This window comes from Streptomyces geranii, from assembly GCF_002954775.1.
Taxonomy (GTDB): Bacteria; Actinomycetota; Actinomycetes; order Streptomycetales; family Streptomycetaceae; genus Streptomyces; species Streptomyces geranii.
This window is the reverse complement of record NZ_PJME01000025.1, coordinates 1-115343: the sequence shown is the minus strand read 5'-3', so window position 1 is coordinate 115343 and position 115343 is coordinate 1. Positions and strand designations below refer to the sequence as shown.

General features: G+C 71.0%; 91 protein-coding genes, 1 pseudogene and 2 riboswitches (1 of these 94 running past the window's edge). Of the genes and pseudogenes, 59 read left to right on the top strand and 33 right to left on the bottom strand.

Annotated features, from left to right (window positions below):
* The 3 genes in view from CW359_RS27495 to CW359_RS27485 are tightly spaced (at most 4 nt apart) and all read right to left on the bottom strand, a layout consistent with a single transcriptional unit that may run on beyond the window.
* Positions 1-642, bottom strand: the 5' portion of a protein-coding gene (locus CW359_RS27495) for a carbohydrate ABC transporter permease (protein WP_105972831.1). 264 nt of this gene lie to the left of the window's left edge; 642 of the gene's 906 nt are visible here — the first part of the coding sequence; the start codon lies at positions 640-642; its stop codon lies beyond the left edge, outside the window.
* Between the two features lie 4 nt (positions 643-646).
* Positions 647-1516 (bottom strand): carbohydrate ABC transporter permease, encoded by an 870-nt coding sequence (locus CW359_RS27490; protein ID WP_232838615.1) that lies wholly within the window; start codon positions 1514-1516, stop codon positions 647-649.
* Positions 1513-2847, bottom strand: coding sequence for an ABC transporter substrate-binding protein (locus tag CW359_RS27485; RefSeq protein WP_105972830.1), 1335 nt, complete (start codon positions 2845-2847; stop codon positions 1513-1515). The genes CW359_RS27490 and CW359_RS27485 overlap by 4 nt, the downstream gene beginning before the upstream one ends.
* Before the next feature lie 141 nt (positions 2848-2988).
* Between CW359_RS27485 and CW359_RS27480 the strand changes: the two genes are divergently transcribed.
* From CW359_RS27480 to CW359_RS27460, 5 genes are all read left to right on the top strand, one after another.
* The gene (locus CW359_RS27480; protein WP_105972829.1) at positions 2989-4035 is read left to right on the top strand and encodes a LacI family DNA-binding transcriptional regulator; all 1047 of its coding nucleotides are present in this window, start codon (positions 2989-2991) and stop codon (positions 4033-4035) included.
* A 133-nt stretch (positions 4036-4168) separates the two neighbouring features.
* Positions 4169-5506 carry a glycoside hydrolase family 10 protein gene (locus tag CW359_RS27475; RefSeq protein ID WP_105972828.1) on the top strand — a complete coding sequence of 446 codons (1338 nt, stop codon included), beginning with the start codon at positions 4169-4171 and terminating at the stop codon, positions 5504-5506.
* 108 nt (positions 5507-5614) lie between these two features.
* Complete coding sequence (locus CW359_RS27470; protein WP_105972827.1) at positions 5615-6697, top strand: LCP family protein; 1083 nt, start codon at positions 5615-5617, stop codon at positions 6695-6697.
* Between the two features lie 115 nt (positions 6698-6812).
* Positions 6813-7169 (top strand): YciI family protein, encoded by a 357-nt coding sequence (locus CW359_RS27465; protein WP_105972826.1) that lies wholly within the window; start codon positions 6813-6815, stop codon positions 7167-7169.
* Between the two features lie 44 nt (positions 7170-7213).
* Positions 7214-8494 (top strand): RNA polymerase sigma factor, encoded by a 1281-nt coding sequence (locus tag CW359_RS27460; RefSeq protein ID WP_105972825.1) that lies wholly within the window; start codon positions 7214-7216, stop codon positions 8492-8494.
* A 55-nt stretch (positions 8495-8549) separates the two neighbouring features.
* On the opposite strand, the gene CW359_RS27455 is transcribed toward CW359_RS27460, so the two are convergent.
* Positions 8550-9752 (bottom strand): class I SAM-dependent methyltransferase, encoded by a 1203-nt coding sequence (locus CW359_RS27455; RefSeq protein WP_232838614.1) that lies wholly within the window; start codon positions 9750-9752, stop codon positions 8550-8552.
* 141 nt (positions 9753-9893) lie between these two features.
* On the opposite strand from CW359_RS27455, the gene CW359_RS27450 reads away from it, so the two are divergent.
* From CW359_RS27450 to groL, 4 genes are all read left to right on the top strand, one after another.
* Entirely contained in the window at positions 9894-10784 is an 891-nt protein-coding gene (locus CW359_RS27450) for a polysaccharide deacetylase family protein (protein WP_198655407.1), read from the top strand.
* A complete protein-coding gene (locus CW359_RS27445; protein WP_105972823.1) occupies positions 10781-11491 on the top strand; it encodes a polysaccharide deacetylase family protein in 711 nt (236 codons plus the stop codon). The genes CW359_RS27450 and CW359_RS27445 overlap by 4 nt, the downstream gene beginning before the upstream one ends.
* A 211-nt stretch (positions 11492-11702) precedes the next feature.
* On the top strand, positions 11703-12011 hold the full coding sequence (gene groES / locus CW359_RS27440) for a co-chaperone GroES (protein WP_017239619.1): 309 nt from the start codon (positions 11703-11705) through the stop codon (positions 12009-12011).
* A gap of 130 nt (positions 12012-12141) precedes the next feature.
* On the top strand, positions 12142-13767 hold the full coding sequence (groL, locus tag CW359_RS27435) for a chaperonin GroEL (RefSeq protein ID WP_105972822.1): 1626 nt from the start codon (positions 12142-12144) through the stop codon (positions 13765-13767).
* A 101-nt stretch (positions 13768-13868) separates the two neighbouring features.
* Here groL and CW359_RS27430 read toward each other — a convergent pair whose 3' ends face one another.
* The 3 genes from CW359_RS27430 to CW359_RS27420 form a co-directional block, all read right to left on the bottom strand.
* Positions 13869-14576, bottom strand: a complete 708-nt coding sequence (locus CW359_RS27430) for an ester cyclase (protein WP_105972821.1) — start codon at positions 14574-14576, stop codon at positions 13869-13871.
* 135 nt (positions 14577-14711) lie between these two features.
* Positions 14712-15485, bottom strand: a complete 774-nt coding sequence (locus CW359_RS27425) for an SDR family NAD(P)-dependent oxidoreductase (RefSeq protein ID WP_105972820.1) — start codon at positions 15483-15485, stop codon at positions 14712-14714.
* 121 nt (positions 15486-15606) lie between these two features.
* Positions 15607-16269 carry an MOSC domain-containing protein gene (locus CW359_RS27420; RefSeq protein ID WP_105972857.1) on the bottom strand — a complete coding sequence of 221 codons (663 nt, stop codon included), beginning with the start codon at positions 16267-16269 and terminating at the stop codon, positions 15607-15609.
* A gap of 116 nt (positions 16270-16385) precedes the next feature.
* Between CW359_RS27420 and CW359_RS27415 the strand changes: the two genes are divergently transcribed.
* Positions 16386-17285: a LysR family transcriptional regulator gene (locus CW359_RS27415; protein WP_105972819.1), complete on the top strand. Its 900-nt coding sequence runs from the start codon at positions 16386-16388 to the stop codon at positions 17283-17285.
* Positions 17286-17362: 77 nt separating this feature from the next.
* Here the strand turns inward: CW359_RS27415 and CW359_RS27410 are convergent, their stop codons facing one another.
* Positions 17363-17692 (bottom strand): WhiB family transcriptional regulator, encoded by a 330-nt coding sequence (locus CW359_RS27410; protein ID WP_105972818.1) that lies wholly within the window; start codon positions 17690-17692, stop codon positions 17363-17365.
* Positions 17693-18095: 403 nt separating this feature from the next.
* Between CW359_RS27410 and CW359_RS27405 the strand changes: the two genes are divergently transcribed.
* The 4 genes from CW359_RS27405 (at position 18096) to CW359_RS27390 (ending at position 22462) form a co-directional block, all read left to right on the top strand.
* Complete coding sequence (locus CW359_RS27405; protein ID WP_003948568.1) at positions 18096-18707, top strand: response regulator transcription factor; 612 nt, start codon at positions 18096-18098, stop codon at positions 18705-18707.
* 256 nt (positions 18708-18963) lie between these two features.
* Entirely contained in the window at positions 18964-19551 is a 588-nt protein-coding gene (locus tag CW359_RS27400; protein ID WP_105972817.1) for a sigma-70 family RNA polymerase sigma factor, read from the top strand.
* A 167-nt stretch (positions 19552-19718) separates the two neighbouring features.
* Positions 19719-21221: an IMP dehydrogenase gene (gene guaB / locus CW359_RS27395; RefSeq protein ID WP_105972816.1), complete on the top strand. Its 1503-nt coding sequence runs from the start codon at positions 19719-19721 to the stop codon at positions 21219-21221.
* A gap of 116 nt (positions 21222-21337) precedes the next feature.
* Positions 21338-22462: a GuaB3 family IMP dehydrogenase-related protein gene (locus CW359_RS27390; RefSeq protein WP_105972815.1), complete on the top strand. Its 1125-nt coding sequence runs from the start codon at positions 21338-21340 to the stop codon at positions 22460-22462.
* Positions 22463-23019: 557 nt separating this feature from the next.
* Here CW359_RS27390 and CW359_RS27385 read toward each other — a convergent pair.
* A complete protein-coding gene (locus tag CW359_RS27385) occupies positions 23020-24228 on the bottom strand; it encodes a nucleotide sugar dehydrogenase (RefSeq protein ID WP_105972814.1) in 1209 nt (402 codons plus the stop codon).
* A gap of 296 nt (positions 24229-24524) precedes the next feature.
* Between CW359_RS27385 and CW359_RS27380 the strand changes: the two genes are divergently transcribed.
* The 5 genes from CW359_RS27380 (at position 24525) to CW359_RS27360 (ending at position 35735) form a co-directional block, all read left to right on the top strand.
* Positions 24525-26231, top strand: a complete 1707-nt coding sequence (locus tag CW359_RS27380) for a glycerol-3-phosphate dehydrogenase/oxidase (protein ID WP_105972813.1) — start codon at positions 24525-24527, stop codon at positions 26229-26231.
* 442 nt (positions 26232-26673) lie between these two features.
* A complete protein-coding gene (locus CW359_RS27375; protein WP_105972812.1) occupies positions 26674-28830 on the top strand; it encodes a serine/threonine-protein kinase in 2157 nt (718 codons plus the stop codon).
* A 152-nt stretch (positions 28831-28982) separates the two neighbouring features.
* A complete protein-coding gene (locus tag CW359_RS27370) occupies positions 28983-32066 on the top strand; it encodes a protein kinase (RefSeq protein ID WP_105972811.1) in 3084 nt (1027 codons plus the stop codon).
* 128 nt (positions 32067-32194) lie between these two features.
* Positions 32195-33883: a serine/threonine-protein kinase gene (locus tag CW359_RS27365; protein ID WP_105972810.1), complete on the top strand. Its 1689-nt coding sequence runs from the start codon at positions 32195-32197 to the stop codon at positions 33881-33883.
* A 118-nt stretch (positions 33884-34001) separates the two neighbouring features.
* Positions 34002-35735: a serine/threonine-protein kinase gene (locus CW359_RS27360; RefSeq protein ID WP_105972809.1), complete on the top strand. Its 1734-nt coding sequence runs from the start codon at positions 34002-34004 to the stop codon at positions 35733-35735.
* Between the two features lie 10 nt (positions 35736-35745).
* Here the strand turns inward: CW359_RS27360 and CW359_RS27355 are convergent, their stop codons facing one another.
* Complete coding sequence (locus CW359_RS27355) at positions 35746-36621, bottom strand: hypothetical protein (protein WP_157968642.1); 876 nt, start codon at positions 36619-36621, stop codon at positions 35746-35748.
* A 280-nt stretch (positions 36622-36901) separates the two neighbouring features.
* Here CW359_RS27355 and CW359_RS27350 point away from each other — a divergent pair, with 280 nt between their 5' ends.
* The 4 genes from CW359_RS27350 (at position 36902) to CW359_RS27335 (ending at position 43861) form a co-directional block, all read left to right on the top strand.
* A complete protein-coding gene (locus tag CW359_RS27350) occupies positions 36902-38377 on the top strand; it encodes a diacylglycerol/lipid kinase family protein (protein ID WP_232838613.1) in 1476 nt (491 codons plus the stop codon).
* The gene (locus CW359_RS27345) at positions 38374-40170 is read left to right on the top strand and encodes a serine/threonine-protein kinase (RefSeq protein ID WP_105972807.1); all 1797 of its coding nucleotides are present in this window, start codon (positions 38374-38376) and stop codon (positions 40168-40170) included. Before CW359_RS27350 ends, CW359_RS27345 begins: the two co-directional genes overlap by 4 nt.
* 229 nt (positions 40171-40399) lie before the next feature.
* Positions 40400-42031: a succinic semialdehyde dehydrogenase gene (locus tag CW359_RS27340; RefSeq protein ID WP_105972806.1), complete on the top strand. Its 1632-nt coding sequence runs from the start codon at positions 40400-40402 to the stop codon at positions 42029-42031.
* 54 nt (positions 42032-42085) lie between these two features.
* Positions 42086-43861: a GMC family oxidoreductase N-terminal domain-containing protein gene (locus CW359_RS27335; protein ID WP_105972805.1), complete on the top strand. Its 1776-nt coding sequence runs from the start codon at positions 42086-42088 to the stop codon at positions 43859-43861.
* Between the two features lie 135 nt (positions 43862-43996).
* Here CW359_RS27335 and CW359_RS27330 read toward each other — a convergent pair whose 3' ends face one another.
* Positions 43997-45040: an LAETG motif-containing sortase-dependent surface protein gene (locus tag CW359_RS27330; RefSeq protein WP_105972804.1), complete on the bottom strand. Its 1044-nt coding sequence runs from the start codon at positions 45038-45040 to the stop codon at positions 43997-43999.
* Between the two features lie 257 nt (positions 45041-45297).
* Between CW359_RS27330 and CW359_RS27325 the strand changes: the two genes are divergently transcribed.
* Complete coding sequence (locus CW359_RS27325; protein WP_198655406.1) at positions 45298-46476, top strand: hypothetical protein; 1179 nt, start codon at positions 45298-45300, stop codon at positions 46474-46476.
* Positions 46477-47057: 581 nt separating this feature from the next.
* Here CW359_RS27325 and CW359_RS27320 read toward each other — a convergent pair.
* Entirely contained in the window at positions 47058-47402 is a 345-nt protein-coding gene (locus tag CW359_RS27320; RefSeq protein WP_408647524.1) for a chorismate mutase, read from the bottom strand.
* Between the two features lie 263 nt (positions 47403-47665).
* Here CW359_RS27320 and guaA point away from each other — a divergent pair, with 263 nt between their 5' ends.
* Complete coding sequence (gene guaA, locus CW359_RS27315; RefSeq protein WP_105972801.1) at positions 47666-49237, top strand: glutamine-hydrolyzing GMP synthase; 1572 nt, start codon at positions 47666-47668, stop codon at positions 49235-49237.
* A gap of 84 nt (positions 49238-49321) precedes the next feature.
* Here the strand turns inward: guaA and CW359_RS27310 are convergent, their stop codons facing one another.
* Positions 49322-49789, bottom strand: coding sequence for a pyridoxamine 5'-phosphate oxidase family protein (locus tag CW359_RS27310; protein ID WP_105972855.1), 468 nt, complete (start codon positions 49787-49789; stop codon positions 49322-49324).
* A gap of 209 nt (positions 49790-49998) precedes the next feature.
* Between CW359_RS27310 and CW359_RS27305 the strand changes: the two genes are divergently transcribed.
* Positions 49999-50793: a class II aldolase/adducin family protein gene (locus CW359_RS27305; protein ID WP_105972800.1), complete on the top strand. Its 795-nt coding sequence runs from the start codon at positions 49999-50001 to the stop codon at positions 50791-50793.
* Between the two features lie 65 nt (positions 50794-50858).
* Here the strand turns inward: CW359_RS27305 and CW359_RS27300 are convergent, their stop codons facing one another.
* The gene (locus CW359_RS27300; protein ID WP_105972799.1) at positions 50859-51740 is read right to left on the bottom strand and encodes a DUF4429 domain-containing protein; all 882 of its coding nucleotides are present in this window, start codon (positions 51738-51740) and stop codon (positions 50859-50861) included.
* Between the two features lie 212 nt (positions 51741-51952).
* Between CW359_RS27300 and CW359_RS27295 the strand changes: the two genes are divergently transcribed.
* Both CW359_RS27295 and CW359_RS27290 read left to right on the top strand, forming a co-directional pair.
* Complete coding sequence (locus tag CW359_RS27295; protein WP_105972798.1) at positions 51953-53230, top strand: hypothetical protein; 1278 nt, start codon at positions 51953-51955, stop codon at positions 53228-53230.
* A gap of 140 nt (positions 53231-53370) precedes the next feature.
* A complete protein-coding gene (locus CW359_RS27290; RefSeq protein ID WP_105972797.1) occupies positions 53371-53901 on the top strand; it encodes a DoxX family protein in 531 nt (176 codons plus the stop codon).
* Positions 53902-54064: 163 nt separating this feature from the next.
* Here CW359_RS27290 and CW359_RS27285 read toward each other — a convergent pair whose 3' ends face one another.
* Both CW359_RS27285 and CW359_RS27280 read right to left on the bottom strand, forming a co-directional pair.
* On the bottom strand, positions 54065-54337 hold the full coding sequence (locus tag CW359_RS27285; protein WP_105972796.1) for a hypothetical protein: 273 nt from the start codon (positions 54335-54337) through the stop codon (positions 54065-54067).
* Entirely contained in the window at positions 54324-55775 is a 1452-nt protein-coding gene (locus CW359_RS27280) for a PspC domain-containing protein (protein WP_105972795.1), read from the bottom strand. The genes CW359_RS27285 and CW359_RS27280 overlap by 14 nt, the downstream gene beginning before the upstream one ends.
* Before the next feature lie 179 nt (positions 55776-55954).
* Here CW359_RS27280 and CW359_RS27275 point away from each other — a divergent pair, with 179 nt between their 5' ends.
* Entirely contained in the window at positions 55955-57247 is a 1293-nt protein-coding gene (locus CW359_RS27275) for an ATP-binding protein (protein ID WP_408647523.1), read from the top strand.
* Positions 57244-58074, top strand: coding sequence for a LuxR C-terminal-related transcriptional regulator (locus tag CW359_RS27270; RefSeq protein WP_105972793.1), 831 nt, complete (start codon positions 57244-57246; stop codon positions 58072-58074). Before CW359_RS27275 ends, CW359_RS27270 begins: the two co-directional genes overlap by 4 nt.
* Here CW359_RS27270 and CW359_RS27265 read toward each other — a convergent pair whose 3' ends face one another.
* Complete coding sequence (locus CW359_RS27265; RefSeq protein ID WP_105972792.1) at positions 58075-59193, bottom strand: C40 family peptidase; 1119 nt, start codon at positions 59191-59193, stop codon at positions 58075-58077.
* 488 nt (positions 59194-59681) lie between these two features.
* On the opposite strand from CW359_RS27265, the gene CW359_RS27260 reads away from it, so the two are divergent.
* A complete protein-coding gene (locus CW359_RS27260; protein WP_105972791.1) occupies positions 59682-60035 on the top strand; it encodes a hypothetical protein in 354 nt (117 codons plus the stop codon).
* 13 nt (positions 60036-60048) lie between these two features.
* Here CW359_RS27260 and CW359_RS27255 read toward each other — a convergent pair whose 3' ends face one another.
* Positions 60049-61251, bottom strand: coding sequence for a C40 family peptidase (locus CW359_RS27255; protein WP_105972790.1), 1203 nt, complete (start codon positions 61249-61251; stop codon positions 60049-60051).
* 8 nt (positions 61252-61259) lie between these two features.
* Positions 61260-61419: riboswitch (cyclic di-AMP (ydaO/yuaA leader) on the bottom strand.
* A gap of 241 nt (positions 61420-61660) precedes the next feature.
* Between CW359_RS27255 and pcrA the strand changes: the two genes are divergently transcribed.
* A complete protein-coding gene (pcrA, locus tag CW359_RS27250; RefSeq protein ID WP_105972789.1) occupies positions 61661-64213 on the top strand; it encodes a DNA helicase PcrA in 2553 nt (850 codons plus the stop codon).
* Between the two features lie 97 nt (positions 64214-64310).
* On the opposite strand, the gene CW359_RS27245 is transcribed toward pcrA, so the two are convergent.
* Together CW359_RS27245 and CW359_RS27240 are read right to left on the bottom strand one after the other, a co-directional pair.
* Complete coding sequence (locus CW359_RS27245) at positions 64311-65846, bottom strand: M23 family metallopeptidase (RefSeq protein ID WP_232838612.1); 1536 nt, start codon at positions 65844-65846, stop codon at positions 64311-64313.
* A gap of 248 nt (positions 65847-66094) precedes the next feature.
* Positions 66095-67009 carry an esterase/lipase family protein gene (locus tag CW359_RS27240; RefSeq protein WP_105972787.1) on the bottom strand — a complete coding sequence of 305 codons (915 nt, stop codon included), beginning with the start codon at positions 67007-67009 and terminating at the stop codon, positions 66095-66097.
* A 411-nt stretch (positions 67010-67420) separates the two neighbouring features.
* Here CW359_RS27240 and CW359_RS27235 point away from each other — a divergent pair, with 411 nt between their 5' ends.
* A complete protein-coding gene (locus CW359_RS27235; RefSeq protein ID WP_105972854.1) occupies positions 67421-67825 on the top strand; it encodes a coenzyme B12-dependent isobutyryl CoA mutase small subunit in 405 nt (134 codons plus the stop codon).
* 54 nt (positions 67826-67879) lie between these two features.
* Here the strand turns inward: CW359_RS27235 and CW359_RS27230 are convergent, their stop codons facing one another.
* On the bottom strand, positions 67880-69613 hold the full coding sequence (locus tag CW359_RS27230) for a DUF5691 domain-containing protein (RefSeq protein WP_232838611.1): 1734 nt from the start codon (positions 69611-69613) through the stop codon (positions 67880-67882).
* A gap of 109 nt (positions 69614-69722) precedes the next feature.
* On the bottom strand, positions 69723-71078 hold the full coding sequence (locus CW359_RS27225; protein WP_105972786.1) for an SWIM zinc finger family protein: 1356 nt from the start codon (positions 71076-71078) through the stop codon (positions 69723-69725).
* Between the two features lie 177 nt (positions 71079-71255).
* On the opposite strand from CW359_RS27225, the gene CW359_RS27220 reads away from it, so the two are divergent.
* The 5 genes from CW359_RS27220 (at position 71256) to sucD (ending at position 79977) form a co-directional block, all read left to right on the top strand.
* A complete protein-coding gene (locus CW359_RS27220) occupies positions 71256-72401 on the top strand; it encodes an ATP-binding protein (protein WP_105972785.1) in 1146 nt (381 codons plus the stop codon).
* 160 nt (positions 72402-72561) lie between these two features.
* The gene (locus CW359_RS27215; protein WP_105972784.1) at positions 72562-75108 is read left to right on the top strand and encodes a DUF5682 family protein; all 2547 of its coding nucleotides are present in this window, start codon (positions 72562-72564) and stop codon (positions 75106-75108) included.
* Positions 75105-76289, top strand: coding sequence for a VWA domain-containing protein (locus CW359_RS27210; RefSeq protein WP_105972783.1), 1185 nt, complete (start codon positions 75105-75107; stop codon positions 76287-76289). The genes CW359_RS27215 and CW359_RS27210 overlap by 4 nt, the downstream gene beginning before the upstream one ends.
* 1603 nt (positions 76290-77892) lie before the next feature.
* Entirely contained in the window at positions 77893-79071 is a 1179-nt protein-coding gene (gene sucC / locus CW359_RS27200) for an ADP-forming succinate--CoA ligase subunit beta (protein WP_105972781.1), read from the top strand.
* 21 nt (positions 79072-79092) lie between these two features.
* Positions 79093-79977 carry a succinate--CoA ligase subunit alpha gene (sucD, locus tag CW359_RS27195; protein WP_105972780.1) on the top strand — a complete coding sequence of 295 codons (885 nt, stop codon included), beginning with the start codon at positions 79093-79095 and terminating at the stop codon, positions 79975-79977.
* A gap of 129 nt (positions 79978-80106) precedes the next feature.
* On the opposite strand, the gene CW359_RS27190 is transcribed toward sucD, so the two are convergent.
* Positions 80107-81186 carry a helix-turn-helix domain-containing protein gene (locus tag CW359_RS27190; protein WP_105972779.1) on the bottom strand — a complete coding sequence of 360 codons (1080 nt, stop codon included), beginning with the start codon at positions 81184-81186 and terminating at the stop codon, positions 80107-80109.
* A 97-nt stretch (positions 81187-81283) separates the two neighbouring features.
* Between CW359_RS27190 and CW359_RS27185 the strand changes: the two genes are divergently transcribed.
* Positions 81284-82972, top strand: a complete 1689-nt coding sequence (locus CW359_RS27185) for a cell division protein PerM (RefSeq protein WP_105972778.1) — start codon at positions 81284-81286, stop codon at positions 82970-82972.
* On the opposite strand, the gene CW359_RS27180 is transcribed toward CW359_RS27185, so the two are convergent.
* Entirely contained in the window at positions 82969-83775 is an 807-nt protein-coding gene (locus tag CW359_RS27180) for a hypothetical protein (RefSeq protein ID WP_105972777.1), read from the bottom strand. The genes CW359_RS27185 and CW359_RS27180 overlap by 4 nt on opposite strands.
* A 307-nt stretch (positions 83776-84082) precedes the next feature.
* Here CW359_RS27180 and purN point away from each other — a divergent pair, with 307 nt between their 5' ends.
* Positions 84083-84721 (top strand): phosphoribosylglycinamide formyltransferase, encoded by a 639-nt coding sequence (gene purN, locus CW359_RS27175; RefSeq protein WP_105972776.1) that lies wholly within the window; start codon positions 84083-84085, stop codon positions 84719-84721.
* Between the two features lie 17 nt (positions 84722-84738).
* Positions 84739-86310, top strand: coding sequence for a bifunctional phosphoribosylaminoimidazolecarboxamide formyltransferase/IMP cyclohydrolase (gene purH / locus CW359_RS27170; RefSeq protein WP_105972852.1), 1572 nt, complete (start codon positions 84739-84741; stop codon positions 86308-86310).
* A gap of 94 nt (positions 86311-86404) precedes the next feature.
* Here purH and CW359_RS27165 read toward each other — a convergent pair whose 3' ends face one another.
* Positions 86405-87028 (bottom strand): hypothetical protein, encoded by a 624-nt coding sequence (locus CW359_RS27165; RefSeq protein WP_105972775.1) that lies wholly within the window; start codon positions 87026-87028, stop codon positions 86405-86407.
* Positions 87029-87285: 257 nt separating this feature from the next.
* Here CW359_RS27165 and CW359_RS27160 point away from each other — a divergent pair, with 257 nt between their 5' ends.
* From CW359_RS27160 to CW359_RS45960, 10 genes are all read left to right on the top strand, one after another.
* The gene (locus CW359_RS27160; protein ID WP_105972774.1) at positions 87286-88140 is read left to right on the top strand and encodes a bifunctional methylenetetrahydrofolate dehydrogenase/methenyltetrahydrofolate cyclohydrolase; all 855 of its coding nucleotides are present in this window, start codon (positions 87286-87288) and stop codon (positions 88138-88140) included.
* Positions 88141-88261: 121 nt separating this feature from the next.
* A complete protein-coding gene (locus CW359_RS27155; RefSeq protein ID WP_232838619.1) occupies positions 88262-88756 on the top strand; it encodes a DUF3017 domain-containing protein in 495 nt (164 codons plus the stop codon).
* A gap of 56 nt (positions 88757-88812) precedes the next feature.
* Entirely contained in the window at positions 88813-89277 is a 465-nt protein-coding gene (locus tag CW359_RS27150; RefSeq protein WP_105972773.1) for a helix-turn-helix domain-containing protein, read from the top strand.
* 407 nt (positions 89278-89684) lie between these two features.
* The gene (locus tag CW359_RS27145; protein ID WP_105972772.1) at positions 89685-91052 is read left to right on the top strand and encodes an XRE family transcriptional regulator; all 1368 of its coding nucleotides are present in this window, start codon (positions 89685-89687) and stop codon (positions 91050-91052) included.
* A 415-nt stretch (positions 91053-91467) separates the two neighbouring features.
* A complete protein-coding gene (locus CW359_RS27140) occupies positions 91468-92457 on the top strand; it encodes a malate dehydrogenase (protein WP_105972771.1) in 990 nt (329 codons plus the stop codon).
* A 162-nt stretch (positions 92458-92619) separates the two neighbouring features.
* Positions 92620-94410, top strand: coding sequence for a hypothetical protein (locus tag CW359_RS27135; RefSeq protein WP_105972770.1), 1791 nt, complete (start codon positions 92620-92622; stop codon positions 94408-94410).
* Positions 94397-94750: a hypothetical protein gene (locus CW359_RS27130; RefSeq protein ID WP_105972769.1), complete on the top strand. Its 354-nt coding sequence runs from the start codon at positions 94397-94399 to the stop codon at positions 94748-94750. Before CW359_RS27135 ends, CW359_RS27130 begins: the two co-directional genes overlap by 14 nt.
* A gap of 19 nt (positions 94751-94769) precedes the next feature.
* The gene (locus CW359_RS45965; RefSeq protein ID WP_198655405.1) at positions 94770-95885 is read left to right on the top strand and encodes a hypothetical protein; all 1116 of its coding nucleotides are present in this window, start codon (positions 94770-94772) and stop codon (positions 95883-95885) included.
* 41 nt (positions 95886-95926) lie between these two features.
* A complete protein-coding gene (locus tag CW359_RS27120) occupies positions 95927-97210 on the top strand; it encodes a DUF5954 family protein (RefSeq protein WP_232838610.1) in 1284 nt (427 codons plus the stop codon).
* A 185-nt stretch (positions 97211-97395) separates the two neighbouring features.
* Complete coding sequence (locus CW359_RS45960) at positions 97396-97575, top strand: hypothetical protein (RefSeq protein WP_198655404.1); 180 nt, start codon at positions 97396-97398, stop codon at positions 97573-97575.
* Here the strand turns inward: CW359_RS45960 and CW359_RS27110 are convergent.
* Positions 97572-98126, bottom strand: a complete 555-nt coding sequence (locus CW359_RS27110; protein WP_105972768.1) for a hypothetical protein — start codon at positions 98124-98126, stop codon at positions 97572-97574. The two genes, CW359_RS45960 and CW359_RS27110, sit on opposite strands and share 4 nt — an antisense overlap.
* Before the next feature lie 53 nt (positions 98127-98179).
* Here CW359_RS27110 and CW359_RS27105 point away from each other — a divergent pair, with 53 nt between their 5' ends.
* On the top strand, positions 98180-98665 hold the full coding sequence (locus CW359_RS27105) for a carboxymuconolactone decarboxylase family protein (RefSeq protein ID WP_105972767.1): 486 nt from the start codon (positions 98180-98182) through the stop codon (positions 98663-98665).
* A 117-nt stretch (positions 98666-98782) separates the two neighbouring features.
* On the opposite strand, the gene CW359_RS27100 is transcribed toward CW359_RS27105, so the two are convergent.
* From CW359_RS27100 to CW359_RS27075, 6 genes and pseudogenes are all read right to left on the bottom strand, one after another.
* Positions 98783-99616 (bottom strand): aminotransferase class IV, encoded by an 834-nt coding sequence (locus CW359_RS27100; RefSeq protein WP_105972766.1) that lies wholly within the window; start codon positions 99614-99616, stop codon positions 98783-98785.
* A gap of 41 nt (positions 99617-99657) precedes the next feature.
* Positions 99658-100896: an FAD-dependent monooxygenase gene (locus CW359_RS27095; RefSeq protein WP_105972765.1), complete on the bottom strand. Its 1239-nt coding sequence runs from the start codon at positions 100894-100896 to the stop codon at positions 99658-99660.
* Positions 100893-102464: pseudogene (locus CW359_RS27090) on the bottom strand (class I adenylate-forming enzyme family protein); the annotation flags it as partial. The gene CW359_RS27095 and the pseudogene CW359_RS27090, both read right to left, overlap by 4 nt.
* A gap of 95 nt (positions 102465-102559) precedes the next feature.
* Positions 102560-104146: a benzoate-CoA ligase family protein gene (locus CW359_RS27085; protein ID WP_105972763.1), complete on the bottom strand. Its 1587-nt coding sequence runs from the start codon at positions 104144-104146 to the stop codon at positions 102560-102562.
* Complete coding sequence (pabB, locus tag CW359_RS27080) at positions 104143-106356, bottom strand: aminodeoxychorismate synthase component I (RefSeq protein WP_105972762.1); 2214 nt, start codon at positions 106354-106356, stop codon at positions 104143-104145. Before pabB ends, CW359_RS27085 begins: the two co-directional genes overlap by 4 nt.
* Positions 106357-106390: 34 nt before the next feature.
* A complete protein-coding gene (locus CW359_RS27075) occupies positions 106391-107023 on the bottom strand; it encodes an antibiotic biosynthesis monooxygenase (RefSeq protein WP_105972761.1) in 633 nt (210 codons plus the stop codon).
* 199 nt (positions 107024-107222) lie between these two features.
* On the opposite strand from CW359_RS27075, the gene CW359_RS27070 reads away from it, so the two are divergent.
* Positions 107223-107999, top strand: coding sequence for a DUF3050 domain-containing protein (locus CW359_RS27070; protein ID WP_198655403.1), 777 nt, complete (start codon positions 107223-107225; stop codon positions 107997-107999).
* Positions 108000-108120: 121 nt separating this feature from the next.
* Here CW359_RS27070 and CW359_RS27065 read toward each other — a convergent pair whose 3' ends face one another.
* Positions 108121-108939: a hypothetical protein gene (locus CW359_RS27065; RefSeq protein ID WP_105972760.1), complete on the bottom strand. Its 819-nt coding sequence runs from the start codon at positions 108937-108939 to the stop codon at positions 108121-108123.
* A 127-nt stretch (positions 108940-109066) separates the two neighbouring features.
* Between CW359_RS27065 and CW359_RS27060 the strand changes: the two genes are divergently transcribed.
* From CW359_RS27060 to CW359_RS27035, 6 genes are all read left to right on the top strand, one after another.
* On the top strand, positions 109067-109435 hold the full coding sequence (locus CW359_RS27060; protein WP_105972759.1) for a hypothetical protein: 369 nt from the start codon (positions 109067-109069) through the stop codon (positions 109433-109435).
* Between the two features lie 7 nt (positions 109436-109442).
* Positions 109443-110642 carry a glutathionylspermidine synthase family protein gene (locus CW359_RS27055; protein WP_105972758.1) on the top strand — a complete coding sequence of 400 codons (1200 nt, stop codon included), beginning with the start codon at positions 109443-109445 and terminating at the stop codon, positions 110640-110642.
* Positions 110643-110735: 93 nt separating this feature from the next.
* Positions 110736-110825, top strand: a riboswitch (ZMP/ZTP riboswitch).
* A gap of 31 nt (positions 110826-110856) precedes the next feature.
* The gene (locus tag CW359_RS27050; protein WP_105972757.1) at positions 110857-112320 is read left to right on the top strand and encodes a glycine hydroxymethyltransferase; all 1464 of its coding nucleotides are present in this window, start codon (positions 110857-110859) and stop codon (positions 112318-112320) included.
* A gap of 139 nt (positions 112321-112459) precedes the next feature.
* On the top strand, positions 112460-113473 hold the full coding sequence (gene trpS, locus CW359_RS27045) for a tryptophan--tRNA ligase (RefSeq protein ID WP_105972849.1): 1014 nt from the start codon (positions 112460-112462) through the stop codon (positions 113471-113473).
* Positions 113474-113659: 186 nt separating this feature from the next.
* Complete coding sequence (locus CW359_RS27040; RefSeq protein ID WP_105972756.1) at positions 113660-114238, top strand: 2'-5' RNA ligase family protein; 579 nt, start codon at positions 113660-113662, stop codon at positions 114236-114238.
* Positions 114239-114279: 41 nt separating this feature from the next.
* The gene (locus CW359_RS27035) at positions 114280-115161 is read left to right on the top strand and encodes a YihY/virulence factor BrkB family protein (protein WP_105972755.1); all 882 of its coding nucleotides are present in this window, start codon (positions 114280-114282) and stop codon (positions 115159-115161) included.
* The last annotated feature ends 182 nt before the right edge of the window (positions 115162-115343 follow it).

The window sequence follows — 115343 nt, the reverse complement described above, 5'->3', positions numbered from 1 at the left end:
GATCGTCAGCTGGAACAGCATGCGCAGGGGAGAGGCGCCGTCGAGGGCCATCGCCTCGTACAGGTCCTCCGAGATGTCCCGCAGGGTGCCCGTGAGGACCAGTACCGAGACCGGCATCGCGAAGGCCGCCGTCGGCAGGATCACCGCCAACAGGCTGTCGTACAGGTCGAGTTTGGCGATCAGGAGGTACAGCGGGACCACGACCGCCTGGGCCGGGATCGCCACCCCGAGCAGGAACAGCCGGAAGGCCGCGCCCGACCACCGGGTCCGGGTGCGCACGGCGACGTAGGCGAGCGGGACACAGAGCCCGAGGACGATGGCCACGACCGTGACGGCCACGATCACCGTGTTGCTCAGCAGATGCCCGAAACCCGAGTTGAGGACGGTGTTGTAGTTGTCGAGGGTCGGATCGGTGGGCGGTTTCAGGGGGTTGCCGGTGAGCGCCTTGTCCGGGCCGGTGAGCGAGGCCGACAGCATGGCGTAGATCGGGACGAGGACGATCACCAGCCAGACGAACGAGCCAAGTCCGGCAAGGGGGTTGGCCCGTCGGGTCCAGTGCCGGCGCCGACGGTCCGGACGCCTCTTCGGTTGTTCCGGGCGCTGATCGGTGGCCGTCGGCCGGGGGAGCGTGTCGTGTGACACTCCGTCACATCCCTTCACGCGTACTGCGCATACCGCCGAAGCCGGTCAGCCGGACGAGCAGCAGGGACAGTCCGGTGGCGGCCAGTACGAGGGCGGACGCGATGGCGCTCGCGTAGCCGAAGTCGTACGTCTTGAAGCCCGCCTCGTACATCAGGTACGGCAGGATCGCCGTGTCCGTGCCGGGCCCGCCCTTCGTCAGGATGAGCACCGTCTCGAAGTACGTGAGCGACCCGACGACGATCAGCACGGTGGACGTCGTGATGGTGTGCCGCAGCTGCGGGAGCGTGATCGAGAAGAACTGGCGGTAGCGGCCGGCCCCGTCAATTGCCGCAGCCTGGTACAGCACTTGAGGGATCTGCCGGGCCCCGCCCTGGTAGATCAGCGTGTGGAACGGGATGAACTGCCAGCCCCCGACGAACACGATCGCCAGGAACGCCCCGCTGGACGAGCCGAGCGTGTCCTTCTGGATGATGCCGAAGTTCGGGTCGAGCAGGGCGTAGAAGAGCACCGAGATCGCGGTCGAGGAGAGCAGGAACGGCACGAAGAAGATCGCCGACAGCACGGCCCGGTTGCGCTGCCGCCCCGCCGCCCACACCCCGAGCAGCAGCGCCACGACGGTCTGGAACGCCCAACTCGCCGCCGTCAGAAGGACGGTGAGCGTGAGGGACTGGGTCAGGCGCGGATCGTCCAGCAGCTTCTGCCAGTTGGCGAGCCCGACGGGCTTCGGGTCGCCGAGGCCGTCCCACTTGGTGAAGGAGAGATAGAAGGCCAGGGCCATCGGGACGACCGCGAAGAAGGTGAAGAAGAGCACGGCGGGCAGCGCCCAGACGGCGCTCGGACGACCTTTGCCCTTGCCGGTGACCGCGACCGTCACTTCAGCCCCTTGCACGCCGACACGAACTGACTCGGCGACGACTTGCCCGTGAAGAGCTTCCCGATCTCCGTGTGCATCTTGGTGCCCAGCTCGTCGCCGAGCGCCTGGTCCCAGGAGAGCGTGAACGCGGGCGCCTGCTGGACCATGTCGTACTGGAACTTGGCGTACTTCGGGTTGGGCGCGGAGGACAGCAGCGCCGCCGCGTTCGAGGTGGTCGGGACATCGCCGAGGGCGACCAGATCCTTCGCGTACGCCTCCGACGCGCAGTCCTTGAGGAAGGCGATCGCCGCGTCCTTGTTCTGCGTACGGGGGTTGATCGACCAGTAGTTGGTGGGGTTGCCGACGACATTGCGGACATCACCGACGCCGTCCTCGATCTTCGGAAAGGCCGCCCAGCCCAGGTTGGACTTGGCGAAGTCGGGGAACTTGCCGAGCTGCGTCGAGTACTCCCACGAGCCCATCAGATGCATCGCCGCCTTGCCCTTGGCGAAGACGGCCGGGGCACCGCCGTTGACGTACGACACCGAGGTGAACTTCGACCCGAAGGCGCCGTCGTCGATGAGTTCCTTCACCAGCTCGGCGGCCTTCAGGACCGCCGGATCGCCCCAGCCCTCCGCGTCGCCGTCCTGGATGCGCCTGAAGACCTCGGGCCCGCCGATCCGGTCGACCAGGTACTCCAGCCACATCAACTCGGGCCAGACATCGGAGCCGCCGAGGGCGAACGGCGTGATCTTCGCCTTCTTCAGCTTGGTGTTGATGTCGAGCAACTCGTCCCAGGTGGCGGGCGGTTGGAGCTTCTGCTCGGCGAAGACGGACTTGTTGTAGAAGAGGATCACCGGCTGCATCCCGCGCATGGGTATGCCGTAGTGACGGCCTTTCAGATCCCCGGCGGCGAGCACGGACGGCAGGAAGCCGTTCTTCAGCACCGGGTCGTTCTCGATGGTGTCGGTCAGATCGACGATCTTCCCGGCGGCCTCGTAGGCCTTGATCGAACCGCCACCCCAGTTGAAGAAGACGTCCGGAGCGCTCGGCGACCCCATCGCCGTACGCAGCTTGGGCAGATAGTCCGAACCCGGGATCTTCTCCAGCTTGACCTTGCCCTTGGCGGTCTTGCTGGCGGCGGACTTGTTGAACCGGTCGACGGCCGCCTGCTGCACCTTCACGGCGTCGTCCCCGTACACGAACGCGGTGATCGTCCCCCCGCCCCCGCCCGAACCCTCACCGGAACCGCAGGCGCTGAGCCCGCCGGTGAGCAGGGCGGACGCACCGGCGCCGAGCACCCAGCGCCGGCTGAATCCCGTACCGGTGAACTGGGCTCTGTTCGACTCCATGACAGCACCTCTCGCGAATGTTCTGACCGAAACCGGACTGGCTCTGTGTGCGAATCTTTCGGGTGGTACGTCGAATGTTCCGGGAACTTATGGCGGGACAAGGTCTTCGTCAAGAGGTCACGCAGGGATACGATCGCGGCCATGAGACCCTCGAAACCCGCTGAAACACAGACGACTCCGCAGTCCACCCAGACCGCGACGCTCGCCGAGATCGCCCGCGAGGCAGGCGTCTCCGCTCCGACTGTTTCGAAGGTGCTCAACGGCCGCGCCGACGTCGCCCCCGCGACCCGCACCCGAGTCGAGGACCTGCTGCGGGCCTACGGCTACCGCCGCCGCCGCGCCGAGGCGACCCGCTCACCCCTCATCGACCTGGTCTTCCACGAGCTGGAGAGCGCGTGGGCGATGGAGGTCATCCGGGGCGTGGAGAACGCGGCGCGGGAGGAGGGTCTGAGCGTCGTCCTCTCCGAGAGCGCGGGCCGCCTCACCCCCGGCCGGACCTGGGCCGACCAGGTCGCGGCCCGCCGCCCGCACGGCGTGATCCTGGTCCTGTCCGGCCTCGACGAGTCCCAGCGGGCGCTGCTGACCAGCCGCTCGATCCCGTTCGTGGTGATGGACCCGGCGGGCGACCCCGGCGACGACGTGCCCTCGGTCGGCGCGACCAACTGGCAGGGCGGTCTGGCCGCCACCCGCCACCTGATCGAACTCGGCCACACCCGCATCGCCTCGATCAGCGGCCCGTCCCGCATGATGTGCAGCCGCGCCCGCGTGGACGGCTACCGCGCGGCCCTGGAAACCGCCGGGCTCCCGGTCGACCCCGACCTCCTCAGGGTCGGCGACTTCCACCACGAGACCGGCTACCGGGCCGGCCTAGACCTCCTCCGCTCCCCGAACCGCCCCACGGCCGTCTTCACCGGCAACGACCTCCAGGCCCTCGGCCTGTACGAGGCCGCCCGCGAACTCGGCCTGCGCATCCCGGAGGACCTGAGCATCGTCGGCTTCGACGACCTCCCGATCGCCCGCTGGGTCGGCCCCCCGCTGACGACGGTCCGCCAGCCCCTGATGGAAATGGCGGAAACGGCAGCCAAGCTGGTCCTGAGCCTGGGCAGAGACGAGGACACGTCAGCGGCGACGAGGGTGGAACTGGCAACGAGCCTGGTGGTGAGAAACAGCACGGCAGCGCCCCTTTAGGGGCGCGAGGAACTGCGCGACAAGCCACAACGAACCCGCACCCGACCCCCAACCCATTGACGTCTCGCACAACTCCCCCCACACTGCCCCGAAGTCAATCGGTACCCCAGCCGAAACTTTCGGAGGCCCCCGCATGAGACCCTCCAGAACAGCCTTGACCCTCCTCACAGCCGCAGCCACCACCGCCGCCACCCTGCTCTTCGCCGGAACGGCAACCGCGGCAGACCCCCCACTACGAGACCTCGCCACCGCCAAGAACAAAGTCATCGGCACCGCAGTCACCGGCTCCAAACTCACCGGCACCTACGGCGACCTGGCCGGCACCCAGTTCAACTCCCTCACCCCCGGCAACGCCATGAAGTGGGAATCCGTAGAGCCCACCCGAGGCACCTACAACTGGACCGAGGCCGACCAGATAGTCGCCTTCGCCCAGGCCCACAACCAACAGGTACGCGGCCACACCCTCGTCTGGCACAGCCAGAACCCCGGCTGGCTCACGAACGGCACCTGGACCCCCGCCCAGCTCAGCACCCTCCTCCAGGACCACATCACCACCGAAGTCACGCGCTTCAAGGGCAAGTTGGCCGCCTGGGACGTGGTGAACGAGCCCTTCAACGAGGACGGCACCTACCGCTCGACCCTCTGGTACAACAACCTCGGCACCGACTACATCGCGCAGGCCCTGACCTGGGCACGGGCGGCCGACCCGAGCGCGAAGCTCTACATCAACGACTACAACGTCGAGGGCGTCAACGCGAAGAGCACGGCCCTGTACAACCTGGTCAAGTCCCTGAAGGAGCGCGGAGTTCCGATCGACGGCGTCGGACTGCAGGCCCACCTGATCCTCGGCCAGTACCCGTCGACCCTCCAGCAGAACATCCAGCGGTTCGCCGATCTGGGCCTGGACGTGGCGATCACGGAACTGGACATCCGTATGCAACTCCCCGCCACGGAAGCCAAGTTGACCCAGCAGGCGGCCGACTACAAGGCCGTCACGGACGCCTGCGTGGCCGTGACGAGGTGCACCGGCGTGACCGTCTGGGGCTTCACGGACTCCGACTCCTGGATCCCGGACGTGTTCGACGGCTACGGCGCGGCGACCCCGTACACGGAGACGTTCACCCCGAAACCGGCGTACTACGCGATCGCCCAGTCGCTCGGCGGCACCCCTTCCACCGAGGGCTGCACGGCGACGTACACGGTCCCGAACCAGTGGAACACCGGCTTCACCGGCCAGGTGACGATCGCCTGCACGGGCCGGTCCCTGTCCTCGTGGCGGGTGAGCTGGACGTACGGCGCGGGACAGCGGGTCACCCAGGCCTGGAACGCCACCTGCACCCAGTCGGGCGCGGCGGTGAGCTGCGCCAACGCCTCGTACAACGGGACGGTGCCGAGCGGAGGTTCGGTGAGTTTCGGCTTCAACGGGACCTGGAGCGGCAGCAACCCCGTACCAACGGTGACGCTCGGCTGATCCGGGATTGATCGTGGGCTGATTTCCGCCTGAGAAGTGTGAGATTTTCCGAAGAATGCCGGGCATGCGCCCCCGCTCGTAATAATTCGGACGTACGTTCCTCCTGTGATGGGAGAAGACGAACAGACGTCCGACGACGACGGGGGCGCGGAGAGACAGGCAGCCCGGCAGGTGGGTCGACGGCCCTCACGCTGGTTGAAGGCCGTCGGCTTCACACTCGCCGGCACCCTGGTGCTCGCCGCAGGAGCCGGGGGCTACGCCTACTGGCACCTGAACCGCAACATCAAGAGCGTCGACATCAACAGCGCGCTCGGCGACAACCGCCCCGCCAAGACGCAGGCGCTGCCGTCGACGGGAGCCTCCGCCTCGGCGACACCGCTCCCGAGCGAGGCGCTGAACATCCTGGTCCTGGGCTCGGACTCACGCAGCGGCAAGCGCAACCAGGCACTCGGCGGCGGCAGCAGCGAGGGCGCCCGGTCGGACACCGCGATGGTCGTCCACCTGGACGCGGGCCGTACGAAGGCGACGATCGTGAGCATCCCGCGCGACACGCTGGTCACGCGCCCGTCCTGCCCGCTGTCGGACGGGAGTTCGACGGCGGAGGCGTACGGGGTCATGTTCAACACGGCGTACTCGGTGGGCGGCCCGGTCTGCGCGGTCAAGACGGTGGAGTCGATGACGAACGTCCGCATGGACCACTACCTGGAGGTCGACTTCGCCGGCTTCGCGGACCTGGTGGACGCGCTGGGCGGCGTGACGGTGACGACGGACGAGGACATCCACGACGACGACAGCCACCTCGACCTCCTGGCGGGCGAACACCACCTCGACGGCACCCAGGCCCTCGCGCTCGCCCGCACCCGGCACGGCATCGGCGACGGCAGCGACCTGGGCCGGATAGGTCTCCAGCAGAAACTGGTCAAGGCCCTCCTCCAGCAGATCTCCTCGACGAACCTGCTGACGAGCCCGGCCAAGCTGTACAAGGTCGCCGACGTGGCGACGGCCAGCCTGACGACGGACACCGGTCTGGACTCGCTCACCGAGCTGATGAGCCTGGGCCAGAGCCTCCAGGGCCTGTCGGCGGACGACCTGAAGACGGTCACGATGCCGGTGGTGACGGCGGCGTCCGACGCCAACAGGGTGGTGGCGGAGCAGCCGGAGGCGGCGGAACTGTGGGCGACCCTGAAGTAGGTCTGGAATAGGGGAGAAGTTTTCCGGAGACCGTGTCGATCCGGGCCCTCCCCGTTCGACGGAGTGGTGAGAGCCCGGAAAGGACCCGGGCTCCGCCCAACTCCAGGAGGCCCCCATGCCCCGCTACCTCTCCCTCGTGAAGATCGACGAGTCCACCGCCCCCGCCGAAGGCCCCAGCCCCGAGCTGATGCGGCGCATGGGCGAACTGATCGAGGAGGTCACCAAGGCCGGCGTCATGCTCGACACCGCAGGCCTGACCCCCACCGCACAGGGCGCCCGCGTCCACTGGCAGGACGGCAAGATCTCGGTCACCGACGGCCCCTTCACGGAGTCCAAGGAGATCGTCGGTGGCTACGCCATCACGCAGTGCAAGGACATGGCCGAGGCCATCGAGTGGACCAAGCGGTTCCTGAAGGTGCACGAGGAGTTCTGGACGGTGACCTGCGAGGTCCGGGAGATCGCCGAGGGCTGATCCCTCCTTGGCCCCAGGCCCGCACGGGTGTCTGATGGTGGGCTGTGACACCGAAACACACACAGCCCACCGAGGACCCGCGCAGAACGGTCGAGACGGTCTACCGCCTGGAGTCCCCCCGCATCATCGCGGCCGTCACCCGCACCGTCCGGGACATCGGAATCGCCGAGGAACTGGCCCAGGACGCCCTGGTGGCCGCCCTCGAACAGTGGCCACGCGACGGCGTCCCCGACAACCCGGCGGCCTGGCTCATGACGACGGCCAGACACCGGGCCGTGGACCTGATCCGCCGCCGCGAGACGTACGCGCGCAAGCTGACGGAGATCGGCCGCAGCCTGGAAACCACGGTCGAGCCGCCCGAACCCCCCACCCCCGAGGACATCGACGACGACCTCCTCCGCCTGGTCTTCACGGCCTGCCACCCGGTCCTCTCCGCCGAGTCCCGCATCGCCCTCACCCTCCGCCTCCTCGGCGGCCTCACCACCCCGGAGATCGCCCGGGCCTTCCTGGTCCCGGAACCGACGGTCGCCCAGCGCATCGTCCGCGCCAAACGAACCCTCGCGACGAAGAACGTCGCCTTCGAGGTCCCGTACGGCCCCCAGCGCGAGGCCCGGCTCGGCTCGGTCCTGGAGGTCATCTACCTGATCTTCAACGAGGGTTACGCCGCCACAGCGGGCGACGACCTGCTGCGCCCCGCCCTCTGCGAGGACGCCCTTCGCCTGGCCCGCGTACTGCAGGGCCTGATGCCCAAGGAACCCGAAGTGCACGCGTTGACGGCCCTGTTGGAGCTACAGGCGTCCCGCTCGGCGGCCCGCACGGGCCCGACAGGCGAACCGGTGCTCCTCAAGGACCAGAACCGCGCCCGCTGGAACCGCATGCTGATCGCCCGAGGCTTCACGGCCCTGTCCCGAGCGGAAGCGGCGGGCGCGACGACATCGACATCGGGCCCAGGCCCGTACACCCTCCAGGCGACGATCGCCGCCTGCCACGCCCACGCGGCTTCCTACGACACCACGGACTGGCCCAGAATCGCCGCCCTGTACGCGGCCCTGGCGGCCCGATCCCCTTCCCCGGTGGTGGAGTTGAACCGAGCGGTGGCCGTCTCCATGGCGGAGGGTCCGGTCCAGGCCCTGCGGATCATCGACAGCCTGACCACCGAACCAACCCTCCGCGACTACCACTTGCTACCGAGCGTGAGAGCAGACCTCCTCCAACGCCTGGGCAGAAAGGAGGAGGCAAGAGCAGATTTCCTGAGGGCAGCGTCCCTGACCCAGAACGAAAGAGAACGGAACTTGTTGAGAACCCGAGCGGAAGAATGCCTTTAGGGGCGCGTGGAACTGCGCGACAAGCCCCCACGCACCCGCAGCCCACAAACAAGACTCAACCCACAGGCTGCCCAATCAACATGGCCGGCGCCCCACCCACCCGAGTAAGAAAAACCGTCGCGGAATGAGGCCCGGAAACCTTCACCATCTTCCGCAAAGCCTCCGGCTCAACAGCCGACCCCCGCTTCTTCACGGTAAGCACCCCAACCCCCCGCTCCCGAAGCAACGCCTTCAATTTCTTCACCCCAAAAGGCAGTTGATCGGTGATCTCATAAACAGAGGCGAACGAAGTACCCCGCAACTCATCCCCCGTCACATAGGCGATCGTCTCGTCGATCAGCCCCCCACCCACCTCCTCGGCAACCTCCGCCACCAGATGAGCCCGAATGACGGCGCCATCAGGCTCGTACAAGTACCGCCCCACAGGCCGCACTTGAGGATCAGGCAACCCCCGTCCGTCCAGAACACGCGGCCCAGGCAGCAGAGTTGCCCGCACCGAGCCCCCCTCCAACCCGCCCCCCGACCCCGCCCCGAACCACAACACCGCCTCCTTCACATCCCCGCCGTCCGAGATCCACTCGGCCCCCGCCTCCCCCGGAACCGCCTCGTGCGGCACCCCGGGCGCGATCTTCAGCGCGGCGACCGGCGCCTTCCGGGCGGCGTCCACGGCCCACGACAAGGGCGGCGAGTAAGCCTCGGGATCGAAGATCCGCCCCCGCCCCCCACGCCGGCCGGGATCGACGAACAGGGCGTCGTACGAGGAGACGTCGACATCGGCGACGTCGGCCTCCCGCACCTCCACCAGCTCCCCGATCCCCAGCGCCTCGACGTTCGCCCGCGCGACGGCGACCGTGAGCGGATCCCGGTCCACGGCGAGGACCCGAACGCCCGCCCGCGCGAACGCGATCGCATCGCCCCCGATCCCGCAGCACAGGTCGGCAACGGAACCCACGCCCAACTCCCTGAACCGCCCCGCCCGGTACGAAGCCACACTCGCCCGCGTCGACTGCTCGACCCCGTTGGGCGTGAAGAACATCCGCCCGGCGTCCGCTGCCCCGAACTTCGCCACCGCCCGCTGCCGCAGCCGCTCCTGCCCGAGCGCGGCCGAGACCAGCTCGGCGGGATGCTCGCGGCGCAGCCGGGTGGCGACGGCCAGTTCACGGGCCGGGTCGGTACCGCGTACCTCGTCTAGGAGGGCGCGGCCCGCCGGGGTGAGGAGGGCGGCGAAGGCGGAGAGGGGAGTGGCGAGGTCGTTCACCGGGTCATTGTGGGCCAGCCGGTGGACGGTGCGCTTCCGGCGGCGGTGTCGGGCCGCCCGTACGGCACGACCCTGGGAAGATCCAGCCCCATGCGAACAGTAGGACAAACATACAAAAACCGGTCAATGGTCAATACGTCCATGATCCGCGCCGGAGTCGCCGCGCTCACCGTGGCCGCCCTGGCCGCAGGCTGCGCGGAGAGCGGCACCCCGCCGAAGAAGGCCCACCCGGCCCCGGGCCAGGAACTCCGCCTCCACGCGCCCCCGGCCCGAGCCCTGGACGCGTACGCCAGAAAACTGGGCCGAGCCCACGCGGCCCGCGCAGCCGCCGCGAAACGCTGGGGCCTGACCGCACCCCCGCTCACGGCACCCCCGCCCCCCACCCGCAAACCCCGCCTCACCACCCGTAAGGGCTTCGAGGTCGACGACCACGAGGAACGCGGCCTGCCGCCCGTCTTCACCACGATCCCCACCCGTCACAAGGTCGTCTTCCTCACGATCGACGACGGCGCCGAGAAGGACCCGGCGTTCCTGCGGATGATGAGCGAACTGAAGATCCCGTACACCGCGTTCCTCAGCGACTACCTGGTCAAGGAGGACTACGGCTACTTCCGCAAGATGCGCGACCTGGGCGTCGTACTGAACAACCACACTCTCAACCACCGCTACCTGCCCGCCCTCTCCTACGAGCGCCAGCGCACCGAGATCTGCGGCATGCAGGACGTCGTCGAGAAGCGCTACGGCACCCGCCCGACCCTCTTCCGCCCGCCCTACGGCAACTACGACGAGGACAGCCTGCGCGCCGCCAAGTCGTGCGGCGTGAAGCACGTGCCCCTCTGGAACGAGGAGGTCTTCGCCGACCGCTGGGACTACCGCGAGGCGGACTGCGACATCCACCCCGGCGACATCGTGCTGAGCCACTTCCGGGGCAAGGACGACGGCAAGGGCACGATGCCCGACATGGTCCGCCGCTTCATGAAACTCGTCACAGCCAAGGGGTACGCGGTGGCCCGCCTGGAGGACTACCTGTGACCGCGCGTCCCCGCCCCCGTGCCCTGACCGCCACCGCGCTCGCCGTCGCACTGCTGGCGGCAGTGGCGGTCGGCTGCGCCCCGCCCATGGACCCGGCGCGATCGGCGGCGGCGACGAGCGCGCACTCCCGGCTCGCGGCGGGTGGCGCGAGCGGCCCGAGCGGTGCGGCCGGCGCGGCCCTGCCCCCGGTCGTCGACCGCGTCCGTACCCACGACAAGGTCGTCTTCCTCACCTACGACGACGGCGCCGAACGCGATCCCCGGTTCGTCGAACTGGTCCGCGAACGGCGGCTCCCGGTCAGCATGTTCCTCACGGACAGCGTCGTGGGCCCGGGCTACGGCCACTTCGCCCGGCTGCGCGAGGTCGGCGCCAACGTCCAGAACCACACCCTGGACCACCAGACCCTGCGCGGCCTGCCGTACGCCGGCCAGCGCGCTGAGATCTGCGGCCAGCAGGACAAACTCCGTGAGCGCTTCGGCATCCGCCCCCGCCTCTTCCGTCCGCCCCACGGCCTCTACGACCCGACGACCCTGCGCGCGGCGGCGGACTGCGGCGTGTCGGCGGTCGTCCTGTGGACCAAGGGCGCGAGCCTCCGCCCGGGCGCCATCGTCCTGGTGGGCCCACCCCAGGTCGAGGAGACGCTGAGGCTGCTCAGGGAGGTGCGGGAGAGGGGCCTGAGAGTGGCCCGCCTGGAGGACTACCTGTAGGTCCACAGGCAGAACCACCGGCCCGGCCACGCGTACGGAATTAGCAGTCCGCTTGACCGAGTGCTAATCGCGGTCATAGTCTCAGGTCTGGCACTCCCCCCTGGAGAGTGCCAATAGCGACGGGCAGGTCCGGCACCCGCGACGACGGATCCACCTGGTCGCCACCTCAGACAGTTAACCCCGTGAGATCTCCGAAGGGGGAGGTCGGATCGTGACGACCACCAGCTCCAAGGTTGCCATCAAGCCGCTCGAGGACCGCATTGTGGTCCAGCCGCTCGACGCCGAGCAGACCACGGCCTCTGGCCTGGTCATCCCGGACACCGCCAAGGAGAAGCCCCAGGAGGGCGTCGTCCTGGCCGTGGGCCCGGGCCGCTTCGAGAACGGCGAGCGGCTTCCGCTCGACGTCAAGACCGGCGACATCGTGCTGTACAGCAAGTACGGCGGCACCGAAGTGAAGTACAACGGCGAGGAGTACCTCGTCCTCTCCGCTCGCGACGTGCTCGCGATCGTGGAGAAGTAAGTCACTCGGTATTACAGGCATTACCAGCATTGCAGTGTGAACTACGCCCCTGGCCCCCGCGACCTTCAACAGCCGGGTGCCGGGGGCGCAGTTCGTTCTCCCAATTTTCCGAGAGGGCTGAACCGCTCCCATGGCGAAGATCCTGAAGTTCGACGAGGACGCCCGTCGCGCCCTTGAGCGCGGCGTCAACAAGCTTGCCGACACGGTGAAGGTGACGATCGGCCCCAAGGGCCGCAACGTCGTCATCGACAAGAAGTTCGGCGCTCCGACCATCACCAACGACGGCGTCACCATCGCCCGTGAGGTCGAGCTGGACGACCCGTACGAGAACCTCGGCGCCCAGCTGGTGAAGGAGGTGGCGACCAAGACCAACGACATCGCGGGTGACGGTACGACCACCGCCACCGTGCTGGCCCAGGCGCTCGTCCGCGAGGGCCTGAAGAACGTCGCCGCCGGCGCCTCCCCGGCCGCCCTGAAGAAGGGCATCGACGCGGCGGTCAAGGCTGTGTCCGAGGAGCTCCTCGAGACCGCCCGCCCGATCGAGGAGAAGTCCGACATCGCCGCCGTGGCCGCGCTCTCCGCGCAGGACACCCAGGTCGGCGAGCTGATCGCCGAGGCGATGGACAAGGTCGGCAAGGACGGTGTCATCACCGTCGAGGAGTCCAACACCTTCGGTCTGGAGCTGGACTTCACCGAGGGCATGGCCTTCGACAAGGGCTACCTGTCCCCGTACATGGTGTCCGACCAGGAGCGTATGGAGGCCGTCCTCGACGACCCGTACATCCTGATCCACCAGGGCAAGATCTCCTCCATCCAGGACCTGCTGCCGCTGCTTGAGAAGGTCATCCAGACCAACTCCTCCAAGCCGCTGCTGATCATCGCCGAGGACGTCGAGGGCGAGGCCCTGTCGACCCTCGTCGTGAACAAGATCCGCGGCACGTTCAACGCGGTCGCCGTCAAGGCCCCCGGCTTCGGTGACCGCCGCAAGGCGATGCTCGGCGACATGGCCGCGCTCACCGGCGCCGAGGTCATCGCCGAGGAGGTCGGCCTCAAGCTCGACCAGGTCGGCATCGACGTACTGGGCACCGCCCGCCGCGTCACCATCTCCAAGGACGACACGGTCATCGTCGACGGCGGTGGCGACACCGGCGCCGTGGCCGGCCGGGTCAACCAGATCAAGGCCGAGATCGAGAACACGGACTCCGACTGGGACCGCGAGAAGCTCCAGGAGCGCCTCGCGAAGCTGGCCGGCGGCGTGTGCGTGATCAAGGTCGGCGCCGCCACCGAGGTGGAGCTGAAGGAGAAGAAGCACCGCCTTGAGGACGCCATCTCGGCGACCCGCGCCGCGGTCGAGGAGGGCATCGTCTCCGGCGGTGGCTCCGCGCTCGTCCACGCCGTGAAGATCCTCGAGGGCAACCTCGGCAAGACCGGCGACGAGGCGACGGGTGTCGCGGTCGTCCGCAAAGCCGCCGTCGAGCCGCTGCGCTGGATCGCCGAGAACGCCGGCCTGGAGGGTTACGTCATCACCTCCAAGGTCGCCGAGCTGGACAAGGGCCAGGGCTTCAACGCCGCCACCGGCGAGTACGGCGACCTGGTCAAGCAGGGCGTCATCGACCCGGTCAAGGTCACCCGCTCCGCCCTGGAGAACGCGGCCTCGATCGCCTCCCTCCTCCTCACGACCGAGACCCTGGTCGTCGAGAAGAAGGAAGAGGAAGAGTCGGCCGCGGGCGGCCACGGCCACGGTCACTCGCACTAGTCGAGGCACCGGCCGGCACACCGGCAGACGAAGAAACCCCCCGTTCCTGGCCGGAACGGGGGGTTTCTCCCTTCGCGGGCGGTCACTGATCCCCGTACGTCCTACTGCTCCAAGCCCTCCAGCGCCCCCAACTGCCCCATCAGCCCCAGCCGGTCGTACTGCCACCAGCCCTCGGCGATCTTCCCGTCGGTGTCGAACCGGAAGATGGTCGTGCCGGTCATCGAAGCCTGTTTTCCGCTGCTGGGAATGCCCATGAACTCGCCCCGCTGGGTGCCGTTCCACGTCCAGCGGGTGCAGACCCGGTCGCCCTGGGCGATCTGGTCGTGGACGGTGAACGCGAAGTCGAACCCCTCGCGCCACATCTCCATCTCCCGCCGGGCCGCGTCCAGCCCCAGGTTGTCCTGCTCGTTGGACGGATCGTGGTCGTGGTAGTGCTCCACGAACAGGTCGTTGAGCGGCGGCAGTTCACCCCGCGTGGCGATGACCTCGAAGAACCGCCGCGCCGAGGCCGCGCACAACTGCTCGTCCCGCACGACGTCCAGATCGGTGAACGTCGGCATCTCGTCGCACAGGGCGACCATCTCGCGGAAGATCCGGTCGGTCTCCGGCAGGTTCGAGTTCCGCATCGCGTCCTCGTACGACGCGAACTCCACGATCTCGACGAAGTGCGACGAGTCCGAGAGATCCTTGCCGATCACGGTGTGCGTCGCGGACCGCTTCCCCTTGGTCTGCTCGACCCAGGTGTCCATCAGCCGGTTCATCTCGTCGAACCGACTGGTCTTGCAGTCGATCAGCTGTACGAACGTCATGGCGCCGCCTCCGGCCCCCCTGGGTCCGGTACCTCTCTCCATACTCCCACCGGAGACGCGCCACCACCTCTTCCACCCGGGCCGATAACGGGTTCACCGGGATCGGTAACAGGTCCACCGGGATCGGTAACGGGGTCACTGAGGCCCGTACTTCCGCCCCGTCTTCGACGAGATCCCGCCCAGCAGCGCCCTCGGCGTCACCTTCACCACACCCATCAGCGCCTTGTAGCGCGGGTCCGGGATCGACAGCGTCTTGCCCCGGGCCAGATCGGCGAGCGCCGCCGCGACCAGTTTGTCCGCGTCCAGCCACATCCAGTTCGGGATGTTGTCCGTCCCCATCCCGGCCCGCTCATGGAACTCCGTCCGCACGAAACCGGGCGCCAGTGCCATCAGCCGCACCCCGCTACCCGCCAGGTCCTTCGCCGCACCCTGCGTGAACTGCACGACCCACGCCTTCGACGCCCCGTACGTCCCGCGCGGCACGAACGCGGCGACCGACGCGACATTGACGACACCCCCGCGCCCCCGCTCCCGCATGGCCTCGGTCGCCGCGCTGGTCAGCCGCAGCACCGCCTCGCAGTGCACCTTGAGCATCCGCAGCTCGTCCGCCATCGATACGTCCAGATAGCGACCCTTGTTGCCGAAGCCGGCGTTGTTCACCAGCAGGTCGACGGGGTTCTTGCGGTCCCCGAGGCGAGCGGCCACCGCCTCGATGCCGGTGTCCGTCGCGAGGTCGGCGCTCAGCACCTCCGCCTCGATGCCGTGCCGGTCGTGCAGTTCGGTCGCCTGTTCGGCGAGCCGTTTGGCATCGCGCGCCACCAGGACGAGGTTGTGGCCGTCGGCCGCCAGCCGCCGCGCGAACGCGGCGCCGATTCCCGCGGTCGATCCCGTAATCAGAGCCGTTGTCATGGCGCAAGATTAGTGACCGGGACCGCTTCCGTCCGCCCCCTGCACGCTCCCTCCCGATCGTGAAGCCGCCGCGTGCGCCCCCGACGTAATCCCTAGTCAGGGACCTGGTGGCGATCGCGGGTCAGCCGTACTTCTTCACATGGTCGCGAACCATCGTGGCCGCCTCCGAATGCAGGGCCGAACCGGCCGTGAGCAGCCGGGGCATGAGCGTCCGCTCGGTCGTCAGCGCCCGGAAGTAGACGGCGACCGTCACGTCGTGGTCGGGCCGGTGCAGGATCTCGACCGGATCGCCCGCCCGTATCTCACCCGGCTCGATCACCCGCAGATAGGCGCCCGGCGCACCCCGCTCCGTGAACCGCTTCACCCACCTTTTCTCACCCAGATGGCCCTGGAAGGTCCGGCACGGGATCCGCCCGCTGGTCACTTCGAGGACCACCTCGGACCCGATCCGCCAGCGCTCGCCGATCAGCGCGCCGGACACGTCGAGCCCGCGCGTGGTGAGGTTCTCGCCGAACATCCCGTCGCGCAGCGGGCGCCCCAACTCGCGCTCCCAGTCGTCGAGATCCTCGCGCGCGACCGCGTACACCGCCTGTTCGTCGCCGCCGTGGTGCTCCTTCGAGCAGATGGTGTCCCCGGCCAGCCCGCTGCCGCCGATCCCCTTCGGCCCGGGCGCGCTCACCAGCACCGGCCCGTCCACCGGCCGCTTGTCGATACCCGTGCCCTCGGGATGGTCCGTGTAGGGCACGGTCCGCGCCCGCCCCACGTTCACCGACAACACCTTCATCACGCCACCCGCCCCCGTGTTCGCCTGCGCATCCATGATTCCACGCTAAAACAGACTTGCCCAAAGCGTCTACGCATTATTCGCCTATATCCCCAAGAATCACTTATGATCGCGAAATGATCGAAGCCCGTCACCTCCGTGTCCTGCGTGCCGTGGCCACCACCGGCTCCTTCTCGGCGGCGGGCCGCGAACTGGGCTGCACCCAGCCCGCGGTGAGCCAGCAGATGAAGGCGCTAGAAGCCTCGGTCGGCACCCCGCTGCTGGTCCGCAACGGCCGTGAGATGCGGCTGACCCAGGCGGGCGAGGCCCTGGTGCGGCACGCGGCGGGCATCCTCTCGGGCCTCACCGCGGCCGAGGAGGAGGTCGCGGCCATCGCGGGGCTGCGGGCCGGGCGGGTCCGGCTGGTCTCCTTCCCCAGCGGCAGCTCCACCCTCGTCCCGACGGCCCTCGCCGCCCTGCGCGCCGCCCACCCCGGCACCCGGGTCTCCCTGGAGGAGGCCGAACCCCCGCACTCCGTCGAACTGCTGCGCGAGGGCGACTGCGACGTGGCGCTCGCCTTCCGCTACGAGGGCGCGGCGGGCGCCGGCGAGTGGGACGACCTGGTGGTCCGCCCCCTCCTGACCGACCGGCTCGTCGGCCTCGTACCCGAAGGCCACCGGCTGTCCCGCGCGGAGTCGGTCGCCCTCACCGAACTCGCCGCCGAACCGTGGATCGCGGGCTGTCCGCGCTGCCGGGGCCAGCTGGTCGAGGCCTGCGAGAGCGCGGGCTTCACCCCGCGCATCGACTTCGCGACCGACGACTACCCGGCGGTGGTCGGCCTGGTGGGCGCGGGCCTCGGCGTGGCCGTCCTGCCCCGGCTCGCCATCGAGTCCGTACGGCCACGAGGTGTGCGCGCGGTGGCGCTGGAACCGGCGGTGCGGCGGGAGATCGTCGCGCTGACCCTGCCCGACCTGGCCAAGGTGCCCGCGGTGGCGGCGACGCTGGACGAGCTGGCGCGGGCGGCGGCGCGGGCCTGAGGCACGCCGAAGCGGGGGCACGCGCGCGTGTGCCCCCGCTTCGGAGAGGCGTGCCCATGCTCCGAAGAAACGTTCCTTCAATTGTTCGAACCGAGGTCCCCTCCACCGGCCGACGCCGACACCAGCCGGTTGCGGGCCCGCCCCATCAGTTCTTCGCGCTCGTCCTCGGTCAAGCCGCCCCACACGCCGTACGGCTCGCGCACCGCCAGCGCGTGTGCCGCGCACTGCGCGCGGACCGGGCATCTCATGCAGACCTCCTTGGCCGAGTTCTCACGAGCGCTCCGTGCCGCACCGCGCTCTCCCTCCGGGTGGAAGAAGAGCGAGCTGTCGACCCCGCGGCAGGCCGCGAGGAGCTGCCAGTCCCAGAGGTCCGCGTTCGGACCGGGAAGGCGGGAGAAATCTGCCATTACATGTCCCCTTGTTGCCGTTCTGGGCTGAGATGGTGCCCCTGACCGTACAACTACGATCTAAGGAGATGAAAATATGACTCATTGCGAATCTAGCCTCAGACACCAACAAAAGGGAAGAAAAAGGGCTGAATGGGGCATAGGTTGTGATGAAACGTTGAGGGTCTGTTGTGCATGTCTGCACCGTGTCCGTGCCCTCACGTAGAGTGCCGAAGACGACACACAGCCCCGTAACTCTTTCGAGTGACCATCGTTGAGAGTGCGGAGGCGGTTGGAGGAACAAGCGCTCGGACGGGCGGCAGTACCCACTGCCGGGAAAATCGGTCGAGCGTCAACCGCACAGGTGACGATTAGTACCAGCCTGGAGGCTCAAGGTGACGCGCATCAGCTGCGGAGGGCGGCCATGACATCCGTCCTCGTCTGCGACGACTCCCCGCTTGCCCGAGAGGCGCTCCGCCGCGCGGTCGCGACCGTGCCCGGTGTCGAGCGCGTGACCACGGCGGCCAACGGCGAGGAAGTCCTCCGCCGTTGGGGTGCCGACCGTTCGGACCTGATTCTGATGGACGTACGCATGCCCGGTCTGGGCGGCGTCGAGACGGTCAGGCGGCTGCTGTCCGCCGACCCCGGAGCACGGATCATCATGCTCACCGTCGCCGAGGACCTGGACGGCGTGGCGCTCGCCGTCGCCGCCGGTGCCCGCGGCTATCTGCACAAGGACGCCTCGCGCGCCGAACTGCGGGCCACGGTGACGCAGGCACTGGCCGACCCGACCTGGCGGCTCGCGCCGCGCCGGCTGCGCTCGGCCGAGATGGGCGCCGCGCCCACGCTCACCGCGCGCGAGATCCAGGTCCTGGAAGGCATGAGTCACGGCCGGTCCAACGCGGAGATCGGACGCGAGCTGTTCCTCTCCGAGGACACGGTGAAGACGCACGCCAGGCGCCTGTTCAAGAAGCTCGGCGCCTCGGACCGGGCCCACGCGGTGGCGCTCGGTTTCCGGTGGGGTCTGGTCCGTTAGGTGGGCCTCGGAGCGGGTCGGGAAGTCCCCGCCTACCGCACGGTGGGCGGGGGTGGCAAAACAGCCCGCCGGATGCCCGCTGCTCGTTTCGCCGCGGATGCCGCATCCTTGAGGTGTGGAGTTCCTCGGGAACGAGTCGGTCGAGCGGAAGGGGAGGGCGCAGGAGATGAGTTCCGGCGCACCTGCTCATAACGCTTCGGTGCACAACAACGGACGCGGTGCCACGGAGAGAGCGGCGCCAAGGCACCATGGTCCGATGCGCGACGACGAGGCGGCTTACGCCCATGGGGTGATCGGTGGTCTCGTCCACCGTGCCGTCGACGGGGACGAGCAGGCGACGCACGACCTGCTCGCCCATGTCCACCCCCTCGCCCTGCGCTACTGCCGCACCCGGCTGTCCCGACTGCCGGGCGACGCGCGGCACTTCGTGGAGGACCTGGCGCAGGAGGTCTGCGTCGCCGTACTCCTCGCCCTGCCGCGCTACCGCGACACCGGACGCCCGTTCGAGGCGTTCGTCTTCGCCATCGCCGCGCACAAGGTCGCCGACCTGCAGCGCGCCGCGATGCGTCACCCCGGCTCGACGGCCGTCCCCTCGGACGAGATGCCCGAACGCCCGGACGACTCCCTCGGCCCCGAGGAGCGCGCCCTGCTCAGCAGCGACGCCGAATGGGCCAAGAAACTCATGGCCAACCTCCCCGAGAACCAGCGCGAACTGCTCCTGCTGCGCATCGCGGTGGGCCTCACGGCCGAGGAGACCGGTCAGATGTTGGGAATGTCACCCGGAGCAGTGCGTGTCGCGCAGCACCGCGCGCTCAGCCGCCTGCGGGCACTGGCGGAGCAGTAGTCCTGGCGGCAGTCCTGACAGCGTCCTGGCCGAGGTCTGAACGGCCGGGGCGTCGATTCCGTACGAACATACGAAGCCTGAGGGTGCCTCGTACCGTGGAATTCGGGACCCGTGCTTCCCGTTAGCATGGACATCCGCACCGATCAAGGCCATTTGGGGAAGGTGTCATGACTGCCAACGTCGACGGAGTGCCCGCCAAATTCGCGACCCTCGGGCTCACCTACGACGACGTGCTGCTGCTGCCGGGCGCATCCGAGGTGCTGCCCAACGCGGTCGACACCTCGTCCCGCATCTCCCGCAACGTCCGGGTCAACATCCCGCTGCTCTCCGCCGCGATGGACAAGGTGACCGAGTCCCGCATGGCCATCGCCATGGCCCGGCAGGGCGGGGTCGGTGTGCTGCACCGCAACCTCTCCATCGAGGACCAGGTCAACCAGGTCGACCTCGTGAAGCGCTCCGAGTCCGGCATGGTCACCGACCCGATCACGGTGAACCCGGACGCGACGCTCGGCGAGGCCGACGCGCTCTGCGCCAAGTTCCGCATCAGCGGCGTGCCCGTGACGGACGGCAACGGCAAGCTCCTCGGCATCGTCACCAACCGTGACATGGCCTTCGAGACCGACCGTTCGCGTCAGGTCCGCGAGGTCATGACGCCGATGCCGCTGGTCACCGGCAAGGTCGGCATCTCCGGCACCGAGGCGATGGAGCTGCTGCGCCGCCACAAGATCGAGAAGCTGCCCCTGGTCGACGAGGCCGGTCTCCTCAAGGGCCTCATCACGGTCAAGGACTTCGTCAAGGCCGAGAAGTACCCCGGTGCCGCCAAGGACGCCGAAGGCCGCCTGCTGGTCGGCGCGGCCGTCGGCGCCAGCCCCGAGGCGCTGGAGCGCGCCCAGGCGCTCGCCGCGGCGGGCGTGGACTTCCTGGTCGTCGACACCTCGCACGGGCACAACAGCAACGCCCTGAGCTGGATGTCGAAGATCAAGTCGAACGTCCACGTCGACGTGATCGGCGGCAATGTGGCCACGCGCGACGGCGCCCAGGCCCTGATCGACGCGGGCGTCGACGGCATCAAGGTCGGCGTCGGCCCTGGCTCCATCTGTACGACCCGTGTGGTCGCCGGCATCGGCGTACCGCAGGTCACGGCCATCTACGAGGCGGCCCTCGCGGCCCGCGCCGCCGGCATCCCGGTCATCGGCGACGGTGGCCTCCAGTACTCCGGCGACATCGGCAAGGCGCTCGCCGCCGGCGCCGACTCCGTGATGCTGGGCAGCCTGCTGGCGGGCTGCGAGGAGTCCCCGGGTGAGCTGATGTTCATCAACGGCAAGCAGTTCAAGTCGTACCGCGGCATGGGCTCCCTGGGTGCCATGCAGTCGCGCGGCCAGGCGAAGTCGTACTCCAAGGACCGCTACTTCCAGGCCGACGTCGGCTCCGACGACAAGCTCGTCCCCGAGGGCATCGAGGGCCAGGTGCCCTACCGCGGTCCCCTGGCCGCCGTACTGCACCAGCTCGTCGGCGGACTGCGCCAGACGATGGGCTACGTCGGTGCGGCCACCGTCTCCGAGATGGAGACCAAGGGCCGCTTCGTCCGCATCACGTCGGCGGGCCTCAAGGAGAGCCACCCGCACGACATCCAGATGACGGTCGAGGCGCCCAACTACAGCCGCAAGTAGGCGCGAGCGGTAACCGGACGTGCGAGAGGCGGTCCCGGAGATACTCCGGGACCGCCTTCGTCGTGCCCGTCGGGGATACTGGGAGGCGCAGAACCAAGGATGGAAAGGCCACACACGTGACTGAGATCGAGATCGGGCGCGGCAAGCGCGGCCGTAGGGCGTACGCCTTCGACGACATCGCCGTCGTCCCGAGCCGTCGTACGCGCGACCCGAAGGAGGTCTCGATCGCCTGGCAGATCGACGCCTACCGCTTCGAGCTGCCCTTCCTGGCGGCCCCCATGGACTCGGTCGTCTCCCCGGCCACCGCGATCCGCATCGGCGAGCTGGGCGGCCTCGGCGTCCTCAACCTCGAAGGGCTCTGGACGCGGTACGAGGACCCGCAGCCGCTGCTCGACGAGATCGCCGACCTGGACGCGGACACCGCGACACGCCGTCTCCAGGAGATCTACGCGGCCCCCATCAAGGAGGAGCTGATCGGCGCGCGCATCAAGGAGGTGCGCGACTCGGGCGTGGTCACCGCCGCCGCGCTCTCCCCGCAGCGCACGGCCCAGTTCTCCAAGGCCGTCGTCGACGCGGGCGTCGACATCTTCGTCATCCGCGGTACGACGGTCTCCGCGGAGCACGTCTCCGGCGCCGCCGAGCCGCTGAACCTCAAGCAGTTCATCTACGAGCTGGACGTCCCGGTGATCGTCGGCGGCTGCGCCACGTACACCGCGGCCCTGCACCTGATGCGCACCGGCGCGGCCGGTGTCCTGGTCGGCTTCGGCGGCGGCGCCGCGCACACCACGCGCAACGTCCTCGGCATCCGCGTCCCGATGGCCACCGCGGTCGCCGATGTGGCCGCCGCCCGCCGGGACTACATGGACGAGTCCGGCGGCCGGTACGTGCACGTCATCGCCGACGGCGGCGTCGGCTGGTCCGGCGACCTCCCCAAGGCGATCGCCTGCGGCGCCGACGCGGTCATGATGGGCTCTCCACTGGCCCGCGCCACGGACGCGCCCGGCAAGGGCCACCACTGGGGCATGGAGGCGGTGAACGAGGAGCTGCCGCGCGGCAAGAAGGTCGACCTCGGCACGGTCGGCACGATTGAGGAGGTCCTCACGGGCCCGTCGCACATCCCGGACGGCTCGATGAACTTCTTCGGTGCGCTGCGGCGGGCTATGGCCACGACCGGGTACAGCGACCTGAAGGAGTTCCAGCGGGTTGAGGTCGCGGTGGCGGACTCGGTGCATCAGCGGTAGTTCGTAGGACGGAGCTTGGGGCCTGAAAAGGGGGCCGGTCACCTTGGCAGGTGACCGGCCCCCTTTTGGCTGTCCGGCGCGGGGGCGCGTGGTGTGGGGCGCGGGCGCGCGGTTGCGTTCGGGGTGGATACGGGCTGGTCAGGGGAGGCGCGAGGGCTAGTGTCCCTCTTGGCGACCCGCTCTCTGGGGCGCCCCCTTCCAAGGAGCACGTATCCGGACCCTATTGACCCGGGGGCCCGGCCCCGAGCTCCAGTTGAACCGTCCACCGGGCTACTGGGCGGCGTCATGGAAGGGGGCGCGCCGATGGGCCGTCACCGCAAACCCACCCGCTGGGATCGCATTCGGCTTCGGCTGGTGAAGTTCCGGAGGAGGTGTCTTTTGCGGACTTACGGTTGGTGAGCGGCCACCCCTATAGAGAGTAGGGGTGGACACTCGACCACCAATCAGGAGCCTGCCGCAGTACCCGCTGCGGTGGGCTCCACCTGTTTCCACGCTACCGGCGCGGGGAGCTGCTCGCCACCATTCCTGAAGCCTGCCGCGTCCCACGCGCCCCCCCTTCACAACCGATGCGCCGCCCCCGTAGGCGTGGCCCCCCGTGTGTCCAGCAGCAGCTGTGCCTTCACCGACAGGCCCTGGAGGTCGTACGTCCGGTGTTGCTGGAGGAGGATCGTCAGGTCCGCGTCGGCTGCCGCCTCGTAGAAGGAGTCCGCGCGTGGGACGGGGCGGTCCAGGACGCTCCAGGACGGGACGTGGGGGTCGTGGTAGCTGACGGAGGCGCCCAGTTCCATCAGGCGGGTCGCGATCTCCTGGGCGGGGGAGCCCTGTTGGTCGGCGAGGTCGGGCTTGTAGGTGACGCCGAGGAGGAGTACGCGGGCGCCTCGGGCCGATTTGCCGTGCTCGTTCAGGAGGGTGGCCGCGCGCTGGATGACGTACTGGGGCATGTGGTTGTTGACCTGCTGGGCCAGTTCCACCATGCGCAGGGTGCGGCCGGTGTGGCCGTGGAGGTCCTGGGGGACCGCGTGGCCGCCGACGCCCGGGCCGGGGCGGAAGGCCTGGAAGCCGAACGGCTTGGTCTCCGCGCAGCGGATGACGTCCCAGAGGTCTACGCCCAGATCGTTGCAGAGGACGGCCATCTCGTTGACGAGGGCGATGTTGACGTGGCGGAAGTTGGTCTCCAGGAGCTGGACCGTTTCCGCTTCCCGGGGGCCACGCGCGCGTACCACCTTGTCCGTCAGCCGGTTGTAGAAGGCGGCGGCCGACTCGGTGCAGGCGGGGGTGAGGCCGCCGATGACCTTGGGGGTGTTGGCGGGGGTGAAGTCGCGGTTGCCGGGGTCGACCCGGCTGGGGGAGTAGGCGAGGTGGAAGTCGCGGCCCGCGCGGAGGCCGGAGCCCTCTTCCAGGAGGGGACGCAGGAACTCCTCCGTCGTGCCCGGCTGTACCGGTGACTCCAGGATCACGGTGGTGTGCGGGCGCAGGTGGGCCGCCAGGGTGCGGGCGGCGGACTCCACCTGGCCGAGGTCCAGGGTGCCGTCGGCGCCGCGCGGGGTGGGGGCGCAGATGACCGCGGTGCGTACGCGGCCGAGTTCGGCGGGGCCGGCCGCTGTCCGGAAGCCCCTGGAGAGCATCCGGCGCAGTTCGGCTGCGGTGAGGGAACCGGCCTCGGGGCCGGTCTTGTACCCCAGGGTGGGGATGCCGGCGGCGACGGCGGCCTGGGCCAGCGGCAGGCCGAGATGTCCGAGTCCGATGACGGCGAGATCTGCGGGCATGCGTGGGCCGTCCTTCCCAGTAGCCGAAGCGGGACAGGTGCGCAAGCCCTGTGGACTGGACGGGCGAGCGCAATGTCAGACTAGGAGTAAATATGACCGATATGTGGGATTCGGTGGGCGAGTTTCCACAGGTGTTTCCGTGGAGGTTGTCCACAGGCTGAGGGCGGGTGGTGGCCGAAGTCGGGCAACCCAGTGAGAATTCGGGCAGGGGGATCCGGGCAGGAGCAGCCGTACGACGGGGCACAGCCGACCGGTCGTAGGGATGCGGCCGGCGCGACCGACAGCGGGAGGCAGCGATGAGGACAGCGGCACTGGGACCGGCGCAGCGAGCCGAGTCACTGGCAGCGATGGCCGAGCGTGAGCTGGACGTGCTCGTCGTGGGCGCGGGTGTGGTCGGCGCGGGCACCGCGCTCGACTCCGTGACCCGCGGTCTGTCCACGGGCCTGGTGGAGGCCCGCGACTGGGCGTCGGGCACGTCGAGCAGGTCCAGCAAGCTCGTCCACGGCGGTCTGCGCTATCTGGAGATGCTCGACTTCGCCCTCGTCCGGGAGGCGTTGAAGGAACGGGGGCTGTTGCTGGAACGGCTCGCTCCGCACCTGGTGAAGCCGGTGCCGTTTCTGTATCCCCTGCAGCACAAGGGCTGGGAGCGGCTGTACGCGGGTGCCGGCGTCGCCCTCTACGACGCCATGTCGATGGCCCGCGGCCACGGGCGGGGCCTGCCCGCGCACCGCCATCTGAGCCGCCGTCACGCCCTGCGCGTCGCGCCCGCCTTGAAGAAGGACGCGCTGGTCGGGGCGCTGCAGTACTACGACGCGCAGATGGACGACGCCCGCTATGTGGCCACCCTGGTGCGCACGGCCGCCGCGTACGGCGCGAAGGTCGCCAACCGCGCGCGGGTGACCGCCTTTCTGCGGGAGGGCGAGCGGGTCGTCGGGGCCCGGGTGCAGGACGTCGAGGCGGGCGGGGAGTACGAGATCCGGGCCCGGCAGATCGTCAACGCCACGGGCGTGTGGACCGACGACACCCAGGGGATGGTCGGCGAGCGCGGGCAGTTCCACGTCCGGGCCTCCAAGGGCATCCATCTGGTCGTGCCCAAGGACCGGATCCACTCGACGACCGGGCTGATCCTGCGCACCGAGAAGTCCGTGCTGTTCGTCATCCCGTGGGGCCGGCACTGGATCGTCGGGACGACGGACACCGACTGGGACCTCGACAAGGCCCACCCGGCGGCCTCCAGCGCCGACATCGACTATCTGCTGGAGCATGTGAACTCCGTGCTCGCGGTCCCGCTGACCAGGGACGACGTCCAGGGCGTGTACGCGGGTCTGCGGCCCCTGCTCGCCGGTGAGTCCGACGCCACCAGCAAGCTGTCGCGCGAGCACACCGTGGCGCATCCGGTGCCCGGGCTGGTGGTCGTGGCGGGCGGCAAGTACACGACGTACCGGGTGATGGCGAAGGACGCCGTCGACGCGGCCGTGCACGGGCTGGACCAGCGGGTCGCCGAGTGCGTGACGGAGGACGTGCCGCTGATCGGGGCCGAGGGCTACCGCGCGCTGTGGAACGCCCGGGCCAGGACGGCCGCGCGCACCGGCCTGCACGTGGTGCGGGTGGAGCACCTGCTGAATCGGTACGGCTCACTCGCGCAGGAGGTCCTCGACCTGATCGCGGCCGACGCCTCGCTCGGCGAGCCCTTGCAGGCGGCGGAGGACTATCTGCGGGCGGAGGTGGTGTACGCCGCCTCGCACGAGGGGGCGCGGCATCTGGACGACGTGCTGACGCGGCGGACCCGGATCTCGATCGAGACCTTCGACCGGGGGACGCGCAGTGCCCGTGAGGCGGCCGAGCTGATGGCGCCGGTGCTCGGCTGGGACAAGGACCAGATCGAGCGCGAGGTCGAGCACTACGAGAAGCGGGTGGAGGCGGAGCGCGAGTCGCAGCGCCAGCCCGACGACCTGACGGCGGACGCGGCACGGCTGGGCGCCCCGGACATCGTGCCGCTCTGACGCTGTGTCACGGCGCTTCTCGCGCGGTCCTGCACGGGAGTTGCGTCGAAACCCGGCACGGGAGTTCCCCGCGAAGTCCTGCCCGGCAGTTCCCGCGAAGTCCTGCACGGCAGCTTCTCCGAACTCCTGAGCGTCACTCGAACGAGTGTCGTGAGCTGGGATCTTTGCCCCGCGCCCGGCCGTTCTACGGGGTGCGGGGGCGGAACTCGGCGGCGGGCGGGGCCGGTTTGGGGGTGCGGCCCGCGCTCATGTCCAGGTGCGATCGGAAGGCGGGGCGGGCGGTGAGGAGGCAGTGACAGCAGGTAGGACGGCGGAACGCGCACTTCACGCGGTCCCCCTTCCCACAGGCCACCGTCCGTCCCGAGGGGCACCCGGGGCGTCGGCCGCTTGTCGGGTGAGGGACAATGGAGGTTCTGTCAGGGCGGGTTGCATGAGGGGACGCATGTCGGAGGCGGAGCGGGCGGGCGCATCCCGTGAGGACAAGAGCGAGCGTCTCCTCGCCGGGCGGTACCGGCTGGGAGGGGTCCTCGGCCGCGGCGGCATGGGCACCGTCTGGCGCGCGGAGGACGAGACGCTGGGCCGTACCGTCGCCGTCAAGGAGCTGCGGTTCCCCGGGAGCATCGACGAGGAGGAGAAGCGGCGGCTGATCACGCGGACGCTGCGCGAGGCCAAGGCCATCGCGCGTATCCGCAACAACAGCGCCGTGACCGTCTTCGACGTGGTCGAGGAGGACGACCGGCCCTGGATCGTCATGGAGCTGGTCGAGGGCAAGTCGCTCGCCGAGGTCATCCGTGAGGACGGGCTGCTGGAGCCGCAGCGCGCGGCGGAGGTGGGCCTCGCGATCCTCGACGTGCTCAGGTCCGCGCACCGTGAGGGCATCCTGCACCGCGACGTGAAGCCGTCGAACGTACTGATGTCGGACGACGGCCGGGTCGTCCTCACCGACTTCGGTATCGCGCAGGTCGAGGGCGACCCGTCGATCACCTCGACCGGCATGCTCGTCGGGGCGCCCTCCTACATCTCGCCGGAGCGGGCCCGAGGCCACAAGCCCGGCCCGGCCGCCGACCTCTGGTCGCTCGGCGGCCTGTTGTACGCGTCGGTCGAGGGTGTGCCGCCGTACGACAAGGGGTCCGCGATCGCCACGCTGACCGCCGTGATGACGGAGCAGCTGGAGGAGCCGAAGAACGCGGGTCCGCTGAAGGACGTGATCTACGGCCTGCTCACCAAGGACCCCGCGAAGCGGCTCGACGACGCCGGTGCGCGCACGATGCTCAACGCGGTGATCCACGCGCCCGAGCCCAGGGAGGCCGAGCCGGAGCCGGTCGACGCGACGAAGGTCGTGCCGTTGCCGCCCGTCCCCGGCAAGGGCAAGCGGGCCGACAAGGGCGCGGAGAGCGGGAGTTCGGCAGACTCGGGTTCCGGCGGCAAGCGGGGCGAGGAGGCCGGTGAGCGGTTCCGCGGGGCGTTCCGGTCCGTGAAGAAGGCGGCTGTCGCGGCGGGAGCCGGGGCGGGCGCGGCTGTCCGGACGAAGCCCGCTGACGCCGATGCGGTCGGCTCCGAGTCCGGGGGAGCTGCCGGTGCCGGTGCGGGCGTCGCTGCCTCCGGAAGCGTGGGCTCCGGATCGGCTTCGGGAAGTGTGGCTTCCACCGGTGTGGTGGGTGAGACCGCGAAGAGTGGCACCGCACAGGGGGCCGCTGTTCCCGGGGCTCGGGACGGCAAGGCTCGCGAGAGCGGGACTCAGGCGGGCAACGCCGGCGCAGGGGGGCGGAGTTCGGGGTGGCCCGTGGTACCGCCGCCGGATCTGCCGCCTCGGCCCGCGCCCAGGGCGCCGCTCACCGACGTCGTGCCGAAGCGGACGCTGGTGATCATCGCGGTGGTCGTCGCGGTCATCGTGCTCGGCGTGGTGCTGGCCCTCGTGCTCGGGGGCGACGACCCCGACGGCGGTTCGGCCAGTGGTGCGAAGAGCGGCGGGGACAAGGTGACGTCCTCCGGGTCGGCCTCCGCCTCCGCCGAGACCAAGGAGGACAAGGCCGACGGCACCCGTACGGACGGCGGGCAGAGCGCCGACGCCTCGACGAGCGCGGAGACGGGGACCGGCTCGGGCACGGGTAAGGGAGAGGGCGCGGCGAACTCGCCCAGCGCGACCGCGAGTTCCTCCGGCGGTACCTCGGCCGTGACCACGTACAAGAGTGCTCAGGGGTTCTCCGTCGGGCTGCCCACCGGGTGGAAGTTCGAGTCCACGGGGTCCGCGGGCGCCCGGTTCGCGGGGCCCGACGGGCAGAAGCTGCTCATCGGCTGGACCGGCACGCCCAAGTCCGATCCGGTCGCGGACTGGGAGAACCAGGAGCAGTACATGACGCGGTCGCAGTACGACCGGATCCGAATAGAGAAGGTGAGCTACCGCGGCTGGAACACGGCCGACTGGGAGTTCACCTACACGGAGGGCGGCACGAAGTACCGGTCCGTGGACCGGGGGTTCGTGGTCGACGCCCAATCCGGATTTGCGCTCATGTACACCGCGAAAGCGGCCAATTGGGGCAGTGAGCTGCGCAAGGAGACATGGCGGACGTTCACGGAGACGTTCGAGCCGAAATCGTGATGTGCGCGGTTCCGAGTTGAGGCCGCCAGATCTCGGATCCCTCTTTGCGAGTTGCCTCCGGCACGTATCGTGAGTGGTTGCGGACCGTACGCATCCAGAACGGGACGTATGACGAACGGATTTGAGCAGCTGGGCGGCTCGGGGGAGGCATCGTGGACGAATATGCGGGACGGGTACTCGCCGACCGCTATCGCCTGCCGCTGCCCGCGTCCGACGAGTTCGAACTCCGTGAGACGCGTGCCTGGGACACCTACAGCGGGCAGGAAGTCCTGGTCAGGCAGGTGCCGTTGCCCGAGGTCGTCGAGGCCGAGGTGCTCGACGCGGACGGGCTGCCGGACGGGTTCGTGGCCAGGGACGGGCGTCGTGCGCGCCCTGCCGACACACGGTCCGCGGCCACCCGCCGGCCCACCGATCCGGCCGTACGACGTGCCATAGAGGCCGCGCAGGCCGCCGCGTCGATTCCCGACCATCCGCGGCTCGACCAGGTCTTCGACGTGTTCGCGCAGGGCGGCTCGTTGTGGATAGTGAGTGAACTGGTGCCGGCGCGGTCGCTGGAGTCGCTGCTCGCCGACAAGCCGCTGACGCCGTACCGCGCGGCCGAGGTCGCCGCCGACGTCCTCATGGCGCTGCGGGTGCTGCACGCCCATGGCTGGGTGCACCGCAACATCACCGAGCGCACGGTGCTCGTCTGCGACGACGGGCGCGTGATGCTCACCGGACTGGCTGCCGGGGCGGCGGAAGAGGCGCTGTGCGGGTACGACCCGGTGCCTGGCCGGGATGCGTCGGGGGCGGAGCCGGCGGGTGGGGCCGCCGGGGCTCCTGGGGCTGCTGGGGTGCATGGGCCGGGGGGCGCGAAGGCCATAGGGGGTGCGGCTGCGGGGGTTGATGCTCCAGGGCGGGGCTCTGCGGGCGGTGCCGGTGGACGTGGTGGGTACGGACAGTCACCTGTGCCGGGTGCCGGGGGAGTCGCCGGTGGTGGTCCGGGGCTCGGTGCGGTGGGTGGTAGTGGCGGTGGTGGTGGGTACGGGGAGTCGTCTGTTCCGGCCGTGAGCGGGCCGGGGGCGGCTGGGCGGCAGGGGTCGCCCGGTGGTTCCGGGTATTCCGGCCGGGGTGGAGGTTACGGGGTTGCCGGGGGGACCTTCGCCGGGGACGCCGGTGGGGATCCCGAGGCCGCCCGGCGGGCCGCCATCGAGGCGCGGTCCGGTGGCGGGGCGCCCGGTACGGGTGCTGACGGGAGCGACGGAGGCTCCGCCGGGGGCGAGCGGCGGGCGCTGGAGACCGGGGGGGACATTCGGGCGGCGCGGGCCGGGGCCATCGCCGCGTACCGGGCGGGGGCGCGGGCCGCGGCCCGGGTCCAGGAGGCCGAGCAGAGCGGGCGTACCGCGCTGCCCGGTGGTGCCAGGCCGTCGATCGAGGCGCCCGGCACCGGCGGGGAGCGCGGCCCTGCGACGCCGCCTCCGGGGCAGATCGCCGATCCCTACGGCGTGCGTACGGCACCGACCTGGAACGGCGGGGTCGCGCCCGCGACCGGGCTTCCCGGGCAGCCGCGCAACGCCCTGCCCGCCGGGGCGAACGGCGCCGCGACGAGCGGGGTCGCCGACGGGGTTCCGTCGCAGCAGGCCTGGCCGTTGACTCAGGCACAGCCGCAGGCGCAGACGCAAGGGGTGTCCCGGGAGCAGGGGCCGTCTGCCGACGGTGTGGCGCGGCAGCAGCCCTGGTCGTTGAGCCAGGCGCATGCCCAGGGGGTGCCTCAGGGTTCCTCTCGGGACCAGTTCGTGCCCGTTGACGGGGTTCCGTCGCAGCAGACCTGGCCGCCGACCCACGCGCAGGCCCACGCCCAGGGTGCGCCCCAGGACGCTCCCCGGGACCAGGCGCCGCCCGCCGATCGTGTTCCCGGGCGGCCCCCGGGGTGGGAGGGTGTGGCCGCTCCCAGGCGTGGGCCCGCCACTCCGCTGGCCGCCGAGCGGGCGCGGCAGGCGCGGATGGCTGTCGTCGGGGCCGTGACCGAGCGGTGGGCGCCCGAGCAGGCAGGGCCCGTGCACGAGAACTGGCAGCTGGCCCCGCCCATCGGTCCCGCGACCGACCTGTGGGCGCTCGGCGCGCTGCTCTTCAGGGCCGTACAGGGGCATGCGCCCTACCCCGAGGAGTCGACGGCCGAGCTGGTGCAGCTGGTGTGCGCCGAGCCGCCCGCCTTCGCCGAGGAGTGCGGGCCGCTCAGGCCGGTCGTGGAGTCGCTGCTGCGCCAGGACCCCACCGAGCGGCTCGACTTCGAGGAGTTGAACGGCTGGCTGCGCTCCCTCGTCAGGTCGGCGCCGGAGCCCGAGGCCGGGGTGCACACCGTCGCCGCGCCGCCCACCGACCCGCGTCGGCTGCCGATCGTACGGCGCCGGGGCGAGCTGGTGCGCAGGCGCCGGGCGGGGCTGCCCGCGAACAGTCCGCACGGCCGGCACAAGCGGGCCAGGCAGGAGCAGCGGGCGCCGCGCAGACTCGGCCGCAACCTGCTCCTGGTGATACTGCTCGCACTGGCGGCGGCGGTCGCGTACGCCATGTTCTTCATGCCGAAGGCGGGCAGCGACGAGGGACAGGACGGGGAGCGGACCGGTTCCGCCGGTGAGGTGAACGCGACGCCGCAGCAGTCGGCCGACACCCCGGACGCGAGCAGCGAACCCCGGCCCGAGCAGACCTCGCCCAGCGGGGGGAACGACAACAGCGCTTCCCCGTCGGCCGGTTCGTCCGAGTCCGAGTCCGAGTCGGAGACGGAACCCGACGGTGGGCCCAAGGTCGCCGCCGGCTTCACCCTGCGTACCGACGCCGAGGGGTTCCGGGTCGCCGTCGCCAACGGGTGGGACCGGACGGCGAAGAACGGGCGCGGGCAAGTCGTTTACTCGCACGGGGCGTTCGAGCTGATCGTGGTCCCGGGGCGGGACACCACGAAGGCGTACGGGTCCGACCCGATGGCCTATCAGCGGGAGCGGGAGTACGAGTTGCAGCCGTTCCGCGACTCGACCTGGGCCACGTCCAGTGGGATGCGGACCATCGAGGTGGGCGGACGGGCCATGGCCGAGGGGCAGTTCACCTGGCAGGACAGCTCCGGCAGCGAGGTGTTCGTACGCAATCTCGCGATAGTCGTCGACGGGCGCTATCACGTCGTGCAGGTGCGCGGGCCCGAGGCCGAGCGGGACGAGGTGACCCGGCTGTACGAACAGGCGGCGGACACCTATCAGTTCACCGGCTGACCGGAAGGGCAGCCCGGCGGGCAGAAGCGTCACAGTGCTGTCCCCGTAGGCACCCCGGCGGTTCCCTCCCGTGCGGGCGCTCTTTAGTCTTGACCCTGTCAAGACCATTGCGGGGAAACGTGAATCAGATGCAGGGCCTGCTCCTCGCGGGCCGCTACCGGCTCGTCGACGTCATCGGCAGCGGCGGCATGGGCCGGGTGTGGCGTGCGCACGACGAGCTGCTGCACCGTGCCGTCGCCGTCAAGGAGTTGACGGCCGCGCTGTACGTGTCCGAGAGCGAGAAGGCCGTCCTGCTCGCCCGCACCCGGGCCGAGGCGCGGGCGGCGGCGCGGATCAACCACTCCGCCGTCGTCACCCTGCACGACGTGCTCGACCACGACGGCCGCCCGTGGATCGTGATGGAACTCGTCGAGGGCAACTCGCTGGCCGACGAGGTCAAGGAGGCCGGGCGCATCGAGCCGCGCGAGGCGGCGCGGATCGGCCTGTGGGTGCTGCGCGCGCTGACCGCCGCGCACGCCGCCGGCGTACTCCACCGGGACGTCAAGCCCGGCAACGTCCTGCTCGCCCAGGACGGCCGCGTCCTGCTCACCGACTTCGGTATCGCCCAGGTCGAGGGCGACACGACCATCACGCGTACGGGGGAGATCGTCGGGTCCGTCGACTATCTCGCCCCGGAGCGGCTGCGCGGCGAGGACCCGGGACCCTCCTCCGACCTGTGGGCGCTCGGCGCGACGCTGTACACGGCCGTCGAGGGCCGGTCGCCGTTCCGCCGGACCTCCCCGCTGACCACCATGCAGGCGGTCGTCGAGGACGAGCCCGAGGAGCTGCGGCATGCCGGTGCGCTCGCGCCGGTCATCGCGGCCCTGCTGCTCAAGGATCCCGCCGTACGGCCCGGAGCGGCCGAGGCCGAGCAGCTGCTCGCGGAGGCGGCTGAGGGGCGCCGGCCCCGCGCGGCCCAGCAGTACGTGCCGACGCTCCGGACGGAGGCGACGGTGCGGACGCCCGCGGAGGGGGAGGTCGGGGCGTTCCGGATGGGCTCCGGGGCGGGCGACTCCGCCACGCCGGTCCAGGGGAGCTTCGGTCCGACCCGGGTCGGACCCGGCGCCCCGGCGGGGCGGAACCGGCGCGGGCGCACGATCGCGCTGGCCGTCGCGCTGGTCGTACTCATCGGCGGGGGCGGGGCGTTCGCGCTGCACCAGTGGAACTCGGGGACGGCGACGGAGACGCGGAAGGGGGCGGGAGCGGGGGCGGGGAAGGACGGTTCGGCCGTCTCGGCATCCCCGTCGGCCTCGGCCTCGTCGTCTGCCTCCGCGTCCGCATCCGCCTCGGTTTCTGTCCCGCCTGCTGCCCCGGCCTCCGTGCCGGAGGGCTGGGTGCGGGTCGAGGATCCGGCCGGTTTCAGTCTTCCGCTGCCCGAGGGGTGGACGCGGACGGTCTCCAACGGCCAGATCGACTACTCGCCGGACGGCGGAGAGCACTTCCTCCGGATAGCCATCGACGAGGACCCCGACTTCGACGACCCCTACGCCCACCAACTCGACCTGGAACAGCAGCTCAGCAGGCTCAGCGAGTACAGGAGGGTGAGCCTGGGGGCGAACGTCTACCGCGACCGCAAGGGCTCTCTCTGGGACTTCACCTGGACCGCGCTGGCCAAGGACGGGGCGTTCCCCGGGCCGCGGCGGGCCATCGAGCAGGCTTATCTCGGCCGGGACGGGGCCGAGTACCTGATCTACATGTCCGCTCCGGCCGCCGACTGGGCGACCGCGCGCGAGCAGTTCGGCACGGTACTGCGGGGCTGGCGGACGAACGCGGGCTGAGGGCGGGCCGGGAGCAGGGGCGAGGTTCCGGTGAACTGCTTGTGCGGTACGGCGGTTGTCGGTCATCCGGTGTTCGCCGCCCCGGAGCCGGGCCCTCCGTTGCGGCATGATGAGGCTCATGGGACCCGAGGGGGACAGCTTCCGTGTGATCGCCGGGCGGTACCGCCTGGAGGCGAGGCTCGGCCGGGGCGGGATGGGCGTCGTCTGGCGGGCGACCGATCAGCTGCTCGAACGGCGGGTCGCGGTCAAGGAGTTGACGCAGGACACCTCCCTCTCGGCGGACGAGGCCCGGCTGCGCCGCGAACGCACCCTGCGTGAGGCCCGCGCGGTCGCGCAGCTCCGCCACCCGCACATCATCGTCGTCCACGATGTCGTCGAGGACGACGAACGCCCGTACATCGTCATGGAGTTGATCGACGGCGGCTCCCTCGCCGACCGGATCTCCGGCCGCGGCCCGGTCGACGCCGACGAGGCCGCGCGGATCGGCATCGCCCTGCTCGGCGCCCTGAACACCGCCCATGCCGCCGGGGTCCTGCACCGGGACATCAAGCCCGCGAACGTCCTCCTGGAGGACGACACCGACCGGATCGTCCTCACCGACTTCGGTATCGCCCAGGTCGCGGGCGCGACCACGCTCACGGAGAGCGGCTCCTTCGTCGGCTCGCCCGAGTACACCGCGCCCGAGCGGATGTCCGGGGTCAGGACCGGCCCCGAGTCCGACCTGTGGTCGCTCGGCGCGCTGCTCTGCACCGCCCTGAGCGGCGAATCCCCGTTCCGGCGCGACTCGTTGGGCGGCATCCTGCACGCCGTCGTGATCGACGAGGTACGGCCACCGGCCCAGGCCGCGCCGCTCCTGCCCGTCGTACGGGGGCTCCTGGAGCGCGATCCCGAGCGGCGGCTCGACGCCCCGGAGGCGGAACGGATGCTGCGGGCGTTCCGGACGACCGGGCGTACGCCGAAGCTGTCGGCGGGGTACACGCCGGGGCGGCAGCAGGCCCGACAGCAGGGCCGGCAGCAGGCTTGGCGGGACGACGAGCCCGGCGGCAAGGCGGCGCCCTCGCCCCGCACCCTCTCCCTGCGGAGCGCGTCCTCCCGTACACCTTCGTCTGCATCTTCGTCTTCGTCGGCTTCTTCCCGTACGGCGGACCAGGCGCCGTGGCCCTCCGGGCGGACCGTGCTCATCGCGGCCGTGCTGGTCGCGGCGCTGGCCGGGGCAGGGGTGTCCGCGGCGGCGCTGCTGATGAACTCGGGGGACGGTGGGGGAGGGGCGCCGGGGAGTACGGCGACGGCGGTGACCGCGTCCGGGTCGGGGGCGACGGAGGTGTCGCCCACGGCGACCGGGCCCTCCTCGTCCTCCTCCCCGTCCATCCCCGCCAACTCCCCTTCCTCCAGTGCCCCTTCCTCCGGCACCGCGCCCTCCGGTTACCGGCTCGCTCGCGACCCGCGTGGCTTCTCGCTCGCCGTTCCCGACGGCTTCACGCGTGCCGAGCAGAAGGACCGGGTCTTCTATCTGTCGCCGGGGGAGACCTTCCGGCTCGGGATCAGGGTCGTCGACCCCGAACCCGGCGGCCCGCTCGCGGTGATGACCCGGGCGGACGCCAACGGGCCCTCCTCGAACCCGGGTTACCGCGACGGCCGGGTCACCGGGACCAGGCACGGTCAACAGGCCGCCGCGCTCTGGGAGTTCACCTGGGACGGCTTCAGCGAGGCCGAGGGGCCCCGGCACACCTACGACCTGTGCTGGGAGGAGGGCGGGCGGATGTACGACGTATGGGTGTCGGCGCCCGTCGGGAAGGTGCGGGAGGCGAAGGAGTATTTCGACGTCGCCCTGGACACGTTCGCCGATGAGTGAAAAGCGGCGATCAGCGGATAAAGCGGCGTTTCAGGAGCCCGAGGGCCGCTCGGAGAAGTCCCGCTTTCCCGGTCGCCCCCACCCGCAGCGCGAATCCGCCGTCCGGCCGGAAAACCGGCTTCGCGTAGCAGAACCCGCTCCGGTGCCACCACTTGGCCGCCCTCAGTTTCCTCGGCGGCTGCGGCAGCGGCAACGCCCTTTCGCCGAGCCGGAGTTCGCCGCTCCACACGCCCGGACCCAGCTCGCGTACGGGTATGCGCACGGTGAACTGCTCGCCGTGCGGGGGCCGTACGGCGGTGAAGACGGCGGTGGTGCCAGGCTCGTCCTCCCTGTCGAGGTGCACGGTCAGTGCCCCGCGCGGGTACGCGCCGAGTGTGCAGCGGCCGGTGATCAGCAGCTCGGTGGGGCGGCTCGCGTGCCAGCGGACGGGTGCGAACGTCAGCCGCTTCAGCACCGGGTGCTTCCGTTCACCGAGGTCGACCGTGTAGTTGCCGTACGGGACGGTCGTGTACAGGGTGACGGCGCGACGGCCGCGTACGGTCTCGGTGATCCGGACGTCGGGGCGGCCGGCCAGTCGGTCCGCGCGGTTGCTGCCGATGCGGACCTCGCGGGTGAGGCCCTGCGCGCCGACGGCCAGGGAGATGTCCCACAGGCCGTCGTCGAGGGGCGAGCCGTCGGCCAGGGTGTCGATGTCGAAGGCCGCCTCGAACCCGGCCTTCTCGTAGGCGTACCGCCCCTCGTCCTCGTCGGCGCCGAGGCACGGGGAGGCGGTGTGGGTGACCGGCAGCCGGTACTCGGTCCCCGACTCGCGCTCGCGCACGACGAGTTCGGTGCTGACGTCGCGTGTCTCCACCCGGTGCAGATAGGCGTATCCGGCCAATCGCACCCGGGTGCCCCGCAGTTCGGCCCGCGAGACATGATGCCGTACGTCTATTTCGCGTATTTCATGCGCTTCGTGCTTTCTCGGAGAATCCGTATCGGGCACGGTCATCGTCACGTTCTCCAAAAGTAAGGGGCGAATTGCGGAGGGTGAAGTGCGAATGCGTGCGCCGTTATTGGGTATAAGTGGCGACTGGGTCGTGAAGATACCGTGACCTGATCGTGTCTTCAAGGTAAGAGCACCGTGATCATCCTGCTCGGCAGCGGAACTCTGCTAAAACGTCGACATGGACATGGGTACCGGCTTGGACAACGAGCTGTTCGGGCGTGCGCATGCCCGCCAACGCTGGGCGGCGCGCGCCGCGCTCGGGGCGGCCGGGCTGGCCGTACTGCTGCCGATCGCGTTCGCGGGCATGGGCAGCCTGCTGCTGGCGGTGGTCGGCATCGGCGGGGCCGTGCTCACCGCCTCCGGCCTGTGGTGGGCGCTGGCCCGGCGCGGCCTCGTACGGGCTGTCGGCGCCGTACTCGCCGTCGCCACCCCCGTCGCGGTCGTGGCCCTCTTCGCCGCCGCCAACCTGCTGAGTCCCGCGCTGGCCTCCCTCGCGCTGTGGGGCATCGCCGTGTGGGCCGGGAAGTCCGCGCTGAGCAGCACCAAGTCCCATGTCGTGCCGGTCCGCGAGTACGAGACGCCTGCGCCCGTCCGGCCCTTCCTCCTCATGAACCCGCGGTCCGGCGGCGGCAAGGTCGACCGGTTCGGGCTGCGCGAGAAGGCGGAGCGGCTCGGTGCCCGCGTCCATCTGCTCGACCCCGACAAGCCCGAGCCCGAGGACGTCGTCGTCCTCGCCCGGGAGGCGGTCGCGGCCGGCGCGGATCTGCTCGGCGTGGCCGGCGGCGACGGCACCCAGGCCCTCGTCGCGGGCGTCGCCGCCGAACACGGCCTGCCCTTCCTGGTCGTGTCCGCCGGTACGCGCAACCACTTCGCCATGGACCTCGGCCTCGACCGCGAAGACCCGGCCGCCTGCCTCGACGCCCTCACGGACGCGGGCGGCGTCGAACTGCGGGTGGACCTGGGCTACCTCGACAGCGGCGACGGTACGGCGGACAGCCGCCCCTTCGTCAACAACGCCTCCTTCGGCGCGTACGCCTCGATCGTGCAGAGCCCGGCGTACCGCGACGACAAGGTGGGCACCACCCTGGGCCTGCTGCCCGAGTTGCTCACCTTCGAGCGCGGCGCGACGCTGACCGCCCGCGCCTACCCCCGGGCGGAGACCCGGGACGGCGAGACGGTCGTCCACGGGCCGCAGGCCGTGCTGGTCAGCAACAACCCTTACCGCATGGACGACTTGGTCGGCCTCGGCCGCCGCGAGCGCTTGGACGCCGGTGTCCTCGGGGTGCTCGGCATCAAGGTCGAGGACGCCGCCCAGGCCGCCGAACTGCTCCTCGGCCGGTACGCCACCGGCCTGACCGTCATCACCGCCCACGAGGTCGTCGTCGAGGCCGACCTGCCCGAGATCGAGGTCGGCCTCGACGGCGAGGCCCTCGTCCTGCCCACCCCCGTCCGCTGCCGCGTCGAACCGGGCGCCCTGCGCGTCCGCGTCCCCCGCCACCGGCCCGGCGTCCCCGCGCCGACGCCCCCGATGGACTGGCGGCGGCTGCGCAAACTGGCGGCGACGGTCGGCCGTACGGCACTGCCCCGCCGTACGACGGACGCCCTGAACCGGCGTCGACAGGCGTCGGGCCCGCAGGGTAGGGATGGGGCATGAGCGATGGCGGCGACGGTGGGGAGAACAAGGGCACGGGCGGGGCAGGCAGAAGCACGGGTGGTGCGGGCAAGGGCGACCAGGGGCGGCTGGTCGGTGGCCGGTACCGGCTGACCGAGCGCATCGGGTCCGGCGGCATGGGCACCGTCTGGCGGGCGCGGGACGAGCTGGTCGAGCGTGAGGTCGCGGTCAAGCAGCCGAGGCTGCCCGGGGACCCGCAGGACGCCGCCCGTCAGCGGATCGCCCACCGACTCCACCGGGAGGCGCGGGCCGCCGCGCGCGTCGACCACCCCTCCGCCGTCTCCGTCCACGATGTCGTCGTCGAGGACGGACTCCCATGGATCGTCATGGAGTTGGTGCGCGGCGAGTCCCTGCACGAGGTGCTCCAGCGCGGTGCCGTGAAGCCCGCCGAGTCCGCGCGCATCGGCCTCGCCGTGGTCGGCGCGCTGCGCGCCGCGCACTCCGTCGGGATCGTCCACCGCGACGTGAAACCCGCCAACGTCCTGCTCGGCCAGCACGGCCGGGTCGTCCTCACCGACTTCGGCATCGCCCACATCATGGGCGAGGAATCCCTCACGATGAGCGGGGAGTTCGTCGGCTCCCTCGAATTCATCGCCCCCGAACGCATGTCGGGCCGGGGCGCCGGCCCCGCCTCCGACCTGTGGTCGCTCGGCGTACTCCTCTACGCGGCCGTCGAGGGCTGGTCCCCCTTCCGCCGTACGACCCTGGAGTCCACCCTCGCCGCGATCCTCGCCGCCGAGACACCTCAGCCCCAACAGGCGGGCCCGCTCGGCCCGTTGCTCGTACGACTGCTGGTGAAGGACCCCGCCGAACGCCCCGACGCGGACGAGGTCACGGCGGCCCTGGAGGCGGTGTCCAAGGGCTGGCCGCTGCCGAAGGCGCCGGAGCGCGGGGAGTTGACGAAGGCTCAGGAGCCGTCCGGGATAAGGGAGTTCGCGGACGACGCGGGGACGGTGCGGTTGCGGGGCGACAGCGCTGCAGCCGAGTCCAGGCCCATGCCCGCGCCCGCGCCCGCGCCGGAGACTCCGGTGCCAGGCACCCCCGTATCCGAGCCTTCCCCCGAGCCCTCGCCCGAGACCCGCGCCACCGCACTGCCCGCCCCGAAGCCCGCGCGGCGTCGGCGGCGGCTGCGGGTGGCCCTCGTGGTCCTTGCCGCCGCCGGGGCCCTGGTGGCCGCCGGCATGGTGTTCGAGGGCACGGTCGTCGACACGAACGGCGGGGACACGGCGGTCGCGGGGGAGGAGGCACCCGGCACCCCGTCCGCCGTACCCCCTTCCGGGGCGACCGCCGTCCCCGCGCCCACCGAGGCCCTGCCCACCCTCGGCAGCTGGCTGGCCCACGACGAGAAGGAGCTGCGGGCGGTCCTCGCGCTGCCCCGCCAGTACGTCCGCTTCCATGAGCAGGGTGATGCCACCGACCAGCCCCGGATGGCGATCTACGACAACGACGAGGTCATCCAGGTCCGCCTCACCCTCTGGGACAAGGCCCCCCGCTCGCCCCTGGGCCAGGCCGAGCACGCCGCCGAGATCTGGGCGGGGTACGGCGAGTCGCACACCCAGTACGCCGATACGACCGTCGCCGGTTACGAGGCGGTCCAGGCGGACACGACGTACGACACCGAGGGCAGGCTTGTGCGGGTCATGCAGGTGGACATCCTGACCGACGACGGCCGGCTGTACGAGCTGCGCGTCGACATGCCCAAGGGGACGCCGGACGAGAAGCGGGGGACCGAGGTCTTCAAGGGGGCGCGCGACCAGCTGGAAATCGAGAAGTAGTGGCCTCGGGGTGCTCGAAGTGGCTGAGGAGTGGCCGAGGAGTGACCGAGAAGTGATTCAGATCGCCGTCTCCTCGGTGAGCACTCGGCGCCCAACGCCCTGATCAGCGGATTCGTTGCCAGTGACCACTGGCGGCATGGCGGTGGGAGTCGGCAGCTTGTGCGTAGACAGTGAATCCGGGTTACCCATGGGTACCCAAAGCCCTCCGAGCCGTCATACGCTGCGGCTCATGACGGACTCGCAGGCCCCGGTAAAGCCCGGCACCGACGCCCCCACCGGTACGAACCCCCTGGCACCCGCGCCCACAGGCGCCCGCACCGCCGCCGACGTGGTCACGCCCGAGCTGGTCGCCCAGCTCACCAAGGGTGTCGTCGGCTCCGGACGCACCGCCAACCACACCCCGTTCACCGGCGAGAAGCTGGCCGACCTGCCCGAGTCGACCCCCGAGGACGTGGAGAAGGCGTACGAGCGGGCCCGCGTCGCGCAGGCCGTCTGGGAGCAGACCCCGGTACGGCAGCGCGCCGCCGTGCTGCTCCGCTTCCACGACCTGGTGCTGGCCCGCCAGGCCGAGGTGCTCGACCTCATCCAGCTGGAGACCGGCAAGGCCCGCCTGCACGCCCACGAGGAGGTCCAGGCGGTCGCCGTGGCCGCCCGCCACTACGGCCGCATGGCCCCCAAGTACCTGAGGCCGAAGCGGCACGCGGGCGCGATGCCGACCCTGACCAAGGTCACCGAACTGCGCCACCCGCGCGGGGTGGTCGGGCAGATCGCGCCCTGGAACTACCCGCTTGAGCTGTCGGTCGGCGACGCGATCCCGGCCTTCGTCGCGGGCAACGCGGTCGTGATGAAGCCGGACACGGAGACCTGCCTGACCGCCCTGTGGGCCCGGGACCTGCTCATCGAGGCCGGGCTGCCCGCCGATGTCTTCCAGGTCGTCCTCGGTGAGGGCCCGGTCATCGGCCCCGAGGTCGTCAAGCACGCCGACTACGTCTCCTTCACCGGCTCCACCCGCACCGGCCGCGAGGTCGCGCAGGGCGCCGCCGCGCGACTGGTCGGCGTCTCGCTCGAACTCGGCGGCAAGAACGCCATGTTGGTCCTGGAGGACGCCGACATCGAGAAGGCGGCGGCGGGCGCGGTCCGGGCCTGCTTCTCCTCCGCCGGCCAACTCTGCATCTCCATCGAGCGGTTGTACGTCCACGAGTCGATCGCGGACGCGTTCGTCGAGCGCTTCACGGCCCGGACGAAGGCGATGCGGCTCGGCAAGTCCCTCGCGTACGGCGCCGACATGGGCTCGCTGGTGGGCGAACGCCAGCTGGAGACGGTCACGAAGCACGTCGACGAGGCCGTCGCCAAGGGGGCGAAGGTCCTCGCGGGCGGCACGGCCCGCCCGGACATCGGCCCCTACTTCTACGAGCCGACCATCCTCGACGGCGTCGAGACCCCGATGGCCGTCTGCTCGGAGGAGACCTTCGGCCCGGTCGTCTCCATCTACCGCTTCAAGACGGACGACGAGGCGGTGGCCCTGGCCAACTCCACGCCGTACGGCCTGAATTCCTCGGTCTGGACGAAGAACGGCGCCCGTGGCCGAGCCGTCGCCGCCCGCGTCCGCTGCGGCACGGTCAACGTCAACGAGGGCTACGCGTCCGCGTACGGCAGCGTCCAGTCGCCCATGGGCGGCATGAAGGACTCCGGCCTCGGCCGCCGCCACGGCTCCGAGGGCATCCTCAAGTACACGGAGGCCCAGACGGTCGCCCAGCAGCGGCTGCTGCCGATGGCGCCGGCGCTGGGCATGACCGACGAGAAGTACGCGGAGTTCATGACCCGCAGCCTGCGCGTGATGAAGGCACTCCGGCTGCGGTAAGGCCCCCTGGCCCAGGGGGCGTTCAGCAAGGTCTGTTCTCAACGAGGAGAGCAAGTGTCGTACGACCATGATTACGACGTCATCGTGGTGGGCTCCGGCTTCGGCGGCTCCGTCACCGCCCTGCGCCTGACCGAGAAGGGGTACCGCGTCGGCGTCCTGGAGGCGGGCCGCCGCTTCACGCGCGACACGCTCCCCCGGAACTCCTGGGACCTGAAGAACTACCTCTGGGCCCCCAAGCTCGGCATGTACGGCATCCAGCGCATCCATCTGCTGGGCAACGTGATGGTGTTGGCGGGCGCGGGGGTCGGCGGCGGTTCGCTGAACTACGCCAACACCCTCTACGTACCGCCGAAGCCGTTCTTCGACGACCCCCAGTGGCGTGGAATCACCGACTGGCAGGAGGAGTTGAGCCCGTACTACGACCAGGCCCGGCGCATGCTCGGCGTACGGCTCAACCCGACCACGACTCCGTCCGACGTCCATCTCAAGGCGGCGGCCGAGAAGATGGGCGTGGGCGACACCTTCCATCTCGCGCCGGTGGGCGTCTTCTTCGGCGACGGCGAGGACGCGGAGGGGTCGGTGAAGGCGGCTCCGGGGGAGCGGGCCCCGGACCCCTACTTCGGCGGCGCCGGACCCGCGCGCAACGCCTGCACCGAGTGCGGCGAGTGCATGACGGGGTGCCGGCACGGCGCGAAGAACACCCTCAACGAGAACTACCTCTACCTGGCCGAGAAGGCGGGCGCGGTCGTCCACCCCCTGACGACGGTCGTGTCCGTCACGGACGACTCACGCGGCGGCTACGCGGTCGCCACGCTCCCGACGGACGCCAAGAGGAAGAGCGCGGGCCGTACGTACACAGCCCGCCGCGTCGTCCTGGCCGCCGGCACCTACGGCACCCAGACCCTCCTGCACCGGATGAAGGCGGGCGGCCAACTCCCGTACCTCTCCGAGCGGTTGGGCGAGCTGACCCGTACCAACTCGGAGGCGCTGGTCGGCGCCCAGACCGACAACCGCCGCTACCGCAAGGTGACGGGTGAGGCGAAGGTCGACTTCACGCGTGGAGTCGCCATCACGTCCTCGATCCACCCCGACGAGAACACCCACATCGAACCGGTCCGCTACGGCAAGGGCTCGAACTCGATGGGCGGCCTGTCGATCCTCCAAGTCCCGTACGCGGAAGGGTCGTCGAGGGTCCTGGGCTGGCTGGCGAACGCGGCCCGGCACCCGCTCCTGGTCCTGCGCTCGATCTCCAACCGCCAGTGGTCGGAACGGACCATCATCGGTCTGGTGATGCAGTCCCTGGACAACTCCCTCACCACCTATCTGAAGCCGAAGGGCGCGGGCAAAGGGTTTCTGACGGCCCGTCAGGGACACGGCGCCCCCAACCCCAAGCAGATCAGGGCGGCTACGGAGAGCGCGTCCGCGATCGCCGCCGAGATCAACGGCTTCGCGGGCAGCAACGTGGGCGAGTTGATGGGCATGCCGCTCACCGCCCACTTCCTCGGCGGCTGTCCCATCGGTGACTCACGCGAGACGGGCGTGATCGACCCGTACCACCGCCTCTACGGTCATCCGGGCATCTCGGTGGTCGACGGCGCCGCGGTCTCCGCGAACCTCGGCGTCAATCCGTCCCTCACGATCACCGCCCAGGCCGAGCGCGCGATGTCGTACTGGCCGAACAACGGCGAGGCCGACCCGCGTCCGGTCCAGGGGGCGGCGTACGAGCGGCTGCGGCCGGTCGAGCCGAAGGCGCCGGCGGTCCCGGCGGAGGCGTTCGGCGCGCTGCGGCTGCCGTTCCTGGGGATGCCGGCGGTTCCCAAGAAGAAGTAGGCGGGACGAAGAAGTAGGCGAAGAAGCAGGCTGGATGAGGCGATGGAGAAGCGGGCGAGATGAGGCAGGGGAAATAAAGGGGAGGACCCGCACCCCCCTCCGAGTGCAGGTCCTCCCCTTGTCCTTGCCGGAGGCTTACGCCTCCGCGCCGCCCGCCTTCCGGCGACGCATCGCGAACACCGCGCCCGCACCGGCGACCACGGCGACACCGCCGACGAGGCCGATCATCGGCAGGGCCGAACTGGAGCCGGTGTCGGCGAGGTTGCCGCTCGGCAGGGCGGAGACGTCGCCCTGGGGCTTCTTGACCGGGTCCTTGGAGCCGTTGTCGCTCGGCGTGGCCGTACCCGGGTCGGTGTTCGAGGAACCGGCCTTCAGGACCTCGAAGTCGTACTGGGCCCAGCCCTCGGCGATGCAGTCCTGGCCGTCGATGTTGTCGATGTAGGCGCCGGAGCCGAAGGAGTAGGCGTCGCCGGCGGGGGCCTTGGCGTCGATGCTGACGCGCAGGTCGACGGACTGGCTCGCCTTGGCCTTCAGCTTCTCGACGTAGAAGAAGTAGTCACCGGCCCAGTCGTCGTTGCCGATGCGGTCCCAGCTGCCCGTCTCCGGGTTCTTGAACTCCAGGTCGACGTACGGGCTGAGGAACTTCGACTCGTCCAGCTCGTAATTCTCGACCTCGGCGTAGAAGGCGACGCCCTTGAGGTCGGTGTCCGAGTCGTTGGTGACGACGAGCTTGAAGGCGTGGAAGCCGTCGCCCGCGACGATCTTGCCCGGCAGGCCCTTGATGTCGGCGGACACCTGGGCGTCGTCGTAGTTCTCGTCGAGGTCCTCGCAGAACGGGACGTCCGGGTCCGTCGGCTCCTCGCTCGGCTCGGCGGAGACCGAGGGAGAGGCGGAGTCGGACGGGGAGGCCGAGGTGGAGTCGGTGGGGCTCGCGCTCGTGCTCGCCGAGGCGGTGGAGGACGAAGTGTCGGTCGGCACGCCGGTGTCGGTGGGCGCCGCGTCCGAGGGCGTCGCCGACGCGGTGTCGGTCGGCGCCTGCGACGGGGTCTCCGTGACGGCCGTGTCGCTCGGGCTGGGCGAGGCCGACTCGTCGGCGAACGCGACGGGCGCGGACAGCAGGGCCAGCGGGGATATGACAGCAGTCGCCGCTGCTGCGGCCATGGCACGGCGAAGCTTCATCAAGACCTCACGACCTCAGGATGTCCAACTGCGGGGCACGGATGTGCCCCCTGGTTCTGAACAAGTGACATGCGGCGGCTGTGAATGGTTGCTCTTCACTCACGCGAAATTTATGTGTGCTGGGTCACATGTCGGGTCACGTGCCGGGTCGTACGCATCGGGTCCGGCCGCGTTCTGCCCGGTCTGTCGCCGGGTTTCCGTTCTTTTCCCTGGCGCTGGTTGTGGATTCGTTCGCGGATCACCTAGAAATAGCCCTCGTGTCTGAGAAGAAGCCCGGCGGCAAGCCGGCCGAAGAGCCTGAGCCGTCGGTTCCCGACGACATACCCGACGACATATGGGGGCAGTTCAACCGCGACAGCGAGCGGGACATCCGTGCCTCGGCGCCGAAGGAACCGTCCGCGCGGGCGCGGGCGGTCACCGAGCGACTGCGTCGGCAGGACGCGCGCGGCGAACTGCCCGAGGGCTGGCGCACCGGCCCCGCCTGGCAGGAGATGAACGGGCAGGCGGCCAGGCGCAGGCGCCGGTGGGCGATCATCGGCGTACCGCTGGCGGTCGCCGTGGCGCTGGTGGCCGTGCGACCGTCGCTGATCCCCGGCGATCCCTTCGGCGCCGCCGCTTCGGACGGGGGCTCCGCCGCCGACACCTCCCCGCTGCCCGAGGAGACGGCCGCGCCGTCCGCGGCGCCGTCGGAGGTCGACCCCGACATCCCGACGCTCGACAGGCCGTTCGCCGGATCACCCGCCGTGCGGTACGCGGACGGCGCGGCCGGGATCGTCCCGCCGCCGGCGAAGGCGGTGGGCTCGTTCTCGAAGGCCGAGGTGGAACGGGTGCTGCGGCAGACCAGGCAGTTCCTGATCGACGCCAACCTCGACCCGGCCACCCTGCGCGGCGAGCACCCCGCAGCCGCGCTCAAGGCGATCGACCCCGAGCAGAAGGACCTGCTCGGCGAGTTGAACACCTCCTTGCGCCGACCGGACGCGAAGCACGACCCGCTGTGGATGTTCAGCCGGTTCGACCCCGCGAAACTGCGCCTGGTCGGTGACGTGATCAAGACGCGCGGCCGGATGACGTTCAAGGCGGACGGGCGCGACACCGCCGTCGTGCACGCCGACTACACCTTCGTCTACCCGGTGACCCGCGCCGGCTCGAACGACCGCGAGGTGACCCGCACGATCGTGCGCAGGGTCCTCGACATCGAGCTCTACGATCCGGTCAAGTACCAGGTCACTCCGGGGAAGATCAGCGTCCTGAACTACAAGAGCCAGTTCGCCAACTCGGCCTGCGACGTGTACGACGGCTATCTCCACCCGCAGTTCGACTCGGACCTCGTCGATACGACCGCCAGTCCCGACGACCCATCAGGCCCCGCCGTCGACCCCTACGACCGCAGCGGCGACATCGGCGACGAGGACTGCTCGCCCCTCACTCGTTCGTGAACCCCGGACGCCGGAGACGGAGTGACCGGACAGGGTGACCCGGCAGAGCGACGGCGGGCAGAGTGACCAACTACGGACAGAGCGAAGGGCCCCGCGGGACGGATCCGCGGGGCCCTTCTCCGTCAGCACCGGCGTCAGGGCAGCGCCGGTGCCTGGGAAGCGGCGCCGGGGGGTTGCGCCGCGTTGTTGGTCTGTACCCACCGGTCGGCGCCCCGGCGCACAAGGGGCGCGCGCTTGGTCTGGACCAATGGCAGTCGAGGGTTACACGTCAATACGGTTGCCTGCTGCGGGACTTGGGGTCGCTCTTGCATCGTGCTCGAAGGTCGTCGAGTACGCAACCTTTTGACCCGGCCTTGTACTTTTTGACCTTGGTCTTACCGGCCGACCCCGGGCGTCCCCGGAGCCGACCGTTTCTCTGGGGTGACCGGGCTGCTGTCCCCTGCCGTCCGGTCACAACCCTGGAGCCACGCGTGGTTCGTGCGGGCCCGCCCCTGGCTGGCACGGACACCGGTACCAACGAAGACCGCGCACGACGGTCACGCGTCGGACGGGTGAGACGGCGCCCGAACTCAGATACGACCTCAGATCCGGCCCCGGCACAGCTCCAGCAACGTCATCGCGAGGGAGGTGCCGGGCTTGCCGAGCGCGTCCCGGTAGTGGCTGAGGATCTCCATCTCCCGGGACAGATTCACGCGCCGCCCACCGGAGGAGATACGCGTCTCCTGGACGACCGCGGACACGGCCATCCGTTCCTGCACGAGACCGATGATCCGGTCGTCGAGGGCGTCGATGCGCGCACGTGCGTCGGCGATCACATCGGTTGAGGTTGAGGTTGCGGCTGCGTCGGTGGTGTCGGTGGTGGTCATGCGGGGCTCCTTGTCGGACGGGACGGTGTGCCCCGGATCGGCAGGACCCGGAAACGACAGACGCCCCGGGCCTTGTCGGCCCGGGGCGCCTGGGAAGTCGCTTGTCAGTTGCTCAAGCAGCACGACCATGGCAGCCGGCGGGCCGGTTGCCATAGGTAAAGAGGAAGGTCGGGTGCGTGAGCATGGGGGTCAGTATGCACGGAGAAGGGCGCCCTTCCAAGCGGGGATCTGGGGGCGGCGGCCCCCAGCGCACGGCAAGGTGTCCAACCCCACCCCGGTAGAATCACCCGCACAGACCCCCGCCCAACCGCCGGAAGGCCCCCGTGTCAGCAGCGACCCCCGCCCCCGACACCGTCCTGGTCGTCGACTTCGGTGCGCAGTACGCCCAGCTCATCGCCCGCCGAGTCCGCGAGGCCCGGGTCTACAGCGAGATCGTGCCGAGCACCATGCCGGTCGAGGAGATGCTCGCCAAGAACCCGGCGGCGATCATCCTCTCCGGCGGCCCCTCGTCGGTGTACGCGGAGGGCGCCCCGCGCCTGGACCGCGCGATCTTCGAGTCCGGCGTCCCCGTCTTCGGCATGTGCTACGGCTTCCAGCTGATGGCGACCACCCTCGGCGGCACGGTCGACAACACCGGCGCCCGCGAGTACGGCCGTACGAAGCTGGCCGTAACCAAGTCCTCCTCCACCCTCTTCGAGGGCACCCCGGCCGACCAGTCGGTGTGGATGTCGCACGGCGACGCCTGCTCCGCCGCCCCCGAGGGCTTCTCGGTCACCGCGTCCACGGACGTCGTCCCGGTCGCCGCCTTCGAGAACGACGAGAAGAAGCTGTACGGGGTTCAGTACCACCCCGAGGTCATGCACTCCACGCACGGTCAGCAGGTCCTCGAACACTTCCTCTACCGGGGCGCGGGCCTGACCCCGTCCTGGACCACCGGCAACGTCATCGACGAGCAGGTCGCGCTGATCCGCGAGCAGGTCGGCGACAAGCGCGCCGTCTGCGGCCTCTCTGGCGGCGTCGACTCGGCGGTCGCGGCGGCCCTCGTACAGAAGGCCATCGGCTCCCAGCTGACCTGCGTCTACGTCGACCACGGACTGATGCGCAAGGGCGAGACCGAGCAGGTCGAGAAGGACTTCGTGGCCTCGACCGGCGTCACCCTGAAGGTCGTCGACGCCGAGGAGCGCTTCCTGACCGCGCTCGCCGGGGTCTCCGACCCGGAGGAGAAGCGGAAGATCATCGGGCGCGAGTTCATCCGCGTCTTCGAACAGGCCCAGGCCGAGATCATCGCGGACGAGGGCCCCGAGGTCGCCTTCCTGGTGCAGGGCACCCTCTACCCGGACGTGGTCGAGTCCGGTGGCGGTACCGGCACCGCCAACATCAAGTCCCACCACAACGTGGGCGGCCTGCCGGAAGACCTCGAGTTCGAGCTGATCGAGCCGCTCCGCAAGCTCTTCAAGGACGAGGTCCGGATGGTCGGCCAGGAACTGGGCCTGCCCGACGAGATCGTCCAGCGCCAGCCCTTCCCCGGCCCCGGCCTCGGCATCCGGATCGTCGGCGAGGTCACCAAGGACCGCCTCGACCTCCTCCGCGAGGCCGACGCCATCGCCCGCGAGGAACTGACCGCCGCCGGCCTCGACCGCGACATCTGGCAGTGCCCGGTGGTCCTCCTCGCGGACGTCCGCAGCGTGGGCGTCCAGGGCGACGGCCGCACTTACGGCCACCCGATCGTCCTGCGCCCGGTCTCCTCCGAGGACGCGATGACCGCCGACTGGTCCCGCCTCCCCTACGAGGTCCTGGCGAAGATCTCCACCCGCATCACCAACGAGGTCGCCGACGTCAACCGAGTGGTCCTCGACGTGACGAGCAAGCCCCCGGGCACCATCGAGTGGGAGTGACCCCGGGGCGGGCCAGGGCTGTTCGTCGGTCCAGGCCCGGGCCCAGGTCCAGGTCCTGACGGCAGGGCGACAGGGCGACAGGGCCTAGGTCCGCTTGAGGGTCCGCACCTGCTCTCCGGGCGTCCAGACCTGGACGACCAGATACTTCTCGTCCTCGACGAAGGTCCGCACGACCTCCGTCAGCTCGGTGCGGAAGAGGTGGAACGGCTCCGGCGGTTCCACCTCTTCGGCGTACGCGGCCTTGACCGCCGCATCCTCCACCTCGTACGCCCGCCCGCTCACCCTGACGTCGCCCCCGCCCATGTCCGTCCCCGGCCCGTGGTTCGCCTGGAGGGCGAAACGGGGGTCGCGGAGCAGATCTCGGGCCTTGAGCGAGTCCGGCATCATCGCCAGCCACAACTCGCCGTTCAGGAAGCGGACTTCGAGCCCCGTGGTGCGCGGCGAGCCGTCCTTGCGGAGGGTGGCGAGGGTGTGGTGCGTGAAGGCGCGGAAGCGCTCCTCGACGGTTTCGGCCAGTTCCGGTTCGGTGGTGGTGAACACTGCCCAGTTCATGGAACCGAGTCTGACGTGGATACCCGACATCCCCTGACGGGTATTCGGTGGTGTCTCGTATTCGTCGCTGTTCGGAGTCGGTCCGGGACTCCGGTGGGTCTCGGGCCTCCGTCTCCGGTATCTCTTTTATCTCTTCGCAAACATCCCTGTTCTCCTGCGCGGACCGACGGTAACTTCCGCTCCGTAAAGGAACCCAGTGTGGAGGACCTATGCACGGGCCCACACCGCCCCTGCCGCTGCCCACCGACCAGCTGCAGTTCGCGATGCCCCCGATGTACGAGTCGCTCGACGACGAGCGCAGGCACCGCAAGGAACGGCTGGCCGGAGCGCTCAGGCTGTTCGGACGGCTCGGCTTCGAGGACGGCGTCTCGGGGCACATCACCGCGCGCGACCCCGAGTACAGCAACTGCTTCTGGGTGAACCCCTTCGGGATGCCCTTCAAGCACGTCACCGTGAGCGACCTCGTCATGGCCAACCAGGACGGCCAGGTCATCGAGGGCCGCTACCACATCAACCAGGCCGCCTTCACCGTCCACGCCCAGGTGCACGCCGCCCGCCCGGACGTCGTCGCCGTGGCCCACTGCCACTCGGTGCACGGCCGCGCCCTCGCCGCCCTCGGCGACCTCCTCGACCCGATCACCCAGGAGAGCTGCGCCTTCTACGAGGACCACGCCCTGTACGACGCCTACACGGGCGTTGCCGTCGACGCCGACGAGGGCCGCCGGATCGCGTCCGCGCTGGGCACCCGCAAGGCCCTCGTGCTGCGCAACCACGGGCTGCTCACGGTGGGCGACTCGGTGGACGCGGCGGCCTGGTGGTTCCTGTCGATGGAACGCTCCAGCCAGGTCCAGCTGACCGCGCGAGCGGCCGGCCGGCCCGTCCTCATCGACCACAAGCAGGCCGTCTCGACGCGCGAGCAGCTCGGCGGCGACCTGGTCGCCTGGATCAACTACCAGCCGCTGTGGCGGGACATCAGCAGGAGCGAGCCGGATCTGCTGAGTTGACCGCGACTGGGCCGACCGCGACCCGGACCCGGACCCGGACCCGGGACTGTCCGGCCGCGGCCGGGTCAGAAACTCCGGAGCACGGCCGCCTTGGTCGCCGCGAACTCCTCGTCCGTGAGCACCCCCTCGCGGTGCAGCTCGCCCAACTCCCGGAGCCTGCGCAGGAGTACGTCGTGATGGTCGGAGTGGGGCGGGACCGCGGGCGAGAGCCGGGCCTGCTCCACATAGTCCACCGCCCGCGTGGAGGGATGCGGCAGCCGGGCGGTGACCGCCGTCGCGACGAGCGCCGTGAGCAGATCCCGGCGCGCGCTGCCCCACAGGTCGAGCGCGTACGGGTCCTTCTCCGGCGGCAGCTTCGAGAACACCGTGCCCCGGGTCACGAAGCGCATGAACCCGTCCTCGTAGCCCGAGTTGGGCAGCCAGTCGACCTGCACGAGATCCTGGGTCGAGATGATGCGGGGGCCGGTGGCCCGCTTGACCCGGTCCGCGGTGTCGGCCCAGTCGATCCGCACCTGCGTACCGTCGAACGACACCATGCCGTCGCTGGACCGCACCGACACCGGCACGGGCGGCCCCGGCAGCAGATACGCCTTCGCCGGCTCCTTGGGCACCTGGTCGAGGAGCAGGGCGTGCCGGATCTCCTCGGCGAGGTACTCGGCGACTCCGGACCGATCGATGTCCACCGTCAGCCGGTACGGGTCCGCCGCGTCCGGCAGCCGTCCGCCCGTCGCCTGGAGCAGCGGGTCGGCTCCCTCGCGCAGCCGCAACCGCAGCCGCCCACGCTTGCGTTCGGGCTCGTAGACGATCCCGGAAACCGCCTCCAGAGGCACGGCGACCTCGCCGTACGTCTGCCGGAACAGCGGCACGGAACGGTGGAGCCCCGGCGTGATCCTGACCGTGCCGCCGTCGAAGGCCCAGCTCCCGTCGCGCTGGATGATCTCGGCCATACGCGAATTCTCGCAGCCGGGTCAACACGGAGACCGTGGTTTCACTCGCCCTTTCCGCTGCGGGAGCCGACCTGCCGTACGCGAGGGGGTGTTGCGTAGGGCACAATTCGCTCTCGTCGTGGGGGAGTTGTACGAGGGTCAAATGTGCGGTTCGGGCGGCGATCCGCGCATGTGTGGTCGGGGTATCGGGTGCGGGAAGGCAGGCGTCGGGCGTGGCGGTGCAGGAGGCGAGACAAGGTGTGCTGCCCGGGGAACACGGAGGCGGCTGCACCTGCGGGGACTGTCCCCACGGGGCACGTACGGGACATCGGCGCGCGGTCGCCGAGTTCCTGCTCATGCGGGACGGGTTCGCGGCGGGACAGGGGCTGCCGGCGGCGGTGGCCCACTCGGCCTCGGCGTCCCGCCAGTGGGTCTCGGACGAACTGACCCAGTCCGCGGCGGTCGTCGCCGAACGCGGCCGGGCCGAGGGCGAGGTGTGGCTCGCCCGACTGTGGCGCCGCACGGCGTTCACCGTGTGGGCGCTGATCGGCGTGCTGCTGCTCGGGCAGGCGCTCACCGCGATCGGCGCGGGCTGGAGCGCGGCCCGCACGGCCGGCCTGGTCGCCGCCGTACTGGTCGGCGGCGCGCTCACCGCCGCGTCCTGGTTCCACCGGGCCCGGGGCGGCGCGCTGGCGCCCCTGATCGGCGAGGACAACCGCCTGTCGACCTCCCGTGTGGTGGCGGCGAGTTGGGTGCTGTTCGTGGTGTACGCCGTGCTCGTGCTGGTCGGCCGGCTCGCGGTGGCCTCCGGCCACGAGGAGCGCGACGCGCTGATCGCCGGACTCGACCTCGCCCGGGGCGCGGGCGTCGTGACCGTCCTCGCCGTCGTCTGTGCCATCGCGGTGCTCGTGCGCAGGGTCGTCGGCCTGCGTGTCCTCGGCCAGCGACTCCAGAAGGTCCGCGCGGACCGCCCCCGCGCGGCCGACCTCCTGACGGACGACTCGGGCCGCGGCACTTTCGCGGACATCCAGTACGTGATGATCGGCACGGTAGCTCTCCTCTTCGCTGTCGTACGGCTGGCCCGGCGTCCGGACCAGTTGCCGGATCTGCCGTGGGGACTGGCTGTGGTGGTGCTGGTGTCGGCGGCCACCTATGTGGCCGGCAAGTACGCGGAGGGCGGCCGGCCGGTGATCCTGTCGGTCGTCCGCTCCCGGGAGGCGGGCGACCTGGACGCCCCCATCCGCACCGGCGACGACATCGAGATCCGCGGAGCCGGCTTCGTACCCCCGGGCGCGGGCACTGCCGACCGGCTGTCCCGCATGGTCGTCCGCATCGGCCCGGTCCATGTCCACGTCCCCCTGGTCCCGGTCCCCGGCGGCTTCAGCAACCCCCGCGACGAGGTACTGACGGTGCCGGTACCGGCGGACGTCGAGCCCGGCCGGGTGGAGGTCCAGGTCGTCACCGCGGCGGGCGTGGAGACCAACCGGTGCGTCATCGACGTGACGGACTGACGCTCGGCCCGGTTGTCGGACCACCGCTGCTTCCCGGCCAAGGCGGAAATTTGGCCTACCGGAAGTGAGCGAGGTCACGTCGGGATACGTATGGTCTGTTGAGGGGTCAACGTACGGCGGGCGAGAGGCGGCTAAGGGCGATGACTCACAGCACTCGGACGGATACGCACTCCCCTTACCTCGACGGCGACCGGGACTGGCGTGACACCGCCACCCGCTACGCCCTGCTGCCCCTGCGCGTCTTCCTGGGCGTCACCTTCATCTACGCCGGTCTGGACAAACTCACCGACAGCTCCTTCTTCGCCGACTCCGGATCGGGGTCGGTCGGTGATCTGATGCGTACGGTTCGGGACTCCTCCGCCATCCCGGCCCTGGTGGACCTCGCTCTCAAGAACCCCGCCGGCTTCGGCTACGCCATCGCCTTCGGCGAGCTGGCCGTCGGCATCGGCACGCTGATCGGACTGCTGGCCCGGCTGGCGGCGGTCGGCGGCGCCCTGATCTCGCTCAGCCTCTGGCTGACCGTGAGCTGGGCGGCCGACCCCTACTACTACGGCAACGACCTTCCCTACCTGATGGCCTGGCTCCCCCTGATCCTCGCCGGAGCGTCCGTCTTCTCCGTGGACGCGGCCCTGCGGGGCCGACGGCGACAGCGGGCCGGGGGATACCGGTAGCCAGGGCCAGGGTCAGGGCCAGGACCAGGGCCAGGACCAGGGCCAGCGGTCGCCGCAGCGGATGACCGGTCGGCCGTAAGCCGTACCCGTCAGCCGTCAGCCGTCAGCCGTCAGCCGTCAGCCGTCAGCCGTCAGCCACTCGCCAACAGCCTTCGGCCGTCGGTCAGTTCGGTATCTTCGCGGTGTCCGAGGAGCCTGTCGCCTCTGTCGGGCCGGCCGCCTCGGCTGCCGCGCGGCGGTTCTTCCTGCGGCGGCGTACCGCTCCGGTCAGCCCGGCCACCACACCCGCCAGTGCGAGGCCGAGGACCAGCAGCGGGATCACCGCGAACCAGGGTGTCTCCCAGGCGTCGCCCGCGTCGCCGAGATAGGTGACACCGGCGATGGTGACGAAGATGCCGGCGATCAGTTTCCCGGGCTGGAACTCATGACGTAGCACGGGTCACCTCCGCCTGTCCCAGACCGACCCCGAGGTCGAGGTCGATCGTGCCCGCGTTCGCGCCGCCGCCCGCCGGTGACAGCGTGGCCTGCTTGTGCTTGCCCGGTGCCACGTCCACGTCCTGCTGGTCGTCGCCGGGCAGCTGGATGTCGCCCACGCCCACCTGGATGTCCGCCTTCACCGTGACTCCCTCCGGCACGATCACCTCGATCCGGCCCATGCCCACCTCCACCGCCGTCGTCACCGTCTGCCCCTTGGCCACGCGCAGCCCGGTCAGGTCCAGGGTGGCGACACCCGTCCCGACGTCGTACCTTGGCAGTACGTCCGCCACCGCGGCCGGTGTCCATTCCTTGCGCACCCAGTGGGTGCTGACGTCCTTGGGCAGTGCCGACGCGCCTGCCAGCAGCCCCGCCGTGATGATCGCCAGGAAGACCGAGCCCGCCCCCGTACGGCCGAGGAACGCGCTGACGGCTATGCCGAGGCCGAACACCGTGAGCGCGCAGGCCAGGCCGGTCTGCAGGCTGGTGGCGAGAGCCTCCTCGTCCCATTTCGCCGCCGTGCCGACGAAACCGGCGAGAAGGGCGAGCAGCAGGATCCAGCCGCCGATCCAGCGCGGGCCGCGTGGCTTCGGCGGGCGGGGCCAGACCGCCCCCGCCTCCGGCCGCCGGCTGTTGTAGCTGACGTGCGCGATGTCGCCGGGCACCACGATGTCCCGGTCGAGGCCGCCCGGGGGACCCCACAGATAGCCGGTCCCGCCGACATGCGTGCCGTCCTTGACGATGGGGTCGCGCCACCAGGACGGGTAGGCGGCGGGGACCGGGGGCGCCTGGGCCTCCGGTGGGGCGTCCGCGACGGCCTGGGCGGCCAGCGGGTCGGGGTCGGGGGCGCCGCGGTTGCGCGACCAGTAGCCTGCGCCCGCGAGCAGGATGGACAGTATGACGGCGAAGGACAGCACCCCGCCGTTCTTCAGCATCGTCAGGAACACACCGCAGCCGACCAGCGCGAAGAGCACGGCGGTCAGCCCCTGGCCGTCCACTCTGCCGGTGAGCAGTTTGCGGACCTCGTTCTCCTCCTCGTCCTCGTACGGCACGAACAGCCAGGCGAAGCCGTAGAAGATGAGGCCGATGCCGCCCGTCGCCGAGAGCACCGCCAGGGTGATCCGGAAGATCACCGGGTCCATGTCGCAGGTCCGCCCGAGTCCGGCGCACACCCCGCCCAGCATCTTCTGCCGCCGGTCCCGGCGGAACCTGGCCGGCAGCTGCTCCTCGGCCGTGACACCCGCGACCGGGTCCGTGTGCCCGGGCGCGCGCGGTTCCTCTTTCTCTGTGCGCGGCGGCGGTGTCGCGGCGGGCGCGGCATCCTGCGGCCCGGCGCCCGGTGTGGGGCGCGGGCCGGAGCCGGGTCCCGGACCCGTCGCGGCGTTGGCGTGATCTGTCATGAGTCCATGGTGGCGCCTGGGGCCGCCCGGCGGCAGTCGGGATGACCCTGGACGAACCCTGATATCGGCCCCGAGGCGGGGCCCGGGAAACGTTCGAGGAGGGGCGGGCCCGAAGATCAGGGGAGTCTCGGGGGCCGACCCTGATGCCCGGCCCCGCCGCTCGTGTGAACATCGATGGCATGCCGGAAGCCGCAGCGTTGCCACTCGTCGAACCGCGGCCCCCGCGCAAGCTCTACCGCAGCAGCGACGGACGCTGGCTCGGAGGAGTCGCGCGAGGGCTCGCCGGGCATCTCGGCCTGCCGGTGATCTGGCTGCGCCTCATGTTCGTCGGCCTGTTCATGGCGGACGGACTCGGTGCGCTGCTCTACGCGGCCTTCTGGTTCTTCGTGCCGCTCGGCGTCGGCGGTGTCGAGGCCCAGCGGCCCCCGTCCTTCGTCACCACCGGGAGTTCGCCCGACGGCCGCCGCAGACTCGTCGCCCGCAAGCCGGACAAGGGACAGATCGTCGCCCTGCTCCTCATGGTCGTCGTGGCCATGGTGTTCGTCGGCAATGTGAATCTCGGCGGAGGCGCCAGGATCTATCTGTTCCCGGCGGTGCTCGTCGCCGCCGGTGTCGCCCTGGTCTGGCGCCAGGCGGACAACGCCCGGCGGGCCCGCTGGATGGAGGTCGGCAGCCGCAGACGCACCCTCACCCTTGTCCGCGCCGCGGCCGGCGTCATGCTGGTCACCGCGGGGGTGTCCGGCATCTTCGTCCTGCAAGGCTCCGCAGCCCACCTCGGCTCGGTCCTCCAAGCCGCGCTCGCCGTGCTGGTCGGGACAGCGCTGCTCGCCGGTCCCTATCTCGTCCGGATGACCCAGGACCTCTCCGAGGAGCGCCTGATGCGCATCCGCGCCCAGGAGCGTGCGGAGGTCGCCGCCCATGTGCACGACTCGGTGCTGCACACCCTGACCCTGATCCAGCGCAACGCGGAGAGCGCGAACGAGGTGCGCCGCCTCGCCCGCGCCCAGGAGCGCGAACTGCGCAACTGGCTCTACAAACCGGAGGGCACCGGAAAGGACGAGGCCGAAGAACCCGACACCCTCGCCGAGGCGGTGCGGCGCAGCGCGGCCGAGGTGGAGGACAAGCACGGCGTCCCCATCGAGGTCGTGGTCGTCGGCGACTGCCCGCTCGACGACAGAACCGGCGCACAGATGCAGGCCGCGCGGGAAGCGATGGTGAACGCCGCCAAGTACGGTGGCGAGGGCGGTGCGGTGCAGGTCTACGCCGAGGTCGAGGGCAGGACGGTCTTCGTGTCCGTCCGGGACCGCGGACCCGGCTTCGACCTCGACTCCATACCCGCCGACCGCATGGGCGTCAGAGAATCGATCATCGGCCGGATGGAGCGCAACGGCGGTACGGCGCGACTGCGCGCGGTACCGGGCGGCGGCACGGAGGTCGAGCTGGAGATGGAGAGGGCGGAGAGTACGTCATGAGCGAGGCGCAGGGGGACAACAGGCAGGCCGGGCCGGCCGGTTCGGCGGAGTCGGCCGAAGCGGCACCGGCCGCCGAGGCCACCGCAGCCGCCGAAGCCACCGAGGGCGCGCAGACCGGCGCGGCGGCCGGCGGCGGCAGTGGTGGTGACAGCGGTGACGCGGGCGGGCGGCGGGTGCGGGTGGTGCTCGTCGACGACCACCGTATGTTCCGTACGGGGGTCCAGGCCGAGATCGGGCAGACCGAGCGGACCGGCGTCGAGGTGGTCGGTGAGGCGGCCGACGTCGACCAGGCGGTCACCGTCATCACCGCGACCCGGCCCGAGGTGGTCCTCCTCGACGTCCATCTGCCGGGCGGCGGCGGGGTCGAAGTCCTGCGCCGCTGCGCCCCGTTGATGGCCGACCCCGAGCAGCCGGTGCGCTTCCTGGCGCTGTCCGTCTCGGACGCCGCGGAGGATGTCATCGGCGTGATCCGGGGCGGTGCGCGCGGCTACGTGACGAAGACGATCACCGGTACGGACCTCGTCGACTCGGTCTTCCGGGTCCAGGACGGCGACGCGGTGTTCTCGCCGCGGCTCGCCGGGTTCGTCCTGGACGCCTTCGCGTCCACCGACGCCCCACCGGTGGACGAGGACCTCGACCGGCTCACCCAGCGCGAGCGGGAGGTGCTGCGGCTGATCGCCCGGGGCTATGCGTACAAGGAGATCGCCAAGCAGCTCTTCATCTCCGTGAAGACGGTCGAGTCGCATGTGTCGGCGGTCCTCAGGAAGCTCCAGCTGTCCAACCGGCACGAACTGACGCGGTGGGCCACGGCCCGGAGGCTGGTGTAGTCACACCACCCTGGTCGCTCCCGCGAACGGCATCTCGTCCAGCGGTGCCACCCGTACCGGAGCCGACGGGTTCGGGGCGTGGATCATCTGGCCGCGGCCCACGTACATGCCCACATGACTGATGCCCGAGTAGAAGAACACCAGGTCGCCAGGGAGGAGTTCGGACCGTGAGACACGTTGGCCCGCGTTGATCTGGGCGTAGGTGGTGCGGGGCAGGGAGATGCCCGCGGAGCGGTACGCGGCCTGCATGAGGCCCGAGCAGTCGAAGGCGTCGGGACCGGTGGCGCCCCAGACGTAGGGGCTGCCGAGCTTCTCGTAGGCGTAGGAAACGGCAGCCGCCGCACGCGAGTTGGGTGCCTCGGCGGCTCCGGAGGACCCGGACGGCCCGGTGGTGTCGGCGACTCCGGTCGCCCCCAGTCCCTCCCGCGCACCGCCCGACGACCGCGAGGCGTGCGCCGTGCCCCAGCCTCCGGTGCCGCCGCCGGTGTTCGCCGCGAGGCGGGCGCGTTCCTCGGCGGTGAGGCGGGACAGCAGTTTGCGGGCCTCGCCGAGCTTTCCGGTCACCGTCTTCTTGTGGCGGTTCAGCTCGGCCTGGCGGGACTTGAGGGTGGTGAGTTCGACGTGGGCGGCGCCGCGCAGCTGCTCGATCTCCCGCAGCTGCCTGCGTACGCGGGCGACGTCACCCGCCTGTCTGCTGCCCGCCCGTTCGGCGAACGCGGCGCCGTCCAGATAGGCGTCGGGGTCGTCGGAGAGGGCGAGCTGCAGGGCGGGGTCGAGTCCGCCGGAGCGGTACTGCGCCGCGGCCATCGAACCCAGCGCCTCCCGCGCCGAGTTCAGCCGGTCCTCCTTGCGGGCCGCCTCGTCCCGCAGGTTGCCCAGCCGCCGTTCCGCCCGTTCGGCCTTCTCCTTCGCGCCGTTGTACTTCTCGGTGGCGACCTCCGCCTCCTCGTACAGCTTGTTCACCTTGGCCTCGACCTGCGCCTGGGTCAGTTGTGGCTCGGCGTACCCGATGCCGTCGAAGCCGGTCGCCGTCGCCGCGCCCGCGAGGGCGATCGTCGCGGCGGTGCGGGCCGTATTGCCGTTGAGCGAGCGCTGTCGGGGCTTGCGGTGCGCTGCCACCGGGGCGTCACGTCCTTTCGTACGACCGCCACTGCGACGACCGCCGGAAGGCTGCCCGGGAAGCGGACCCGGGAGGGCGGTGACGCGTCCGGCGACGGTCCGCACAGGGGGAGCGGTCCGCCGCCGGACTTTCTCGGCGGTGGTGGCCGACTGCCGCCCCTGGCCCGGGCGGCGGTGGGGAGCCGGTCACCTGGTGGAGGACGCTAAACCGGAGGGTGACCTGGGGGTAACGCCATGTACGGAACTGGCGTGAGCCGATCGAGCGGTGACCGCATGCGACCGTGATCGCGTTCCGCCGCCGCCGACTTCACACAACCGGCTGACCGATGAGGGGGTTTGGGAGGCACGTGGCGATTACACGGTGCTATGGGGTGCATATATGCGAGGTTCCGCAGCGACGCGTCCCGCACCCGGAAGGGTGCCCGTGAGCGCCGTACGCCCGGCCCGGTGTCAGGCGGGCCCGGGGGCTCTGACTAGGCTCCCGGGCCATGGGCGTACTCATCCATCTGTTCGTCGGGCTGCACATCATCGGCATCGCCTCGCTGCTGGGCGGGTTCCTCACCCAGCTGAAGGCGATGGGGCAGGGCACGGCCCGCTTCGTGCCCGCGATGCTGCACGGCGCGTTCACCATGCTGGTCACCGGTGTCGCGCTGGTCGGCCTCAACCAGGCCGACGACCAGACGGTGAACAACGTCAAGATCGGCGTGAAGCTGGCCCTGCTGATCGTCGTCCTCGGCCTCGTCTATGTGAAGCGGGACGACGAGACCGTGGACAAGCGACTGTTCGGCCTGGTGGGCCTGTTCACCACGGCGAACATCTTCATCGCCGTGCTCTGGACCTGACGAGACCAGTGATTCAGGCCGGGCGCACCACGCTGTGGATCGCCGACTCGCCGTCGTAGAAGATCGACTCCTCGCGTACGTACGCACCCGGCTTCGGGGCGTGGATCATCATGCCGTTGCCGATGTAGAGGCCGACGTGGCTGATGTCGTCGTAGAAGAAGACCAGGTCACCGGGTTGAGCGTCGGCGAGGGAGACCGTCGTGCCCGCGTTCACCTGGTCGTAGGTGGTGCGCGGGAGGGTGACTCCGGCGGCCCGCCAGGCGGCCTGGGTGAGGCTGGAGCAGTCGTACGAGTCGGGGCCGGTCGCGCCCCAGACGTACGGCTTGCCGATCTGTGCGCGTGCGAAGGCGAGAGCCTTCTCGGCCTTCGTGGCGTACGAGGAGTCCGTGACCGGAGTCGTCGTCGACGAGGACGCCGTGTCCGACGCGGTGCCGCCCGTCGGCTGCTGCGCCGCCGCCGCGGCTGCCGCCGCCTCCTGCTGCCGGAGGGCGAGTTCCTGGGCCTGGCGGCGGGCCTCGGCCTGCTTCTTCCGCTCGATCGCCGCGAGCCGCAGCTTCTCCTCGGCCGTGAGGCGGGAGAGGAGCTGGCGGGCCTGTGCGAGCTTCTTCTGGACGGCGGTCTTCGTCGTCTGCAGGTGGTCCTGGGACTCCGTGAGCGACTCCAGGCTCGCGGTGGCCTCCTGGCGCTGGCGCGTCGTCTCGGCCTGCTGGGTGATGTAGTCGTCGACCGCGTCCTTCTGGCGGGCCGTCAGACGGTCCGTCAGCTGGTTCTGGTCGAAGTAGTCCTGCGGCGTGTCCGCCAGCAGGAACGTCGCCGTGTCGGGGGCGGCCGACCCGGTGCGGTACTGGGCGGCGGCGAAGGTGCCCAGCTCCTCGCGCGCCTCGTTGAGCTTCTGGGTGCGCTGGGCCACGTCGTCCATCAGTGCGGTGACGCGACTCTGCTGCTTGACGGCCCTCTCCTTGGCCGCGTTGTACACGTCGGCGGCCGACTCGGCCTGGTGGTACAGGTCGTCGACCTGCGCCTCCACCTCCTCCATGCTCGGCTGGTCGTCGGCGGAGGGCGCCGGAGGCGTGGTGGGGTCCGAGGGCGCGGCGTTGGCGGCGGTCTGGGTCAGCAGGGCGACGGAGGCGGTCAGGGCCGCCGTGGCGAAGGCGGGGGTCCGTATACCTGCTATGCGCGTTCCCGTAGGACGCGACTTGCGGTGCGACGACGCCAAGGGAGGCGACTCCTTCCACGTTCCGCCTACCGGGTTAGCTGTCGGGTTCGGGCGGGTGGTTCGGAAGGGTTGCCCTACGGTCCGTGCCCTGGACGGCGGTCGGACCGATTCACCCCAGATTTTCGGTGGGTCCCCGGCTCCTGCCGCACAGGGCGGCACGATCGGACTCGGCGGGGGCCGCACGGCCCGGCGACGTTCGCCGGTGGGGGTCGAGCAGCCCTGGGGGCACGCTAACCAACTCGTGTGGCCCCTGTGAAGGTTGATGACCGCTATGCCCGATACGTTTTTGTGACCTCGGCATTAAACACTGCTCACCGGAATCGGCTTGTTGTTGTTTGGTGGGATTGGTCAGTGCATGTTTTCGGGGTGGCGGCTGGTTGTCAGTGGGGGCGCCTAGACTCGGAGAGCGATGAGCAGCCTCTTTGACGACAGCTTCCTGGCGGACCTCCAGGGCCCTCGGGCCCGCGAGGAGGAGCCCCCGCCGCCGCCCGAGGACGAGCACGCTCCGGAGTCCGTTCCGGACGACCTGTTCGGCGGGCAGTTCGACGCGCCGCCGGACCGGGACGCGTACTACCGCGACGGCGCCCCGCGCCCCGTGGTGGACCCGGCCGCGCTCCTGGACGGGCTCAACGAGAACCAGCGCGCGGCCGTCGTGCACGCCGACACCCCCCTGCTCATCGTGGCGGGCGCCGGCTCCGGCAAGACCCGTGTGCTCACGCACCGCATCGCCTATCTGCTCGGCGAGCGGGGCGTCCACCCCGGCCAGATCCTCGCGATCACCTTCACCAACAAGGCCGCCGGCGAGATGAGGGAACGCGTCGAGCAGCTCGTCGGCCCGCGCGCGAACGCGATGTGGGTGATGACGTTCCACAGCGCGTGCGTGCGGATCCTGCGCCGGGAGAGCAAGAGGCTCGGCTTCACGTCGTCCTTCTCGATCTACGACGCCGCCGACAGCAAGCGGCTCATGGCGCTCGTCTGCCGCGATCTGGACCTCGACCCCAAGCGCTTCCCGCCCAAGTCGTTCAGCGCGAAGATCTCCAACCTGAAGAACGAGCTGATCGACGAGGAGGACTTCGCCGCCCAGGCGAGCGACGGCTTCGAGAAGACCCTCGCCCAGGCGTACGCGATGTACCAGTCGCGGCTGCGCGAGGCCAACGCCCTCGACTTCGACGACCTGATCATGACGACGGTCAATCTGCTGCGCGCCTTCCCGGACGTCGCCGAGCACTACCGCCGCCGCTTCCGGCATGTCCTCGTCGACGAGTACCAGGACACCAACCACGCCCAGTACGCCCTCGTACGGGAACTCGTCGGCACCTCCGAACACCCGGTGGACGTACCGCCCAATGAGCACGAGCTGCGCCCCGCCGAGCTGTGTGTCGTGGGTGACGCCGACCAGTCGATCTACGCCTTCCGGGGCGCGACGATCCGCAACATCCTCCAGTTCGAGGAGGACTACGCGGACGCGACGACGATCCTGCTCGAACAGAACTACCGTTCCACGCAGACGATCCTGAGCGCCGCCAACGCGGTCATCGAGCGCAACGAGTCCCGCCGCCCCAAGAACCTGTGGACCAACGCGGGCGCGGGCGCGCAGATCACCGGCTACGTCGCCGACACCGAGCACGACGAGGCGCAGTTCGTCGCCGAGGAGATAGACCGCCTGACGGACGCGGGCGACGCGAAGGCGGGCGATGTCGCCGTCTTCTACCGGACGAACGCCCAGTCCCGTGTGTTCGAGGAGATCTTCATCCGCGTCGGCCTGCCCTACAAGGTCGTCGGCGGAGTCCGCTTCTACGAGCGCAAGGAGGTCCGGGACGTCCTGGCCTACCTGCGTGTCCTCGCCAACCCGGAGGACTCGGTGCCGATGCGGCGCATCCTCAACGTCCCCAAGCGGGGCATCGGGGAGCGTGCCGAGGCGATGATCGACGCGCTCTCGCAGCGCGAGAAGATCAGCTTCCCGGCGGCGCTGCGGCGGGTGGACGAGGCGTACGGGATGGCGTCGCGTTCGACCAACGCGGTCAAGAAGTTCAACACGCTGATGGAGGACCTCCGGACGATCGTCGAGTCCGGCGCGGGCCCGGCGACCGTCCTCGAAGCGGTACTCGAACGCACGGGCTATCTCGCCGAGTTGCAGGCGTCCACCGACCCGCAGGACGAGACCCGGATCGAGAACCTCCAGGAACTCGCCGCGGTCGCCCTGGAGTTCGAGCAGGAGTCCGCGCAGGCGGAGGATGCCCAGCAGCCCGCGGAGGGCGAGGCGCTGGGTGAGGCCGCGGGCGAGGCGCCTGCCCCGGTCGGGCTCGCCGCGTTCCTGGAGCGGGTCGCCCTGGTCGCCGACTCCGACCAGATCCCCGACGAGGACGACGACGGCTCCGGCGTCATCACCCTGATGACCCTGCACACCGCCAAGGGCCTTGAGTTCCCCGTGGTGTTCCTGACCGGCATGGAGGACGGCGTCTTCCCGCACATGCGCGCCCTCGGCCAGGTCAAGGAGCTGGAGGAGGAGCGGCGGCTCGCGTACGTGGGCATCACGCGCGCGCGTGAACGGCTGTATCTGACCCGGTCGTCGCTGCGCAGCGCGTGGGGGCAGCCGTCGTACAACCCGCCCTCGCGGTTCCTGGAGGAGATCCCGGCGACCCATCTGGAGTGGAAGCGCACGGGGGCGGTGGCCGCTCCGGTGAAGTCCTCGGGGCCGGTATCCGGGGTGGCGTCCTCGCTGTCGTCCACGCGCTCGCGCTCCGCGGCGTCGGGGGCGTCCGGATTCGCCACGCGGCGGGGTGGCGCGGAGAAGCCGGTCGTCGCGCTGGCGGTGGGGGATCGGGTCACGCATGACCAGTTCGGTCTGGGGACCGTGGTGGGTGTGAAGGGGACCGGTTCGAACGCGGAGGCCACGGTCGACTTCGGTGAGGAGAAGCCGAAGCGGTTGCTGTTGAGGTACGCGCCTGTGGAGAAGCTTTAGCGCTCCGCTGGAGTTGCGGTTGGGGCGCGGTCATGTGATCTGCGGGCCGGTGGGGGCTGGTCGCGCAGTTCCCCGCGCCCCTTTGGGGCGTGGGTGGTTACGTCGGGTCCAGGCCGTGGCTGCGGAGCCAGGGGAGGGGGTCGATCGCCGAGCCGCCTGCCGGGCGTACCTCGAAGTGGAGGTGCGGGCCGGTCGAGTTGCCGGAGTTCCCGGAGTACGCGATGGCGTCGCCGGCCTTGACCGTCGTACCGGAGGCGACCTGGTAGCTGGAGAGGTGGCAGTACCACGTCTCCGTGCCGTCCTTGTCCGTCACGATCATCATGTTGCCGTACGCGCTGTTCCACTGCGTCCGTACGGTGCCGTCGGTCGCGGCCATCACCGTCGTGCCGTACGAGACCGGGAAGTCGATCCCGGTGTGCACGGACATCCAGTTGATGCCGGCCTGGCCGAAGTAGGCGCTGAGGCCCCGCTGCGCGACGGGCAGGGCGTACTTGGGGCGCAGTCGCTCCTTGCGGGCCGCTTCCGCCGCCGCAGCCTTCTTCTCGGCGACCTGCTGGGCCTTGAGGTCGATACGTTCCTGCGTACGGCTGGCCCGGTCGGCGAAGTCGTCGGCGCCCGCGGTGAGGCTCTCCAGCTGGGAGTCCAGCTTGTTGTTCGCGGCGGACGGTTTCACGGCGACACCGTCCGAGGCCGACGCGGTCGTGTTCTGCGCGTCGTCACCGCTCATCCCGCCCACCGAGGCGGCGGCGATGCCCGCGACGCCCATCACACAGGCGGACGGAACGGCGATCGTCAGCAGAGCGGAACGTTTGGCCGGGGGGCGCCGCCGGGAGCGGTTCGCGTTGCGCGCCGCCGTACGGGACGCCGCGCGCCCGCCGCTCGGGGCGAGTTCCTCCTGGCCGTCGAGCAGCGGGGCCTCGGCGGGCAGTTCGCCGTCCGCGAGGAGGTCCGGCTCGTCGTGGGCGAGGGCCTGCTGCTCGTGGTCCGGTACGTCCGTGGCGTCCGCGATCTGTTCGAACATCGCGGTGGCCTGCTGGTCGTACTCGTGCTCGGGCTCGTGGTCGTACTCGGCGGACGGGGCGGGCGTGCCGCTGTCCGAGTTCCACTGCGTGGCGTCGTACACCCCGGTGTCGAAGGCCTGCGTGCCCCATTCCCAGTGCTGGGTCTGGTCGGCCGGGCCGCTCTGGTCGGGCTGGAGCCAGGCGTTCGCGTCCCACTGTCCGCTCGTGTCGCCGCCCGGGGGCGGTGTCTGCGCGGGGATGTCGGCGAGCTGCTGGTAGCCGGGGGCCCAGGTGGTGGTGTCGTACGCCCCGGTGTCGTAGGCGGCGTGGTGCTGGGCCGCGTAGGGGTCGTAGTTCAGGGTGTGCTGACTGCCCGTGGACCACTGGGAGTTGTCGTACGAACCGGTCGCCTCGCCGCCCGGCATGTTGCCGAAGAGGGGGTCGGTGTCGAAAGTGCCGGTGCCCGTACCCGTGCCCATACCCGCGTCGAAACCGTTGGCGAAGGTGGGGTCGTACGTGGTGAAGTCACCGAAAGGGACTTCCTGCGTGCCGTACGACGCGTAATGCGCCGTCGCGGCGTCGGAAGCCGGAGCCGGGGTGGTCATGGTCCCCGACGGGTGACGTTCGTTCACCAACTTCTCTTTCGCCTCGACAACAGGGGCTGGTAGAGCTGGCCGAGCAGTGCGGCGACTGTACCCGGCGGTATGCGGGCGCGACAATCTTCCGCAGGTTTCGTGCCTGCGGGAAACGGGCATTCGGCCGTGTTTCGGGGGACTGCGGGCACGGGTTTGGCCTGGCGTTCGAGGATTGTTCGAATCCCGGCGCGTCTTCGGCGTCCCTTTGGACGTGGCGGACGCCCCTGTGCGACGGGTGCGCGGCGTCACGCCACGGTCAGTCCGCCGGTCTGCGCGCCGGTGGCGACGGGGTGGTCGCTGTCGTCGAGGGCCTGCCTTATCCCGGTCGCGACGGCGGGATGCACCGGCAGGGCGAGGTGGCCTACGCCGGTGACCTGCACGTTCTGTACGAGCAGGTCCGGGTGGTCGACGCAGGCCGTCGTCGGCGGGTCCATCAGGTGGTCCAGTTCGCTCCAGAAACTGACGAAGCGCGTACGGCAGCCGGGAGCCGGGAGGCGCAGTTCCTCGATGACCGCCGAGCCGGGGCGCATCTGGCGGACGATCGGGTGCGCGTCGGCCAGCGGGACGACCCGGGTGCCGGAGTGCGGCGTGCCGAGGGTGACGAGTGTGCGGACGCGGTGGTCACCGCCGAGCCGCTGGACGTAGTAGCGGGCGATGAGGCCGCCCAGGCTGTGCCCGACTATGTCCACCTGCGGCTGCCCGGTGCGCCGGCAGATCTCCTCTATGTGCCGGCCGAGCAGTTCGGCGGCGGTGCGGATGTCGCAGGTCAGCGGGGAGTAGTTGAGCGACTCGACCTGCCGGCGGCCGTGCTGGACGAGGGAGCGGCGCAGCAGGACGAAGACGGAGCGGTTGTCGATGAAGCCGTGCAGGAGGACGACCGGGGGCTTCGGCTCCGTCGGCAGGTGGGTGGGGGCGGCGACGGAGGTGGTGGAGGTGCCTGTCTGGCTGGTCGTGGAGGTCTCGGGGGGCGCGCTGGCGTCCTGGGGCGTGGCGCGGCGTTCCTGCGTGATGCCCGACGGATAGAGGAGCAGGTGTCCCGCCAGGATCGCCAGCTCCAGGGCCGTCGCCTTGAGGAGGGCGAGGGAGAGCCCCGCCAGCCTGCTCGGCAGGACGCGCTCACAGAGCGGCAGCAGCGGCTGAACTGCCCGGATGACCTTCATGGCCGACCTCCTGTCGGCACGCGGGAGGACTCCTCTGTTCCCCCGTGTGCCCTAGTGGGGGGTCGCGCGAGGCGGCCGGTGGTGGCGTCGGAGGCGTACGAGGCGGGCGCGCGGCGATTCCGACAAGGGGGTGGCGAAGCTTCCTGCCGTACGGCGACGAAGCTCCCCGCTGTCGTGCCTTCCTGCCCTTCGTGCCATCTCCGACCCACCGCACCGCCACGGCGCGCGGCTCGCGGCGCGGTGGTGCGACGACCTCGATGCGGCTCCCCTTGCGCCGGTCCAGTGAAGGCGACGGTGCGCGGCGAACGTGTCCCACCATGTGATTTCCCCCTCGTCATCCGTCGTGAAACTGCCGGTTGCGGGATGCTGGACATAACGTTCGTTCACTTCACGCACTTCATGGAGGCTGTGATGGGTGTGGCCGGTGGTCCGATCCGCGTGGTGGTGGCGAAGCCGGGGCCCGACGGCCACGACCGCGCGGCCGAGTCGCTCGCGCGGGCGCTGCGGGACGCCGGTATGGAGGTCATCTACACCGGCGTCCACCAGACCCCCGAGCAGATCGTCGGCACCGCGATCCAGGAGGACGCCGACGCGATCGGGCTGCCCGCCCACGGCACGCTCTTCGCCGCGGTGGTCGACCTGCTGCGGGAGCGCGACGCCGCCGACATCAAGGTCTTCGGCGACGGGGTCGTCCCCGAGGCGGACATCGCGGTACTGAAGGAGCAGGGCGGCGCGGAGATCTTCGCGCCCGGGGCGAGTACGGCCTCGATCGTGGAGTGGCTCCGGGGAGACGCGCGGGAGTCGGCGGGTGCCTAGGAACACAGGAGTTCTCGTGGGCTCGGCGGGGTGCGGGTGGTTCCTGGACCTGGTTCACGCCGCTGTCCCCCTCCCGCCCGTCCCGCCCGTCTCGTCCGTCCCGTCCGTTGCCAGTTCCTCCGCCATGGCCGCGCGCAGGCGCAAGGTGCCCACGAGGCGCTGGAACGCCTCCGCCCAGTAGCTTCCGGCGCCCGGTGACGCGTCCTCGCCCTCGTCCGGGACCGCCAGCAGGCCGTCGAGGCGGCCGGCCTCGGCGGGGTCCAGGCAGCGTTCCGCCAGGCCCATCACGCCGCTGAAGCTCCAGGGGTAACTGCCCGCGTCCCGTGCGATGTTGAGCGCGTCGACCACGGCCCGCCCGAGCGGCGGCGCCCAGGGCACCGCGCACACGCCGAGCAGCTGGAAGGCCTCCGACAGGCCGTGCGTCCCGATGAACCCCGCGACCCACTCGGCCCGTTCGGCGGAGTCCAGCGTCGCGAGCAGCTTCGCCCGCTCGGCCAGGGACACCGCGCCGGGTCCGCCCGCCTCGGGTGTCGAGGGTGCGCCGAGCAGCGCCCGGGACCAGTCGGCGTTCCGCTGCCGGACCGCCGCCCGGCACCACGCGGCGTGCAGCTCGCCCTGCCAGTCGTCGGCCACCGGCAACGCCACGACCTCCTCAGGCGTACGTCCGCCGAGTCGCGCCGACCATGAGCCGAGCGGGGCCGCCTCCACCAACTGGCCCAGCCACCAGGACCGTTCACCACGCCCTACCGGGGCCTTGGCGACGACGCCGTCGCGCTCCATACCCGCGTCGCATTCGTGCGGGGCCTCGACGACGAGCGCGGGCCCGTCCTTCGTACCGCCGGCGCCACTGTCACCGTCACCGCCGGTGCCGGTCATGTGGTCGACAGCCACGCACGCGCCCGCCCGGACGGCCATGCGGGCGGCGAGTGCCGAGTCCGGCAGCGCGGACAGCAACTCCGCCGCCGTGGCCCGGACGTTGCGGCTGCGGTCGGCCAACGCCCGCTCCAGGAACGGTTCGTCCTCGGCGCAGAGTCCTGTGCGGAGCGAGTCGAGGAACATCAGCCGGTCCTCGGCGCGCTCCGTCGGCCAGGTCGTCTCCAGCAGTTCCCGGGCTGCGGCGGGCTCCCGCGCGCGTATCGCCGCGAGGAGGGAGACGCGCTCGGCGAACAGGCCCTCCTGCCAGAGCCGCTGGATCCGCTCGGGCTCGTCCGCGCCGGGCACGGCCGTGCCTCCGCCCGGGGTCGAGCGCAGGGCGAACCGCCAGTCCGTGTTCAGCCGGGCCAGCCACAGCGCGCGCGGGCCCGCGAACTCCAGCGCCGCCGGACGCAGATCCGTACGCCCCCTGGCCGCGTCGAGCAGCGCGGGCAGCGTCTGCGGAGGGGCCGCGAAACCGTGCGTGTTCGCCGCCGCGAGCCACTGGGGCAGCAGCTCCATCAGATCCGGCGCCGTGCCCCGACGCCCGCCGCCGGGAGTGCCGGGCCGGTCGGCCAGCAGCATCGCCAGCCTGCGGGCCGCCGCCGGGGGCAGCGGCGGACGCGGGTCCGCGGCGGCGGGCTCCGGGCGACCGGCGGCCCGGGCCGGCCGCAGCCCCGCCCGCCGCCGTACGGTCTCCACGGCCGCCGCGTCGAGCAGCACGACCGGCGCCTGCCCGCCCGGCGGACAGCCCGGGGGCGTACGCCGGTCCGTGCCGAGCAGCGCCGAGGTGACCAGCTCCTCCCAGGTGCCGCCGACCACGGGTGCGCCCACGGAAGGCGTGCCCTCGGGGGCGGAGGCCGTGCTGCCGTTCATGGGGTTCCCTTTCGTCGTACGGGCTTGGTGGGGGCGTGAGCGTGTGAGGTGCGGCGCCTTTCAGCACAGGGGGGCGGGTGTCCTGGGAACCGTGGAGTCTCGCGCCCCCTCAGCACAGCGGGACCGCCTGTCCCGTCGGACCCTCCGGCCAGGCCGTCAGGGGAGTGAAGCCCCGGTGGCCGCACTCGCCGAAGACCTTGACCGGGGCGCCGCCCGAGAGGGCGACCAGGCGCCACAGGCCGGGGTGGGCGGCGGCGGACGGGGCCAGGGGGAGCGCCGAGTCGGTGTCGGCGTCCGCCAACTGCCAGGAGCCGCCCGCCGGAACGGGTATGACCCGGTCCAGGGTCGTCGGGACGGAGGTCAGCCAGGGGTCGTCCAGGAGGGCCTTCCCGTAGCGCTCCGCCGCGCGTGTGGTCGTCGTCCCCGTCGGCCGTACGTCCGTCGGGGCGGGCGGGGTGAACCGCTCGACCAGCGCCGACCGCAGCTGCCCGGCGCCGGGATACGCGGCCACCTCCGCCTCGAACGCCAGCCCTACCGGCAGCGACAGTTCGGGCGCGCGGCCCGCCGCCCCGTACGAGAGGAGGAGGGCGGTGCGGCCCGACTCCGTGCCGTGCAGCCAGATCCTGCGGGTCGTCAGACGGGCGTCCGCCGTCTCGTACTGGGCGAGGACCAGCCAGTGGTCGCGCACCGGCGGGCCGTCGGCCGAGCCGGGCAGGCCGATCCGGGACCGTACCGTCGCCGCCAGGCCCTCCGGCAGCTCGTCCCGGCGCAGCCAGCCCTGGTCCAGGAGATGGAGCAGCGCGCACTCCTCCAGCAGCCGCACCGGCCAGCCCGGACCGGATGCCGGGATCGCCCCCAACTCCCGCACGCGCGAGGCGAGTCCGGGGGCCTGCGCGTCGACCATGCGGGCCGCCGTCTCCTCCCACATGCCGTACCCCGCCTGCTCCGCCGTCGCCAGGCCGCCGCGCAGCAGATCGGTCAGGCGCTGCTCAAGTTCCGTCGCCCCGGCCGTGATCCGCTCGGCCCGGCGCTCCGCCCTGTGCCGCGCCGCCTCCGGATCAGCGGACGGGGACGGTGAACCGTCCGCCGCCGCCCGCTTCTCCTCCGCCCGCTTCCGCCGACCCGCCAGCCACTCCTCCGCCCAGCCCGGCGCCTCCCCTCGCGGCACCGCGCCGTCCTCGCCCGCCCAGAGCAGCAGCAGCCCGAGGGCGTGCTTGCACGGGAACTTGCGGCTCGGACAACTGCACTTGTACGCAGGCCCGGTGGCGTCCGCGATGTCGACGACCGTCTGATACGGCTTGCTGCCACTGCCCTTGCACAGTCCCCACACCGTCCCCTCGTCCGAGCTGCCGGCCTCCGACCACGGCCCGGCCGCGCCGAGTTTGCTTCCCGCTTTGCGTGACGAGACGTCAGGCGCCAGTGCCAGCACCTGATCCGCCGTCCAGCGCACCCCCTGCTGAGTCATGACATCGAAGGTAGATCCCACCACTGACAATCGGCCCTCGCAGCGATCACCGACCAGCCCCGCCCGGCCGCCGAAATGTCGTTTCCGCAGGTCAGAACGCGTTGTCAGTGGCGTGGTGCAGTGTGGTCACCAGATCCGAACGGGCCAAGACCGGCCGAGCTGGAGGGGGACCGAGCCATGCCTGTTTCCGCTGAACCGACATCCGTCGACCCGACGCACGAGAACTCCGCGCACGCGAACGGCACGGAGGAACTGCGCCCGCACGCCGAGCACGCCTTCGCCGCCGAACTCGCGGCGCTGGCCGCGCAGGACGACCGGCCGCGCCCGGCACGCTGGAAGCTGTCGCCGTGGGCCGTCGCGACGTATCTGCAGGGCGGCACCCTGCCGGACGGCACGGTGATCACCCCGAAGTACGTCGGCCCGCGCCGCATCGTCGAGGTCGCCGTCACCACCCTCGCGACCGACCGCGCCCTGCTCCTGCTGGGCGTGCCCGGGACGGCGAAGACCTGGGTGTCCGAGCACCTGGCGGCGGCGGTGAGCGGCGACTCGACGCTGCTGGTCCAGGGCACGGCCGGCACGCCGGAGGAGGCGATCCGGTACGGCTGGAACTACGCGGAACTGCTCGCGAACGGCCCGAGCCGTGCCGCCCTCGTGCCCAGTCCCGTCATGCGGGCGATGGCGGAGGGCATGACCGCCCGCGTCGAGGAACTGACCCGTATCCCGGCGGACGTCCAGGACACGCTGATCACCATCCTGTCGGAGAAGAACCTGCCGATACCGGAGTTGGGGCAGGAGGTGCAGGCGGTCCGCGGGTTCAACCTGATCGCGACGGCCAACGACCGCGACCGCGGGGTCAACGAGCTGTCCAGCGCCCTGCGCCGCCGCTTCAACACGGTCGTGCTGCCGCTGCCGGAGAGCGCCGACGCCGAGGTCGACATCGTCTCGCGCCGCGTCGACCAGATCGGCCGCTCCCTCGACCTGCCGGCGGTGCCGGACGGCGTCGACGAGATCCGCCGGGTCGTGACCGTCTTCCGCGAGCTGCGCGACGGCATCACGTCGGACGGCCGTACGAAGCTGAAGTCGCCCAGCGGCACGCTGTCCACCGCCGAGGCGATCTCGGTTGTCACCAGCGGCCTGGCCCTGGCGGCCCACTTCGGCGACGGCGTCCTGCGGGCATCCGACGTCGCCGCGGGCATCCTCGGGGCCGTCGTACGCGATCCGGCGGCCGACCGGGTCGTCTGGCAGGAGTACCTGGAGGCGGTGGTCCGCGAGCGGGACGGCTGGAAGGACTTCTACCGGGCGTGCCGGGAGGTGAGCGCGTGAGTTGTCCGATGGGTGCGGGTGCGGGTGCGGGTGCGGGTGCGTGGGGGTGGGGGTGCGTGGCCGTGATGTCGGCGGGAGACGGGCCGGTGGTCGTGGGGGTCGGTGGGGTGAGCGGAGCGGTCGGTGACGGCGGCTTGCGGTGGCCCGAGAGGGGGCTGGTGTGACGGAGGCAGAGGGGGGCGGGGGCAAGTGGTCCGGTAGCGGGCCGTTGCTGCTCGGGGTGCGGCATCACGGGCCCGGGTCGGCGCGGGCGGTTCGGGCGGCGTTGGCGGCGGCGCGGCCCGCGGTCGTGCTGATCGAGGGACCGCCCGAGGCCGACGCGCTGGTCCCGCTGGCCGCCGACGAGGACATGCGACCGCCGGTCGCCCTGCTGGCCCACGCGGTGGACGAACCCGGCCGCTCGGCCTTCTGGCCGCTGGCCGAGTTCTCCCCGGAGTGGGTGGCGCTCCGCTGGGCGCTGGAACAGGGGGTCCCCGCCCGCTTCATCGACCTTCCCGCCACGCACACGCTGGCATGGGGGAGCGAGACCGTCTCCGACACGGACACGGACACGGACACGGGTGCGGGCGCGGCTGTGGACGTTGATGCGGATGCGGATGTGCGGATCGATCCGCTCGCCGTGCTCGCGCGGGCCGGTGGCTATGACGATCCCGAGCGCTGGTGGGAGGACGTGGTCGAGCACCGGGGGGTGGGGGAGGGGGACGCGTTCGCTCCCTTCGAGGTGCTCGAAGAGGCCATGGGCGCGCTGCGGGAGGTGTACGGGACCGGAGGGCATGACCGGGACCTCGTCCGGGAGGCGTACATGCGGCTCCAAGTGCGGGCGGCGCAGCGGGAGTTCGGTGACGCGGCGGTGGCCGTGGTGTGCGGGGCCTGGCATGTGCCCGCGCTGCGGCGGAAGGGTGCCGTCGCGGCCGACCGGGCGCTGTTGAAAGGGCTGCCCAAGGTCAAGGTGGACGTGACCTGGGTGCCGTGGACGCATCGCAGGCTCGCGCGGGCCAGTGGATACGGGGCGGGCATCGACTCGCCCGGTTGGTACGGGCACCTGTTCGGGGTACGGGACCGGCCGGTCGAGCGGTGGATGACCAAGGTGGCCGGGCTGCTGCGCGCCGAGGACAGGATGGTCTCCTCGGCGCACGTCATCGAGGCGGTGCGGCTGGCGGAGACGCTCGCCGCGATGCGGGGCCGTCCGTTGCCGGGGCTGACCGAGACGACGGACGCCGTGCGGGCGGTGATGTGCGAGGGGTCGGACGTGCCGCTGGCGCTGGTGCGGGACCGGCTCGTCGTCGGGGACGTGCTCGGGGAGGTGCCGGAGTCGGCGCCCGCGGTGCCGTTGCAGCGCGACCTGACCAGGCTGCAGCGCCGGCTGCGGCTCAAGCCGGAGGCGCTGGAGCGGGAGTTGGAGCTCGACCTGCGCAAGGAGACCGACGCCGGGCGGAGTCGGCTGCTGCACCGGCTGCGGCTCCTCGGTGTCGGCTGGGGCGAGCCCGCGGCGTCGCACGGCAGCACCGGTACGTTCCGGGAGACCTGGCGGCTGCGGTGGGAGCCGGAGTTGGCGGTACGGGTCGCCGAGGCCGGGGTGTGGGGGACGACGGTGCTCTCGGCGGCGACAGCCAGGGCGGAGGCCGACGCCGTCGGCGCGGGTTCGCTGGCCGACGTGACCGCACTCGCCGAGCGCTGTCTGCTCGCCGAACTGCCGGACGCGCTCCCGATGGTGATGCGCGTCCTCGCGGACCGGGCGGCCCTGGACGCGGACGTGGGCCACCTGGCCCAGGCCCTGCCCGCGCTGGTCCGTTCCCTGCGCTACGGCGACGTACGCGGCACGGACACCAAGGCCCTGGCGGAGGTCGCGGCGGGCCTCGCCGAACGCGTCTTCGTCGGCCTGCCGCCGGCCTGCGCCGCACTGGACACGGACGCGGCGGAGGAGATGCGGCGGCATGTGGACGCCGTGCATGGGGCGGTGGGGTTGCTGGGGGAGGCCGCCGAGAGCCCTGTGAGCCCGGCGAGTACCGCCGAGTCCGGGGAGTTCGGGGAAGCAGGGGAATCCGCGGAGGGCGAGGCTCCTGCCGGTGAGCTGCGGCGCCAAGGAGACGGCGTTGGCGTCGAGGCGGGTGGTCTGCACGCGTCGTCGGCCGGGCGGTTGCGGCGGCGTTGGTACTCCGTGCTTCGGGTGCTGGGCGGGCGGGACAGCGTGGCCGGGGTGGTGCGGGGGCGGGCCGTGCGGTTGCTGTTGGACGAGGGGGAGTTGGCGCAGGACGAGGCCGCCGTGCTCATGGGGCTCGTGTTGTCGCCGGGGACCGCGCCGGGGGATGCCGCCGCCTGGATCGAGGGGTTCGTCGGGGGTGGTTCCGGGGGCGGGATGCTGCTCGTGCACGACGAACGGCTGCTCGGGCTCGTCGACGCCTGGCTGACCGGGGTGCCGGCGGAGGCGTTCACCGATGTGCTGCCGCTGCTGAGGCGCACCTTCTCGGTGTACGAGCCGGGGGTGCGCCGGACGCTCGGGGAACTGGTCCGGCGTGGGCCGGGTGAGCGGGGGAGTTCGGTGGCCGGTGCTGCCGGGGTGCCGGGGTTCGCGCCCGACCTCGATGTCCGGCGGGCGGATGCCGTGTTGCCGGTGCTTCGGCTGCTCCTCGGGACGGCGCCGGGTTCGGGGGCGGGAGTGGGTGCCGGGGGGACCGGTGACAACGGGCTTGTGGGGGTGGGGGCATGACAGTGACGACCGGGTCGGTTGAGTCAGTGGAGTCCGCGCAGGAGCGGTTGCGGCGGTGGCGGCTTGTGCTGGGGGGCGATGCGGCCGACGGCACCGGGTGCGCGCTCTCCGGTCAGGACGCCGCCATGGACGGGGCGCTCACCGCGCTCTACGGGAGGGGGGACGGGGGCAAGGACCGGGCGGGGCGGGACCGTTCGGCGGGGCTCGGGGCTTCCGCGCCGTCGGTCGCGCGGTGGCTCGGGGACATCCGGACGTACTTCCCGTCGTCCGTCGTCCAGATCATGCAGCGGGACGCCATCGACCGGCTCGGGCTCTCCGCCCTGCTGCTGGAGCCCGAGATGCTGGAGGCGGTCGAGGCGGACGTGCACCTCGTCGGCACGCTGCTCTCCCTCAACAAGGCGATGCCGGAGACGACCAAGGAGACGGCGAGAGCTGTTGTACGCAAGGTCGTTGAAGACCTGGAGAAGCGGCTCGCCTCGCGGACCCGGGCCACGCTCACCGGTGCGCTGGACCGCAGCGCCCGGATCAGTCGGCCGCGCCATCACGACATCGACTGGAACCGTACGATCGCGGCCAACCTCAAGCACTACCTCCCCGAGTACCGCACGATCGTGCCGGAGCGGCTCATCGGGTACGGGCGGGCCTCCCAGTCGGTGAGGAAGGAGGTCGTCCTCTGCATCGACCAGTCCGGGTCGATGGCGGCGTCGGTGGTGTACGCGTCGGTGTTCGGGGCGGTGCTGGCGTCCATGCGGTCGATCGACACCCGGCTCGTCGTCTTCGACACGGCGGTCGTCGACCTCACCGACCAGCTCGACGATCCGGTGGACGTGCTGTTCGGTACGCAACTCGGCGGCGGTACGGACATCAACAGGGCGCTCGCCTACTGCCAGTCGCAGATCACCCGGCCCGCCGAGACGGTCGTCGTGCTGATCAGCGACCTCTACGAGGGCGGCATCCGCGACGAGATGCTGAAGCGGGTCGCCGCGATGAAGGCGTCCGGGGTGCAGTTCGTGACGCTGCTCGCGCTGTCCGACGAGGGGGCGCCGGCGTACGACAGGGAGCACGCGGCTGCGCTCGCGGCGCTGGGCGCACCGGCGTTCGCCTGCACGCCCGATCTGTTCCCGGACATCATGGCGGCGGCGATCGAGAAGCGTCCGCTGCCGATACCCGACACCGAGTGAGCTGAGGGGGCCTCCGGCGGCAAAACGGACATGACTGTGCATCGGCCATGGGGTGGTTGCGCGACCTCGGGAGAGGCGTGCGAAGATCGGCGCCCACCCAGTCCTGTCGCCGCCCGGAGTGTTCCTCCCCTTGAACTGGCCAGCCGCCCTGTCCCTTGCCGTACTGCGCGTGACGCGCACGGCGGTTGGGCGGCGTGCGCTGCAACTGGCCGTGCTGGTGGGCGGGTTGCTCGTGTTCGGGCTCCTCTTCGGGGAGCGGGCGCATGCGGCGGAGGGGGGTGCGCCGACGGTTCCAGGTCAGGTGCAGACTCAGCTGCCGGTTCCGGTTCCGGTTCTGCCGACGAGGCCTGTTGAGCTGGTCGAGCCCGTCGGTGGGCTTGTGGACGCCGTGACCGAGGAGCTGGCGGAGGTGTCGGCTCAGGTGCCGACCCTGCCCGCCTTACCTACGCTGCCCACCCTGCCCGACCTGCCCGCGCTTCCGGAACTCCCCGAGCTTCCTGCCCTGCCCGACCTGCCGACCCTCCCGGCGGTTCCCGAGCTGCCTGTGCCGTCTGTGCCGCCCGTACCGCCTGTGCTTCCGGGTGTGCCCGACTCGCCCACCGTTCCCTCCACGCCCGCCTCCCCTGCATCTCCCGCGATCCCCTCCTCGCCGGAGCAGACCCGGCCCGCGCCCGTCGCCGAGACGCCTCAGGGCGGAGTCGTCCACGGGCCTCGGTTCGTGGTCGGCGGTCGTGGCGTGGACGTTCACGGTGTACGTGTCCCGGCGCCGTCCGTGCGGCAGGTGTCTGGGGGTTCGCCCGGTGGGGTGCCTCAGCGGGTGCCCGGTGAACGGGCGGTCGTCGACGGTGGTGTTTCCCGGCATGGGGGCGGGCACGGCGATGGGTATGCCGTCGCGTCGGGTCAGCGGGTGTCGGTGCGGTTCGTGCCGGAGGGCGCTGCGGGTGTTGGCGGCGCCGAGGTGCGGGACCGGCACCGGGCCGTTCCCGTCTTCCCCGGTTAGGGGCTTGTCTCCCGCTCCGTTGCGCCGCCGTGCGTGAGCGGAGCCTGCGGTGACTGCACGCAGTGCCAGTCAGTAGCTTCCGTACCCCTGAAAGCTTCCGTACCCCCGAATTTCCGCGCGCCCGACGTGCGGATCATCCGGACTCCGTCAGGACAGCCTCGTACGGCCGAATGCCATCGGCCCGGCGGTGGCTGTGACCGGTGGAGGGCGGTGAGTGGGCTCCCATAGGGGTGGGAGACCGCTTGCCGGAGGACCGTCGAAGCCGTCGGCGGGCCTTCCAGGGGCCTCACCGGGCCCACCCCAGCCCGGTGAGGCCTCACCTTTGCACCCGTAACCGCATCTAAGCCCCGCCGGAGTGCCTCCCGAGTGCCCTCACAGGGGCCGTCAGGCGGCCGTGAGTGGCACTCTGTGACAGGTATCACCGCTCAGGTGTGATTCCTGATTTAGGGACCTGCGGGGTGCGGCGATAACCTGCGAGACGGACATGCCGCGCGCTCGGACACCGTGTGCGCCACCCTTGTGACACAGCGGACGTCACGTTGCCCATCGCGGCACGCCCACGCAGACAACGAACCGCGAGATCACTGATAGGGACGGACGCGCGTGGACCTGTTCGAGTACCAGGCGAGGGACCTCTTCGCCAAGCACGGTGTACCGGTGCTGGCCGGTGAAGTCATCGACACGCCTGAGGCGGCGCGCGCGGCGACCGAGCGTCTGGGCGGCAAGTCCGTCATCAAGGCGCAGGTGAAGGTCGGTGGGCGTGGAAAGGCCGGCGGCGTGAAGCTCGCCGCCACCCCGGACGAGGCCGTCGCCCGCGCGACGGACATCCTCGGCATGGACATCAAGGGCCACACGGTCCACAAGGTGATGATCGCCGAGACCGCGCCCGAGATCGTCGAGGAGTACTACGTCTCGTACCTCCTCGACCGCACCAACCGCACCTTCCTCGCCATGGCGTCCGTCCAGGGCGGCGTGGAGATCGAGGTCGTCGCGGAGGAGAACCCCGAGGCCCTCGCGAAGGTCCCGGTCGACGCCAACGAGGGCGTCAGCATCGAGAAGGCCCGTGAGATCGTCGCCCAGGCGAAGTTCCCGGCCGAGGTCGCCGAGCAGGTCGCCGAGATCCTGGTGACGCTGTGGGACACCTTCATCAAGGAGGACGCCCTCCTCGTCGAGGTCAACCCCCTCGCCAAGGTCGCCTCCGGCAAGGTCATCGCCCTCGACGGCAAGGTCTCCCTCGACGAGAACGCCGAGTTCCGTCAGCCGGACCACGAGGCCCTTGAGGACAAGGACTCCGCGAACCCGCTGGAGGCCGCCGCCAAGGCCAAGAACCTCAACTACGTCAAGCTCGACGGTGAGGTCGGCATCATCGGCAACGGCGCGGGGCTCGTCATGAGCACCCTCGACGTCGTCGCGTACGCCGGTGAGAACCACGGTGGGGTCAAGCCCGCCAACTTCCTCGACATCGGCGGTGGCGCCTCCGCCGCCGTCATGGCGAACGGCCTGGAGATCATCCTGGGCGACCCCGACGTCAAGTCGGTCTTCGTCAACGTCTTCGGCGGCATCACCGCGTGCGACGAGGTCGCCAACGGCATCGTGCAGGCGCTGCAGCTGCTCGCGGACAAGGGCGAGGAAGTCTCCAAGCCCCTCGTCGTCCGCCTCGACGGCAACAACGCCGAGCTGGGTCGCAAGATCCTCTCCGACGCCAACCACCCGCTGGTCCAGCGCGTGGACACCATGGACGGCGCGGCCGACAAGGCCGCCGAGCTCGCGGCTGCGAAGTAAGGGAAGAGGGACAGACAAGCCATGGCTATCTTCCTCGACAAGGACTCCAAGGTCATCGTCCAGGGCATGACCGGTGCCACGGGCATGAAGCACACCAAGCTCATGCTGGCCGACGGCACGAACATCGTCGGCGGTGTGAACCCGCGCAAGGCGGGCACGTCGGTCGACATCGACGGCACCGAGATCCCGGTCTTCGGCACGGTCGCCGAGGCGATCGAGAAGACGGGCGCGAACGTGTCCGTACTCTTCGTACCGCCGGCCTTCGCCAAGGCCGCGGTCGTCGAGGCGATCGACGCGGAGATCCCCCTCGCGGTCGTCATCACCGAGGGCATCGCCGTCCACGACTCCGCCGCCTTCTGGGCGTACGCGCAGTCGAAGGGCAACAAGACCCGGATCATCGGCCCGAACTGTCCCGGACTCATCACCCCGGGCCAGTCGAACGCCGGCATCATCCCGGGCGACATCACGAAGCCGGGCCGTATCGGTCTGGTCTCGAAGTCGGGCACGCTGACGTACCAGATGATGTACGAGCTGCGGGACATCGGCTTCTCGTCGGCCGTCGGCATCGGTGGCGACCCGGTCATCGGTACGACGCACATCGACGCGCTCGCCGCGTTCGAGGCCGACCCTGACACCGACCTGATCGTGATGATCGGTGAGATCGGTGGCGACGCCGAGGAGCGCGCCGCGGACTTCATCGCGAAGAACGTGACGAAGCCGGTCGTCGGTTACGTCGCCGGCTTCACCGCGCCCGAGGGCAAGACCATGGGTCACGCGGGTGCGATCGTGTCCGGTTCGTCCGGTACGGCGGCTGCGAAGAAGGAAGCGCTTGAGGCCGCCGGCGTCAAGGTCGGCAAGACGCCGACCGAGACGGCGAAGCTGGCGCGCGAGCTTCTCGCCGGCTGACGTTCTTTGAGCTGAGCCTCTGTGGGCCCGTTCCCTTTGCTGGGGCGGGCCCACTGGCGTTGGTGCGGGTGCCGTTACTTTGCCGGGTACCCGGAACTGGTGGCTGTGCCCACAGCCGGGTCGCGCGCCTCACCTCGGCTCCGGTGTCACCCTCTCCGGGCCGTTTGCCGGTTCCTCCTCCAGCTTCTTCTGGAGTTTCTGTTCCGTACGGGACAACGGGCCCGGGGCCGGTCTCGGTGGTACGCCCTGGACTGTTGCTCCCGGGGCCACCGGAGGCTCGTAGTGCGTCGGGGACGTGTGGAGGGTGAATGTCGTGGCCGCCGTCAGGGCGATCGTGAAGGCGATGGCCGCGTGGGTCCAGTTCCGGGCTCGGCGTTCGCCTGCCGCGCGGACCGTCGACGGGCGGGACGCTCTCAGGCGGGCGTGCGTCGCCAGGACCGACAGGCGGGTCGAGAGGGTGGCCGGGTCCGTGAGGGACGGGAGCTGGGTCGTCAGCGCCTCGCGGGCGTGCAGCAGGCGGTTCGCCGTCGCCGGTGTGCTCGCCTCCGTCTCCGCCGCCGTTTCCGGCAGGCCCAGGCCGACACCGTCGTAGAGGAGCAGGGTGCGGCGGTACGGCGGGGGCAGTCGCAGCAGGGCGGAGAGCAGGGCGCGGTCGGTCGGGTCGGCGGGTGGGGCCTCCGGGTGGCGGTGGCGGGCGCGGAAGCGGTGCCAGGGGGAGAGGGCGCAGTCGTACGCCGTGGCACGCACCCAGCCCGCCGGGTCCGGGTCCACCGCCACCTCCGGCCAACGGTGCCACGCCAGCTGGAACGCCCGTTCGACGGACTCGCGCGCCAACTCCCGGCGCCCGGTGAGGAGATACGTCTGCCGTACGAGTGCCGGGGCGCAGAACGCGTACAGCGCGTCGAAGGCCTGAGCCGGCGTCAGGGGTGGCATGTCCTGCGGGGCGGTGGCGACGACGGCAGCCTCGGCGACGGCCGTGGCGGCAGGCGTGGCAGCGGGCGTTGACGGTGTCGGCGCCGCCGCCAGCAGTGCCGCGTACGCCTGTGCCCTGCGTCCGCGCGGTGTTGTGCGGCCCGTCTCCCACGCGCGTACCGTCTCGCGGCTGACGCCCACCCGTTCGGCGACCTGAGCCCGCGTCAGCGACTGTGACTCGCGCAGGCGTCGGCGCTCGGCGGGTGGGGGCAGCGGGGTGGTGGGGCTCTGTGTCACCGGGGGCCCCTTCGCGCGAAAAAGTACATAAAACGTATATTGAGTGACACGTCGTAAGTTCGCCTGTTACACCCGGAAAGCGCGTGTCGTTGGGAGCATGGCGCTCGTGACCCAGATGACCGATCGCCGGCTTCGTTTCCTGCCCCTGCGCACCCGGGCACGGGTCCGTGACCGGGTCCGCGACCGGCTGCGTGACCGTTCCCCCGGGCTGGGCGCCGGCCTGCTGGGCGGCGCGGTCGCGGCGGGGCTCGGGCTCGGCTCGTTCGCCGTGCTCGTGATGGTGCTGTGGATCAGCTCGCCGTATCCGGACAGCGGCCCCGACGGCGCCCTGCACATCGCCGCCGCCCTCTGGCTGCTCGCCCACGGCGCCGAACTGGTCCGCGTCGACGGCCTCTCCGGCGCCCCCGCCCCCGTCGGCGTCACCCCGCTCCTCCTGCTCGCCCTCCCGGTCTGGCTGCTGCACCGCGCCGCCCGTGACGTGGCCGAGGGCCCGGAGGCGGAGGAGGACGCGACCGGGGACGCGCCTCCCGTCCCCGCCCGTACCGCCTGGCTCGGCGTCGTCGCCGGGTATCTGACCGTCGCCGGGGGCGTCGCCCTGTACGCGGCCGGGGGCGGTCTGAGTCCCGACTGGGCCTGGACTGTCGTATGCGTACCGCTGCTCACCATGGCGGCGGCGGGCGCCGGGGTCTGGACGGCGTACGGCCGCCCGCGCGCGCCCCTCTCACCCCGGGTGCTGTATCTGCTGCCCAGGTGGGTTCGCCGGCGCGTCCTGGACCCGGCGGTACGGGGCCGGGTCCTGGCCGTCGGGCGGGCCGCCGGGGCCGGGGTCGCCGTGCTGGTCGGGGGCGGCGCGCTGCTCGTGGCCGTGTCGCTGGTCGGGCACGGCGGGGCCGCCCGGGTCTCCTTCCTGCAGCTGACGGAGGCGTGGTCGGGGCGGATCGCCGTACTGCTGCTCTGTCTCGCCCTGATCCCCAACGCGGCGCTGTGGGGCGCCGCTTACGCCCTCGGGCCCGGGTTCGTGCTCGGCGCCGGCCGGGTGACGGGGCCGCTGGGTGCCGATCCGGCGCCGCTGCTGCCGCCGTTCCCGCTGCTGTCGGCCGTGCCGGACGCCGGTCCCGGTACCCCGCTGACCTGGGCGGTCGCGGCGGTGCCGGTGGCGGCCGGGGTGACGGTCGGGTGGTTCACGGCGCGGGCGGCGAGTCCGGCGGAGGCCGGGCGGGTGCCGTGGTCGGTCGGGCGTACCGCCGCGAACGCCGGGTTCGCCGCCCTGCTGTGCGCGGGCGCGCTCGCCGCGCTCGCCGCGCTGTCCGGCGGGCCGCTGGGCAACCACGCCCTCGCCCATGTCGGGCCGGTGTGGTGGCTGACGGGCGCGGCCACGCTCGCGTGGACGGCGACCGTCGCCCTGCCGATGGCCCTCGGGCTGCGCGCGTGGCGCCTGCGCGAGCGGCCGAAGGGCACCGGCACGGACATCGGGACCCTGAAGCTGACGTCACCGAAGGTCCCCGGCGCGACGAGGAAGCCGTACGGCACGACGGCCGTCACCGCGGATGTCACCGTCACCGTCGGCGAAGACGCGTACGAGGCCGGCGACCCCTACGAGGCGGAGGCCGCCTACGACTTCCTCCCCCTCGACCTGCCGTCGCCCTCGCTCTCGCCCTGGTACGACACCGCCTCCCGCGAGGCCCGCTGGGCCGCGCTCAAGGAGGCGTCCGCGACACCGCCGCCACCGGAGCCGGGGGAGTCGGACGAGCCGGAAGAGCCGGAGGAAAGCAGGCTTCCCGGCTAGCTGTTCGTGCCGAACACCTGCCGGAGTTCCTTCGGGAGAAGGTCGTTGCAGGCCTTCTTCGCGGTGGTCGTGAGGGCGTCGTTCGCGCACGTGTAGTAGTCGCGGTAGACGAACTGGAGGCTGAACGTCCCCGCGACCATCACGAGCGCCAGCGACGCCGTGACCAGACCGCTGATCGCGGCCGTCTTCTGCGGTCGGCCGCCGCCGCCCGCGCCCTGCTGCGGTGCCGGGTTGTCCGGGTTCGGGGTGCGGGGCTTGGCGCGCAGGGCGCTGATACCCCAGTGCAGGGCGAGCGCGCCGAGCAGCAGCGCCACGTACGGCCAGGCGAAGAGGGCGAAGAAGAAGGCCCACATGCCGCACAGCAGGGCGTACCGCGCATGGCGCTGGGCCGGGTCCGTCGGGTCCCAGCGCGGGTTCGTGCCCGGCCCGTCGCCCGGACCCTCGGAGCCGCCCTGGCCGCCGGGACGGCCGGAACGGTCGCCGAAGCCGCCCGGGGAACGGCCCGGCTGCCGGTCGCTCCACTGACTGCCCCACGGCGAGGGGCCACCGGACCCGCCGCCCGACTGGTCCTCGCCCTCCGGACGCCGGGGCTGCCAGGGCTTGTCAGGGCTGCCCTCGGGCGGCGGGGCGAACGGGTTGTCGTCCTGGGCCGCGCTCTCCTGGGCGTCGCCGGCCTCGCCCCGGTCGCCGTTCTTCGTGCCCGGCTTCTTGTCCGAGGCCGCGTCGGGCGGCGACGCGGGGCGCTCCCGCAGCAGCACCGACTGCGGGGTGAGCGTGAGGAGTCGCAGGCTGCGGTCCGACATCAAGTGAGCGTCTTCCCCTTGTTGGTTACAACGGTGGTCACAACTCTGGTGGAGGCTGTTCCGGCATGAGCCGTCACCCGGTGAACGCACCGCATGACGACCGCGTTCCCGGACCGGCCCCTCGCAGACGCTACCTTCCGGCCACGCCCCCGTCCCGTGGGGGCCGTCCGGTGTGCCGGTATCGTTGCTGGCGGTCGGCCGCTTCGTAGACTTCCCCGTATCCCGGGACGCGAAGCATTCGTATGAACACACGAGTGGGCATGTGAGCCGCCCGCACGAAACCGCTCCCCCGAGAAAGGGCCCCGCCGTGGCCGAGTCCCAGGCCGCCAAGGTCGCCAAACGCCTTGTCGTGCTGGTCTCCGGATCCGGTACGAATCTTCAGGCGCTCCTCGACACCATCGCGGCCGGCGGCGCCGGGGCCTACGGCGCCGAGATCGTCGCCGTAGGGGCCGACCGGGACGGCATCGAGGGGCTCGCGCGCGCGGAGCGGGCCGGGCTGCCGACCTTCGTGTGCCGGGTGAAGGACCACGGCACCCGGGCCGAGTGGGACGCGGCGCTCGCCGGTGCGGTGGCCGCGTACGAGCCCGATCTGGTGGTCTCCGCCGGGTTCATGAAGATCGTGGGCAAGGAGTTCCTGGCCCTGTTCGGCGGGCGGTTCGTCAACACGCATCCCGCCCTGCTGCCCAGTTTCCCGGGGGCCCACGGCGTTCGCGACGCGCTCGCGTACGGCGCCAGGGTCACCGGCTGCACCGTCCACTTCGTCGACGACGGCGTCGACACCGGGCCGATCATCGCTCAGGGCGTGGTCGAGATCCGGGACGAGGACGACGAGAGCGCTCTGCACGAGCGCATCAAGGAAGTCGAGCGAAGGCTGCTCGTCGATGTCGTGGGGCGGCTCGCCCGCAACGGCTATCGCATTGAGGGACGAAAGGTAGTTATCCAGTGACCGCCGACATCGACGACATCACTGTCACCGCCGAGAGCGACAAGCGGGCCCTTCGCCGGGCGCTCATCAGCGTCTACGACAAGACCGGCCTGGAAGAGCTGGCCCGCGGCCTGCACGAGGCCGGCGTGGAGCTCGTCTCGACCGGGTCGACCGCTGGGCGTATCGCCGCCGCGGGCGTCCCCGTCACCAAGGTCGAGGAGCTGACCGGCTTCCCCGAGTGCCTGGACGGCCGGGTCAAGACCCTGCACCCCAAGGTGCACGCGGGCATCCTCGCCGACCTGCGGCTTGAGGACCACCGCAGCCAGCTCGCCGAACTGGGCGTCGAGCCCTTCGACCTGGTCGTCGTCAACCTCTACCCCTTCCGCGAGACGGTCGCCTCCGGTGCCTCGCCCGACGAGTGCGTCGAGCAGATCGACATCGGCGGCCCGTCGATGGTCCGCGCCGCCGCCAAGAACCACCCGTCGGTGGCCGTGGTCACCAGCCCGGCGCGGTACGCCGACGTCCTGGGCGCCGTCCGGACCGGCGGCTTCGACCTCACCACCCGCAAGCGGCTCGCGGCGGAGGCCTTCCAGCACACGGCGTCGTACGACGTGGCGGTGGCCTCCTGGTTCGCGTCCTCCTACGCCCCGGTCGACGAGTCGCGGTTCCCCGACTTCCTGGGCGCCACCTGGGAGCGCGAGAACACCCTCCGGTACGGCGAGAACCCGCACCAGCCCGCCGCGCTGTACGTGGACGGCAACGGCGGCGGTCTCGCAAAGGCCGAGCAGCTGCACGGCAAGGAGATGTCGTACAACAACTACACGGACACGGACGCCGCCCGCCGTGCCGCGTACGACCACGCCGAGCCCTGTGTCGCGATCATCAAGCACGCCAACCCGTGCGGGATCGCGGTCGGTTCGGACGTCGCCGAGGCGCACCGCAAGGCGCACGCCTGTGACCCGCTGTCGGCGTTCGGCGGGGTCATCGCCGTCAACCGGCCGGTGAGCAAGGAGCTGGCGGAGCAGGTCGCGGAGATCTTCACCGAGGTCATCGTCGCGCCGGACTACGAGGAGGGGGCGCTCGAAGCCCTCGCCAAGAAGAAGAACATCCGGGTGCTCAGGGCGGCGGGCGCACCCGCCAACCCCGTCGAGGTCAAGCCGATCGACGGCGGTGTCCTCCTCCAGGTGACCGACCGGCTCCAGGCCGACGGCGACGACCCGGCCAACTGGACGCTCGCGACGGGCGAGGCGCTGAGCGCCGCCGAACTGGCCGAGCTGGCGTTCGCCTGGAAGGCGTGCCGGGCCGTCAAGTCCAACGCGATCCTGCTCGCCAAGGACGGCGCCTCGGTCGGCGTCGGCATGGGCCAGGTCAACCGGGTCGACTCGGCGAAGCTGGCGGTCGAGCGGGCGGGCGAGGAGCGGGCGCGGGGCGCGTACGCGGCCTCGGACGCGTTCTTCCCGTTCCCGGACGGGCTGGAGATCCTTACGGCCGCCGGGGTCAAGGCCGTGGTGCAGCCCGGCGGTTCGATGCGGGACGAGCTGGTCGTGGAGGCCGCGAAGAAGGCGGGCGTCACGATGTACTTCACGGGGACGCGGCACTTCTTCCACTGAGGTCCCGAGGCTCATGAACATGAAAGGGGTGCCGGTCCCCTCCCAGGAGGGGGCCGGCACCCTTTTCGGTACCGCCGCCGGTGCGACTGTGCGACTACTGGTGTCCCGCCGGGTACTTCGACCGGTTGAACCAGGCCGCGCCGTCGGACTTGCCGACGAAGACCGCGATGAGCACCGCGAGGGTGGTGTGCACCAGGCCGATGACGATGAAGGGGTAGATGCCGAGGACGGCGGTGATGATCGCGAACACCAGCGTGGTGATACGGAGGCCGCTGCCGCCGCTGCCGAACTTCGCACCCAGCACGATCGCGAAGATCCCCCAGCCGAGGACGATCGCCGTGAACGCCCACAGGGCCCCGGCGGAGTAGTCGGCGAGCTGCTGGAAGTCGACGTTGTTCTGGAGCTCCTCGTCGTTCTTCGCGGCGTGGATCGCGACCGCGGACAGGGCGAAGAGGATGGCGCCGATCACCTGGAAGCCCGCGATGACGAACAGCATCACGCGGGCGGCCTTCACATTGCCCGGCATCGAGAACGGGCCGCCCTGGTAACCGCCGTAGCCCGGCTGTCCGTACCCCTGCTGACCGAGCGGCGGGGCCGCCGGGTAGCCGTAACCGGGCTGCTGGGGCGGGGTCTGCTGGGGGTAGCCGTAGCCGGGCGCGGGCTGCTGCGGCTGCTGCTGGGGCGGGCCGTACGGGTTGTTCGGGTCGCCGAAACTCATGGCGGGTCTTCCTCCGTCTGCGTCAAGTGCGGGGACGACGCGAGGCACCGAACGGAGGAAGGTGTTGCAGATGCGGTACGCCCCCCGGCCCTGCCCGCGGCACTGTGCTGCTTAGCGTTTTATCGTTCTTTAGTTCGTACGTACTTGTCCAGCCGCATAGTGCATGTGTTGTGCAAGTGCAACATCCACGATCATGGGCGGTCGTCGGACGGCACCCGGATTGGAACCGGGGGGCGGTCATCCGCGAGGATGTGGGTATGAGCGCCCAGATTCTCGATGGCAAGGCCACCGCAGCAGCGATCAAGTCCGATCTGACCGCCCGCGTGGCGGCGCTGAAGGAGAAGGGTGTGACGCCCGGCCTCGGCACGATCCTGGTGGGGGAGGACCCCGGCAGCCAGAAGTACGTCGCGGGCAAGCACCGTGACTGCGCGCAGGTGGGCATCGCCTCCATCCAGCGCGAACTCCCCGCCACGGCCACGCAGCAGGAGATCGAGGCGGTGGTCCGCGAGCTGAACGAGGACCCCGCGTGCACCGGTTACATCGTCCAGCTGCCGCTTCCCAAGGGCATCGACGAGAACCGCGTACTCGAACTGATGGACCCGGACAAGGACGCGGACGGCCTCCACCCGATGAACCTGGGCCGCCTCGTCCTGAACGAGCCGGCGCCCCTTCCCTGCACCCCCAACGGCATCCTCACCCTCCTCCGCGCGCACGGCGTGGAGATCAAGGGCGCGGAGGTCGTGGTCGTCGGCCGGGGCGTGACCATCGGCCGCCCGATGCCCCTTCTCCTCACCCGGCGCAGCGAGAACGCGACGGTGACGCAGTGCCACACGGGCACGCGCGACCTGGCCGCCCACCTCCGCCGCGCCGACATCATCGTCGCCGCGGCCGGCTCGGCCCACCTGGTCCGCCCCGAGGACGTGAAGCCGGGCGCCGCCGTCCTCGACGTCGGCGTCTCCCGCACCGCCGAGGGCAAGATCGTGGGCGACGTCCACCCGGGCGTGACCGAGGTCGCCGGCTGGATCTCCCCGAACCCCGGCGGAGTCGGCCCGATGACCCGCGCCCAGCTGCTCGTCAACGTGGTCGAGGCGGCGGAACGCAGTGTCGGCTGAGGCGGAGGGCGTACGCGAAGGCGTCGTCGGCGGTACGAGCGAGGGTGGCGTGCCCGGTTCGGGCAAGGTGCCCGGTCCCGGTGCCGGGGCCGACGGCGGCAGGGTTTCCGGAGGTGGTGCGGTGTCCGCGTCCGACGGAGTGGGCGAGCCGGGTGACCCGGCCGGTGCGGTCGTGGACCCTGTCAGCGCCCCGGACGCCTCCGGGCGGCCCCGGCGCACCACGCGCCGTTTCCCGCTCTTCACGCGGGACACCGCGCGGCCCGAGGGGGGCGGCCGGGCCGCTCCCGGGGACGCGCCCGCGCCCGTGCGGCAGTGGCCGATCCTGGTCGTGCTGGGCGCGGTCGGGCTCGGGCTGCTGCTGACCGCGCTGGACGTGTTCCGGTACGGGACGCTGCTGATCGGGGCCGCGCTGCTGGCCGGGGCCGTACTGCGGTGGGTCGTGCCGGACGTCGGGATGCTCGCCGTACGGTCCCGGTTCACGGACATGGTCACGTACACCCTGCTGGGCACCGCCATCGTGCTGCTGTCGATGATGGCCCAGCCGAATCCCTGGCTGGAGATTCCGTTCCTCGACGACACGCTGCACTACACGATCCGTAGCCACGGCGGTCTGTAGACCCCGTCGGGAACCGACCCGCCCTCCGGCGTGGTCCGACACCGTGGAGGTGGGCGATGAGCGCCTGGCAGCCACTGCCGGAGGATCTGCCGCCGGAGGTGCGGCACTTCGTGGAGCAGGTGCGGGGGCTCAAGGACCGCACCGGGCTCAGCCTGGCCGCGCTCGGCGCCCGTACCGCGTACAGCAAGTCCTCCTGGCAGCGGTACCTCAACGCGACCCAGCCGCCGCCCCGGCAGGCGATAGCCGCCCTGTGCCGGGTCGCGGGCCTGACCCCGGCGGACGCCGAGCGGTTCGGGGTCCGCTGGGAACTGGCGGTCCAGGTCTGGCCCCGGCCGCCGGCCCCCGTGCCGGACACGCCACAGCAGGACGGGGTGTACGAGGAGGAGGTGCCCACCCTTCCGTGGTGGGTGGAATCCGAGTCCGCCCCCGGTGACTCCTCGCGGCGGGTGCTGCTCGTCGCGCTGCTTCTCGTGCCGGTGCTCGTCATGCTCGCCGTGGTCGGCGCTGTCGTTTTTGGTTGATGCCGCTGAGGGAATCCGACAGCTCTGCGCCCACTGTGACCGTTCTTGTGCTTTCTGTGTGGCGATGTGTCGGTAAGTTCGAGGAATTGCAACCGGCGCGCAACGCGCCACCGCTAATGTGGGCAATCGGGACGGTCCGGGGCGTCCCGTGCACCATCCAGAGGTTCGGCCGGCCGGGAGGGTGGTCGGTGGAACACTGGGACACTGGACCGCAAGCCGGGGGCGTGCAACGGTGCACCTCCAGGCCGGACAATGCTCCCGTGCGCCCCCACCCCGGGAACCGAGATCCTGAACGGGCGCATCCGTGTGGGTAGCCAGGACAGTCAGGAACAGACTCGGCCGAGGGATCCACGGCTTTACGCACGGGAGACACAGCCAGCACGACCGGGGGGAATGAGGGGGGAAGCATGCCTCGTTGGAGGGCCTTGCCGGATGAACTAGATCCGCAGGTCAAGGAGTTCGCGAGCCAGCTGCGCAGGCTCGTGGACCGCAGCGGCCTGAACATCGCGGCGGTGGCCGACCGCACGGGCTACAGCAAGACGTCCTGGGAGCGTTATCTCAACGGCCGGCTTCTCGCGCCCAAGGGCGCGATCGTCGCCCTGGCCGAGGTCACCAACACGAATCCCATTCACCTGACCACGATGTGGGAGTTGGCCGAGCGCGCCTGGAGCCGCTCGGAGATGCGGCACGACATGACCATGGAGGCGATCCGGATCTCCCAGGCGCGCGCCGCGCTGGGGGAGTTCGGGGCGCCCGCCGCCGAGACGAAGAACGTGGGCGGCAAGAACGGCGGCGGCAAGAGCGGCCGGGCCTCGCGGAGCGCGACCGTCACTCCGGGGATCGCCGGACCCGCCGGTGTCTCCCCGACCGTCCCGCCGCAGCCGACGCCCCCGGAGACCCGGGACTCGGTCGGCGACGTACGGGCCGGTGCGGCCCGGGGCGGTGGCGGCGCGGGCGGCTCGGTGAGTTCCGCCGGTTCGGCCGGTTCCGTCAGCTCGGCCAGCTCCGCGAGTTCGGCCTCGGCCGAGGGGAACTCCTGGGGCATGGCCGGGTATCAGGGCCCGGCGTCGAGAGGCGGCGCCGGGGGGCGTACGGCCACGCCTTCCGGCCTCGACGGCCCCGGTGGCCCGGTCGGTTCGGGTGGCCCCGGTGGACCCTCCGGGTTTCCCGGTGGTTCCGGTTATCCGGGCGCCGCGCCCTGGACCCCCGGTACGCCCGTGCCGACGCCCGGCGGCGAGCCGCAGGACGCCCGGCCCGGTGGCGGTGGCTCCGGCGGTTCGCGGCGCAAGCGGCGGCTCACGATGTTCCTCGCGGGTGTCGTGGGCGCGTCGGTGGTGGTCGCGGCGGCCCTGATCTTCACGAACAAGGGCGACGACACCCCGCAGGCCAAGCCGAGCCCGTCCCCGACGACCTCGGCAGGCACCGACCCCGACCTGCCGGTCGGCGTGGAGTGCAGCGGCGAGGCGTGCACCGGACAGGACCCGGAGAACATGGGCTGCGGCGGCGAACTGGCGCAGACCGCCAACAGCGTCACCGTCGGCACCACGCTCGTCGAGGTCCGCTACAGCAAGACCTGCCAGGCGGCCTGGGCCCGCATCACGCAGGCGGCGCCGGGCGACCAGGTCGACGTCACCGCCTCCGGCGGGGCGAAGCAGACCGGCGCGGTCGACACCGACACCGACGCGTACACGCCGATGGTGGCCGTGAAGGACGCGGGCGACGCCACGGCGTGCGTCACCCTCGCCGCGACCGGTGAGAAGGGCTGCACGCAGTAGCGGCGCACGCGCCGACGGGACGCCGCGGCGCGACGGCACATTCCCCTCGTACGGGCTCGAAGGGCCGCGGATCCACGGCGGCGCGGACGGTCGTGCGAGGGGAATCGCCATGGACGGGGCATGCCTCGCCGGGATCGGGGCAGGCGGTGAAGTACCCCCACGGGATCCGGTCCGACCGGTCCCCCGGCGGTGGTCGCCCGTCACACCTCTCCCGGACGGGCGACCGCCGCCGTTCCCGGCGCCAGGGCGGGACTTCGCGGGAAGCGGAACGCTGTGGGACGGGCCACACGGGACCCGGACGTACGGGATCCCGGATGCGCGATAGCCTGACGGCGGATCTCTCTTGATGCCAAGAGATCGATCATCCGAACCGGGGCAGCGACGCCCCACCGCCAGCTGTCATACGGAGAACGCCATGACCCGCACTCCCGTGAACGTCACCGTCACCGGCGCGGCCGGCCAGATCGGTTACGCCCTGCTCTTCCGCATCGCCTCCGGCCAGCTGCTCGGCGCGGACGTGCCGGTCAGGCTCCGCCTCCTGGAGATCACCCCCGCCCTCAAGGCCGCCGAGGGCACGGCCATGGAGCTGGACGACTGCGCGTTCCCGCTGCTCCAGGGCATCGACATCACGGACGACGCGAACGTGGCCTTCGACGGCGCCAACGTCGCCCTCCTGGTGGGCGCCCGCCCGCGTACCAAGGGCATGGAGCGCGGTGACCTCCTCTCGGCCAACGGCGGCATCTTCAAGCCGCAGGGCAAGGCCATCAACGACAACGCCGCCGACGACATCAAGGTCCTGGTCGTCGGCAACCCGGCCAACACCAACGCGCTGATCGCCCAGGCCGCCGCCCCGGACGTACCGGCCGAGCGCTTCACCGCGATGACCCGCCTCGACCACAACCGCGCGCTCACCCAGCTCGCGAAGAAGACGGGCTCGACGGTCGCCGACATCAAGCGCCTGACGATCTGGGGCAACCACTCCGCCACCCAGTACCCCGACATCTTCCACGCCACGGTCGCCGGCAAGAACGCCGCCGAGGTCGTCAGCGACGAGAAGTGGCTCGCCGAGGACTTCATCCCGACCGTCGCCAAGCGCGGCGCCGCGATCATCGAGGCCCGCGGCGCGTCCTCGGCCGCCTCCGCCGCCAACGCCGCCATCGACCACATCCACACCTGGGTCAACGGCACGGCCGACGGCGACTGGGCCTCCATGGGCATCCCGTCCGACGGTTCGTACGGCGTCCCGGAGGGCCTGATCTCCTCCTTCCCGGTCACCACGAAGGACGGCGTCTACGAGATCGTCCAGGGCCTGGACATCAACGAGTTCAGCCGCGCCCGGATCGACGCCTCGGTGCAGGAGCTGGCGGAGGAGCGCGAGGCGGTTCGCGCCCTCGGCCTCATCTAGTCCCCTGGTCCCGGTCCAACCGCACTGCCCTCGGGCCCCGTTCCGGCTTCGGCCGGACGGGGCCCTTGGCAATTCCCTGTTGCCGAAACGCCCGCCCCTCTATGCTGATGGGCTGTCAACTTGCTCTCTGGCAAGGGACGTTCCACGCATCGGGGGAGTCGCGTGAGCACCACTCATGTGCCGCAGCAACCACAACCACCGCAGCCGTCACAGCAACCGCAACCCCAGCCACCGCCGCAACCACTGCCGCACGCCAGCGAGGCCACCCGGCTGCTGTGCGCCGGTACCTACCTGGACTCCGACTACCGCGACCGGGTCATCGAGGAACTGCACCTCAACGAACAGCGCATCGTGGCCCCTTCGCTCGGCTTCGACGCGGCCCGCGTCCTCGCGCACGCGCTGAGAGCCAGACGCCAGGAGCTGCTGTGGGCCGGGGCGATCCTGGCCCTCTGGGTGATCGGCGCGGCGCTGACCGGCGGACTGCTGGCCCTCTTCCTCGCCCCCATCCTGTACATCGCCCTCGCCTCCTGGATCCGGGGCCGCAGCGAGTACGCGCCCCTGTACCGGCGGGTGCCGGCCTTCCTGCTCCGCTGGTGGGGCCGCGCCCTGTTCGCGATCCTGCTGGTCTTCACGGCGGCCGTCGCCTTCGGGCGCCTGGACGAGGACTCGTCGAGCGGTTCGTCCTCCGGCTACGACTCCGGTCTGTACGGCGACGGCGGCCTCTCCGGGTCGACGAGCGCGACGGACGTGCTGGTGCCGTCCGGCAGCGATGTCGACGGGCTGATCGAGATGTGGCAGGCCTGGGCGACGTTCACGATGTTCGCCCTGATCGCGGCCTGTGTCGCCGCGCAGCGCGGGCAGTTCGCGCGGGCGCTCGCCGCCGAACTCTCCCCGCGCCGCTTCCCGGACGCCGCCTCCGACCCGGCCGAACAGGCCGAGGGACACCGCTTCCACCGGCTGAAGGAACGTATCCGTGTCGAACAGCACGCGCCGCTGATCATGTACAACGAGGCGCGGCCGTTCCGTGGGGCGGGTGCGGCCTACCAGACGTGGGTGCTCGCGGTGGAGCTGCGGCCCGACGAGATGAAGAAGCAGCAGCCGCTCGGCAACCGGGTCGTGCTGGAGAGGATCCGGCCGCTGATAGAGCAGTTGAGGCTGCCCGCCGAGTACTCCGGTCAGCTCGGGCGGGACCGGTTGCGGCGGCTGGAGATCGACGAGTGCGTGTTCCTGCCGGCCGAGGGGATCCTGCGGCGCGAGGAGGCGCCGTACCATCCGCAGGCCTTCGAGGAGCACCGGGCGCGGGCGGTCGAGGAGGGCGGGGAGAAGCGGCGGCACTTCCTGCGCATCCGGGTCGGCGGCTGGGAGGAGGAGCTGGTCGTCACGGTCTTCGTGCGCATCCACACGCAGGGCCGCATGCTCACCCTGGAGGTCGCCCCGCACGTACTGACGCCGGTGCGCGAGGACTTCAAGAACGCCGACCGCACCGCCCACCGCTACCGCCACAACAACGCGCTGGGCAAGGCGGCCTGGGCCGTCGCCCAGGTCCCCGGCTCGGTGGCCCGTTCGCTCGTGACGCTGGGCAAGGGGCTGCTGTACGTCTGGCGGCTGCTGACCGGCGGGTACGCGGGCGCGCTGCCCGACGGTCCGGGCGTCTCCGTACGGGAGTTGGGCTCCGTACCGCTGGGGTCGGACTTCCAGGAGATGGACGTACTGCGCTATCTGAAGAACGTGCAGGACCGGGTGGCAGGCGGAGTTCGGGCGGCGCTGGCCGAATCCGGGTATCTGACCGGCGAGTTCATGCAGAAGATCACCACGGTCAACAACTTCGGCGACGTCACGAACTTCGCCCGGGTGGAGAACAGCACCTTCGCCGTGGGCCCGAACGCCTCCGCCTCCTCCACGACCGGCGGCGCCGCGCCGCAGACAGGACCGGGTACCGATGGCCAACGATGAACCGAACGTCAGCTTCGGCGACGTCTCGCACAGCACCTTCGCCGTCGGCAGCCACGCGCGCGCCGTCTCCCACCACGGCACGGCACCCCAACGCGACGAGATCGCCGAGCAGTTGCTGACGGCGGTACGCGAACTGCGCGCCGACCTGGCGAGGGTGCGGGCGAGCGAGGAGACGGACGCGCTGCACAGGGCCCTGGCGGAGACGGAGGAGGAGATCACCCGCACGGGCAGCGCGGCTCCGTCCCGCCGGGAACGCCTGAGAGAGCTACTGGGCGACTCCCAGGCCCTGTTGAACGTCCTCGCCTCGGCGGGGGCTGTGGCGGCCCTGGTGGGGCTGTGAGGGGGAGGGTGAGGGTGGGATGAGCGGGGGATCGGCTCGGTACTGGAACGAGGACACGCAGAGCTGGGAGGACGTGGGGAGTGGTGGCGGGGCCGGCGTTCCGGTGACTCCGCCGCCACCGCCGATGCCGGGCTTCTCGCCGACGGAGGTGGTGCGACCGGACGCGTCGGCGTACGAGGTGCCGCCGGACGCCGGTCCGGATGGCGCGGGTTGGTGGCAGCCGCCCCCGGCCGGGTCCGCCGAGGCGCCCACGGTGACGGGGTGGCCCGGCGGTGTGCCCGGCCCGTCGGCCGCCGCGGTGGCCGACGTCGACGCGAGACGGCGGCGGCTGCTGTTCGCCGGGCTCGGCGGGGCCGGTGTCGTCGCGGTCGCGGTCGCGCTGGTGCTGACCCTCGTGGTCGACAACGGGGACGACGACGGCAAGGCGTCCCGGGCGACCGCCGCCGGGGTGTCGACGGCGTCCGTGGTCTCGTCGGAGCCGGTGGAGCAGCCGAGCGAGTCGGCGAGCGAGAGCGCGTCCTCGCCGTCCGCCTCGGTCTCCGTCGCCGCCCAACCGCCCCTCGGGTACGAGGTGTTCGAGGACGGGGAGGGGTTCCGGATCGCGCTGCCCGAGGGGTGGACGCGTACGACGGCCGACTCCCAGTACGGCATCCGGGTCGTCAACTACCGCAGTTCGGACAGTACGCACCGGATTCAGGTGTACCAGGTGCAGGAGCCGTCGCCACGGGCCTCGTTCGAGCTGTTCCTGTCGGACGCGACCGGAAAGGCGGCGGGCTTCACGGAGTTGGGGCTGGAGACGCTCGACGACGGGACGTTCACCGGGTCCCGGCTGGAGTATCTGGCCGACGCGATCAGGGGCGAACCCGAGGTCGGCCGCTGGCACGTCTACGACGAGCGTTTCGTCGCGTCGGACAGCAACATCTACGCGATCGCGGCGTACGGACCTGACGCGGACGGGCGGGACGACGAACTGGAGCTGCTGACGGTCGCGTTGGAGTGGTTCTGCCCGCCACTGGGCGCGTGCGAGCCAGGTCAACCCGGCGAGTCGGGTCAGCCGGGTCAGTCGGGGCGACTTGGCACGGGGACTGGCGCGATTCCACAGGATTCCACGGCTGGGACCCCGTCAATTCGGTGAAATCGGGTGTCGGGTGGGCGCCTTGTGTGCACGCTCAGTGCATGAGCGACTACAGGGATCACGTCCCCGCCTATCTGACGATCCGGGTCACCGCCCAGGAGGGCCCGATCGCGGCCTTCGCCGAGCAGGAGGCGGCGGAGGCCGCGATGCGGTACCCCGACCTGATGGGTGTGGGTATCCCGGAGTTCTTCCACGCCAAGGAGCGCGAGGCGGGCGGCTGGGAGCTGTTCGGCTACGGCAACGACACCCCGCAGGGCTCCCGGGACTCGCTCGGTTCGGTGTTCCGGCTGCGGGCGAGCGAGGCGGAGGAGGCGGGTGACGAGACCGCCAGGCGCAAGTGGATGGCGGCGGCCCTGCGCATGGACCGGGAGGTCGTGAACGACCTCCGGGTGCGCGGCGAACGCTTCCGCATCGTGCGCGCGTCCCGTTTCGTAAGGATGGGCCCGAACGGCCCCGAGCCGCCCCGCCCCTCCGACCCCGACCCGGCGGAGGTCGGCGAGGCGTACCGGGTCGGCCCGCGCACCAAGGGTTTCGTGGTCGACCCCGTCACGGGCACCGGGCTCTCCGACGGCATCCTCAAACTGGACCTGATCCAGTTCGTCGGCATCGCCCGCGGCGCCCCGCAGGACGTCCGGGACGAGGCAAGGCGCGCACTACACACCCACCCGGGCGGGGTACTGCTGCCCGCCGTCTACATGATCTCCGAGCGCGTGGAGGGGAGTTGGCGGTCGCACAACCCCGGCGCCTCCCACTCGACACCCCAGGGGGCGAGGGACTCGCTGGCCTACTGGCTGCGTGTGATGGCCCCCTACCACCGAGGCCTGACCGACGAGAAGGCCCAGGAGTACGCCTCGGTCGCCGACCGGGTGGACGAGAGGCGCCTGAACGTCGCGACAGTCGACGGGGTCCGCTACCGGGTGACCCGAGTGGAACGCCTGGTGAGAGTCGGCCCGGACGGCCCGGAGGGCCCCCGCCCCTCGGACTGGGACCCCGAGCCGCCGGTCGAGGTCCAGACCCGAGAACTGAAGGCGAAGGGCCTGTGGAGGGAAGAGGACGACGATGAGCCGGTCGAGTTCACCGGCCGAACCCTGGAACTGAAGCGCCGCTGGGACGCGGAGGAGGCGCGCAGGACGGCCGTACGGGAGAAGAGGAGCAAGGCGAAGGAGGAGGCACTGGAGAGGGCCCAGGCCCAGGGGCAGGGGCAGGGGCAGGGGCAGGTAGAGGGCCAAGGTCAGGGCCAGGCAGGGGTTCCAGGGCAGGGGGAGGGCGAGGGCGAGGGGCCGGGCGGAGAGGGTGAGGCCGGCGCGGGTGAGGGGTCGGGATAGGGCTGGGCCGGGCCGGGTGAGGACCGGGACAAGGCTGGGCCGGGCCGGGTGAGGGCCGGGAAAGGGTGACGCCCGGAATTGTGACGCTGGGAAGGGCGAGGCCGGACAGGTCAGGGGCCGGGAGCGGGCGAGGTCGGGAAGGCCGGCGGTGCCCGCTCGCAGCCTTCGTCGCCCTCGTCGCCAGGGTGCCCCAGGTCCACGCGACCGGCGTCGCGGCCGGTCCGCACGCGGTTCTCCAACTCCCGCCGGGCACCGGGGAGTCGGTGGTACGGGAGGCGGTCCGGCGGCGACCGGCGGTGGACCATGGCTGGGCGGGTGCGCAGGAGGAGCTGTGCGCGGCGGTCGCTTCGACGGCCGGTTCCTAGGCCTGTGCCGCCCTCCGCCACGCCACTTCCTCGGCGGTCAGCGGGCCGTGGACGCTGTACACGTCACCGACCCGCAGATTGTCCGGCGTCCGGTGCTCGCCGTAGGTGCCGATGACGGTGAGGGCGACACGGGAGTCGGGCTGCCAGAACGTACGGAAGTACGGACCGGTTGCCGGGATCGCCGGGATCTCCACCAAGGGCACACCGCGCCGCACGAGGAGACGTCGCAGTTTCTCGAACCTGAGCCTGCGGGCGAAGCGCCCGTACCGGGCACGAAGCACGTCGTGGACGTCGACGCGCTTCCGGTGCGCGAGCCGGTGCATCTGGAGGGTGAAGTGGTGGCCCGACCAGGGGTCGTCGGCGGAGGCGCGCTCCCAGAAGAACTCGGCGAAGCCGTAGCCGAGGCACAGGCTCCGGTCGCTGAAGGCGTCCTCGGCGAAGTCCGGCCCCAGGACCTGGGCGACCTGCTCGGGAGAGTCGGCGTGGCTCACGCCGAGCACGGCGCCGGTGGTGACGACCTCCATGTAGAAGGCCAGGGAGTAAGGGGTCACCGGTTTGCTCTCCTATCCTCCAGGGCCTACTTTTTCGTGGATATAGTAATCCCATGACCACCACTGATCCCGTATCCCGTGTCGCCATCAAGAAAATCACCCCCGATGTCTCCGCGTCGATGGGTGCCCTGCACGGCGCCGCCGTTTCCGCCGCGCAGGACGCCAAGCTCGAACCGGAACTCCTGGAACTGATCCGGATTCGCGCGTCGCAGATCAACGGCTGTGCGTTCTGCCTCGACATGCACACCAAGGACGCCCGCGCCCAGGGCGAGACCGAGCAGCGGATCTACGCCCTCAGCGCCTGGCGGGAGACCCCCTTCTTCACCGAACGGGAGCGTGCCGCACTGGCGTTCACCGAGGCGGTGACCCTGGTCCACGACGGACACGTGCCCGACGACGTGTACGCGGACACCGCCGCCGTCTTCGACGAGGCACAGGTCGCCGCACTGATCTGGGTGATCACCGTCATCAACGCGTACAACCGGACCGCCATCGCGACCCGTATGGTTCCGGGGGCCTATAAGCCGGCGGCGAAGTAGGGCAGCCGAATTCGGGCGTGAAAAGGTGAGGCGGGGCGAATTCGACGCCCTGCCCCACCTTTCTTCACCTTTCTTCTCTCTTTTTCTTCTCGCTCTTTACTTTCTTTCTCCGGTCGTTTACTGCAGCGGCTCCATCAGGGCCTCCAGCCATTGCCGCCATTCGGCCGCCCGTTCCGCGCGCCCGGCCCGCAACAGCGGTTCCGATCCCTCGCCCGTCGTCCATTCCGTCACCGGGCGGATTCCGTGCAGGGCGTTCACCAGCCACACCTCGCGGCCGTCCAGGTCGGTGAGGGCGCGTTCGCGGTGGGCGACGCGGATGCCGGTGCGCTGGGCGCGTTCCTGGACGAGGGAGAGGGTGACCCCGGCCAGGACCGGGAGCTGTGGCGAGGGCAGACACAGGGTGTCGTCCTCCCACCACAGGACGCTGGAGGTGGCGCCCTCCAGGACCACGCCCGAGGGTGTGACCAGCACCGCCTCGTCGGCCCCGGCACCGTTCGCCCGCTGCCGGACCCGGGCCAGGGTGTCCAGGTCGGGGCCCTTGCGGCGGGGGACGGTCCGCGGATCGGGCTGGCCCGTCGCCCAGACCCGTACGCTCGTGCCCAGCGGTGGGGCGTGCCGGAGCAGGAGTCTCAACTCCCTTGATTCCGCGCCCAGTTCCACCCGGGGGAACCACTCCCCGGTGCGCGGCAGCGCGGTGGTCATGTCCCGCCAGAAGTCCACCAGTTGGCGCGGCGAGGGGCCGCCGGAGTCGCCGCAGGCGCGCAGGAAGCGTTCCCGGTGCCGGACGAGGCCGCGGACCCGGCCGTCGCGCAGCAGCCAGGAGTCGGCCACCGCCAGCCGCTCGCCCACCGTCGGTACGGAACCGGCGGAGCCGGGACCGGTCAGACCACGGCGCGGCGACCACGTCAACAGCCCTTCCCTGGCCGCCGCTTGTGTTGCTGGGTACGTCATCAAGTGCTCTTTCTCGATGCCTTGGTGCTCTGCTGCCTCGGTCAGTACTTGCGGCCGGCCACCGCCGGTGCCCCGTTGCGCGGCCCGTACGGCGCGTGCTCCAGCCACGACCCGCACCACGGCAGGACCGGTGCGAGGGCCGCCGCCGCACGCTGCTTGGCCCGGACGATCCGGCGCTGCGGGCGCAGGTGGTCCAGGGCCGTACCGGCGGCGGCGCTGTTGAACAGGGCCGCCGCGTGCCGTACTTCGGCGAACTCGGCGACCGCCCCCTCCAGCCCCGTTCTGGTCACCGCCGCGATCGCCGACGCCGCTGCCGCCGCGTCCGCGATCCCGCTGTTCATGCCGCGCGCCCCGAACGGCGGGAAGAGATGCGCCGCCTCCCCGACGAGCAGCACCCGCCGGTGCGGATCGGTGAACGCGTCCGCGACCTTGCGCAGGAAGCGGTACGTCGACACCCACAGGATCTGCGAGCCGTACCCGGGCGCCTCAAGCACCGACGGCAGCCAGTCCCGTACGGCCTCCTCGGTGCCGTACGCCTCCTGCCGGTCGTCGTCGCGGCACTGGAGGTCGACCTGGAAGCCGCCGGTGAACGGCACCCGCATCACGCTCCGGCCGCCCACGCCCGGGTGTTCGTAGTGGAAGACGCGCTCCAGGGGGAGTTCGGCGCCGGGGATGTCGGCGACGTCCACGACCACGTGGAAGCCCTCCGAGCGCGTCCCCTCCATCGTGATCCCCAACTCCGCCCGTACGGCGGACCGGGCGCCGTCGGCCGCGACCACGTGCGTGCCGTGCCAGACGCCGCCGTCGGAGTCGGTGAGGGTGACCCCGGTCGGCGAGGAACGCACGCCCGTCACGCGCACGCCCCACGCGAACTCGACGCCCGCGTCCCGGCAGGCGGCGCGCAGGAAGCGCTCCGTGTCGACCTGGCGCAGACTGGTGAACGGCGGTATGGACACCGGGGAGTCGGGCGTCTCCGGGAAGGTGCGGGAGTAGACCTCGCGGCCCCGGTAGAGGGTGCGCCTGGTGTGCCAGGTCCGGCCGTACGACGTGAACTCGGCGGCCAGGCCCGGGCGCATCCCGTCCAGCAGCCGCAGGGTCTCGCGGTGCACGAACAGGGCGCGGCTGCCCGGGCGTTCACGGTCCTCGGGGTCCGACTCCAGGACCACGACCGGCAGTCCGTGCGCGCGCAGCCCGAGGGCGGCCGAGAGACCGACGGGACCGGCACCCACGACGATCACCCGCTCCGGTACCCGCTCGGGTACCCGCTCCGGGGTGGTCACGCGCGGGCGCTCTCGGCGAGCATGCGGCTGATCTCCACCCGCTTCACCTTCCAGGTCGCCGTCATCGGCAGCTCCTCGAACCGCCACTGACGCGGCGCGGCCATCGTCGGCAGGTCGGCGGTCGCCTGCTTCCAGCGGTCGGGGTCGAGGGGCACCTCGTCCCGTACGCAGATCACCGGCACCGGCTCACGGTCGGCGCCCGGCACGATGACGACCTCGCGCAGCTCCTCCAGCCGGTCCATCAGCGTGTCCTCGACCTCCAGATTGCTGTGCACGGAGTCGATCTGGTCGATCTCGCGGTCGATGAGATAGAGCGCGCCGAGCCTGCTGCGGTACCCCATGTCGCCCATCTGCCACCATCCGCCGCCGTCCAGCTGGCGCTCGTACTGCTCGCGCGCGCCGAGGTAGGTGAGGATGCGTCCGCGCGTCCGGGCCTCGATGCGGCCCGGCTTTCCCGGTGCGGCCGGCTGTCCGTCGTCGTCCGTGACGCGGACCCGGGTGAAGCCGGGTATCCCGATCCCGACCCGCCGCCCGTCCGCCTTCGCGGCACTGCGCCGGGTGAACCACTGGAAGGCGACAGGACCGGTCTCGCTCTGCCCGTACAGCTGGATCAGCCAGGCGTTACGCCGCTTCGAGGCGCCCAGCAGCCGCTTCACGGTACGCGGGTGGATCGCGTCGAACGTCGACCCGTACGACCGTACCCGTGACAGGGGTTGACCCGGCGCGTCCGCCAACTCCTCCCACAGGACGAAGGTGTTGGGGTGCGTCTCGACGATCCCGGGGCGGTGGCGGGCGAGCAGCGGGCCCACGTTGGCCGGGGCCGGGTCGGTGATCAGGAGCAGCGGGCTGCCGAAGTGCAGGAGCACGCCGAGGAGATGGTAGAAGCGCGAGTGCACGAAGGACATGTGCAGCGCGGCCGTCTCCCCGCGCGTGGGCCAGCCCATCGCCTGCTGCGGTACGAGCCGGTTCCACATGGTGTTCGCGCAGTGCACGGCGAGCTTCGGGATGCCGGTGGTGCCCGAGCTGTGGGTGATCAGCGCGGGTTCACGGGGGTGGAGGCGGACGGGCGCCGCGGGTTCGGCACCGGCGTACATCTCCAGCGGTTCGGCGCCGGGCGCGTCGGTGCCGACGTCGACGGCGAGGGTCCGGCGGACCAGCGGGGAGAGGTCCAACTCCGCTAGCGGGCCGGTGAGTTTGGCGCTGTCCGTGAGCAGCCACGGCCGCCGCAGCCGCTGCAGCAACTGGCCGACGACCGGTCCGGCGAGGCCGGGGGAGAGCAGCACCGGGACCGCGCCGATCCGGGAGACCGCACAGGTCAGCAGCACGATGTCGACGTTGTCGGTCTTGTGGACGACCACCTGCTCGGACGGCCGTACTCCCGCCGCCCACAGCCGGGCCGACAACTCATCGACCAGGTCGGCGAGTTGGCTGTAGCTGAGGTCCACCCCGAGATCGGGACTGACGTCCAGCGGCCGGTCCAGGGTGACGAAGACGGCTCCGTGCCGGTCGGCGGCCCGCCGGAAGACCGGGCCCAGATAGAAACCGCGTTCGGCGAGCAGGGGCTGCTGCTGTGGCATGCGCCCGTTCCCTTCTGAAGGCTGAAGTACGTGTCGTGCGGCGGGACTTGCGATGGTGGTGACGGTGGTGAGGGTGGTCGTGCCGGTCACCAGGCGCCCTGGCGGACTAGGTGGCGGCGGAGCTTGCCCGTAGAGGTGCGGGGCAGCGACGGGACGAAACTGACGCTGCGGGGGGCCTTGAAGGCGGCGAGCCGGGCGCGGGCCAGCTCGATCAGTTCGGTCTCCAGGCCCGCCCTGGGCGGTTCGACGGGGACGACGAAGGCACGCAGCCTGCTGAAGCCCCGGTCGTCGGTGAGCGCGGCGACGGCGACCTCCTTCACCGCCGGGTGGGTGCGCAGTACGGCCTCCACTTCCAGCGGCGAGACCGTGATGCCGCCGACCATCTCCATGTCGTCGGCGCGGCCCAGATGCCGGTAGGAACCGTCCGGTTCGCGCACCGCCCGGTCCCGGGTGGCCAGCCAGCCGCCGACCAGCGAACTCGCTGTCTCCTCGGGCCGGTTGAGGTAGCCGCTCGTCACCGTGGGCCCACGCACCCAGAGTTCGCCCTCGACGCCCTCCGCGCCCTGGCCGGCATCGGGTAAGCGGGCTCCGGCGCGGTCGCGCAGCTCGACCTCGAAACCGGGGACGGGACGGCCGACCGTACCGGGGTGGTTGTGGTCGAGGCTGTTGGCGCAGAAGGCGTGTCCGGCCTCCGTCGAGCCGATCTGCTCCAGCACCGGGGCGCCGAGCAGCTCGGCGACCTGCTGCCCGAGCCCCTCCGGCAGCCCCTCACCGGCCGACACGGCGGCCCGTACGGAGGCGAAGCAGGACTGGTGGCCGCTGCCCCGGTCGGAGACGAGGGCGGCGTACGCGGACGGCACCGAGTAGATCAGTGTGACCCGGTGCCGGGCGACGAGTTCGTCGACGGCGGCCGGGGTCGGCCTCCGGTCCACCAGGACGGCCGAGGAGCCGGAGAAGAGCGGGAAGACGAAGGCGTTGCCGAAGCCGTACGCGAAGAACATCTTCGACACGGAGAGGGTGACGTCGTCCTCGGTGATGCGCAGCAGCCGGCGCCCGATGAGGTCGTGGTAGGTCTTCGGGTCGCCGTGCGCGTGCACAACTCCCTTGGGGCGCCCGGTCGTTCCGGAGGTGTACTGCACGTACAGGGGCGTGTGCGCGTCCACCGGGTGGGCGGTGGCGGCCGGTTCGGCGGTGGGGGCGAGGGCGGCGAGCTGATCGGCACCGAGCAGGGGCCGCCCCGCGAAACGGCCCTCCTCCCCTTCCGTCTCCTCCAGACCGGGTCCGGTCACGCACAGCACGGCCTGGGCGTCCTCCGTCATGAATGCGTGGTCGGCGGCGGGGAGTTCGGGGTTGACCAGGACGGCCACCGCGCCGAGCCGGGCGGTCGCGAGGAAGGCGGTCACCCAGGTGATGCCGTCGGGCAGGGCGAGGAGCACCCGGTCACCGGCCCGTACCCCGTGCCCGGCGAGGACCGTCGCCGTCCGGGCGGCCAGCTCGTGCACCTCGCCGTGCGTCCAGGAGCGGTGCCCCTGGTGTCCCTGGTGGAAGGCGGCCCGGTCGGTCCAGCCGCGCCGCTCGGCGAGGGCGGCCAGGTGGGCGGCGAGGTTGCCGGGGGCGCCGGCGTCCGCCGGGGGCGGGGGCGGAGGAGCCGTGGGGGAGGGGTGGGTCGTCATCGCGCGGCCTCCTCGGCGGCGACCGGCAGGGACGAGGACGTCCGGGACGAGGAAGAGGACGACCGGTACTCCTCGTAGGCGCGCATCTGGGCGGCCGTCTTCAGGAGCATCTCGTCGTACTCGGCGACCGGGTCGGAGTCGAGGACGATCGCGCCGCCCGCGCCCAGCTGCATCTCCCCGTCGGCGATCACGGCGGTCCGGATGACGATGCTCAGATCGGCGCCGCCGCTGCACCCCAGATAGCCGAGGGCGCCGGAGTACACACCCCGGGCCTCGGTCTCCAGCGAGTCGATGATCTCCATCGTGCGCAGCTTGGGGGCGCCGGTCATCGAGCCGCCGGGGAAGCAGGCGCGGACGGCGTCCACCGAGTCGGTGCCCTCGCGCAGCCGTCCCTCGACGTAGGAGACGAGTTGGTGCACGGTCGCGTAGGTCTCGGCGACCATCAGCCGGGAGACGCGGACCGTGCCGGTGCGGCAGACCTGGCCGAGGTCGTTGCGGAGCAGGTCGACGATCATCAGGTTCTCGGCGCGCGTCTTGTCGTCGGCGGCGAGCGAGTCGCGCAGGGCGTCGTCCTCCGCAGGACCGCTGCCGCGCGGCGCGGTGCCCTTGATGGGCCTGGCCTCGGCCATGCCGTCCCGGGTGATGCGCAGGAACCGCTCGGGCGAGGAACCGGCCACGTCGAGGTCGCCGAAGCGCAGAAAGGCCGCGTACGGCGCCGGGTTGACCCGGCGCAGCACGCGGTAGTAGTCGTACGAGTCCGCCGGGGCGGGCATCCTGGCCGCGTCGGTCAGACAGACCTCGTAACTCGTACCGGCCCGCAACTCCCGCTGACACGAGTCGATGTCGGCGAGATAGGTGGCCCGGTCACGCACCAGCCACGGCTCGGCGGCCTCGGGGTCCGGCGCGGCGGCGGGCACGGGTGCCGGGGTCTGTTCCGCGACGACGAAGGTGAGTTGGGCCAGTGCGCTGTCCAGCCAGTCGGCGGCCTCCAGCGTGGCCTGCGGGGTGTCCTCGGCGAGACAGACCGCGTAGGTGTGGCCCTCCTGGTGGTCCACCGCGATCAGCCGGTCGGCGAACAGCCAGCAGGCGTCCGGGGTCTGGGCCCGATGCGCGTTGGCGGAGGCGCCGCAGTCGGCCTTCGTCTCGTACCCGAAGTAGCCGACGTAACCGCCGGTGAAGTCGAACGGCAGCCCGGTGGCGTCGACCTGACGGCTGATCAGCTTCCGCTTCAGGTAGTCGAAGACGCTCGCCTGCACCTTGCGGGTGGGCCGTCCGTCCCGCTCGATCTCGCAGACGCCGCTGGTGACGTCGTACCGCACGAACTCGGCGAGCGGACCCGACCCGTCCCCGAAGAACGAGAACCGCGACCGTCCCGCCTCGACCTGCGAACTGTCCAGCCAGAAGGCGCGCGGCGAACCCGCGTACATCCGGCCGAAGGCGGCCTCCGTGTCCACGGCGGTGGTGATCCGGCGGGTGTGCAGCCGGTGGGTGGGCCGCTGCGGGGCGGAGCGGCGCTGGGCCGGGATGCGCGGGGTGCGGGGGACGAGCACGGGGGAGGTGGGCTCGGGCATCGCCGCGGCCCGGCGGGTGACGGCGGTGTTCTTCGTACGGAGCTTGCGGGCGCGGTCCGCGGTGAGGTTGCGGAAGTTCATCAGCATGCGCCGGCCGTACTCGGTGAGGACGGACTCCGGGTGGAACTGCACTCCCCACAGCGGGCGGGTGCGGTGCCGCAGGCCCATCAGGACGCCGTCCTCGGACCACGCGGTGGCCTGGAGGGTCTCCGGCAGCGGCTCGCGCACGGAGAGGGAGTGGTAGCGCACGGCGGTGAAGTTCTGCGGCAGCCCCTTGAAGAGGTCCTGCTCGTCGTGCCGGATCGTGGAGAGATACCCGTGGCGGGGCTCGGGGGCGGGCACGACCCGGCCCGATTCGCCGAGCGCGATCCCCTGGTGACCGAGGCAGACGCCCAGTACGGGGATGTGCGACTCGGCGAGTACACGTGCGCTGATCCCGAAATCGCGGGGGGCCGCGGGGTGTCCCGGCCCGGGGGAGACGACCACGTTGTCGAAATCGGCAAGAGTGTCGAATGCGCTGGTCACGGCGGCAGGGGCGTCGTTACGGATCACCACCGGTTCCTCGCCGTTGACCTCGGCGATCAGCTGGAAAAGGTTGTACGTGTACGAGTCATAATTGTCGATGAGCAGGGTCTTCACCCGCCCACCTCCCTTGCATCGTTCATGCGGTAGTTCATGCGGTTCTCCGTTTGTGCCGTCCACGGAGTGCCTGGAGCGGCGGATACAGCCATTTCTTGAAGAACCGCTGAAGGCGCGGCATGAGGATATAGGTGACGAATGCCGTCACGGCCAGGCACAGCAGTAGCGTACGCAGCAGCGGATTGACGCCGCCGAGATAGGGGAGAATGGTCAGATTGAATATAAGCACGGGTGGAAAAACCGCGCTCATATTCACGAACCAGAGCTTCCATTTGTCCGGAGGACGGGGCGGGGCCGGCGCCGCAGCGGCGGCCGGGGTGTCCGTCTGAGCCTCGAACCAGGTCTTGGAGCCCGGCACGCTGCGGCGCCCGGTCTCTCGGGCCAGTGTCTGCGCCTTGGCCGTCCACTGGGCCCAAGCGACGGAGTTCTCCCAGGCCAGCCCCGAACTCTCACTGTCGAAGCGGTAGACCACATGCCAGTCCGCCTCTCCGTCGACAAGCACACCACCCCCCAGAAAACCCGGCTCACGCGCGGTCGCGCGCAGCATGGCCCACCCCCAGGAGTGGAACTCGGTCTCGCGGCCCGGGATCACTTGATACGCCACCGTGACGGTGACGGGATTCCTGGTCACCCTGTCGTATACGCACCGGGATGCGGTCACGCTCAAATCTTCAACGAAGATTTTCGAAACCCCCGCCAGGATGTCCGGAAGATGGCTTCTTGTCGTCCTTTGAGCCAGCTTTGTGTACTCTGTCGATCAATGTTTGAGTGATACTCGAGGTAACTTCTCCGGAATTCAGGAAAGTGCTTGCCGGGCGGGCGGTAAAGCTGCACGATCGCCATTCGACCAACGCGAGGGAGATTTCATGTCCAGGTACGACTGGGATATGACTCACGAGGGGATCGAGCGGGCCCGGTCCGTGATCGAACCGGCACGAAAAGAAGTGACCGCCCACCCCATTTACCAGCGGATAAACACCCGGGAACACATGGCGACGTTCATGGAACACCATGTGTTCGCGGTCTGGGACTTCATGTCCCTGCTCAAGTCGCTGCAGCGGGAGCTGACCTGTGTCGACGTCCCCTGGGTGCCGCGCGGGTCGGAGGTGAGCCGGCGCCTCATCAACGACATCGTGCTCGTGGAGGAGAGCGACGAGCTGAACGGCGGCTTCACCAGCCACTTCGAGCTGTACCGGGCCGGCATGACGGAGGCCGACGCCGACCCGACCCGCATCGACACCTTCCTCGGCCTGGTCGGCGAGGGCCACGACGTGACCTCGGCCCTACGGGTGGCCCAAGTCCCGCTCCCGGCGGCCGAGTTCGTCCGCACGACCTTCGAGATCATCAACGACCGCCCGCTGCACTGCCGGGCGGCGGCGTTCGCCTTCTCCCGGGAGGACCTCATCCCGGACATGTTCGACCAGGTGATCAAGAAGGAGGGCACGGACCGCTTCCCCCTCTTCCGCGACTACCTCTCCCGCCACATCGAGGTCGACGGCGAGGAACACACCCCGATGGCCATGCAGATGGTCGCGGACCTGTGCGGGGTGAGCGACGAGAGGTGGAGGGAGGCGGCCGAGACGGCGATGGACGCGCTGGAGGCGAGGGTGCGGTTGTGGGACGGGGTGGTGGCCGCCTTTTAGCCTGTCTGGGGGTCCCCCCTCTGGGGGAGTTTGAGGACGAGGCCGTTCAGGCCGATTGCGGGGGTCTGGGGGCGCAGCCCCCAGAAGGATGGGAACGGGTAAGGGCGGCGGGGGCGAGAACTCACTCCGGGGCCTCACCGAACCGGGCCAGCGCCAGCGCCCCCGCCACCGCGACCCCGAACCCCACCACCGCCAGCCACCCCAACCCCTCCCGCGTACGATCCCCCAGCCACACCACCCCGATCAGCGCGGGCCCGATCGTCTCCCCGATCACCATCCCCGCGGTAGGCACGGTCACCGCCCCCCGCTGCAACGCCGAAGTCAACGCGAGAAACGCCGCCCCACCCCCCACCACCACCGCGTACACCGCCACGTTCCGCACCAGCGCCCCCACCGACACCTCGTCGACAAGCCGCACCGACACCTCGACCACCCCGAACCCGAACCCCGCCCCCAACCCGAGCACCAGCCCCCGCCCGCGCTCGGGCAACCGCCCACCGAGCAGCCCCAGCACCAGCACCCCCACCGCGATCGCGAGCATCGCGTACCCCAGCGCGTCGGGCCCCGCCCGCTCGCCCTCCGTCCCCGAGGCGAGCCCCAGCATCCCCATGCCCGCGCACACGACCCCCACCGCGGCCCACTCCACCCCGCTCAGCCGCACCCGCAGCAGCCGGGCGGCGACCACCGCGGTGACGGCCAGACTCGCGGCCAACGCCGCGCCGACCGCGTAGATCGGAACGGACCGCAGCGCGGCGACCTGGAAGACGAAGCCGAGTCCGTCGAGCCCCAGCCCGGCGATGTACCGCCACTGCCGCACCGCCCGCAGCAGCAGCGCGGCATCGCCCCCTCGGCCGGGGACGTCGGCGGCGGCTCGCGCGGCCATCGCCTGCAACACCGTCGCCGTACCGAAGCAGACCGCCGCGCCGAGCGCGCACACCATTCCAAAGAGCACAAAGCGACTCTAGGTGGACGGGAGGTACAGGGGGGTAGGCGTACACCCGTTCTTGGACGATCTTTAAGCTGAGCCAACGTCAAGCAGGGCGAAACACCAACGGGGAGACACGAACATGGCCGACGCAGCCAGACAGTCACGCGGGCAACTCCGCTCAGGCACCGTCGTACTGGGCGGAATGGGCCTGCTCGCAGCCGCCCTCACCGCCTGCTCCTCCGACGCCCCCGACAAGCGCTGCGTGGACCGCGACAGCTACAACGCGGCCAAGGGCTACAAGGTCGTCGCCGACAAGAACTGCAAGACGGTCACGGCCGTCAACGGCGCCCACTACTACGGCGGCAAGAAGAAGTCCGGCTGGGTCAAGGGCGGCTCCTTCTCCAAGTCCGGCAAGAGCAGCGGCAGTTCGAGCGGCGACAGCGACGGTTCGAGCACCGGCGTACACCGTGGTGGCCTCGGCGGCGGCGACAGCAGTTCGGGCGGCTGAGCCCGGTATGCGGCGCCGCACGATCGAGCCCCGCCCCGACTGGCAGCGGACGGTCGAGGAACAGGGGCTCATCTACCCGCTCACCCGCCACCCCGACGGTCGCCTGCGCCCCTACTGGGACGAGAGCGCGTACTACGTCTTCTCGCTCCCCGAGGTGGAGGCGCTGGAGGAGGTCGTCGAGGAACTCCACGGCATGTGCCTGGCCGCGGCCGACCACATCGTCACCGAGAACCGCTTCACGGACCTGGGCATCACCGACCCGCGCATCGCGTCGGCGGTCGCCGAGGCCTGGCACCGCCGCGCCGAACTCCCGTCCCTCTACGGCCGTTTCGACCTCCGCTACGACGGAGACACGGGGACACCCGCGAAGCTCCTCGAATACAACGCCGACACCCCCACCTCCCTCGTGGAGGCGGCCTCCCCCCAGTGGTTCTGGATGGAGGACCGCTTCCCGGGCGCCGACCAGTGGAACTCCCTCCACGAACGCCTGGTCGCGGCCTGGAAGAAGCAGGCCGCACTCCTCCCGCCCGGCAGCCCCCTGCACTTCGCGCACTCCGCCGCCGACGAACTCGGCGAGGACCTGATGACGGTGGCCTATCTGAAGGAGACGGCGGAACAGGCGGGCCTCGACACCGACTGGCTCGCCGTGGAGGAGATCGGCTGGGACTCCCTCTCCGGCCGCTTCGTCGACAACCGACTCCGGTTCATCCGCAGCTGTTTCAAGCTGTACCCGTGGGAGTGGCTCACCAGCGACGAGTTCGCCGGCCACGTCCTCGACACCCTGGACAACGGCGGCGGCACGGGTACGACGCTGTGGATCGAGCCCGCCTGGAAGATGCTGCTCAGCAACAAGGCGCTGCTCGCGATCCTCTGGGAGCTGTACCCCGGCCACCCGAACCTCCTCCCCGCCTACCTGGACGGCCCCCGCGAACTGGCCCACACCACCGGTTACGTGGCGAAGCCGCTCCTGGGCAGGGAGGGAGCCGGCGTGACGATCCACGAACCGGGCAGCGCACCCGCCGTACCGGCGGACGGCGAAGAGGCCTGCTGCTACCAGGAGTTGGCCCCGCTGCCGGACTTCGACGGCAACCGGGTGGTGCTGGGCGCGTGGGTGGTGGAGAACGAGTCGGCGGGCCTGGGCATCCGCGAGTCGGCGGGCCCGATCACGGACGAGTACGCCCGCTTCCTGCCCCATGTGATCCTCTAGCCGGATCCCGCGGCGGCTCGTCCCGCTCGGATGGTGGACGTGCTCGGATGATGGACGCGGGACCTCCGGTGTCCGGTGTGCCCGGTAAGGTGACCGACGGGCCGTGACTGGCGCGCTGGGATGGGATCGACCATCGGGGAGCGGCCCGAGCCGCAATGTGTGCCGTGCGCCTGGGCCGACCCGTGAACGCCGAACGCCACGTCCGGAGGTCCCCATGTCACCCGAGCCCCGCTCCACCGGCTCCCTCTCCAACGAGTCCACCGCCTTCCGCGCCGCCCTCGACGTGATCCGCGCCGTCGAGCCGCGCGTCGCCGACGCCATCGGCCAGGAGGTCCACGACCAGCGCGAGATGCTCAAGCTGATCGCCTCCGAGAACTACGCCTCCCCGGCCACCCTCCTCGCGATGGGCAACTGGTTCAGCGACAAGTACGCCGAGGGCACGATCGGCCGCCGCTTCTACGCCGGCTGTCGCAACGTCGACACCGTCGAGTCCCTCGCCGCCGAGCACGCCCGCGAACTCTTCGGCGCCCGGCACGCCTACGTCCAGCCGCACTCCGGTATCGACGCCAACCTCGTCGCCTTCTGGGCCGTACTCGCCGACCGCGTCGAGGCGCCCTTCCTGGAGAAGACCGGCGTCCGCCAGATCAACGACCTCTCCGAGGCCGACTGGTCCGAGCTGCGCCGCGCCTTCGGCAACCAGCGCATGCTCGGCATGAGCCTGGACGCCGGCGGCCACCTCACCCACGGCTTCCGCCCCAACATCTCCGGCAAGATGTTCGACCAGCGCTCGTACGGCACCGACCCGGCGACCGGCCTGATCGACTACGAGGCCCTGCGCGCGACGGCCCGCGACTTCAAGCCGCTGATCATCGTCGCGGGCTACTCGGCGTACCCCCGGCTGGTGAACTTCCGGATCATGCGCGAGATCGCCGACGAGGTCGGCGCGACGCTGATGGTCGACATGGCGCACTTCGCGGGCCTGGTCGCGGGCAAGGTCCTGACCGGCGACTTCGACCCGGTCCCGCACGCCCAGATCGTGACGACCACCACGCACAAGTCCCTGCGCGGCCCGCGCGGCGGCATGGTCCTGTGCGACGACTCGCTCAAGGACCAGGTCGACCGGGGCTGCCCGATGGTCCTGGGCGGCCCGCTCCCGCACGTGATGGCGGCGAAGGCGGTGGCACTGGCCGAGGCCAGGCAGCCCGCCTTCCAGGACTACGCCCAGCGCATCGTCGACAACGCCCGCGCCCTGGCGGAGGGCCTGATGAGCAGGGGCGCGACCCTGGTCACCGGCGGCACGGACAACCACCTCAACCTGATCGACGTCGCCTCCTCCTACGGCCTCACCGGCCGCCAGGCCGAGACCGCCCTCCTCGACTCGGGCATCGTCACCAACCGCAACGCCATCCCCGCCGACCCGAACGGCGCCTGGTACACGTCCGGCATCCGCATCGGCACCCCGGCGCTCACCACGCGCGGCCTGGGCACGGCGGAGATGGACGAGGTGGCGAGCCTGATCGACCGGGTCCTGACGGCGGCGGAGCCGGGCACCACCAAGTCGGGCGCCGTGTCGAAGGCCTCCCACGTCCTGGACGAGAAGGTGTCGGAGGAGATCTCCCAGAGGGCGACGGACCTGGTGGCGGGCTTCCCCCTGTACCCGGAGATCGACCTCGGCTGATCAACGCCCTCAGGGGCAGCCTGCCAGGGGCGCGGGGAACTGCGCGACCAGCCACAACCGGTCCGCAGTCCCCCACGCACCGAACCACCCCCCACCTCCCGGGCCAATCCCACCCTCACCCTCTGAGAGAATGGTGAACATGGCCTCTGACCGTCCCCGCGTGCTCTCCGGAATCCAGCCCACCGCAGGCTCGTTCCACCTAGGCAACTACCTCGGCGCAGTCCGCCAGTGGGTAGCCCTCCAGGAGACCCACGACGCCTTCTACATGGTCGTCGACCTGCACGCGATCACCCTCCCGCAGGACCCGGCCGACCTGCGCGCCAACACCCGCCTCGCCGCCGCCCAGCTCCTCGCGGCGGGCCTGGACCCCGACCGCTGCACCCTCTTCGTGCAGAGCCACGTCCCCGAGCACGCCCAGCTCGCCTGGGTCATGAACTGCCTCACCGGCTTCGGCGAGGCCAGCCGGATGACCCAGTTCAAGGACAAGTCGGCCAGGCAGGGCGCCGAAAGCGCGAGCGTCGGCCTGTTCACGTACCCGATCCTCCAGGTCGCGGACATCCTGCTCTACCAGGCGAACGAGGTCCCCGTAGGCGAGGACCAGCGCCAGCACATCGAGCTGACCCGCGACCTCGCCGAGCGCTTCAACGGCCGGTTCGGCGCGACCTTCACGATCCCGAAGCCGTACATCCTCAAGGAGACGGCGAAGATCTACGACCTTCAGGACCCGTCGATCAAGATGAGCAAGTCGGCATCGACGCCGAAGGGCCTCATCAACCTCCTGGACGACCCGAAGGCCACCGCGAAGAAGGTCAAGAGCGCGGTCACGGACACGGACACCGTGATCCGCTTCGACCCCGCCGAGAAGCCCGGCATCAGCAACCTCCTCGGCATCTACTCGACCCTCACGGGCGTCGAAATCGCCGAACTGGAGCAGAAATACGACGGCAAGGGCTACGGTGCGCTGAAGGTGGACCTCGCCGAGGTCGTCGTCGACTTCGTGACGCCGTTCCAGGAGCGCACCCAGCAGTATCTGGACGACCCGGAGACCCTCGACTCGATCCTCGCCAAGGGCGCGGAGAAGGCACGCGCGGTCGCCGCGGAGACGCTCTCCCAGGCGTACGAGCGGGTCGGCTTCCTCCCGGCGAAGCACTGACCCGCACCAGCACCCGTACCACCACCTGAACCAGTACCACCGGACGGCGCACGCCGGGCCATCGGAGAGCGCTGCACATCACTACGCGTGCGCCTGCCCGCAGACGCCCCCTGCCCGTACAGTCGATAGCCGACTGACATGAGCGACACCGAGACGACGAAACAGAGACGACGAACAGGAGACGACGTGGGGACCGTAACGATCGGTGTGTCGATCGCGGTCCCGGAGCCTCACGGCACCCTGCTCCAGGAGCGGCGTGCGGGCTTCGGCGACGCCGCCGCTCACGGCATCCCCACCCATGTCACCCTGCTGCCGCCCACGGAAGTCGACTCGGCGGCGCTGCCCGCCATCGAGGCGCACCTGGTGGAGGTGGCCGCGGCCGGCCGCCCCTTCCCGCTCCGGCTCTCCGGCACCGGCACCTTCCGGCCGGTCTCGCCCGTCGTGTTCGTCCAGATCGTCGAGGGCGCCGAGGCCTGCACCTGGCTGCAGAAGCAGGTCCGTGACGCCTCGGGGCCGGTGGCACGCGAACTCCAGTTCCCGTACCACCCGCATGTGACGGTCGCCCACAGCATCGACGAGGAGGCGATGGACCGCGCCTTCGCGGACCTCGCCGACTACGAGGCCGACTGGCCCTGCACCGGCTTCGCGCTCTACGAACAGGGCCCCGACGCGGTGTGGCGCAAGCTGCGCGAGTTCTCGTTCGGCTCGACCGTCGTACCGCCGCAGCCGACCCATGTGGACCGCGGCACGCTTCCGACCAGGTAGAACCGCCACACGGACGGGCGTTTCCGGGGTACAAGGTCACTATGGACTGGCTGAAGAAGCTCCCCGGCGTCGGACCGGTCGTCGTCCGGCTGATGTCCACGCACGCGTGGCGGTCGTACGAGCGCCTCGACCGCGTGAAGTGGACGAGGCTGGCGGCGGCGATGACCTTCATCAGCTTCGTGGCGCTGTTCCCCCTCCTCACGGTGGCCGCCGCGATCGCCGCGGCCACGCTCAGCACCGAGCGGCAGCACACGCTGGAGGACAAGATCGCCGAGCAGGTGCCCGGCATCTCCGAGCAGCTGAACATCGACAGCCTGGTGCAGAACGCGGGCACGGTCGGGGTGATCGCCGGGGCGGTGCTGCTGTTCACGGGGATCGGGTGGGTCGGCTCGATGCGGGAGTGTCTGCGGGCGGTGTGGGAGCTGCCGGAGGACGAGGGGAACCCTGTCCTGCGGAAGGTGAAGGACACGGGAGTCCTGGTGGGCCTGGGCGGCGCGGTCCTGGTCACCCTCGCGGCGTCGACGGTCGCCTCGGCGGCGGTCGGCTGGATCGCGCGGGGCCTGGGCATCGACGAGGCGGGCTGGGGAGCGGTCCTGCTACGGGCGGCGGCGTTCGGCGTCGCCGTCCTGGCGGACTTCCTGCTCCTCCTCTACGTCCTGACCCTCCTCCCAGGCGTGGAACCGACCCGGCGCAGACTGATCGTGGCGGCACTGATGGGAGCGGCGGGTTTCGAGTTGCTGAAGCTGCTGCTGAGCAGCTACATGCAGGGGGTGGCGGCGAAGAGCATGTACGGGGCGTTCGGAGTGCCGGTGGCGCTGCTGCTGTGGATCAACTTCACATCAAAACTTGTCCTGTTCTGCGCGGGCTGGACGGCAACGGAGCCGGCCCAACGGGAGGACCCGAAGCAGCCCCCGACCCCGTAACGACTTTTCCTCGCCCCCGCCGCCCCTACCCGTTCCCATCCCTGGGGGCTGCCGCCCCCAGACCCCCGCTGTCGCGCTGAACGCGCTCGTCCTCAAACGCCGGACGGGCTGAGGGGTGCCGGCCGGCGCTTGGGTTTTCAGCCCGTCCGGCGGTTGAGGACGAGGCCGTCCAGGCCGATTTT

Bases quoted from the DNA above. Each gene is read 5' to 3' on its own strand.
- CW359_RS27485 (WP_105972830.1), bottom strand. From the start codon at position 2,847: ATGGAGTCGAACAGAGCCCAGTTCACCGGTACGGGATTCAGCCGGCGC.
- CW359_RS27480 (WP_105972829.1), top strand. From the start codon at position 2,989: ATGAGACCCTCGAAACCCGCTGAAACACAGACGACTCCGCAGTCCACC.
- CW359_RS27475 (WP_105972828.1), top strand. From the start codon at position 4,169: ATGAGACCCTCCAGAACAGCCTTGACCCTCCTCACAGCCGCAGCCACC.
- CW359_RS27470 (WP_105972827.1), top strand. From the start codon at position 5,615: ATGGGAGAAGACGAACAGACGTCCGACGACGACGGGGGCGCGGAGAGA.
- CW359_RS27465 (WP_105972826.1), top strand. From the start codon at position 6,813: ATGCCCCGCTACCTCTCCCTCGTGAAGATCGACGAGTCCACCGCCCCC.
- CW359_RS27450 (WP_198655407.1), top strand. From the start codon at position 9,894: ATGATCCGCGCCGGAGTCGCCGCGCTCACCGTGGCCGCCCTGGCCGCA.
- groL (WP_105972822.1), top strand. From the start codon at position 12,142: ATGGCGAAGATCCTGAAGTTCGACGAGGACGCCCGTCGCGCCCTTGAG.
- CW359_RS27430 (WP_105972821.1), bottom strand. From the start codon at position 14,576: ATGACGTTCGTACAGCTGATCGACTGCAAGACCAGTCGGTTCGACGAG.
- CW359_RS27425 (WP_105972820.1), bottom strand. From the start codon at position 15,485: ATGACAACGGCTCTGATTACGGGATCGACCGCGGGAATCGGCGCCGCG.
- CW359_RS27420 (WP_105972857.1), bottom strand. From the start codon at position 16,269: ATGAAGGTGTTGTCGGTGAACGTGGGGCGGGCGCGGACCGTGCCCTAC.
- CW359_RS27415 (WP_105972819.1), top strand. From the start codon at position 16,386: ATGATCGAAGCCCGTCACCTCCGTGTCCTGCGTGCCGTGGCCACCACC.
- CW359_RS27410 (WP_105972818.1), bottom strand. From the start codon at position 17,692: ATGGCAGATTTCTCCCGCCTTCCCGGTCCGAACGCGGACCTCTGGGAC.
- CW359_RS27405 (WP_003948568.1), top strand. From the start codon at position 18,096: ATGACATCCGTCCTCGTCTGCGACGACTCCCCGCTTGCCCGAGAGGCG.
- CW359_RS27400 (WP_105972817.1), top strand. From the start codon at position 18,964: ATGCGCGACGACGAGGCGGCTTACGCCCATGGGGTGATCGGTGGTCTC.
- guaB (WP_105972816.1), top strand. From the start codon at position 19,719: ATGACTGCCAACGTCGACGGAGTGCCCGCCAAATTCGCGACCCTCGGG.
- CW359_RS27385 (WP_105972814.1), bottom strand. From the start codon at position 24,228: ATGCCCGCAGATCTCGCCGTCATCGGACTCGGACATCTCGGCCTGCCG.
- CW359_RS27380 (WP_105972813.1), top strand. From the start codon at position 24,525: ATGAGGACAGCGGCACTGGGACCGGCGCAGCGAGCCGAGTCACTGGCA.
- CW359_RS27375 (WP_105972812.1), top strand. From the start codon at position 26,674: ATGTCGGAGGCGGAGCGGGCGGGCGCATCCCGTGAGGACAAGAGCGAG.
- CW359_RS27365 (WP_105972810.1), top strand. From the start codon at position 32,195: ATGCAGGGCCTGCTCCTCGCGGGCCGCTACCGGCTCGTCGACGTCATC.
- CW359_RS27360 (WP_105972809.1), top strand. From the start codon at position 34,002: ATGGGACCCGAGGGGGACAGCTTCCGTGTGATCGCCGGGCGGTACCGC.
- CW359_RS27350 (WP_232838613.1), top strand. From the start codon at position 36,902: ATGGACATGGGTACCGGCTTGGACAACGAGCTGTTCGGGCGTGCGCAT.
- CW359_RS27345 (WP_105972807.1), top strand. From the start codon at position 38,374: ATGAGCGATGGCGGCGACGGTGGGGAGAACAAGGGCACGGGCGGGGCA.
- CW359_RS27340 (WP_105972806.1), top strand. From the start codon at position 40,400: ATGACGGACTCGCAGGCCCCGGTAAAGCCCGGCACCGACGCCCCCACC.
- CW359_RS27330 (WP_105972804.1), bottom strand. From the start codon at position 45,040: ATGAAGCTTCGCCGTGCCATGGCCGCAGCAGCGGCGACTGCTGTCATA.
- CW359_RS27310 (WP_105972855.1), bottom strand. From the start codon at position 49,789: ATGAACTGGGCAGTGTTCACCACCACCGAACCGGAACTGGCCGAAACC.
- CW359_RS27305 (WP_105972800.1), top strand. From the start codon at position 49,999: ATGCACGGGCCCACACCGCCCCTGCCGCTGCCCACCGACCAGCTGCAG.
- CW359_RS27300 (WP_105972799.1), bottom strand. From the start codon at position 51,740: ATGGCCGAGATCATCCAGCGCGACGGGAGCTGGGCCTTCGACGGCGGC.
- CW359_RS27290 (WP_105972797.1), top strand. From the start codon at position 53,371: ATGACTCACAGCACTCGGACGGATACGCACTCCCCTTACCTCGACGGC.
- CW359_RS27280 (WP_105972795.1), bottom strand. From the start codon at position 55,775: ATGACAGATCACGCCAACGCCGCGACGGGTCCGGGACCCGGCTCCGGC.
- CW359_RS27275 (WP_408647523.1), top strand. From the start codon at position 55,955: ATGCCGGAAGCCGCAGCGTTGCCACTCGTCGAACCGCGGCCCCCGCGC.
- CW359_RS27270 (WP_105972793.1), top strand. From the start codon at position 57,244: ATGAGCGAGGCGCAGGGGGACAACAGGCAGGCCGGGCCGGCCGGTTCG.
- CW359_RS27260 (WP_105972791.1), top strand. From the start codon at position 59,682: ATGGGCGTACTCATCCATCTGTTCGTCGGGCTGCACATCATCGGCATC.
- pcrA (WP_105972789.1), top strand. From the start codon at position 61,661: ATGAGCAGCCTCTTTGACGACAGCTTCCTGGCGGACCTCCAGGGCCCT.
- CW359_RS27240 (WP_105972787.1), bottom strand. From the start codon at position 67,009: ATGAAGGTCATCCGGGCAGTTCAGCCGCTGCTGCCGCTCTGTGAGCGC.
- CW359_RS27235 (WP_105972854.1), top strand. From the start codon at position 67,421: ATGGGTGTGGCCGGTGGTCCGATCCGCGTGGTGGTGGCGAAGCCGGGG.
- CW359_RS27230 (WP_232838611.1), bottom strand. From the start codon at position 69,613: ATGAACGGCAGCACGGCCTCCGCCCCCGAGGGCACGCCTTCCGTGGGC.
- CW359_RS27225 (WP_105972786.1), bottom strand. From the start codon at position 71,078: ATGACTCAGCAGGGGGTGCGCTGGACGGCGGATCAGGTGCTGGCACTG.
- CW359_RS27220 (WP_105972785.1), top strand. From the start codon at position 71,256: ATGCCTGTTTCCGCTGAACCGACATCCGTCGACCCGACGCACGAGAAC.
- CW359_RS27210 (WP_105972783.1), top strand. From the start codon at position 75,105: ATGACAGTGACGACCGGGTCGGTTGAGTCAGTGGAGTCCGCGCAGGAG.
- sucD (WP_105972780.1), top strand. From the start codon at position 79,093: ATGGCTATCTTCCTCGACAAGGACTCCAAGGTCATCGTCCAGGGCATG.
- CW359_RS27185 (WP_105972778.1), top strand. From the start codon at position 81,284: ATGGCGCTCGTGACCCAGATGACCGATCGCCGGCTTCGTTTCCTGCCC.
- CW359_RS27180 (WP_105972777.1), bottom strand. From the start codon at position 83,775: ATGTCGGACCGCAGCCTGCGACTCCTCACGCTCACCCCGCAGTCGGTG.
- CW359_RS27165 (WP_105972775.1), bottom strand. From the start codon at position 87,028: ATGAGTTTCGGCGACCCGAACAACCCGTACGGCCCGCCCCAGCAGCAG.
- CW359_RS27160 (WP_105972774.1), top strand. From the start codon at position 87,286: ATGAGCGCCCAGATTCTCGATGGCAAGGCCACCGCAGCAGCGATCAAG.
- CW359_RS27150 (WP_105972773.1), top strand. From the start codon at position 88,813: ATGAGCGCCTGGCAGCCACTGCCGGAGGATCTGCCGCCGGAGGTGCGG.
- CW359_RS27145 (WP_105972772.1), top strand. From the start codon at position 89,685: ATGCCTCGTTGGAGGGCCTTGCCGGATGAACTAGATCCGCAGGTCAAG.
- CW359_RS27140 (WP_105972771.1), top strand. From the start codon at position 91,468: ATGACCCGCACTCCCGTGAACGTCACCGTCACCGGCGCGGCCGGCCAG.
- CW359_RS27130 (WP_105972769.1), top strand. From the start codon at position 94,397: ATGGCCAACGATGAACCGAACGTCAGCTTCGGCGACGTCTCGCACAGC.
- CW359_RS45965 (WP_198655405.1), top strand. From the start codon at position 94,770: ATGAGCGGGGGATCGGCTCGGTACTGGAACGAGGACACGCAGAGCTGG.
- CW359_RS27120 (WP_232838610.1), top strand. From the start codon at position 95,927: ATGAGCGACTACAGGGATCACGTCCCCGCCTATCTGACGATCCGGGTC.
- CW359_RS27105 (WP_105972767.1), top strand. From the start codon at position 98,180: ATGACCACCACTGATCCCGTATCCCGTGTCGCCATCAAGAAAATCACC.
- CW359_RS27100 (WP_105972766.1), bottom strand. From the start codon at position 99,616: ATGACGTACCCAGCAACACAAGCGGCGGCCAGGGAAGGGCTGTTGACG.
- CW359_RS27085 (WP_105972763.1), bottom strand. From the start codon at position 104,146: ATGACGACCCACCCCTCCCCCACGGCTCCTCCGCCCCCGCCCCCGGCG.
- CW359_RS27070 (WP_198655403.1), top strand. From the start codon at position 107,223: ATGTCCAGGTACGACTGGGATATGACTCACGAGGGGATCGAGCGGGCC.
- CW359_RS27065 (WP_105972760.1), bottom strand. From the start codon at position 108,939: ATGGTGTGCGCGCTCGGCGCGGCGGTCTGCTTCGGTACGGCGACGGTG.
- CW359_RS27060 (WP_105972759.1), top strand. From the start codon at position 109,067: ATGGCCGACGCAGCCAGACAGTCACGCGGGCAACTCCGCTCAGGCACC.
- CW359_RS27055 (WP_105972758.1), top strand. From the start codon at position 109,443: ATGCGGCGCCGCACGATCGAGCCCCGCCCCGACTGGCAGCGGACGGTC.
- CW359_RS27050 (WP_105972757.1), top strand. From the start codon at position 110,857: ATGTCACCCGAGCCCCGCTCCACCGGCTCCCTCTCCAACGAGTCCACC.
- trpS (WP_105972849.1), top strand. From the start codon at position 112,460: ATGGCCTCTGACCGTCCCCGCGTGCTCTCCGGAATCCAGCCCACCGCA.
- CW359_RS27035 (WP_105972755.1), top strand. From the start codon at position 114,280: ATGGACTGGCTGAAGAAGCTCCCCGGCGTCGGACCGGTCGTCGTCCGG.